Genomic DNA, 114,074 nt, shown 5'->3' on the forward strand with positions numbered 1-114,074 from the left:
CCCGCGGTTAGACGGAAAGACCCCGTGCACCTTTACTGCAGCTTCAGAGTGGCATTAGGAAAGAACTGTGTAGCATAGGTGGGAGGCTTTGAAGCACTGGCGCCAGCCGGTGTGGAGCCATAGGTGAAATACCACCCTGTTGTTTTCTGATGTCTAACCTCGATCCATGAAACTGGATCAGGGACCCTCTGTGGCGGGTAGTTTGACTGGGGCGGTCGCCTCCTAAAGAGTAACGGAGGCGCGCGATGGTAGGCTCAGGACGGTTGGAAACCGTCTGTTAGAGTGCAATGGCATAAGCCTGCCTGACTGCGAGACTGACGAGTCGAGCAGAGACGAAAGTCGGTCATAGTGATCCGGTGGTCCCGAGTGGAAGGGCCATCGCTCAACGGATAAAAGGTACGCCGGGGATAACAGGCTGATGATTCCCAAGAGCTCATATCGACGGAATCGTTTGGCACCTCGATGTCGGCTCATCACATCCTGGGGCTGGAGCAGGTCCCAAGGGTTTGGCTGTTCGCCAATTAAAGTGGTACGTGAGCTGGGTTCAGAACGTCGTGAGACAGTTTGGTCCCTATCTGCCGTGGGCGTCGAAATTTGAGAGGAGTTGACCCTAGTACGAGAGGACCGGGTTGAACATACCTCTGGTGTACCTGTCGTGGCGCCAGCCGCGCAGCAGGGTAGCTATGTATGGACGGGATAACCGCTGAAAGCATCTAAGCGGGAAGCCTCCCTCAAGATAAGATTTCACAGGACCGTGGAAGACCACCACGTTGATAGATCGGATGTAGAAGCGCGGTAACGCGTGGAGCTAACCGATACTAATTGTCCTATTCGCACTTAAGAGTCCCGCCATCAACGACAAGCCTGAGTGGTTTGTCCGCGAATGTCGGATGATTGATCAGACAGTATTGCACGGACATCGATTGAAAACCCTTTTGACCTACGCCGGCTTCATTGCTTGGTGACCATGGCGTCAGTGACCCACCCGATCCCATCTCGAACTCGGACGTGAAACCTGACAGCGCCGATGGTACTGTGGCTCAAGCCCCGGAAGAGTAGGACGTCGCCAGGCATTGTGGCCGGCGTAAGGTCGAAAGAACCCATTCACAAAGTTAGGGGCCGGCAGCGATGCCGGCCTTTTTGCTGTTTTGGCGATCCCGGTTGTGGATTGCCGCTGGTTGACGCGGGATGGAGCAGCCCGGTAGCTCGTCAGGCTCATAACCTGAAGGTCGTAGGTTCAAATCCTACTCCCGCAACCAACAAAAGCCCGCTAGGCCTTAAGCTTAGCGGGCTTTTTGTTGTCCGGCGCGGCGCCCGTTCGAACTGTTCAGAAGCCGGAGGTCCGACTTTGACCGCTGCCCGGGGCGTTGATCGCGGCGGGCACTAATCCCCTGCTGCCCAGGCGCGGCAGAAGGTGTCGACAGCCGCGTCGACATCCTCCTGCAGGCGGCTGATGTCGCGGCTTTCGGGAAGGCCCAGCACCGCAAACTGGTAGAGTCCTGATTGGCAGAGACCTGCGAACTGTTGCACTGCCCGCATCGGATCGCCCATGCGGATCTCGCCGCGCACCATTTTTCCGGCAACCCACGCGGCGGCCCGCGCCTTGCCGGGGCGCGGTCCCCGATCGTAAAAGGTTTCGGCCAGATGGGGGAAACGTTCGGCCTCGCCGACCACCAGCCGATAGATCGACAGCAGCGGCGTCGCCGTCAGCTTGGTCATCAAAACCGTGCCAAAGCGGCGAAGCACATCGGGAACTGGCTCATCGAGTGGCAACTCGATGGTGAGAGCGTGGCCATATTGTTCGATAATATCGTCGACCACCGCCGCAAACAAATCTTCCTTAGACGGAAAATAGGTCCACAGCGTTGTTTTTGAGCCGCCTACTTTGCTGGCTATCGATGACATCGTCGTTCCCGCATAGCCGTTCGCGAAGAACAGTTCGCGCGCGGCGTCGATGAACGCCTTGCGGCGCGCCGTCGCGGGGTCATCGATAGCGGGTGTACTGGCTGGTATCATTTCGATTGACAACGCATCCTCCAGAGTTCATTCGGGCATGATACCAGCTAGTATCGTTGGAAGCCATGCCGCGCCCGACTTTTATGACAATCGCTGTTTTCAGCCTTTTAACGGGCTGCGCCAGCGTTCCCGAACTCGGCCCGGCGCCGCTCCCGACGGCGCCCGAGTCGCTGGCGTCGAACGTCACGCTTGCCGGAACCGGCGCCGCCTGGCCGGTCGAAGGCTGGTGGCGCGGCCTCGGTGACACACAACTCGACGCGCTGATCGCAGAGGGGCTGGCCGGATCGCCCGATGTCGCCATCGCCGCGGCGCGCGTGCGCGCGGCCGAGGCGCTGGCGCAGCAGGCGGGCGCCGCGCTGCTGCCGCGCGTCGGCGGCGAAGCGAGCGCGGGCGGGGTTCAGCAAAGCCGCAACATGGGCATCCCGCCGCAATTCGTTCCCGACGGCGTGCAGGACACGGGGCATATCGCCGCAACCTTTGCTTTCGATCTCGACCTGTGGGGCAGAAACCGCGCCGCGCTCGCCGCCGCGACCTCCGAAGCCGAGGCCGCGCGCATCGATGCGGCGCAGGCGCGGCTGATGCTGACCACGGGAATCGCGTCGGCCTATGCCGATCTGGCGGGCTATTATCGCGCGCTCGATGTCGCGAGCGACGCGGTGCGCGTGCGCACCGCCAGCGCCGACCTGTCGGGCGAACGCGCGCGCGCGGGCCTTGAAAACCAGGCGAGCCAGTGGCAGGCCGAAAGCCGCGCCGCGTCCGCGCGCGCCGATGTCGCCGCGCTCGAGGAAGCGATCGCCACGACGCGCAACCGGATCGCCGCGCTCGTCGGCGCCGGTCCCGACCGTGGACAAAGCATCAAGCGGCCGCAGTTGATGCGACCCGCGCTCGACCTGCCAGCGGGCGCGGGGATCGACCTGATCGGACGGCGGCCCGACATTGTCGCGGCGCGGCTGCGCAGCGAGGCGGCAGCCAAACGCATCGACGTCGCGCGCGCCGATTTTTACCCGAACATCAGCTTGTCAGCGCTGGTCGGCCTGCAATCGCTCGGCCTCTCCAACCTGTTCGATGCGGGCTCCGAATACGGCAATGGCGGCGCCGCCATCAGCCTGCCGATCTTTGAAGGCGGGCGGCTTTCGGGGCGCTATCGCGGCGCCCGCGCCGATTATGACACCGCCGTCGCCACTTATGATCGCACGCTGATCGGCGCGCTGCGCGACGTCGCCGACATCGTCGCCAGCCGCGCCGCGACGGCGCGCCAGCTCGCCGCGCGCCGCGACGCGCTGGCGGCTGCGGCCAAAGCATCGAAACTCGCCGGACTGCGCTATCGCGCGGGCCTTGCCAATCAGATTGAGCAGCTGACCGCCGAGGACAGCATGGTCGCATTGAACCGCGCGGTCGCCGAGCTGGAGGCGCGCGAACTGGCATTCGATATTGCCCTGATCCGCGCGCTTGGCGGTGGATTCAGGGCCGACAATCCGACAGGAGACGAATGATGGCCGACGAAACGGCTGCGACCGAAACCGGCGTTCCCGAGGTCACGCCCGAGGCCAATGGCGCGCGGCGGAAAAAGCTGCTTCGTATCCTTGCGCTCGCCGTGCTGGCCGCCGCAATCCTGTGGGGCATCTGGTATTTTCTGACGCAGGCGGGGCGTGTCCACACCGACAACGCCTATGTCGGCGCCGATTCGGCGCAGGTCACCGCGCTCGTTTCGGGTCCGGTGAAGGAGGTGCGCGTCAGCGGCACGCAAGCGGTGGAGAAGGGCGACGTTCTCGTCATCCTCGACGATGCCGACCAGCGCATTGCCGTTGCCGACGCCGAGGCGGCGCTCCGCCTGGCGCGCCAGCGGTACGGGCAGGCCGATGCGAATGCCGACGCGGCGCGCGCGCGCGTTGCCGCGCGCGGCGCCGACGTTGCGCAGGCGCGCGCAAGGCTGCGCGATGCCGAAGCGAGTGTCGAGCGCGCGCGCGCCGAACTGGCGCGGCGCGAGAGCATCGCGGGCACCGGCGCGGTGTCGGCCGAAGAGCTGACCGCGGCGCGTGCGGCGGTCAAGCAGGCGCAGGCCGCCCGCGACCTTGCCGCCGCGGCGATCGCTTCTGCCGAGGCAACGCGCGGATCGGCAAGCGGCGACCTTGGCGCGGCCGAAGCGATCGTGCGCGGCACGACGGTGAACACCGCCCCTGACGTCGCGGCCGCCGAAGCGCGGCTGGAGAAAGCGAAGCTCGATCTGGCGCGCACCGTAATCCGCGCGCCGGTCGATGGCATCGTCACCAATCGGCAGGTGCAGGTCGGGCAGCGGATCGCCGCAGGCGCGCCGATCATGGTGATCGTTCCCATCGCCACCGCCTATGTCGATGCCAATTTCAAGGAAAGCCAGTTCGGCAACATCCGCATCGGCCAGCCGGTCGAGCTGACGTCGGACTATTATGGCGGCGACGTCGTTTATCGCGGCAAGGTCGTCGGCATCGCCGGCGGCACCGGCGCGGCCTTTTCCCTGATCCCCGCGCAGAATGCGACGGGCAACTGGGTCAAGGTGGTGCAGCGGCTGCCGGTGCGCATCGCGCTCGATCCGAAACAGCTGAAAGAGCATCCGCTGCGCGTCGGGCTGTCGATGGAAGCGACGATCGACACGCGCGGGAACTGAGATGCGCGTCCATCACCTCTTCTCCTCGTCATTGCGAGGAGCCGAAGGCGACGCGGCAATCCAGAGCGGTGCAAGGCCGCCCCTGGATTGCTTCGCTTCGCTCGCAATGACGCGCTGTTTTGATGCGGCGCGGGCCTGACATGGTCAGCGCTGCCGCCCCCGCCGCCGCCCCCCCTGCCGACCCGCAGCCGCTGACCGGCGTGCGGCTGCTCGTCGCGGCCTTCGCGCTCGCGCTCGCCAATTTTGTCGTCGTGCTCGACACGACGATCGCCAATGTGTCGGTGCCGCATATCGCGGGCGGGCTCGCCGTGTCGCCGACGCAGGGGACGTGGGTGATCACCAGCTATGCCGTCGCGGACGCGATCAGCGTGCCGCTCACCGGCTGGCTTGCCTATCGCTTCGGCACGGTGCGCTGGTTCCTCTATTCGATTTTCGGTTTCGGGCTGTTTTCGGTTTTGTGCGGCGTCGCGCAGACGCTCGACGCGCTCGTCCTTTTCCGCATCCTCCAGGGCCTGTCGGGCGGCCCGCTGATGCCGCTGTCGCAGATCCTGCTGCTGCGCATCTTCCCCAGGGAAAAGGCCGGTATCGCGCTCGCCATCTGGGCGATGACGACGACCACCGCGCCGATCCTTGGGCCCATCCTCGGCGGGCTGATCAGCGATAACTGGAGCTGGCACTGGATTTTCTTCATCAATCTGCCGGTGGTCGCGATCTGCGCCTTTGGCGTCGCGACGCTGCTTACGCCGTTCGAGACGCAGCGCGTCAAATTGCCGATCGACGTCGTCGGGCTGATCCTGCTCGTGGTGTCGGTCGGCGCGTTCCAGATCATGCTCGATACCGGGCGCGAGCATGACTGGTTCGGTTCGGCGTGGATCGTCACGCTGGCGATCATTGCCGCGATCAGCTTTGCGGCGTTCGTCATATGGGAGCTGACCGACGCCAACCCCATCGTCAATCTGCGCATCTTTCGTTTTCGCGGTTTCACCTTCGGCACAATCGCGCTGTCGCTGGGGTTCGGCGCCTTTTTCGCGCAGGTCGTGCTGACGCCGCTGTGGCTGCAACAGGTCGCGGGCTATACCGCGACCGAGACGGGGTATGTCGTCGCCTGGCTCGGTTGTTTCGCGGTGCTGTTTTCGCCGATTGCGGCGGGAACGCTGGGCAAGCTCGACATCCGGCTGACGGTCAGTGCGGGCATATTGTGGATGGCGGCGATGTCGATCCTGCGCGCGAGTTGGAATGCCGATGTCGATTATTGGACGCTGGCGCTGCCGCATGTGTTGCAGGGAATGGGGATGCCCTTTTTCTTCGTCGGACTGACCGCACTGGTGCTGAGTTCGGTGTCGGTGAAGGACCAGACCTCGGCGGCGGGGTTGATGAGTTTCCTGCGCACCCTGAGCGGTGCGATCGGAACCGCGGTCGCGACGACCGCGTGGGACGAATCGAGCCGGACGTCGCGGTCGGAGCTTGTTTCGTCGCTCAATGATCCGGGCGGGTTCATGGCGTCGCTCGAACGCGCGGGCCTGACGCTCGAACAGGCGCGCGCGCTGCTCGACCGGCTGGTTGAGGTGCAGGCGCTCACGCTGAGCGTGATCCACATCTTCCTCGCCGCCGCGGCGGTGTTCGTCATCGCCGCGGCCGCCGTCTGGATCGCACCCAGACCCAAACAGATTTCGATGGGCGCGTCGCACTAGAGTGGCGTGCGTTAAATCGGCAATGCCACAATTCCGTTCGTGTCGAGCGAAGTCGAGACACCCGTCGACCTTGCGCCGTGCCGATGGGTGTCTCGACTTCGCTCGACACGACCGGGGAGATAGCTCAGATCAACGTACGCTGCTGTAGGTTCTTGACGCAGCGCTGCGGGGCTTGGGTCCGGGCCATGACCATGCTAGGCGCGCCGCCATGTTGACGATTAACGGCCTCACCGTGCGCCTTGGCGGGCGCACCATCCTCGACCGCGCGAGCGCCAGCCTGCCGGGGCGGAGCCGCACGGGCCTGATCGGCCGCAACGGCGCGGGCAAATCGACCTTGATGAAAGTGATGATCGGCCAGCTCGAAGCCGACGAGGGCGGCATCGAAATGCCGCGCAAGACGCGCGTCGGCTATATCGCGCAGGAAGCGCCGGGCGGCAGCGCGACGCCGTTCGAGACGGTACTCGCCGCCGATACCGAACGTGCGGGGCTGCTCGCGGCGTCGGAGGTCGAGCGCGACCCGCACAAGCTCGGCGACATCCATGAACGGCTGATCGCGATCGACGCCTATACCGCGCCTGCGCGCGCGGCGCGCATCCTGATCGGCCTCGGGTTTGACGAGGCGATGCAGGGGCAGCCGCTCGACAGTTTTTCGGGCGGGTGGAAGATGCGCGTCGCGCTCGCGGCACTGTTGTTCTCGAACCCTGACCTGTTGCTGCTCGACGAGCCGTCGAACCACCTCGACCTCGAAGCGACGATGTGGCTCGAAAGCTTCCTCAAATCCTATCCGGGCCAGCTCGTCGTGATCAGCCACGAGCGCGACCTGCTCAACAATGTCGTCGACCATATCCTGCATCTGGAGGCCGGCAAGGTGACGCTTTACCCAGGCGGCTATAATGATTTCGAGCGCCAGCGCGCCGAACGCCTGGCGCAGCTTGCCGCCGCCAAGGCCGCGCAGGACGCTCAGCGCGCCAAATTGCAGGACTATGTCGCGCGCAACAGCGCGCGCGCCTCGACCGCGAAACAGGCGCAGTCGCGCGCCAAGCAGCTGGCGCGGATGCAGCCGATCGCCGCGGTCACCGAAGACCCCAGCCTGACCTTCGATTTTCCGAGCCCTGACGAATTGAAGCCGCCGCTGATTACGCTCGACCTCGCCAGTGTCGGCTATACGCCGGGCGAGCCGATCCTGACGCGATTGAACCTGCGGATCGACCCCGACGATCGCATCGCGCTGCTCGGGCGCAACGGCAATGGCAAGACGACGCTCGCGCGTCTGCTCGCAGCGCAGCTCGCGCCGATGGACGGCGCGATGGCGGCGTCGGGCAAGATGCGCGTCGGATATTTCACGCAGTATCAGGTCGAGGAACTCGACGGCAGCGACACGCCCTTGGGCCATATGACGCGCGTGATGGCGGGCAAGACGCCGGGTGCGGTGCGCGCGCAATTGGGGCGGTTCGGCTTTACCGGCAACAAGGCGACGACCGAGGTCGGCAAGCTGTCGGGCGGCGAGCGCGCGCGGCTCGCGCTCGCGCTGATCACGCGCGACGCGCCGCATCTGCTGATCCTCGATGAGCCGACCAACCACCTCGACGTCGACGCGCGCGAGGCCTTGGTGCAGGCGCTCAATGGCTTCGACGGCGCGGTGCTGATCGTCAGCCACGATCGCCACATGCTCGAACTCACCGCCGACCGGCTGGTGCTCGTCGATGGCGGCACCGCGCGCGAATTCGACGGCAGCATGGACGACTATGTTGCCTTCATTCTTGGCCAGGGGACGGGCAAAGGTTCGGCGGCGAATGACGATGCCAAGGGGGCGCCCGCCAAGCCGAAGGACGCAAAAGCCGCCCGGCAGGAAGCGGCAAGGGCGCGCGAGGCGCAGGCGGCGCTGCGCAAGAGCGCGAAGGAACTGGAGGCGAAGGCCGGAAAGCTCGCGCAGCAGATCAGCGTGATCGACCGCGCGATGTTCGACCCCGCGGGCGCCGAAGCTGCGCTCGCAAAGCTGACGATGGGCGACCTCGCGCAGCGTCGCGGCAAGTTCGTCGCCGAGCTGGAGGCGACCGAAGCGGCGTGGATGGATGCACTCGAAGCGATCGACACCGCGGCGGCTTAACAATGCCCGTCGCCCCCGCGAAGGCGGGGGCCGTCATCGGCCTTTTTCTGCGTCGCCGCGTAAACCGACAGCGGCCCCCGCCTTCGCGGGGGCGACGCTTGTCTTGGATGCGGCCAGCATTGACTCGCGTGCGCCAATTCATCATAATAGTTTCAATTGAAACCATATAAGGGAATGACCATGGCCGACCTGTTCGAAAACCCGCTGGGCCTCGACGGCTTCGAGTTTGTCGAATTTTCGGCGCCCGAAAAGGGCATGCTCGAACCCGTGTTCGAACGCATGGGCTTTACCCGCATTGCGCGGCACCGCTCGAAAGATGTGCAATTGTGGCGCCAGGGCGACATCAACCTGATCGCCAATTACGAACCCAAATCGCCCGCGGCCTATTTCGCCGCCGAGCATGGCCCGTCGGCGTGCGGCATGGGCTGGCGCTGCCGCGACGCGGCGAAAGCTTATGCCGAGGCGATCGAACGGGGCGCCGAGCCGGTTAAGGTCAAGACCGGCCCGATGGAACTCCGTCTCCCCGCGATCCGCGGCATCGGCGGCTCGATCATCTATCTGATCGACCGTTATGGCGATGACCTTTCGATCTACGACATTGATTTCGTGTACGAAGACGGCGTCGATCGCCATCCGGTCGGCGCGGGGCTCAAGCTGATCGATCACCTGACGCACAATGTCTATGGCGGGCGCATGGCGCATTGGGCGGCGTTTTACGAGCGGATCGCGGGCTTCCGCGAGATCCGCTATTTCGACATCAAGGGTGAATATACCGGGCTGACGTCGAAGGCGATGACCGCGCCCGACGGCAAGATCCGCATTCCGCTGAACGAAGAAGGCGCGGGCGGCGGCGGCCAGATCGAGGAATATCTGCGGGCCTATAATGGCGAGGGCATTCAGCATATCGCCTTTGCCTGCGACGATCTTTACGCGGCGTGGGACAAGCTCAAGACGCTCGGCAATCCGTTCGCGCCGTCGCCGCCCGCAACCTATTATGAAATGCTCGCCGAACGCCTGCCCGGGCATGGCGAGCCCGTCGACGAACTGAAATCGCGCGGCATCCTGCTCGACGGCTCGACGACCGAGGGCGATCCGCGCCTGCTGCTCCAGATTTTCGGCCAGACGGTGATTGGCCCGGTTTTCTTTGAATTCATCCAGCGCAAGAAGGACGAAGGCTTCGGCGAGGGCAATTTCACCGCGCTGTTCAAGTCGATGGAACTCGACCAGATCCGCCGCGGCGCGCTGCATGTCGAGGAGCCCGCCGAATGACTAGCCCGATCAAATTGGGCGGCGTCCACCACGCTGCCTATCGCTGCAAGGATGCGAAGCAGACGGTCGAGTGGTACGAGGCCATGCTCGGCATGACCTACACCACCGCCTTTGCCGAGGATCATGTGCCGTCGACCGGCGAATATGATCCCTATATGCACGTCTTTCTTGACGCAGGGAACGGCAACATCCTTGCCTTTTTCGAGCTCCCCAATCAGCCGGACATGGGCCGCGATGCGAACACGCCGCAATGGGTCCAGCATCTGGCGTTCAAGGTCGGCAGCTATGACGAGCTGCTCGCGGCGAAGACGCATCTGGAAGCGAACGGCGTCGACGTGCTCGGCCCGACGCACCACGGTATCTTCAAGTCGATCTATTTCTTCGACCCCAACGGCCACCGCGTCGAACTGGCGTGCGACATCGGCACCGACGAGCAATATGCCGAGCTGAAGCGCGTCGCCCCGCTGATGCTCGAGGAGTGGAGCCGGACCAAGAAAGCGCCGCGCTACGCCGACTGGCTGCACGCGGCGGCGAACGAGTAGGCGGAACGTCCCGTCCGTTCGTATCGAGCGAAGTCGAGATACGCTTGGCTTGGCGGATGCAGTCGGCGTATCTCGACTTCGCTCGATACGAACGGGCTAATTGCGCTAGCCGCGACTCATTCACGCCGCCCTCAAAATTTACGCGAAAAGCTGACCAGATCGGCATCGGGGTCGCCATCGCCGCAGATCAGCCCGCGCAGCATCTGCGCCGCCATCATCGAAAAAGTGATGCCGTTGCCGCCGAATCCCATCGCTGCATAACAATTGGGCATCCGTGGAATCCGCCCGATCGTCGGCGTGCCCGTCTTGCTGTCGCCAAAGCTGCCCGCCCACGCATGGACCGGGGTCGGATCGATCATCGGCAGCAGTGCACCGAGCTTGCGCGACAAGGTCGCGGTCTTGGCGGCGATCTTGGCGTCGCGCTCGTCCGCGTCGCTGATCTCTTCATCCTCGCCGCCGCAGATGACTTCGCCCGCCGGGGTGGTGCGGATATAGAGATAGGGGTCGGCGGCTTCCCAGATCATCGCCGCCGTGGGCCAGATCGCGCGCGGCTGCGCCTTGGTCGCGATCGACCAGCTGGAGATGATCTTATTCCCCTTGCGCGGAATGCCCTTCAATATCTCGTAGCCCGTTGCTGAGACCAACGTGCTCGCACGGATTTCGCGGCCATCGGCGCTCTGAAGCGTCACGCCGCTCTCGCCGGGCGCCACGTCGCAAATGTCGACCGGGCTATAGACCCGCGCCCCGCGGCCGATCGCGACGTTCAGATAGCCCGCCGCCAATTGGCGCGGGTCGGCCGAATAATTGCCGAAGCCGATGATCGCGTGCCGCCCCTTGATGCCATAGCGATCCTGAACCGCAGCGGGCTTCAGCAACTCGATCTCGAACCCCGCGCGGCGCCGTGCATCGGCTTCGCGCGCCAGCCCGTCGGGGTCGAGCACATTGCCGTGCAGATAGATCGACCCGCGCGTTGCGGCATCAACCTTCAGCCCCAGCCGCTCGGTCCGCTCGCGCAGCGCATCGACCGACTGGCGCGACCGGCGCCACAGCCGCTCGGCGCGATCGCGGCCGATCCGGTCGGACAGCTGCGACAGCGGCGTGTCGATTTCATATTGCAGCATCGCGGTCGATGCGGTCGTCGATCCGTCGAGCGGCCGACGGCGATCGACGACGACGACTTGCAAACCCGCTTCGGACAGCGTCTCGGCGATCAGCGCCCCCGAAATCCCCGCGCCGATGATCACCACGTCGCAACTGATGTTGCGGGTCAGCTTTTGGGTGGGAACGCTCGGCCGCCGCCGCGCCGACCAGATCGACTGGCCGGTGTGCAGATCGCGATGATGAGTGATCGAGCCTTGGCTCGATCGCGCGGGGTTTTTCGTCATGGGATGCTCCGTGCCGCGGTCGGGGCGACACGGATCTAATTCCCCGCGCGCCTTCCGGTTGCACGATGGCACGGTCGAACCCTCGTCGGGCCGACGAACGGTAGAATGTCCCGACGGCTATCACCGGGCAGGGCCGCCCGATCCTGAGCGTCAGCGCGCCGCGATCCCCCGCTCGGTCAACCATTGGGAAAGCCGGGCAAAATATTCGGGTGCCTCGGGACCGCCAGCGTCGGATTTCGACGGATCGAATTGATCCATGGTGGTTACCGACGTTTGCATCCGATGGTCCGCCCCGGCGATTACCGCGACGTCCATGGCGGTCATTTGCGGAGCGAGTTTTTTCAGCCGTTCCACCGACGTTGCGACCGGCACCCAGGGATCCACCGCTCCAAACAGGACCAGCGTCGGCACCTTTACCGTCGCCACCGTTGCCAGCGGATCGTGCTCGATCTCGCGTCGCCAGCTTGAATCGGCACGGTCGCGCACCGTTTCGCCCATATACAGATATTTGTACCAAGGTTTGACCTTGGCCGCATCGACCATCTTTTGGGCGGTCGCGCGATCCGCCGTGCCGCGCATATAATCGTCGACCGCTTTGCGGGTGGCGACCATCTGGTCGATGTCGGCTTGCGAATATCCATTCACGCGCAGGCTGTTTTCCGACGAAAAGATCATCTGAACATCGGGCGTCACCATCGGCGCCGATACCGAGATGGCAAAGGCGAGGTCGGGGCTGCGCGATGCCGCGAGCAAGGCGAGCCAGCCGCCTTGGCTGAGACCCCATATTCCGATCCGGCGCGGATCGATGCGGGGGTCTTTCATCAGCGCTCTTGCTCCGGCGATCGCATCGTCGGCCAAGAGGGCATAGTCGCCCGTACCGGCCTGTCCTGTCGATTCACCCGAGCCGCGCCGGTCATAAGTCAAGACCGCAATTCCCATCGCTGGCAGCATCTGGATCAGATGGTCGTAGAGCGGTGAACTGCGAAGCGGAGAAGACGCACCATGCGTTACTATCACCGCCGCGACCGGCTGATTTGCCGCGGGTAGATGGAGCGTCGCGGCAAGGCTGGCACCCGCGTTCTCGACGATAAACCCATCGGCCGTCACCTTGGTGGTCGGCGCCGCGCTCCACGGTGGTGGCGCCGTCTCGGCAACGGCGGACGTCGCCGAAAGCATCGCACCCGACAGCGCCAGCAGAATAGTACCGCAATATTTCATCCGTAACGCCTTTCGGATTGGCTCGTTTGGGACCGCTGCTGTTGAGGATAAGATGCGCCGCCGCCGGCTCAGTGCTTAAAATGCCGCATCCCGGTGAACACCATCGCCAGCCCCGCCGCGTTCGCGGCCGCGATCACTTCATCGTCGCGGATCGATCCGCCCGGCTGGATCACGCAGGTCGCGCCCGCCTCGACCGCGGCGAGCAGGCCGTCGGCGAAGGGGAAGAAGGCGTCGCTGGCCACCGCGCTGCCGACGGTGCGCGGGCTTGCCCAGCCGTGCGATTCCGCTGCCTCGCGCGCCTTGACCGCGGCGATGCGCGCGCTGTCGCGGCGGTTCATCTGTCCCGCGCCGATGCCCGCGGTCGACCCGCCCTTGGCATAGACGATCGCGTTCGATTTCACATGCTTGGCGACCGTCCAGGCGAACAGCGCGTCCGTCAGTTCCTCCTCGGTCGGCGCACGGTCGGTTACGACCTTCAGGTCCGTGCGGGTAATGCGGCCATTATCGCGGCTCTGCGCCAGCCACCCGCCGGCAATCGTCTTCAGCATCAGTCCGCCGCGCGCCGGATCGGGCAGTTCGCCGGTCAGCAACAGGCGGAGGTTTTTCTTCTTTGCAAACACCGCGCGCGCCTCGGCATCGGCGTCGGGGGCACACACGACCTCGGTAAAGATGGTGCTGATTGCCTCGGCGGTCGGGCCGTCGAGCGGCCGGTTGACCGCGATGATACCGCCGAACGCCGACACATCGTCGCATTTCAGCGCCGCGTCATAGGCCTCGGTCAGGCTCGCTGCCGTCGCGACTCCGCACGGATTAGCGTGCTTGACGATGACACAGGTCGGATCGGCATCGCGGAATTCGGCGACGAGTTCGAGCGCGGCGTCGGCGTCGTTGATATTATTGTAGCTGAGCTCCTTGCCCTGCACCTGCTCGGCCTGCGCGATGCCGCGCGCCGCCGGGCCGGCAGGCAAATACAGCGCGGCCTTCTGATGCGGATTCTCGCCGTAACGCAGTTCGTTCGCGAGCTTGGCGGTCAGCGGCAGCGTGTCGGGGAACAGCTTGCCTTGGTCGGCGAAGGCGAACCAGCTCGCGATCATCCCGTCATAGGTCGCGGTATGCGCAAAGGCGGTCGCGGCGAGCCGCTTGCGCAGGTTCAGCGTCGTCGCGCCGCCGTTTGCGTCCATTTCGGCGATCACCGCGGCATAATCCTCAGGCTCGGTGACGATGTTCACGAACGCGTGGTTCTTTGCCGCCGATCGCACCATCGCGGGGCCGCCGATGTCGATATTTTCGATGACCTCGTCGCGCGCGGCGCCCTTCGCGACGGTCGCTGCAAACGGATAAAGATTGACCACCACCAGGTCGATTGCACCGATGCCGTGCGCGTCCATCGCTGCAACATGCGCGGCATCGTCCCGCACGGCCAGAATGCCGCCGTGGACGGTCGGGTGCAGCGTCTTGACGCGCCCGTCCATCATCTCGGGAAAGCCGGTGAGGTCGGCGACGTCGAGAACATCGTGGCCCGCTTCGCGCAGCGCCTTCGCCGTCCCCCCGGTCGACACCAGTTCGACCCCATGGCGGACGAGGGCCGCGGCCAGATCGGCAAGCCCCGCCTTGTCGCTGACGGACAAAAGCGCGCGGCGGACGGGGACGAGATCGGTCATGGGGAGGGCTCGGCTGCTGGATGAAACGGGCGCGCTTGCCCTAGGAGCGCGCGCGGCGCAGGGCAAGTCTTATGCGGAACGCCTGCCTGGCGGCTTGACCGGAAAGATTGATCAGGATTATTGTCGTATTTCAAATAACTGTAAGGAAATGCAGTAATGATCTCCCCCGCTATGGCCTATTTCAGAAAAATGCTTCTAATTGTAACAGGATTGTTACTTTCGTTTCCTGCCGCCGCATTCGATGCCTCCGGGCAAAAGCCGCAATTGATGATCGTCGGCGTTCCGCATTTCGCCAATCCGGGGCGCGATGTCGCCAAGACGAACGTCGAAGATGTGTTTTCGCCGCAACGCCAGCGCGAGATCGAGGCGATCGTCGAATCGCTCGCTGCATTTCGGCCGACGCATGTCGCGGTCGAATGGGATGCCTCGAAACAGGAAGCGCTCGACCAGCGTTACGCGGCCTATCTTGCCGGAACCTATGAACTGACGCGCAACGAGGTCGATCAACTGGGGCTGCGACTGGCGAAGCGGCTGGGCCTGAAGCGCGTCGATGCGGTCGATTGGGGCGGCGATGCGCCGGGCAAGCCCGACGATTATAATTATATCGCCTGGCTGGAGGCGAACGGCCGCGCCGACGTCTGGGCGAATTTTCAAAAGACCGTACAAACCTACGCCGATGCCGAGCAGGCACGGCATCGCTGCCAGTCGATTGCCGACTGGATCCGCGGCTATGCCGAACCGGCGACGCTCTTTGGAATGGCGCAGCCCTATTATGAAATCGCCACCTTCGGAGCGCATGAAGACAACCCCGGCGCGGCGTGGGTGAGCAGCTGGTATTTACGAAACCTGCGCATTTTCAATTATTTGCGTGATATTGGCGGCGCACCGGGCAGCCGCACCGTGGCGATTTTCGGCGCGGGCCATGCGCCGCTGCTTCGCGACAATGCACGCGGTTCGGGGGCAATGGAACTGGTCGAGCCCGCCGATTATCTGCCGCCGTCGCGCGGATCGACCTGCGCCGCGGAGGCGCGCTGACGCCGGGGCGTTACAGCCCCAGCGCCGCAGCGATCTGGTCCCAGCGCACCAGTTTGAAATTCTGCGCCTGGGCGCCGTTGTCGCCGTCTTGGGCGATGAAGATGCCATCGGGATAGGCGGGGCCGAAATTGCCCGCGACCGCCTCGATCCCGTCGGTCTCGCTCGTCGCGCCGAAGGTGCCTGCGGCGACGGCGAAGCGGCCGACATAGTCGATGCCGGGTAGGCGGAATACGGCATAGGCATTGTCGCCCTGGCTCGATGCGATCAGGTAGCGCTGGCCCTTGTGGTCGATCGTCGCCAGCCCTTCGAGGTCGGCGACGAGCCGCTGGTTGTCGATCGGCGCGACCATGCGCGCGGTGGCACCCTTGCCCTGCTGCTTCAATTCCCACAGCCCGCCGACCTCTTCGCCGACATAGAGCGTGTCGCCGTCGAAGACGCAGCCTTCGGACTGGGTCGGGATCTTATGTTCCCACTCGACGGTAAAGGTCGGTGCACTGCCCGCGGGCAGCCCCAGCGTGCCGACGCGTACCGTGCCGTCCTTGACGATCAGCGCCGCGGTGATCGGTTCGCCCGGCGCGCTTTTCTTGACGCACAGGCCATAGGCCTCGCCCGGTCCCGCCGCCGCGCGGCCCAGCGCGGTGATCGCCGGTTTTGCGCCATCCAGGCGGAACAGTGCAAGATGCGCGTTGATGCCGTCGTTGCGGTCGCTGGCAACGATGATGTCGCCCGCCATGTCGACATTGTTGACCAGCCCGGCCTTGATGAACGCGACATCCTTGCCTGCAAGGTCATAGACGTGGAGCCCCGCCTTCTTGTCGGTGGCAACGATCAGCGCGCGATTCGGATTGGCGGGATCGACCCATACCGCCGGATCGTCGGCGGCGTCGGCGCGGTTGGTGCCGACCGGCTGCGTCTCGCCGCTCGCGGTCACCTGCACCGGCGGCAAGCCAGTGATGACGGGTCCGCGCGCAGTGCACCCGGCGAGCAGCGAGGCAAGGGCGAGCGAAGTCAGCAACTTCGCCTGGCGGGTGGCGGGCATGGCGATTCCCCTTGTTCATGCAGCGCATCCGCGCGTTTGAACGCGCCCTCTTCCATCTTGGGCGCGCCGCGTCAATTGCACAATATTTCCGTCACTTAACTGTCATCAAAGCGTCATTTGACTCGTCGCAAACTGTCACACGCTGCCCCTAGACGCCCGGCAACCATAACGGGGGTCTCATCAGATGATTCGAACTTTCAGCCTGCGTTCCACCGCCGCTCTCGCCATTGCCGCCGCGCTTGCCGCCGCCCCCGCCGCCGCGCAGCAGGCGCCGGCCGACACCGCGCCGATTCAGCGTCAGGACGGCGAAATCACGACCTCGCAGGACATCGTCGTCCTCGGCAGCGTCGGCTATCGCAACCGCAGCGACGAGGCCGAACCTGTCCTTTCGTACGACAGCGAATTTTTCCAGCGCTTCGAGCCGCTGACCGCGGGCGATGCGCTGAAGCGCGTGCCGTCGGTGACCTTTCTGTCGGACGTCATCGAAAGCGACGGCGCGCGGCTCCGCGGCCTGCCGCCGGGCTATACGCAGATCCTGATCAACGGCGAGCGCGTGCCCGGCAATGCGTCGGACCGCAGCTTCTTCCTCGACCGCATCCCCGCCGAGCTGATCGACCGCGTCGAGATCGTCCGCTCGTCGTCGGCGCGCCGCACCGGCGACGCGGTCGCGGGCACGATCAACATCGAATTGCGCGACGGTTTCGAACTCGACGGCGGCTATGTCCGCGCGGGGGCGCTCTATTATGATGACGAGGAACTCGAACCGAGCCTCGGCCTCGTCTATGGCGGTCAGGTCGGTCCGGGCCGCCTGCTGATCGGCCTCAACTTCCAGGGGCGCCACAACCCCAAGAAGAAATTTTCGCTCCGCTATGGCGATTCGCCCGAGAATGATCCTGATTTCAGGGCCAACGACTTCGACAATCGCGAGGATCAGACCGACACGCGCGACGGCAAGGATTATTCGGCCAACGCCAGCTACGAGATCGACGGCGAGACGACCGATTTCCGCATCAGCGGCTTCTTCGTCCGCACTGACCGCTTCGAAAGCGAGCGCAGCTTCGAATATGACGATCCGACTGCGGTCAACGGCCCGCTGCCGACCGGGAACCTGATCAGCGACAATGCCAACGACAATGGCATCGACCAGCAGAATTACAGCATCGACACCAAGCTGTCGCACGAATGGTCGCTCGGCAAGACGACGCTGCGCGTCGGTTTCGCGCGCTTCGACGACGAACAGACCGAAAGCGAGTATCAGATCGAATTCAACGACGAGGGCGACGACCCCGAGTTCGAACAGGGCATCTTCACCACCGACATCCTCGACAAGGAATTTTCGGTGAAGCTCGACCATGCGTTCGAACTGGGCGACGACACGCAGCTAATCGTCGGCGGGCTCTATCAGGACAAGGACCGCAGCACCGCGATTCTGGAAGCCGACGATGACGCCGCGTTCGCGGGACTGGAGGACAGCTACGACCAGTTTTCCGACAATCCGGCCGACCTCGCCGTTCCCTTCGGCGAGCTCGAACCTGCCGATGGCGGGGTTAACCGCATCGAGGAACGCCGCCTCGACGCCTTTGCGCTGGTCCAGGGCAAGTCGGGCGGACTGACGTGGGAAGCGGGTATCCGCTATGAAACGACGCGCTTCGACATCACCGACTTCACCGAAGCGGCGGCTGTGCCGACGCAGCGCAACGAATATGAAAAATGGCTGCCGTCGGCGTCGATCAAGTTCGACCTGACCCCGCGCGACCGCATCACCGCGTCGGTCGCACGCACCAATCGCCGCCCCGATTTCAACTTCATCTCGCCCGCGCTGCTTGAAGAGGAGGTGGGTGACAGCGATCTGCTCGGCAATCCGCTGCTCGGCCCCGAAACGGCGTGGGGTTTCGACCTCGGTTACGAACGCCGCATCGGCCGGACCGGCGTCGTCGGCATCAACGCCTTCTATCGCGACGTGACCGATCTGATCGAGCTGACCAACACCGGCGAAGAGGGGTCAGAAGGGCCAGGCACCTTCGTCTACCAGCCGCAGAATGTCGGTGACGGCAAGGTCTGGGGCGTCGAGTTCGACCTGTCGACCGACCTTGGCTTCCTCGGCCTGTCCGACACCGGCATCTTCGGCAACGTCTCATGGCTCGACAGCGAAATCACCGATTTTGCGGGCAAGCGGCGTTTCAACGGCCAGTCGGACTATGTCTATAACATCGGCTTCATCCAGGACGTTCCGGCTTGGGGTGTGGCGTTCGGCGCAACACACCGCAAGCAGGGCGCGGCCTATGACCGGGTGATTGCCGAAGAAGTCCGCACCACCTATGACGCCGATCTTGAAATCTTCGTGGAAAAGCGGATCGGCAGCAATTTCACCATCCGCGCGGTCGGATCGAACCTGCTGAACGGCGCCAAGCGCGAAGTGTTCAACAAGTTCGACAATCTGGAAGACCAGCTCGACCGCGATTTCGACGAATATGAGCTCGAAAGCGAAAAGGCGGGGCCGGTGTTCCAGCTGATGGCGCGCTACGCCTTTTAAGCGTTCGGCGGCCGGTGCTCAGTCCCTTGGGCACCGGCTGCGCTTCCTCCCGGTCGCGTAGCGATGGGGAGGTGGCAGCGCGAAGCGCTGACGGAGGGGCCTTGGCGCTGGTGTCGCAAGGCCCCTCCACCATCCGCTTCGCGGACGGTCCCCCTCCCCATGGCTTCGTCACAGGGAGGATCATCCTACCCGATATGCTTGAATATCCACCCCACGCTCACCCCGCCCGCGGGTGCGGTGCCGGTGATGACGAGCTGTTCGGTCGGATGCGGGCGGCCGTCGCCGTCGACCCACAGGCTTTGCTCGATTTCCAGCGTGCCTTCGGACGTGCGAAACTGCCACAGCGGGCCGCCGCCGATGCGCAGCAGCGCGCCCAGCCCGTCGGCGGTCAGGCTCGCCGAAATATTGCGGCCGAGGTGAAAGCGCATCGTGAAGCGCTTGTCGCCCTTGCGCCGCGTGCGCGGGGCGGGGAGCAGCATGTCCTCGCCGCGCAGCTCGCGCCCGTTGGGTGAGAGGATCAGCAGGCGGCGATGGATGAGGCCGTGGCGCCGCGCATAGCCGTCGTGGCTCATCTCCAGCCGGCTGCCCTGCGGCGTTTCGCGCCGGTCGAGCTCGACCTCGGTCACGCCCTTGCCGAGCGCGCCGCCCGGCAGGATCGCGGTCGAATTGCTGTCGCCCAGCGTCAGCGTCGAATGCGCCGCGGTGGTGCGCAGCCCGCGCGCAAGATCGGCGGGAATGGTCGCGCCGGTCAGCGCCGCGCCGCCGCAATTGACGACGATGCGCTCGTCGCCGTCGCTGAGTTCGAACGCCAGCGTCGAGGCACAGCCCGCCTCGGTCACCCGGGCAATGGGGGGAGGCGCGGCGTCGGCGAGCAGCACCGCCTTGTTCGCGACGAGCCGCTGATACCCCCAGTCGCGCGCCTGCTTGAGCGGCCGGGTACGCACGCCGCTTGCCGCGACGATCGCCTGCACATGCGCGGCCGAGGTCGCGCCGCTGCCCTGCCAGCAGCCCATGCCGCCGTCGGCGTGGAGCAGCCCAAGCAGCGCGGGCACCGCGCGCGCGAGCACCTCCTGCACAAAAGGCGGCACCTCCATCCGGCGCATCTCATAGGTTTTGGCGAGCATCGACAGCGCCATAATCGCATCGAGCTGCGCCTGCGGCGAGCGCGAGATATTGCCGCCGTCGGCATAGAAGCTGGTTTCGAGAACCTTGCGTAGCCCCGCCTCGCCGAACACCTGCCGCGGTTCGCCGCCGGGCATCAGCAGCGACGCGGCAACGATGCCGACCCACGCGACCATCTGGCCCGTGCCCGGCCGCGTCTTGTCGGCAACGCGGTCGAGGTGCCGCGCCGCGCGCGCGAGGTGGTTGAGCACCGCCGAGCGATAGACGAGGTCGCTCGACGACAGGATCAGCGGCGCATGCGCGGCCCAGAACAGGATGCGCCATCCGGTATTGTCGGCGCGCCACGCGGGTTCGCTCACCGCATCGCCATGCGTGCCGAGCCAGTGGCGCACCACGGCTTCGGCAATCGGCGCGCCATCGGCGCGGGTGCCGGTGGCGGCAAGGTCGCGCAGCCAGGCGAAGCTGTGGAGATAATCGGCAAAGGCGGGCGCGACGGTCAGCGACGCGAAATCGAGCTGGCCGAGCGGCAATTTCAGCCCGCGGTGCAGGAAATGTCCCGCACGAATTGCAGTGCCCGCGCGCATGTCGCCGGGTACCGGGTCGGCGGGCACGCCGAGCAGCTTCAGCGGAAAGCGCCCTTTCAGCCGCAGCGCGTGAAGCGGCGTGCGCCAGGTCAGGCGGGTGATCGCATTGGCCACGCGGTCGCCGAGCGACAGCCCCTTGTCGGCGGGCAGGCGGATCAGCCGCTTGCCGGGCTCGATCGTATCGTCGATCGGCGCGGCATCGTGACCGGAATCGAGCGGCGGGTCGGCGGGGGCAGTGGTCAGCGGTCTCCCCTCCATTGATCAGGTCCCGCGCAGCCGCCGGATATTGTCGGCGTAAACATCTGGCCCGCCCTTGAAGGTCGCGGTCCCCGCAACGAGCACGTCGGCGCCGGCTGATATGGCGAGCGGCGCGGTGGCCGCGTCGATCCCGCCGTCGACTTCCAGCCTGATGTCGCGGCCCGATTTGTCGATCATCTTTTTCACCGCCTCGATCTTGCGAAGCTGGCTGGAGATGAAACTCTGCCCGCCGAAACCGGGGTTGACGCTCATGATGAGGACCAGGTCGACGTCGTCGATCAGATAATCGAGCATCTTGGCGGGGGTCGCGGGGTTCAGCGACACGCCCGCCTGTTTGCCCAGCGACTTGATATGCTGGACGGTGCGGTGGATGTGCGGGCCCGCCTCGGGATGGACGGTGATGATGTCGGCGCCCGCCGCGGCAAAGGCGTCGAGGAAATGATCGACCGGCGAAATCATCAGATGGACGTCGAAGGGCAGCGCCGAATGCGGCCGCAGCGCCTTGACCACCATCGGCCCGATCGTCAGGTTGGGCACAAAATGGCCGTCCATCACGTCGATATGCACCCAGTCGGCCCCCGCGACCTCGATCGCGCGCACTTCCTCGCCCAGCCGCGCAAAATCGGCGCTGAGGATCGACGGAGCAATGCGGACGGCAGGCGACGTGACGGACATGGACCGGCCTTAACCATCTAAGGAGTCGGGGGCAAGCGGGGGCAGGGGGGCGGCTGTGGAAAAGCGGGTGGGGGCTGTGGTGTTAGGAGGGGAAGGTCTGATTGCGACCGATTGCAGCCAAAAGCTCCTCCCTGTGGCGAAGCCATGGGGAGGTGGCAGCGCGAAGCGCTGACGGAGGGGCTATGGCGCAACCGTCGCAGCCCCTCCACCACTCGCTTCGCGAGCGGTCCCCCTCCCCATCGCTTCGCGACAGGGAGGATTTAGCGGCAGCTTCCCACCCCAAAGCGGTCACCAACGCTTACATCAAACCCGCCGCCTCGATCGCCGAAATCGCATTGTCGATCCGGGCGTCTCCTTCGCCCTCGATCCACGCCCACGGGAGCTGCCGCCGGTCGAGCTCGCCGATCGCAACGTCCATGAACTGGTGCCGCGCGAGGTCGCTGCCGAACAGGCGGGTGCCGTCTTCCTGCCAGGGCAGGTCCATCGCGGGGACAAGATACAGGTCGGCGACCCCGGTCCACGCGTCGATTTCGGGCAGGCGGCGCCCCAGCAGCATGATCGCCCACGCCTGCGTCATCAGCGGGTCGGTGTCGGATACCAGCCAGTCGGGCCGCTCGGCCAGCGCCGCGGCGGTCGCGGCGCGGTGGCCGTCGAAAATGGCGAGCAGATCGACCGCGTCGAATTCGGTGCCGTGCGCTTCGGCATAGGTGCGCCCATATTCGGGAACGACCAGCCCGCCGAGCCGCAGCGCAAGCCGCGGGGCGAGCGTCGACTTGCCCGTGCTTTCGGCGCCGTGCAGGCAAATGTGCCGGGTCATAATGCGAGGGGTCCCGTCGCGGCGGCGCGGCGCCACTGGATCAACCCGTCGATCGACAGGCCGAGCAGCACGACATAGACCGCGCTGGTCGCATAAAGCCCGCGCGACGCGAAGAGCGGTATCGCGATCAGGTCGACGAGGATCCACAGATACCAGCTTTCGACGCGGCGCCGCGCGAGCAGCCATTGCGCGGTGACGCTCATCATCGCTATCGCGCCGTCGATCCATGGTGCCACGGCGTCGGTGTGGCGATCCATCGCATAGCTCCACCCCGCCCACGCGGCGAGCGTGCCGAGCCCCCAGCCCCAGCGCGCGCGGCGGCTCATCCAGCCGACAGGCACGCCACCGTCAGTCCGTGCGCGCGTCCACGCGGCCCAGCCATAAAGGTTGAGCGCGAAGAAAAAGCCCTGGAGCAGCATGTCGCTGTACAGCTTGGCCTCGAAGAAGACGAAGGCATAAAGCGTCACCGCGACGAGCGCGAAGGGGTAGTTCCAGACGCTGCGCAGAGCGACGAGCGCGACATTGGTGAGCACGGAGGCGGCGGCGATCCACTCGACGGCGTTCATGCGCCTCGGCGCTCCCCGTCCGCGCGTGCGCCTTCCTGCCGCGGCCGCGTCCACAGCCCGTCGCGGCTGATCCGCCGCTGCAGCGGGCGGCGCAGCACCGACCAGCCGGCGCGCGCGACCCAGCCGAGCTTGGCGGCGAGCGAACTGGCGGCGCGGTGATCCCAAGCATGGTCGCCGCGGCGCCGCACCTCGCGCGCGATGTCGCCATAGATGCCCGCGGCGGCGAGGACCGCCCAGCGGCTGCGTGGCGGCAGTTTGCGAGCGCCCCAGCGCGCCGATGCTTCATATTCCTCGGCCATTTCGGCCAGCCATTTTGCCATCACCGACAGGCGCGGGCGAAAGGCGGGATGCATATGCTGCCCGGGGGGAATGTCGAGCTCGACCATCCATTCGACGGGCAGGTAACAGCGGTCGGCCGCGGCATCCTCGGCCACGTCACGCGCGATATTGGCGAGCTGGAAGGCGATGCCAAGGTCCGATGCGCGGTCGAGCGTGCGCTCGTCGTCGGGATCGATGCCCATCACCAGCGCCATCGCGACGCCGACTGCGCCCGCGACATGGTAGCAATAGCGCAGCAGGTCGTCCTCGCTGCGCGGGCGCCAGTCCTGCGCATCGAGTTCAAACCCCGCGACGATGTCGTCGATCACCGCGCGCGGGATCGCCACCTCGGTGAGCAGGAAACCCAGCGCGTCGAACGCCGGTTCGCCCGTCGGCTCGCTCGCAAAGGCCTTGTCGGTCAGCGCCCGGATGCGCGCGACGGCGGCGGCGGGATCGTGCCCCGGTCGCATCGTGCCGCCATGATCCTGCCCGTCGGTCAGATCGTCGGCGGCGCGGCACCAGGCGTAGAGCAGCCAGACGCGCTCGCGCGTTTTTCGATCGAACAACTGGCTTGCGAGCGCAAAACTTCTCGATCCGCGCGCGATGCTGTCGTGCGCGAAACCGTGGAGGGCGTCGGCGTCATAGGCCCCCTCCGCAGTCATCAGAGATTTTCGGCCTTCATCGCGAAAATCGTCTGGTGCGGTTCGTAGGCCGCCATCTTGTCGAGCAGTTCGTCGAGTCCGGCATCGACGATCATGATCCCCGCGTGCGCCGGGCGGATGAAGCCGACGTCGATCATCCGGCGATTGAAGGCGATCAGGTCGTTAAAGAAACCCGCGGCGTTGAGCAGCCCGACGGGCTTGGTGTGATAGCCGAGCTGCGCCCAGCTGATCGCCTCCCACAGCTCGTCCATCGTCCCGACGCCGCCGGGGATCGTCAGGAACCCGTCCGACAGGTCGGTGAACATCTTCTTGCGCTCGTGCATCCCGCTCACGACGTGCAGTTCGGTGCAGCCGCGATGCGCGACCTCGGCGCCGACAAGCGCTTCGGGGATGATGCCTATCACTTCGCCGCCCGCCTCAAGCGCGCTGTCGGCGACCGCGCCCATCAGCCCCAGCCGCCCGCCGCCGTAGACAACACCGATCCCGCGGCTCGCGAGCGTGCGGCCCACATGGCGCGCGGTTTCGATATAGATGGGATCGTCGGGAGTGGCGGACCCGCAATAGACGGCGAGGCGTTTCATCGTTTGATGGCTTTCACAAATTTCCATTTGGGCTGAGCTCGTCGAAGCCCCGTCCTTCTCTTGCCGCCTTTGAAGGAAGAACGGCCCTTCGACAAGCTCAGGGTAAACGGAGTCGTGTCATTCAAGCATGAGCGCAGCAGTCGCCTTGGCGCTGCCGACGACACCGGGAATACCCGCGCCCGGATGCGTGCCTGCGCCGACGAAGTAAAGATTGGAAATCACATCGTCGCGGTTGTGCGCGCGGAAATAGGCCGATTGCCACAGCACGGGTTCCAGGCTGAAGGCGCTGCCGAGATGTGCGCTGAGGTCGCGGCCAAAATCGGCGGGGGTGTAGTGAAAGCGGGTGACGAGATTGGCGCGCAGATCGGGGGCGACGCGCCGCTCGACCTCGTCGATGATCGCGTCGGCGAAGCGCGCGCCGAAGTCACCGTCCCAGTCGGCCTTTGCCTTGCCAAGATGCGCGACGGGGGCGAGCGCATAAAAGGTCGAATGCCCGGGCGGTGCCATGCCGGGATCGGTGATGCTCGGATGATGGAGGTAGAGCGAGAAATCGTCGGGCACGACGCCATTCTTGTAGATGTCGGCGAGCAACCCCTGATACCGCGGACCGAACAAGATGCTGTGGTGCGCGACGTCGGGATATGCGCCCTTCGCGCCGAAATGGACGACGAACAGCGACGGCGACCAGCGTTTGCGCGCCAAGCTGCGCGCAGCTTTGGGTCCACGCGGATGATCGGCGAGCAGGTCGTGGTAGCTGTGCATCAGGTCGCCGTTGCACGCGATCATGTCGGCATCGCCGCGCCAGCCGCTCGCGGTGGTGACTCCGGTGGCGCGGTTGCCTGCGGTGTGGATTGCAGTCACCGCATCGCCGAGGCGCAGTGTGCCGCCCAGTCGTTCGAACAGCTGCACGAGCCCGGCGACGAGCCGGTTGGTCCCGCCGCGGGCGAACCAGACGCCGCCGTCCTTTTCGATTGTGTGGATCAGCGCATAGATGGCGCTCGTCGTCATCGGATTGCCGCCGACGAGCAGAGTATGGAACGACAGCGCCTGCCGCAGCCGTTCGTCGCGAACATAGGAGGACACGATCGAATAAACGCTGCGCCAGGCCTGATATTTCATCAGCGCGGGGGCGGCCTTGATCATCGTCGAAAAGTCGAGGAAGGCCGTCGCGCCGAGCTTCACATAGCCCTGTTCGTAAACGCCCTTCGAATAGTCGAGAAAGCGTTCATAACCCGCGACATCCTCGGGATTCAGCCGCGCGATCTCGGCGTGGAGCGCGGCCTCGTCGTTCGAATAGTCGAAATTGGTGCCATCGGGCCAGTTCAGTCGGTAAAAGGGGCTGACGGGCATCAGGTCGACGTCGGCGGCCATATCCCATCCGCTCAGCGCCCATAGTTCGGACAGGCACGGCGGATCGGTAATGACGGTTGGCCCGGCGTCGAAGGTGAAGCCGTCGCGCACCCAATGATAGGCGCGCCCGCCCGGCTTGTCGCGCGCCTCGACGATCGTTGTCGCAACGCCCGCCGACTGGAGCCGGACCGCAAGCGCGAGGCCACCAAAGCCGGCGCCGATGACGATGGCGCGGCGGCTCATCGCCAGTCGAGCCTGGCGAGCGCTGCGAGCGCGCGACCGACAGGGACGGGCGGCCTTCCCGCGAGCAGGCGCAATCTGTCCGCCGCCGTCGAGCGGCCGGCATAGAAGCGCGCGATGAGCCGCGGCGAGAGGCGATAGAAACGCTCGAAAATGCGGTAGCGCGCCTCGGGATCGGCGGCGCGGAACAGCATCGCGTCAAGCATCCGGTAAAAGCGCTGGCGGTGCCACGACGCTGCGGCGCGCGCGCGAAGCCGGTCGGGCAGGTCGGCGCGGCTGACCAGCGCGGGCAGCGCCGCGGCGGTGCGCACCGCGTGCGGCAGCGAGTAGCCCGTCGTTGCGTGGAACATCCCGGCGCGCGCACCGATTCGCGCAGTGCGGTCCGAGGCCGGCCACAGCCGGTCGAAATCGCCCGCGATCACCACTGGCAACACTCCACTCTCCTCGCGCGTCGTGGCGGTCACCTGCCAACCCTGTGCCGCGGCATAGGCCGCGATCCGTTCGCGCACCACCGCCTCGTCGAGTTCGGCGTCGTTGCTGTAATAAGTGTCCTCGACGAACAGGGTCTGGGCGTCGAAGGGAAGGAGATAGACAAAGCGATAGCCGTCCAGCTGCTCGACCGTCGCATCCATGACGACCGGATGCTGAATGCCGTGCCCGCCCGCAATCGTCAGCGCCTGTCCGACGAATTTCTGCCAGCCGCAATCGAGCGTCGGAAAGCGGCCCGCGCCGCGCGCGTCGATGACATGCTTCGCCGACAGCCGCCCGCCACGCGCCAGCAGCAGATGGTCCGGTGCGACATGCTTCGCGCGATCCGCGATGACATGCCCGTTGGGCAACGTCGCCGCGACCGCTTCGGCAAGCGCCTCGCCGGTGATGCTTTTGTACCCCATGTCCAGCGTCCGGCCGTGCTCGGGAAAACGCACGTCGTAGCGCGGCCAGTGATAACGGACGAGCGGTGCGACCAGCCAGCGGTCCTTTTTGGCGATGTCGCTGTCGAAAAAGGACCAGATATGATTGCCGCCGACCGGCCCCGGTTCGACCAGCCGTATGTCGAGATCGGGGCGCTTCGTCGCCAGTGCGAGCGCGGCCAGCCCGCCGGCCAGCCCGCCGCCGACGATCGCAATGTCGCATTTATCAAAATTCGGCCCCATGACTTCGCCCTAGCCGCGCTTCGCGCCGATGCAAAGCCATTGCAACGCGGCGCCGAACGGCTAGCCTTTGCCGATGACCGGTTGGGCGATCCTTTTTTCCGCGCTTGCGATGACCGTAATCGTCGGTGTTCGCTATCTTGTCACCAGCGGCGCTTTCGCGCTGGCAACACGCTTGCGTCACCCCGGTCTCTACCGCGGACTCGAACCGCAGATGCGCCGCGAGATCGGCTGGAGCCTTGCCAGCGCCGCCATTTATGGCGTTCCCGCTGGCGTCGTCGCCTGGGGGTGGCAGGCGCATGGCTGGACGCGCATCTATACCGATGTGGGCGCCTTTCCGCTCTGGTATCTGCCCGTCAGCCTGCTCCTCTACCTCTTGCTCCACGATACATGGTTTTACTGGACGCACCGCTGGATGCACCGCCCGCGCCTGTTTCGCCTCGCGCACGCCGTCCATCATGCCAGCCGCCCGCCGACCGCGTGGGCGGCGATGAGTTTCCACCCGATCGAGGCGGTCACCGGCGCGATCGTCATTCCTGCGCTGGTCTTTGTCATTCCCATTCATGTCGCGGTGCTGGGGCTCGTTCTGGCGATCATGACGATCATGGGGGTCGGCAATCATATGGGGTGGGAGATGTTTCCCCGCGCGCTTGTTCATGGACCAGCAGGGCGCTGGCTGATAACCGCGACGCATCACCAGGCGCATCATGCAGCCTACCGGGGAAATTATGGACTCTATTTCCGCTTTTGGGATCGCGCGTGCGGCACGGACATCGGGCTTGGCCGCTTTGATCCTGTGCACTCTCGCGGCGAACGCCCCGCTGCCGCCGACGGTTGAGGTCAGCGTTACCAGGCTGCGCAGCACCAAGGGGCAGCTGCTCGTCTGCCTGACGGCCAAGGCGAGCGCTTTTCCCGATTGCAGCAAGGACAAGGGCTCGGTGCGTATGGCGGTGAAAGCCGTCGATGCCGACCGATTCGACATCCATGCGCCCGCGAACGGCACCTATGCCATCGCGGTGGTCCATGACGAGAATGGCAACAACAAGATGGACAAGGCGATCTTCCTGCCAAAGGAAGGCTTCGGCTTTTCGCGCAATCCCGCGATCGCCATGGGTCCGCCGAGCTTCAAATCGGCAAGCTTTGCCGTTGCGGGCGATATGCACCAGTCGATCGAGATGAAATATATGCTGTAGGACTGGCGACCACCCCGGAGCGATCGACGGCTTCGGGCGGCGGGCTGTCTACGCCAGCGTTGGTAGGCGTGCGTTATCCAGTCGGCACGAGGGCCACGGAATCTTTCCAAAGGTCAGGAAAGGTCAGCCCGGCGCGTTCGCAATCCGAGCAGCGCAGGCCGAGGGATATTTCAAAAGTCAGTAAAGGTCAGCCTTGTGCGGCCGCCGATCCGCCGTTCCGGCCGGATATGTCGCACCGGGTCGCTGCGCACGCCCCCGGCGAGCCAGTCATCGCTTCTGTCCACATGTTGAAAGAGCAAGGGTGAAGGCTGGCACACGCGCGTCATGTAGGACAGCGTTTTTTTGGTGTGTGCTTTTGCGGTGGGGAGCGGACATTAATTCCTCCCTGTCGCGCAGCGATGGGGAGGTGGCAGCGCGAAGCGCTGACGGAGGGGCAATAAGGTGACGTCGCGGCCCCTCCACCACCGCTTCGCGTGGTCCCCCTCCCCACGGCTTCGCCGCAGGGAGGATTTTAGGTACGCAGCTGGTCTAAACGTGACACTCCCGGCGATGGGCCGTCCTCACCCGCTATGCGCATCGCGCAGTTCACGTTTAAGCACCTTGCCGATCGGGCTGCGCGGCAGTTCGGCCACGATGCGGATCGCGCTCAGCCGCTGCGTTTTGCCGACCTTGGCATTGCAGGTCTCGCGCACGCTTTCGGGATCGGCGCCGGGCTTCAGCACGACGAAAGCGACCGGGGTCTCGCCCCATTCCTCGCTCGGCATTCCGACCACTGCCGCCTCGACGACGCGGTCGTCGGCGAGCAGGATCGCCTCGAGGTCGCTGGGGAAGATGTTGAACCCGCCCGATATGATCATGTCCTTCGCACGGTCCATCAACGTCAGGAAACCGTCCTCGTCGATCCGGCCGATGTCGCCGTGGCGATAGAAGAGGTTTCCCTCGCTGTCGTACCAGTGCATCGCTTTCGTCGCATCGGGGCGGTTGTTGTATCCGGTCATCATCGCCGGACTGCGGCCGACAATCTCGCCGACCGATCCTTGCGGCAGTTCGTTGCCATCCTCGTCGATGACCTTGGCGATATGGCCGGGCGCGGGTTTGCCAACGGTGTGCAGCTTGTCAGGAAACTGATGCGCTTCGAGGATGAAGGCTGCGCCGCCCTCGGTCATGCCGTAAATCTCGACCAAGCCGCCGGGCCAGCGTTTCAGCACATCGGCTTTCAGCGCCGCGGGAAAGGGCGCCGAGGTGCAATATTTCATCACGAAGCTCGACAGGTCGAAGCGGTCGAAATCGTCGAGCGCCATGATGCGGCGATATTGCACCGGCACGAGCATGCAGTTGGTCGCGCGTTCGCGCTCCGCCAGCTCGAGGAAGCCGCGCGCATCGAATTTCTTCATCAGGACAACCTGCCCGCCCGATCCGACCGTCGGCATGAAGCTGGCCATCGTCGTGTTCGAATAGAGCGGGGTCGACAGGATCGTCACGGCGTTCGGGCCATAGGCGGGGGCACCGCGCTGGATATGTTGCCAGCGCATCGCATGGCTGTGGACTATGCCCTTGGGTGTTCCCGTCGTGCCCGACGAATAGATGATGTTGAATCCGTCCCCGGGCAGGATCTCGCCTGGTGCCGGTTTCGTCCCCGCGGGCGCGATCCAGTCCGCCAACGGCGTGCCTGCGTCGCTGCCGTCCATCGCGATCAGGTCGCTTGCGGCGATGTCGTGCCCTTCCAAGCTCGCTTTTGCTGTCGCGTCGAGGAACAGGTGGCGCGCGCTGGTGTCGGCGATCATCGCCGCCATTTGTTCGCCCGTCGCGCTGTTGGTGATCAGCCCGGCGACACCGCCGGCGCGCAGCGTGCCGAGGATGACCGCCATCTGTTCGACGCTGTTCAGCCCTGCAATTGCAGTGCGATCCCCTTTTTGCAAGCCGTCGTGCTGCAACCGCGCTGCGATTCGGTCGGTCAATTGATCCAGTTCGGACCAGCTCAGCCGCCGATCGGCATCGGCAGCCGCTACGGCGTCGGGACGTTCCGCGGCGTGGGCACGGACAAGGTCGGGCAGGGTGGCGAAGGCGCCGTCGAGCATTTCGATACTGGTCATGGCCATGGACTAGCACAGCCGAAAGGCGGTGCAATGCTGGCGGGGCGGCGGCGCGATACAATGTTGCGGCGGCGATCGGGGTTGCGGATGGCATCATCGGAGAGCGTCGCCGACGGCGGCAGGACGTTGCGCGTCGCCGTCTATCACCCGTGTGCCGAACGCGCCGAGACGCTTTGCGCCGCGATCGAGGGGGCGGGGCTGGCGGCGCAATTATTGCCATCGCACGTCAACGGGATACGTCCGTGGCGCGACCGCTGTTTCGACCTGCTCATCGTCAATCCGTTTCTCGACTGGCAGGAGCCCTTCGCCTTTGTCCGTCTCGCCGCTTCGGTTGCCGGGCAGCGTCCGCTGATCGCGATGTCGGACCGCGACTCGCTCGACGATCGGCTGCTGGCGCTCGCCGCCGGCGCCGACGATGCCGTGGGCTGGACCGACAATCTTCCCGAATTGCTCGCGCGCATCGCGGGGTTGCTCCGGCGCAGCCGCATTGCGACGGGGCAGCTCGGCGCGGGCGAGCTCAGGATCGACCTGATCGACCGGCGCGTCGAGCGCGCGGGGCAGCTGATCCGCATGCCGCTGCGCGAATTCGACCTGCTAGCCAACCTCGCGCGCGTTCCCGACCGCCCGCTGTCGCGCGACACGCTGTTGAGGGCCGTGTGGCGGATCGATTTCGATCCGGGGACGAACCGCGTCGAAGTGCATATGTCGCGGCTGCGCGCGAAGGTCGACCGCGGCTTTGCCTGGCCGATGCTGCGCACGGTGAAGGGCGTCGGCTATGCGCTGCGCTCGCGGCCGGAAACTTCGTGGCCTTGAAGGGGTGTCGGCGGATTTAGCGTGGGGAGCGGACGTTTAAATCCTCCCTGTGGCGAAGCCATGGGGAGGGGAACTGCTCGCGCAGCGAGTGGTGGAGGGGCCGCGACGGTAGCGCCACGGCCCCTCCGTCAGCGCTTCGCGCTGCCACCTCCCCATGGCTTCGCCACTGGGAGGATTAGTGGCAGCTTTCGGCCGAAACCGGTCATTCCCCACCCCCTCCACTGATCTTGTTCCGCAGTTTTCCTGATCCTGTCACGCATCCCAGCTCGCTTGACCAAAAGTTTCAGCTTGCTACTCATCTTCGCCATAAAGAAAGCAACGATTCCCGGAGATGATGCCCGATGCACCCCTCAGTTCACGCGCGTAGCAATCCCGACAAGGCCGCGATCATCGTCGCCGAAACGGGCGAAGAAATCAGCTATGGCGAACTCGACGCTGCATCGAACCGCGCGGCGCAGCTTTTTCGCGCCAATGGGCTCGGGCATGAGGATGTCGTTGCCTTCATGCTCGACAACACGCCGCATTATTATGGCCTGACGTGGGGCGCGCAGCGCGCGGGACTGCGTTACGTCTGCATCTCGTCGCGGCTGACGCGGGACGAGACCGACTATATCCTCGAAAATTCGGGCGCGAAGATTCTGGTCGTATCCGCAAGCCTGGCGGGCGCAGCGGAGCAGCTGACGACCGGCATCAAGCGTTTAGCGATGGGCGGCGCCATCGCAGGCTATGAAAGCTGGGAGGATGCCGTTGCTGCGATGCCCGCGACCCCGGTTGCCGATGAGCGCGCGGGGGTCGATATGCTCTATTCGTCGGGAACAACCGGGCGGCCGAAGGGTGTGCGCGTGCCGCTGCCCGAAGACCCCGCGATCGACGCGACGAACAGCCTGGTCATGCTTGCCTCGGCGGTGTTCCAGATCAATGCGGACAGCATCTATCTCTCGCCCGCGCCGCTCTATCATGCCGCGCCGCTGCGCTGGTCGATGACGATCCACCGGCTCGGCGGCACGGTCGTGCTGATGAAGAAATTCGATCCCGAGGCAGCGTTGGCGCATATCGAAAAATATCGCGTGAACAGCAGTCAGTGGGTGCCGACGCATTTTGTGCGGATGCTGAAATTGCCCGAGGAGGTCCGCGCCCGCTACGATATTTCGTCGCTCAAGGTCGCGATCCACGCTGCGGCGCCGTGCCCGGTGCCGGTCAAGCAGGCGATGATCGATTGGTGGGGGCCGGTGCTGTTCGAATATTATGCCGGGTCGGAGGGCAATGGCATGACCTTCATCTCCAGCGCCGACTGGCTGACGCACAAGGGCAGCGTCGGGCGACCGATCCTGGGTACGGTGCATATCATGGGCGAGGATCATGAGACCGAGCTCGGCGCGGGCGAGGAAGGCACGGTTTTCTTCGAGAGCGAGAATGTCTTCGAATATCATGGCGATGATGAGAAAACCGCGTCGAGTCGCAATTCGAAGGGCTGGTCGACGCTCGGCGATGTCGGCAAGCTCGACGACGAAGGCTTTCTCTATCTCACCGACCGCAAGAGCTTCATGATCATCTCGGGCGGGGTGAATATCTATCCGCAGGAAATCGAGAATCATCTCGTCACCCACCCCAAGGTCGCCGACGTCGCCGTGGTCGGCGGGCCGCATGAGGAGATGGGCGAAGAGGTGATCGCGGTGATCCAGCCCGCCGATATGGCCGAGGCGGACGACGCACTGCGGGGCGAGCTGATCGCCTATGCGCGTGAAAAACTGTCGGGGGTGAAAATCCCGCGCCGGATCGATTTCATGGAAGCGCTGCCGCGGCACGACACGGGCAAGCTCTACAAGCGGCTGCTGCGCGACCAATATTGGGAAAAGGCAAAGGCCGAGGCGTGAACATGACCGCCGCGCGTGTCGAATTTTTCTTCGACCTCTCCTCGCCCTGGACTTGTCTCGCGTTTCATAATCTGCCGGGCGTGCTCGAACGGACGGACGCGACGGCGGTGTATCGGCCGATCCTCGTCGGCGGGGTATTTAACGCGGTGAACCCCGCCGTCTATGCGGCGCGCGAGCAGGTCGACAACCGGCGGCTCCAGCATAGCTGGAAGGTGCTGAAGGACTGGGCGCGGCTCGCGGGCGTGCCGATGAACTTTCCGTCAGAGTGGCATCCGGCGAAGAGTATCGCCGCGATGCGGTTCTGCTGCGCGCTGGAGGAGGATCAGGCGGCGCTCGTGCGATTCGCGCGCGGCGCCTTTGCAAGCTATTTCGACCAGCAGGAAAATCTGGACGACCCGGCAGTGCTCGCGGCGGTCGCCGATGCCGAAGGACTCGATGGCGCCGCACTTGCGGCTGCGGCGGGCAGCGATGCGGTGAAGGCGCGGCTGCGCGCCAATACCGACGAACTCATCGCGCGCGGCGGCTATGGTTCGCCGACGATCTTTGTCGACGGCGATGACATGTATTTTGGCAACGACCAGCTTCCGCTCGTCGAAGCCGCCCTAAAACGTACAGCGTAGAGGACTCTCCCATGAAGGACCGGATTTCGATCACCATGCTCGAAGGCGGGATCGCCGACGTCCGGCTGATCCGCGCCGACAAGATGAATGCGCTCGACACCGCGATGTGGGAGGCGCTGGCGCAAGCGGTCGATCAGTTGAAGGCCGCCGCGGACCTGCGCGTCGTCGTCCTGTCGGGCGAAGGCCGCGCCTTTTGCGCCGGGCTCGATCTTTCCAGCCTCAGCAACGAGCGCGATCCGGGGGCGAGCAGCGCGGGCGGTAGTCTCGCCGATCGCACGCGGGGCATCGCCAACAACGCCCAATATGCCGCCTGGGGCTGGCGCGAACTGCCGGTGCCGGTGATCGCGGCGGTGCACGGCGTCGCCTTTGGCGCGGGCAGCCAGATCATGGCGGCAGCGGACATTCGTATCGTCCACCCGGACACGCGGATCGCGATCATGGAAATGCGCTGGGGGCTGGTTCCTGATGTCGCCGGCATGGCGCTGTGGCGCACGCAGGTCGCCGACGATGTGCTGCGCGAGATGATCTACACCAACCGCGAATTCACCGGGTCGGAGGCGAAGCTGCTCGGCTTTGCGACGCATGTCTCCGACGACCCGCTGGCCAAGGCGATGGATCTGGCACAGGTGATCGCCGACAAGAATCCGCACGCGATTCGCGGCGCCAAACGGCTCTGCAACATGCTCGGCCATGCGAGCGACGCCGAGATATTGCAGGCCGAGAGCGACGAGCAGGTCAAGGTGATGCGCACCCCGAACCAAATCGAGGCGGTGATGGCGGGGATGCAGAAGCGGCGGCCGAATTTCACGGATTGACCGTCGCCCCCGCGAAGGCGGGGGCCGTCTGCAACCTTGCGCTATTTCGACAGCGGCCCCCGCCTTCGCGGGGGCGACGCTTAGGCGAGCAACTTGAGAAATCGCGCCGCATTGTCCCAGTCGCGTTGTTTCGCGGCGCGTGCCTTCTGCGCTTCGCTGTCGGCGCCCCAGCGGCGTTCCTGGTAGAGTTCGTCGAGGCTGACCGCTTGCCACAAGGCATCGGCGTCGAAGCTGTTTTCGAGAAGCGCGAGGCCCGCGACGAGCGATCCGCCGATTGTGACCAGCGGGGTCAGCGCGGTGATCTGCCAATGGTCGAGCGCGCGCACCGCCGCCTGCAACGCGGCGATTGTGGCCTCCGGCTGGTCGACCGGCAACACGCCTTGCGTCAGTGTGAATTCGATGCCGTAATGCCCTTCGGCCCAGGCGAGCAACGGGTTCCACGCCGCGGCCTGTTCGGCCTGCAACGCCGCATCGCGGGCGTCGCGGTAACAAAGAAGATCGCTTTGCGCATAGGCGGCAACCGGCGCGGCAAAGGCCGCGACGTCCGGCGCGGTCAGGTCGATCGCGGCATTGGTGAGCCCGGTCATCGGCATCGCCGCAGGATCGATCGTTTCACCGACATCGCGCCATTCGGCGGCGATCGCTTCGGCGAGCGCAGGATTCGCGACCGCCAGCGGGGCACGCTGCGGCGTGCGGACCGGCCGCCCGTCGAGCGCGATGCCCCAGCCGCCGTTTTCCTCGACGACGGCCGCCTCTTTCCAGAAGCGCTTCACAGTTCTTTGGGCGTGCGCCAGCGACGTGCGAGCAGCAACGGCATCACCGCAAAATCGAACGCGCCGATCAGCACGATCGCCACACCGATCCAGCGATCGGTCGGCTGTCCCGCCAGCGAAAAGCCGCCGCTGATGAGGATGAAACCGATCGCGATGAAGGCAACGCCCATCAGGCGCATGATCGCCATCGCGAAAAAGCGTTTCTTGGCGAGCGCGTCGTTGGCGGGTGTCATGCGCCCTCCCTATCGCCGCCAAGGTGGCGCATCAACTGCGCGAGCGCGCCATGGCCCGTCGCTTCCATGCCCGCGATGACCCGCTCGCGTTCGTCGGCGGACTTGTTCTGCGACAGCTTGATCGTCGGGCGCCACGCCGTGATCCGCATTTCGAAGCCGACGATCGCGCCGGTCATCTTGCTAAACAATGCCGGGTTCATTTTTGCGCGTGTCCACGGCGGGTTCGCGCCGACTCGCGCTTCATGCGTCGCCGACAGCGTATCGAGCTGCTCTACCAGCGCTGCATCGTCGAGCTTCGTCGTTACCCCTTCCATCTCGATCGTGACATAATTCCACGTCGGCACCTGATCGGCGTCGGCGTACCAGCTCGCGCTGACATAAGCGTCGGGGCCCTGCACGACGGCGAGCGCGGTCGCGCCATCGAGGTGCCGCGTCAGTGCATTTCCGCGCGCGAGGTGGAATTGCAGCGTCGCCGCCTCGTCGCTCAGCACCACCGGCGCATGCGCGACGCGCGGCCCATCGGGGGTGTTCGCAAAGATCGCGGCAAAGCCGATCTCGCGAACCAGCAATTCGGCGAGATCGTCCTGCTTGGGACGAAAGGCGCTGTTCGGATGCATCAGCTTGGTTTGGATGGGCGCGCCGAGTGCTTCTTCGCGCTTGGCTTTTTGCCGGTTTTCGTTGGCTTGCCGGGCTTGCCCGGTTTCGCTTTTGCCCTGGGCTTCGGCTTGCCGACGAAATCGGTGGGTTTGCTGTCGGCGGTGCGCCCGCGCCGTTCGCCGCGCCGCGCTTTGCGGATCTGCTTGCTGTGCGCCTTGGCCTGCGCCTTCAGCGCCGATTTGGGCGGAGGGCCTTTCTCGGCCGGCTCGATCCCCACCTCGCCGAGCAGCAGGTCGAAGCCGAGCGCGTCGAGGCTCGCGGTGAAATGTTCGGGCAGATCGGCCTGCACATCGATCGCGCCGCCGTCGGGATGGTCGATGCGCAGCCGCCGGCTGTGCAGGTGCAGCTTGCGGCTGATCGTCCCCGTCAGGAATGCGCCCTTGCCGCCATATTTGCCGTCGCCGACGATCGGATGGCCGATCGCCGCCATATGGACGCGCAGCTGGTGCGTGCGCCCGGTCAGCGGCTGGAGCTCGACCCAAGCCGCGCTGTTCCCCGCGCGCTCGATCACGCGATAGCGCGTCTTCGAGGCCAAGCCGCTGTCATGGACGTGCATCTTTTCGCCGCCCGATCCCGGCTGTTTGGCGAGCGGCAGGTCGATCTCGCCCTGCTGAATGTCGGGGACGCCGACGATCAGCGCCCAATAGGTCTTTTTCGCGCTGCGATTCGAAAAGCTCTTGGCGAACCAGGCTGCGGCGCGCGGTGTGCGCGCCACCAGCAGCGCGCCCGACGTATCCTTGTCGAGCCGGTGAACCAGCTTCGGACGCACCGGCGCGTCATATTTCAGCGCGTCGAGCAGCCCGTCGACATGATGTTCGGTCTTGGTCCCGCCCTGCGTCGCGAGGCCGGGGAGCTTGTTGAGCACGATTGCGCTGGCGTCGCGGTGGATCAGCATCGATTCAGCGAGCGCGACATCGGCGTCGGTCAGTGGGCGGCCCTTGCGCGCGGGGCGCGCCTCGGCCTCGACCGGCGGGATCGGCATGGCGAGCGTCTGTCCCGCCGCGATCCGGTCCGACACATCGGCTTTTTTGCCGTCGAGCGTAAGCTGTCCCGACCGTGCCCAGCGCGCGAGCAGCGCGTGCGGCGTTCCGGGCCGGTGACGCTTGAACCAGCGGTCGAGGCGGATGCCGTCGTCCTCATCGCCGACGATCGCGCCGTCGAGGGTCGCTTTCGGCGCGCTCATGCCGGGAACTCCCGCACGGCGATCATGCCCGCGCCGCACGCGAGCAGCGCGCCAATGACCGACGCCAGGACGTAAAAAGCCGCCTGCGCCGTCTGCCCCCGCTCAAAAAGCGCCCAGAATTCGAGACTGAACGACGAGAAGGTTGTGAACCCGCCCAATATGCCGACTCCGACAAACAACCGCGTCGTCTCGCCGGCCCCGCCGCTACGCGCGAGCAGACCGATCAGCAGTCCCATCGCCAGACTGCCGACGATATTGACCGACAGCGTCCACCACGGAAAGCCGGGGCCAAGCCGCGCGAGCATCGCCTGCCCGACCAGATGGCGGGCGCCAGCGCCGATCGCACCGCCGATCATGACAGGAAACAGGCTGTTCATGGCGCTCGCCCTAGCCCGAAACCGCGGCAAGGCAAAGGCGGCATTGCTATGCGTCGGGCGATGCGGCGGCGGTCGCGGGCCGCTCGTGCGCCGCGCGCCAGTCGGCGGGCTTGATGAAACTGCCTTGCCAAATGCCGCGCCGCGCGGTTTTGGCGCCGGCTTCTTCGACAAGATAGTCGGTGTCGCTGGCGATCGCCCAGCCCAGGCGAACCATTTCGGCGCCAAGGTCGATGCCATCGGGCGATACGGCCGTGCGACAGGCGGCAAGCGTACGCCCATAGCGGTCCCTGCCCGACAGGATGCAGTGGAGCGACCCGTCCCCCACCAGCCGTTCGAGCGCCTGCCGCGCTTCGCGTCCGCACGGCCATTCCGACCCGGAGCGCACGCATGACTGCCGATATTCCACCGCGTCGATTCCGGTCAGCCGGATCGTCAGATTGGCGTCGGCGTGCCGCACCGTCAGGCTGTCGCCGTCGATCACCTGGATCACTGTCATCGGTGTTATGGGTTCAGGGCGCGCAAACCATGCCGTCAGCGCCAGCGCGGCCAGCAACAGAAGCGCAGCGACCGAACGAAACCGTCGCTGCCAGATCAGGCGAGTAAGCGATCGGGGGCGTCGGGACGTCATCGGCCACACCTGATCGAGTTGGATCTACTTGACAAGGCCGGCATAAGAGATTGATGTTGGGAGCAAATCATATCCAAAATGGATGTAATCGATTGGGCTGACTCTCTATCCAGAGATCTCGATCCGGGCTTTGGTCCGGATTGGCGGCGAACGGGAGCGAACAAACTGCGAATGCCACCAAAATGACGGCAGGATCACGTCAGGGCGGGGCGGTGACAACGGGGGTTATGTCATAATGAATCAGGGAATGCCGCCTTGGGCGGGTTCGTCGGACGACAGCGACGGAGTCGGCGAAGCATTTTTCGCCAGCGGGTCGATCGCGCGGGGCGTCGCATCGCCGTTGCTTTTGATCGGTTCGCAGCGCGAATGGCCCGCGCAGGCGGCGCTCCCCGACGTGCGTGTCGTCGCCACGCTCCCGCCGCCGCGCGCTTCAGCCTATATCGGCCAGGTCGCGGCGCTCGACATCGTGTGGCTGGCGGATGCGGAAGCTGTGGAAGCCGCGATATTCGCCGAAATCTGTGCCGCGATCGACCGGCGTGGATGTACTTTCATCTGCGAAACCACGCTGGCGGCACTCGATCGGGTGGCGGCGGCAATTCCGGCGTCGATCGACGCGCAATTGCTTGTCGATGCCGACCCCGCCGACAAGCTTGTGGCGCTCGCGGCAGCGCGGCGCATGCGCTTTGTCGAGTTCAACGATGTGGCGCGCGACGACGCGATGGAGCGCATCGACCGGTTGCAGGAAGAGGTCGCGCGTATCGCGCGGATGCTGGGCGACCTCGCCGCGCAGCAGGGCGGGCTGCCAGGGGCACCGGCCAGCTTCGCTTTGCGCGGCCGCGACAGCGATGATTTCGCCGGACAGCTTCGCTCGCCCCCGCGCGACTTTGCCGCCGCGCCGCGCAGCTTCATGCCCGAGGAGCGGACGCTCGACCGGCAGCGCGCCAAGCAGGTGCGGCGAATGCTGCGCCAGCGCCGGATGCGCGAGCATTATTTTCCCGCCGACCTGTTCGCCGATCCGGCGTGGGATATGCTGCTCGACCTGTATGCCGCGCGGCTCGAACGCCAGCCGGTTTCGGTATCGAGCCTCTGTATCGCCGCCGCCGTCCCTGCGACGACCGCACTGCGCTGGATCAAGACGATGACCGACGCCGGGCTTTTCCTGCGCGAACAGGATCCGCAGGACGGCCGCCGAATTTTTATCGCGTTGGCGGACGGCGCCTGTGACGCACTTTCCCGCTATTTCGAGGCACTCGACGAATAGCGGCGGCCAACGCTCGTCATCGGGGATTCCCTCGGCGCGCGCCAAGCCCTATGGCGGCGATCTGACCTAGGAGGATCGCCGCCGATGCCGATCATGGCCGCCCGTGTTTATCACGAGGGCAAGCTTGTACGCGATCTTGGGCCTGACGAAGCATTGCCCGAAGATTGTGCCCCTACCGATTTCTTCTGGCTCGGACTTTTTGAGCCGACTCCTGCCGAACTTTCGAGCATTGCCAAGCGCTTCGGCCTCCATCCGCTTGCGGTGGAGGATGCACTCAAGGCCAATCAGCTGCCGAAGGTTGAGGCTTACGGCGATCAGCTTTTTGTGGTCGCGCGTACCGCGAATCTCGATGGCGATACGATTCGGCCCGGAGAAACGGCGCTGTTCCTTGGCAGGAATTTCCTCGTCACCGTGCGTCACGGATCGGCGCGGGCGCATTCCGAAGTGCGGGCGCGATTGGAAAGCCTGCCCGACAAGCTCGCCCATGGTCCCGATTACGCGCTCTATTCGGTGCTCGATTTCATCATTGATGGCTATTTTCCAGTGATCGACGCGATCGAGGATCGGATGCTGGGGATCGAGGACCGGGTGATGGACACGCCGCTCGACGCTTCCGAAATCCGGCATGTCTATAAGCAGCGGCACGAGATTATCCGTTTCCAGCGACTTGTCGGCATGATGAAGGATGTCGCGGGGCGTCTTTCAAGCGACGATGATCTGCCGACGATAGACGGCGCGGTGCGCCCCTATTATCGCGATATATGGGACCATGTTCAGCGCGCGGAATATCGCCTGGCTGGGCTGCGGGATATTGCGGCTTCGATCATCGAAACCAACGGGATGCTGGAGCAGCAGCGACAGGGTGCGATCACCCGCCAATTGGCCGCATGGGCCGCGATTTTGGCGGTTCCGACGGCGATCGCGGGCATTTATGGAATGAACTTTGATCATATGCCCGAGCTGCGCTGGACCTTCGGCTATCCGCTGATTGTCGGGGGGATGGCGGTGATCTGCCTCAGCCTCTATTGGCGCTTCAAACGCATCGGCTGGCTTTGAGCCGCCGACGCACCGCTTGCCAGCCGCGCTGCCTTGTGGCAGGGGCGCGCTTCCCTTCGGGGGCGCTTAGCTCAGTTGGTAGAGCATCTCGTTTACACCGAGAGGGTCGGCGGTTCGAGCCCGTCAGCGCCCACCATCATCCGAACGGTATTGCCGGGATCAGGATCGTGCCGGGCGACTGGCGCGCCACACCGTCCACAGCGTGAACAGCCCCATCGCCGCCCAGACGATGTTGAGCGCCGCCGACGGGATCGCGCCATTATATCCCGAATTGATGATGAAGCCCCCCGCGCCGACGACGTTCATCCATTGATAGGCATAGCCGCGCGCCTCAAGCTTGCCGAGCGAAAGCAGGATATAGGCGGCGAGGATGGTCGCTGCGGCGGCCCAGCCGATGATTTCGATGATGATGATTTCGGCGGCCATGCGTTTATCTCCACATGAAAACGCCCGCCCCGGTAAGGGGGCGGGCGTTCCGGCTATTAGTTGCGGCGGCGTCAGGCCGCGAGCTTGCGCAGCACATAGTGCAGGATGCCGCCGTTCATATAATATTCGACCTCGTTCGCGGTATCGATGCGGCAGAGCGTGTCGAAGCTGAAGGTCGATCCGTCGGGGCGGGTGACGTTCACCGTCACCGTCTGGCGCGGCTTGAGGTCGGCGACGCCGGTGATCGTGAAGGTGTCGTCGCCGGTGAGGCCCAGAGTCTCGCGCGTCTGGCCGTCGGTGAACTGCAGCGGCAGCACGCCCATGCCGACGAGGTTCGAGCGGTGGATACGCTCGAAACTCTCGACGATCACCGCGCGGACGCCGAGCAGGTTGGTGCCCTTCGCCGCCCAGTCGCGCGACGAGCCGGTGCCATATTCCTTGCCCGCGATCACCACCAGCGGGGTGCCGTCGGCCTTGTGGCGCATCGCGGCGTCGTAGATCGGCATGACTTCGTCGCCATAGCGCGACATGCCGCCTTCGATGCCGGGGACCATTTCGTTTTTGATGCGGATGTTGGCGAAGGTGCCGCGCATCATCACGTCGTGGTGGCCGCGGCGGGCGCCGTAGCTGTTGAAGTCGGCCTTGCTAACCTGATGTTCCATAAGCCATTTTCCGGCCGGCGAGTCCGCCTTGATCGACCCCGCGGGGCTGATGTGGTCGGTCGTGATGCTGTCGCCGAGGATCGCCAGCGGCTTGGCGTTCACGATGTCCGACACCGGCGCGGGGGTCATCGTCATCCCCTCAAAATAGGGCGGGTTCGCGACATAGGTCGAGCCCGCGCGCCACTGATAGGTGTCCGACCCCTCGACCGAAATCTTCTGCCAATGCTCGTCGCCCCGATAGACATGGGCGTAGCGCGCCACGAACATGTCGCGGTCGACCGCGCCGGCGATCGCGTCGGCGACTTCCTGATTGGTCGGCCAGATGTCGGCGAGGAACACGTCCTTGCCGTCCTGGTCCTGCCCGATCGGCGTGGTGGTGAAATCCTCGGTCACCGTGCCCTTCAGCGCATAGGCGACGACGAGCGGCGGCGAGGCGAGATAGTTGGCGCGCACGTCGGGCGACACGCGGCCTTCGAAATTGCGGTTGCCCGACAGGACCGCGGCGGCGACGATATTGTTGCCGTTGATCGCCTCCGAAATCGGCCCCGCGAGCGGCCCCGAATTGCCGATGCAGGTGGTGCAGCCATAGCCGACAAGGTTGTAGCCGACCGCGTCGAGATGATCCTGCAAGCCAGCCTTGACCAGATAGTCGGTCACGACCTGCGACCCCGGCGCGAGCGAGGTCTTGACCCACGGCTTCGGCTTCAGCCCGCGCTCGTTCGCCTTTTTGGCGACCAGCCCCGCGGCGACCATCACGCCGGGGTTCGAGGTGTTGGTGCAGCTGGTGATCGCGGCGATCACGACGTCGCCGTCGCCGATGTCATGATCCTCGCCCGCGACGGGCACGCGCTGCGCCGCGTCCTTGTTGTAAACCTTCTTGAGGTCGGCGTTGAATTCGTCGTCGACCGCGGTCAGGATCACCTTGTCCTGCGGCCGCTTCGGCCCCGCAAGCGACGGAACGACGCTGCCCATGTCGAGTTCGAGCGTGTCGGTGAACACCGGATCGGGCATGTCGGCCGACAGCCACAGCCCCTGCGCCTTTGCATAGGCTTCGACCAGCGCGATATTCTCGTCGCTGCGGCCGGTGAGGCGCATATAATCGAGCGTCTTGTCGTCGATGCCGAAGAAACCGCACGTCGCGCCATATTCGGGCGCCATATTGGCGAGCGTCGCACGGTCGGCGAGCGTCAGCGACGCGAGGCCGGGGCCATAATATTCGACGAAGCGCCCGACGACGCCCTTGGCGCGCAGCATCTGCGTCGCGGTGAGCACCAGGTCGGTCGCGGTGACGCCTTCCTTGAGCTTACCCGTGAGCTTGAACCCGACGACTTCGGGGATGAGCATCGACACGGGCTGGCCCAGCATCGCGGCTTCCGCCTCGATCCCGCCGACGCCCCAGCCGAGCACGCCGAGCCCGTTGATCATCGTCGTGTGGCTGTCGGTGCCGACGCAGGTGTCGGGATAGGCGACCGTCGCGCCCGACGCATCCTCGCTCGACCACACCGCCTGCGCGATATGTTCGAGGTTCACCTGGTGACAGATGCCGGTGCCCGGCGGCACCGCCTTGAAATTGTCGAGGCTTTTCGACCCCCATTTCAGGAAGTCATAACGTTCGCCGTTGCGATAATATTCGATCTCGACATTCTGTTCGAACGCCTTGGGGTGCCCGAATTCGTCGACCATCACCGAGTGGTCGATGACGAGGTGGACGGGGACGAGCGGGTTGATCTTCGACGTGTCACCGCCGAGCTTCGCGATCGCATCGCGCATCGCGGCGAGGTCGACGACGCAGGGAACGCCGGTGAAATCCTGAAGCAGCACGCGCGCGGGGCGATACTGAATCTCGCGGTTCGAATGGGGATCCTTCTGCCAGTCGACGAGCGCCTGAACATCGTCGGTCGACACGGTGAAGCCGCCATCCTCGAACCGCAGCAGATTCTCCAGCAGCACCTTCATGCTGAACGGCAGGCGCGAGACGTCGCCCAGCTTGGCCGCGGCCTTGTCGAGCGAATAATACGCATATTCCTTGTTGCCGACGTTCAGCGTCGAACGGGTGCCCAGCGTGTCTTGGCCGGTGGTGGTCATAGGATTGCAGTCCCCATGTTGGCGCGGCGGGGGAATGACGGCCGATGCCCGTTCGGGAGAGCGGAGCTAAGCGGAGTCGCACGCGCAGGTTTATGTCCGCGCCGCCTTACGCCGGGGGTGGGGAAATGCAAGGGGGTGGGGGCATTAGCCGCTAATCTCAGCAACCTTCTGCACGAGTTTGGTCACGTCCCACGTCTCAAACGGCACACCTACAAGCGCATAAACCTCGGCGCTCAGGATCGGGTGCGCGATGCCCTCTCGACTCCAATCAACCTTCTTATCGTTGGTGACCAGAACAACCTGCTGGAACTCAATCTTGCGGCGCTTCGCGACCAAGATGGCATCCAACATATCGAGCCAAACAAAAAAATCGCCATCGCCGTCGTCTTTGAAACCAGGTGGAGTCTTCGTTCTTTTGCGGTGTAATGCGATCTGAGAAAATCGTTCCCGCGTGACGTAGCTCGTAAGCGCTTTGTCCTTGAGAAGCTCTAGAAGTGCTACTGTCCTTCTAACCGTAACGCCATCGTAGGCGTAGCCGTAGGACGACCGAAATTCATCAATAAGTGCAGAAAATCTTTCAGAAAAATCCTGGAAATTTCCATCTACTTTTTCAATTTCGGCTTTTAATGCGTCAAATTTCCTGCTGATTCCTGTCGCTATCGTGTCGGCCACGTTTAGATTGTTGTTCCAAAATTCTTGAATTGATTGTCCGGGAAGAATTAGCGGTGCTTCATGCCGTGTGTTGAGATAGTCGATTACGTCGGGCTGCGATCCGAGTCGTAGAAAGGCGCTTGAGTCTAAAACGATAGCCGACTTCGCGAGGGTCATATCTCGCGGTTCGGGCTTGTATGCGTAAATCAGCGCGCTGCGAGAGTCGAAGTGCGACTGGCGATTAACCAGCGAGAGAATCTCGGTTTCGCGCGCTTCTTTTTCTTCGGGACTGCTAATCGAACCAGATCGTCGCGGCAGCATCCGCCAAAGCTTCCCCAATTTCATCCACGGCTTCGGCATCCCACTGATCCACCTCTTCCAGAATATCGCTCCACTCGTCTTCTATTGCATATGGAAGCAGTCTAGCTTTGAAATCTTCCCATGAATCAATCGCGATGGGTCGACGTTCAAGTTCAGCCAGAAATGTATTCCCGATTGTGGCGCTCCAGTACACACCATCCTCTTCGCTCATTTCGCTCCAGTTATCGGCTTGTCGAGTCCAGATGAAGTGGAGGGTTCCATAGCGTTCAGGTGTCATGCTATCTTCGACAACTGATCGACGCATAAATGCTAGAACGCTTTTGTTGAACGATCTCGTCTTTAGCTGACGAGCGAAATCATCGCGCGACGGGTTGAGGTCACGAAGATCGTTAACGACAGATGTCCAGTCATTGGTATCGGCAATTTTTCTTGCGGCTTCACCAAACCTTCGTTCGACGTTACCAGTACCGAGATTTCCGACAACGATACGTCGTACGACAAGGCGCAAGACGTACTCCATTCCTTCTTGGGCGTTTGGGACATCGGCGATAGCGAGAAGAAGGGGGCGCACTGCGATAACCCCGAGGCTATTTAAGGCTGAGAAAACCTTGAGCGCATCTGGCTGCGCCGGGCCATCTAAGCTCGGATCAATCATCTGTAGATAGATCGGCAAGCGCCGGCTGAGCAGCGCCATAAGATCGGGGACGGTGGGCGGATTCTTCCCCGTGAAACTTAGGCGGCCAGCAAGAAATCCAAAGAGGTCTTTCGGTAGCACGTGACCCGCATCAACCGTAACGGCGTGCCGGATGAATTGTACGAAATTGTTCGTCCCTTCATCGACGAACCTGCGTTGCATAAGCTGCCATTCTTCATATCTATCAGCTCGATGATTAGGTGGTGTCTGGCTAAGAACATAGTTTTTGAGTAGGTCAGCAGTCGTAAGCTCTTTTCCGCGTGTGTTGATAACCTCGTAAACTTGATACGCGGATGAGGAATCAGGATGCACGAATACAGCAAAATACAGCCTGTCTGTAAGGAATTTGGTCCATTTTCCAAGGCGCTTGAACGGGTCTTGAGCTAGATCTTCCTTTAGGCGTTTCAGCAAATAATCATAGGACTCCGCCATCCGAGCAGAAACCGAATCTTTTTCCTTAATTTGTGGAGCAATTCCCGTATCCAAAATTGCCTGAAGGGTGCCGTCATCCCGCAGGTCCGAAAGCTTTACCCGTGGAGCCGTTTCGTCTGAATCGTAGTCAATTGCACGAATAAAGTCAGCTTGTATACGATCTGCCAGTGCTTCGCGGCCACGCTTGGACGCTTCGTGATATATCGCATTAGCCAATAGCGTAAGGGTAATTAGTCGCTGTTGTCCATCGACAACAGATTTTCTGTCAGGGCTATCCGTCAGGATTATGAGGCCAAGAAAATAGGAATCGGAGTCGATATTATTACTCAAGTCAGTCCAGAAATCCGTTACTTCATCGGTGCCCCATGAATACTCTCTTTGGAACGGGGGGATTTCGAAAGTGGCATTGGAGAGCAATGCACCGGCACTACTAGCGGATGCATTTAACGGAGTTTGCACGTGGGATCCCCTCAAGGCAGCTGCTGCGGCGTCCGACTTTCACTATGCATTAGCCGGAAGTGAGGTGCCGTTCAATCCGGTTGGCACTGGAATTACGGAATTACGGTGACAGTTCACTTTACCCCGATATTCGTTTCACGCGCCTCGATCACTCCACCAATCCCAGCTCCTGCCCCGCATGGAAAATGCGCAACACCTCGACCACCTCACCGACCCGATAGGCAATAACCGTCCGCCCGCGAAAGTTCAGCGTTCGCACACCCGGCGCGATGTCGTCGCGTGGGGTGCCGCGTTCGGGAAAGGTCGCGAGGTCGCCGGCGTGGGCCTCGATCGCGCCGGTGTAGGCGAACGCCGTGTCGGGATCGGCGCGGTCGGCGATCCAGTCGTAGAGGCGGTAGAGGTCGTCGGTCGCAGTCTGGCGCCAGACGACGCGGAGCGGCCTGGTCAAGCGGACTTGCTCGTCCGCTGAGCGTGGCGAGCGGCTAGGCCGGTGCGGACGTCTTCGGCGGACTGGGCCGGGCGCGTGTCGGCGAGCGCTTCGGCGACGCGGGCCTTGAGCAGTTCGTCGAGCAGCGCTTCCTCGCGGTCGAGCGCGCGCAGGCCCGCGCGGACGACTTCGCTGACCGAGGCGTAGCGGCCCGATTTGACGCGATCCTGCGCGGCGCGGGTGAGCGGGCCGAGGGTGACGGTAACGGGCTTTTCGGCGCGCGATGCCATGGGCGTTCTCCTATGACATTGTCATATCATGCGGGTGGGAGGTGGGTCAATTTTCTGCTTCGTTTCTCTCGGTGGGGGTGCGGCTCTGTGTCCGGTTATTCCTGCGCCGTCGCATGGATCCCGGATCAAGTCCGGGATGACGATTTGGGGGGGTGGGATTTTTCGCTTTCCTACATTATCCAAATAGGTTCAAAGCTTCTCCGATTCATTCCAAGGTGATTCGGGAGGTTGAGCTATGGCGCGTGTAGTGGAGCGGGGTTCGCGGGGGAAAGCGGTGGCGTTGCGCGGGGGTGACTGTGCCCTCCCCGCTGCGACTAGCCAGCAAGCTGGCAAGTCTCGCTGCCCCTCCCGCAAGCGGGAGGGGAGCAAGGAGGGGCGGGAGGGGCGCAGGGGGGCGCGGGAGGGGATGAAGGCGAATCCCTTCATGCCCGGGCTGCGCGTGCGGTCGGACGGGTGGACGGCGGCGCGGACGCGGGTGTTTCTGGCTACGCTGGGGCGGACGGGGTGCATCACCGATGCGGCGCGGATCGCGGGGGTCAGCACGACGTCGGTCAACCGATCGCGCGCGCTGTTTCCTCCGTTCGACAAGGCGTGTGCCGAGGCGATCGCGCGGGCGCTGCGCGGGCTGGAGGCGGTCGCTTATGAGCGCGCGGTCGAGGGGCGCGAGATGGTGATCCTGCGGAACGGCAAGGAGGTCGAGCGGCGGATCGTGCCGTCGGATTCGCTGCTGGGGCTGCTGCTGAAACGCGGCGACCTGAAGAATGGGCGCGACGTGCAGATGACGGCGGAGGAGGCCGCGGCCTATGAGCTGCCCGCCGCGGTGCGCGACCGCTTTCTGTCGCGCGAGGAATATTTCAGCGGCATGGTCTTTGCCGGATTCCACGACGATCCGACCGGGGGCAAGCGGCAGGGGCCGACGCAGGAGGAAACCGACGAGGTGCTGATGAGACGGATCACGATGGCGATCCGCCTTCGCGACAATCCGCAGCGCCAGCGCTGCGCGGGGTGCGGGCAGGGAATGCCGCTGACCGACGCCGAATGGGACGCGTTCGACAGGGCCGACAGGGACGGGACACTGGAGCGGCTGGTGGACGACCCCTGGGGTCCCGATCCTAGCGGTTGAGCGCGTCGTTGATCGTCGTGAAGATGGTCTCCAGATTAAGCCCGAGCGACTGAAAGGCGATGATGCACGCGAGCGCGATCAGTGCGGCAATCAGTCCATATTCGATCGCGGTCGCGCCGCGCTGGTCGCGGAGTAACTTGGTTTGCGGCATGGCGCCTGGTCCTTCTTCGCGTCATGGTCCCGCGGCGGACGATAGCCGGCGCGGGTGGGGCGCGGGTTGAGGAACAGGCTTAACGCGCTGACAAGGCGGATGTTATCGGGAGCGTGCGGCGTCTCAGGCGGTGCCGCGGACGGCGAGGCGGACGGGGATGCGCGTGCCGCTGCGCGTGCGTTCGTCATCCTCGAGCGCCATCGCGACGAGCGCCTCGCCCGCGGCGTCGAGGTCGGGTTCGAGCGTGGTGAGCGCGGGGTCGGCGAGCGTGCCGGCGCGGATGCCGTCGAAGCCGATCAGCGCGACATCGTGCGGGACGCGGCGGCCGGCGTCCTTGAGCCCCTGCAGCACGCCGAGCGCGAGCATGTCGCTGGCCGCGAAGATCGCGTCGACGTCGGGGTGCTGGGCGAGCAGCGCGTGCGCGGCGGCGACGCCCTGTGCATGGCGGTCGGCGGCGGCGGGCGGCTCGGCGACGATGGGGGTGAGGCCGTGGGCGGCGAGGGCGGCGGTGAAGCCGTCGCGGCGCTCGTCGAACTGGCGCTGCGGCGATTGCTGCGGCCCGACGAAGGCGATGCGGCGGCGGCCGAGCTTTACGAGGTGCTCGGCGGCCATCTGCCCGCCCTCGTCATTTTCGCTGCGCATCCAGTGGAACGGGCTGCCGGGGCTGCCCCAGCAGACGAAGTCGAGCCCCGACGCCTGCGCCGCGGCGAAATAGTCCCATGCCGCGCGGTTGCTGGTGGTGCCGATGACGATCATCGCGTCGGCGAGCCCCGATGCGACGAAATCGGCGCGGAAATTGTCGGGATTTTCCTGAAAGCTGATGAGCAGGTTGAAGCCGCGCGCCGAGGTCGCGGCGGCGATGCTGCCGAGCAGCGCGAAGTAGAACGGGTTGATCGCGCTGCGGTCCTCGCCGGGGCGGCAGATGGTGACGAGCGCGATCGTCTCGCTGCTTTTGAGGCGCAGCGACGAGGCGTGGCGGTCGACGACATAGCCGAGCTCGCGCGCGGCGGCGGCGACGCGCGCGCGCGTTTCGGCGTTGACGCCGGGCGAGTTGCGCAGCGCGCGCGAGACGGTCGATTGCGACACGCCCGCGCGCTCGGCGACGTCGAACGATGTCGGGCGCAGCATCTTTGCGGTCATGGCGGCGTCTCTCCCCTCCGGCCCGTCTCTTGCCGGGGGGGCGGGGCTTGTCAATCCACGGGCGGGGACTGGTCGGGCGCCGGCTGGTCGGGCCAGCGGATGACGATGGAGAGGCGATGGTCGTCGGCTGTGCGCGTCCATGTCCCTTTGAGCTGGCGTTCGATCATCGTGCGGATGAAGCGCGTGCCGAAGCTTTCCTGTTCGACATTCGGGGTGTCGGGCAGGCCGCTTTCGGTCCACTCGAGCGTCACCTGGCCATCCTCGCGGTGCCAGCCGACGCGAAGCTCGCCCCGGCCCGACAGCGCGCCATATTTGATGCTGTTGGTGACGAATTCGTGGAGCGCGAGCGACATCGCCTGCGCGCCCTCGTCATCGAGCCGCACCGCGGGGCCGGTGACCGCGGCGAGGCGGTCGGGCGAGACGCCGGCTAGGTCGAGCTCGCGGTGGACGATGCGTTCGAGCTCGACGGTGTCGACCGCGCCGGTGACGAGCATCTGCTTGGCGTCCGAGAGCGCGCGCATCCGGCCGTCGAACTTCGCCTCGAACTCGTCGAGGCTGGAGGATTCGCGCAAGGTAATGCGCGCGAGCGCGCCGATGCGGGCAAAGGCGTTCTTCATGCGGTGCGCCATCTCGCCGATCATCAGCTCGCGGTCCTCGGCATGGCGGGCCTTTTCGTCGGCGAGCGCTTGCGCCGCCTCGGTCCGCCGCCGCTGGACGCGGTGGAGCTGGGTGGCGAGCAGGGCAACCGCGATGCCGAAGAGCAGGATCGCAAACGGCCGGCCGAGCCGTTCGAGGAGCCGACCCGAGGAAATGCGCATCGTCCACTGGCGGTCGGCGACGCGCAGCATCTCTTCCTGCGGGTCCCAGCCGATATCGCCCTTGCGGAAGACGAGCGGCGCCGACGGCCCGTGTCCGGCATAGATTTCGATCCCGTCGAGCGTCTCGAGCTGGGGGCCAAGAACCGCGCGCATCATGTCGCCGATGCGGAACGGGGCGTAGACAAAGGCCTCGACCGGACGCGCGCCGTTCGCCGTGACGATGGTCGCGCCGTTGGCGCCGCCGGGCGCGCGGGCATAGACCGGGAGGTAGATCAGAAACCCCGGCTGTTTGACGGTGAGGCCCTTTTCCTGCGCCAGCTGGACAACGCCGCTCGCCGCCGGCTCGCCCGTCTGCCAGGCGCGGCGCATCGCGTCGCGGCGCGTGGGGTCACTGAACATATCGAATCCGAGCGCCGCGTCGCGGCGCGGCGTATAGGGTTCGACCAGGACGACCACAAAGCCGACCGGCTGGTCGGTCGCCGGCCACACCCTGATGTCGCGGCCATAGTTTTCGCGCAGCTTGGTCTCGACCGCCGCAGGCGTGCCGGCGCGCATCGCGGCGGCGATGCCGACGCCTTCCATGCCGGGCGCGTGGACTTGCGGTTGCAAGGCGGCGAGATAGGCGCGGATGCCCGGGCCGCTGGCGCTGCTGTCCGATTGATAGAGCGCGCGCACCCCCTCCAGCACCGCGACATGATCGCGCAGCCGCGCGTCGACCTGCATCGCGAGGCGCTCGACGCGGTCATGTTCCTGGGCGCGATTGTAAAAGAAGCTGCCCACCGCCGCGGCGAACGTGGCAGTGAGGATGGCGAGGCCGATAAATCGCGCCGACAGCGCGAGCAGCCGGTCTGCCCATGACGAAGGGCGCATATAATAATCCTGCCTGCTGGCTGCCGCGGCGGCCCACCCCTCTGTCCGGCGATCTTCCACGCTGCGCCGCCGATGGCAAGTCTATTTCGTGCCGATCCGGCGATGTGAGAAGGGTTGCGAATGGCAACCCTTGGCCTATGCTCGCGGCAGGTTCGGGAAAGGACATGCGATGATTGTTTATGGTTCGATAGTGTCGCCCTATGTGCGCAAGCTGCTGGCCTATATCGGTGAAAAGGGGATCGACTTCGAGCTGAAGGGCGTCGGGCTGGGCGATCCCGATCCGGGGTTCAAGGCGGCGTCACCGCTGGGCAAGATGCCCGCGATGGACGACGACGGCTTCATGCTCGCCGATTCGAGCGCGATCATCCATTATCTGGAAGCGAAGCACCCCGAACCTGCACTGATCCCCGCCGACCCCAAGGAGCGCGGGCAAGTGATCTGGTGGGAGGAGTTCGGCGACACGGTGTTCGCGGCGTGCAGCGGCAAGATGTTCTTCAACCGCATCGTCGCGCCGAAATTCCTCGGCCGTGAGGGCGACTTGACCGCCGCGGCGGCCGCCGAGGCGGAGGAATTGCCCAAGCTGCTCGATTATCTGGAGGGCGCGATCCCCGCCTCGGGTTTCCTCGTCGGCGACCGGCTGACGCTCGCCGACCTCGCGGTCGCGTCGCCGCTGATCAATTTCCGCCACTGCGGATCGTGCATCGACATGGGCAAGCATCCGAAGATCGCGGCGTGGAGCGAAGCCATCCTGTCGCGGCCTAGCATGGCGCCGTGGATTGCGAAGGAGGAGCGGATGATGGCGAAGGTTTTGGGTGGGTGAGGGCGGGGCGTTATTCTGGAGGATCAGATGCATGGCATTTCTAGCGTAACGTAACGGCGTTTCACTTGTCGCCCCAACTCGAGCTTCCGTAATTGTACTTTAACTGGTGAGGCGATAACCATTCGACATCGATATCAATATTCGGGGTCGAATGTGTCTGGATTGTTTGCGCTTGTATTTTTGGCGGCGGTCGTCGGAGTTTTCAAACCCTACATCGGCGATTTGAAGCGGTGGCACTTTGCCCTCGCCGCATTCGTGTCTTTGATTCTTGTTGGCTCGTTTGCTGATCCCAAGACGGGATCGGAACAAGCAGTGGTGACGACACCTGAAGAAAAGTCTGTCGAGAGCGTCGCCGCCGCAGATGTCGTGCCAAAGGCTGCCCAATCGAAATGGAGCTATGATGAGCAAACCGATGAGATGCGTGGAACGATCACCCGAACCGCGCGGCTCACCAGTTCTAATGAAGTGAATCTTGAATTCCCCTATGGAACGGCGAGCGGACACCTCGACGTCCGCAAGCGCCCGACTGATGGACTTAACATCATATTCAGCGTGGATAGCGGGCAGATCCTTTGTCGCAGTTACAATGACGGTCATATCTCTGTGAAGTTCGACGATCAGCCGATCAAAAATTATGGATGCGATGGCGCGAGTGACGGCAGTTCGGATGTTGCTTTCATCCGCAATGAGTCGGGGTTTCTCGCAAATCTGAAAAAGGCCAAGAAGGTGATTATCGAAGCCGAATTCTACCAGCAGGGTCGGCAGCAGTTCATGTTCGAGACGGCTGGGCTAGAGTGGCAGTAACGTTTGCGGCGGCGAACGGTCTCGCCACTTGCTCGCACTTTTAGCTTGCGCTTAAATTACGGTGACAGGTGCGCCGCCCCCGAACTTCAAAATCGCCGCCGCAGTTCGCAACAAGCCGCACTCCTGCCATGGTCCGCGGTGTTCCAAGATCACGGATGAACGCCACGCGTTCCTTGTCAGGGCATTGTGGCGTCATCCTAATTCGGGGGTGGGAGCGGTATGGGGCGATCAGGCGACAGCCTGCAATCCCTTGGGCTGGATGATGGCGAGCAGCCGAAGGGCGGCTCGTAGGGCGCATTGAAACAATGTCTGTTCTGCACACGCTGGACTCGGCTTTCGAGGAGGAACGGATTTTACTTGCCAGGTAGGCACCGCCTATTGGCATTATCGAAGCCTGAAATTATTCAGGCCCGATCGAGTTTACATTGCAGGAGGGGTAGATGCGCAATCTTGAAGAGTATGAGCAGGAAGAAATACTTGCCTTGGATGTCACTGCCGATCCGTTTTTCCAAGATTTGATCCATAGCGATGAGTATGAGTCCGTGGACATGGGCGATGGGACCGCCGCGCAGGCCGTGGCGATTGCAAAACTCCCCAATGTTGCGCGCAGGGCTTTGGACAAACTGGCCGCCGGTTTTGCTGGAGGAAAGGAAGGTTTGCATGCGTCCGTCTGTGTCGAATTCGAATTTTGCGAAAAATTGCGAAGGCTCGGCAGACTGGAAACGGCAAAACTTCTGGCTTCCTGGTTGGGCGGTGCCGTTGCAGCCGGCGTCATTGCAATGACGCTTGATCCGAGTTTGATCGGGCTATTGGCCCTCATGCTTGCATTTTATGCATTGAGCGATTTCTGCGGGTGCAAGATTCAGGTCGAGGGTTGAATTAATTCTCAACACTTCGCGCTTTCGTGAAAACGCCTTCCCACATCGTCGCGTCGTGTTTCGAGAGTTCTATGACGAATTCGCGCAGGTGAGCGCGTGGGCCGGCATTCCGTCTCGGTGCTTAGGCGATAGGGCGAGATCCCGGCCTTCGCCGGGATGACGGGGGCGTGGAGTTACAGGCTAAGCGTCATCCGGCTTTTGCCCCATGCCGTGCCCCTGCGGAGACAGGGCCCATCTTCGGGACTGGCACTCGGAGCGGCCGGTGGTGTCGAAGGCTATGGCGGGTGATGGGCCCCTGCCTTCGCAGGGCACGAAGCTTCGCGGAGGCACGCGGCGGGTTGGAATTGCGGGGCGCTGCGCGGCTTCGGTTCGCCGCCGCCCCTCAACCAGCGCGTCAGCTCCCCGCCTTGCCCCCATGGTCGGCCCAGAATTTCGCGATGCGGCCGGTGATGAGTTCGGTGGCGAGGACGCGGGCGGTGTCGCGGGGGAGGCCGAGGGCTTCGGCCATCGGGCCGCCGAGCTGGGCGTCGCCGAGCGCCATCAGGACGAGCGCGAGCGTGTCTTCGTGCATCAGCCGCTTTTCGTCGGCATCGGGCGCCATGCCGTCGATCAGGCGGTGGATCGCCTCGACGATCGGGTCGAGCGCGTCGTCGTTGCCCGTCGCCGCCATCCATGTCGCGAGCGCGCCCGCGCCGCCGCTGTTGAAGGCGTCGAAGGCGAGGTCGACGATCTCGCGCACATTGCGCTCGTCCGGCGGCGATTCGGCCATTTTTTTGCCGATCGTTTCGCACACGGTTTCGGCCTGATAGGCGGCGAGCGCCTTTTGCAGCCCCGCGGCGCTGCCAAAATGGTGGAGCAAATTGGCGTGGGTACGGTCGATCCGCGCCGCCACGGCCTTCAGCGTCACCGCCGCCGGCCCCATTTCGATGAGGATATGACGCGCCGCCTCGAGCGCCGCCGAACGGCTTTCCTCGGGACTGAGACGCTTCTTCACTATTGACATTTGTGTAAATTAAACCCTATTGCTAGCCCCGTCACCCCTTTTCGACGGTAAATGCCATATGTCCAGCCTTTCCCGGTCGCCGACCCCCGCCGATCTGTCGATCACCCCGCGCGATATGCGGTTCGGCCGCGACGACAAGCAGGGCCGTTGGTGGCTTAACGGCGATCCGATTGCCTCGGCCTTTCACACCGCGCTGTCGGTCACCTTTCCCAAGGGCGAGGCGATGTTCATCGAGGCGGTGAAGGCGCACCGGGGCGGCGTTCCCGACAAGCTGGCGCGCGAAATCCGCGCCTTTACCCAGCAGGAAGTGATCCACAGCCGCGAGCATGTCGTGTTCAACAAAAAGGCGGCCGAGGCGGGGTACGACCTGTCCGAACTCGAAGCCGATGTCGATGAGGTGATGGAGCTGATCAAGGCGCGCCCGCCGATCGTCAACCTGATGGCGACGATCGCGCTCGAACATTATACCGCGATGATGGCCGCGGTGATGCTGCGCGAGGACAGGATGTATGCGGGCGCCGAGCCCGAATGGGCGGCGCTGTGGAAATGGCACGCGATCGAGGAAATCGAGCATAAGGGCGTCGCGTACGACACCTGGCTGCACGCGACGAAGGACTGGAGCCGGTTTCGGCGCTGGCGCGCCAAGTCTATCATGATGCTGCTCGTCACCACGCGTTTCTGGCCCAAGCGGGTGAAGGGGATGAAGGCGCTGCTCAAGCAGGACGGGCTGACCGGCTGGCGCGTCACGGCGCGCATCTGGTGGTATCTGCTCGGATCGCCCGGCGTGCTGCGCAAAAGCTTTCTGCCGTGGCTGTCCTATTTCATGCCGGGTTTTCACCCGTGGAACCACGACGACCGCGCGCTGATCGGCAAATATGAAAGCGATTATGCCGACGCGGTAATGCCGGCGCATTCGTCGCGGCCCGAGCTGGCGGCGGCGGCGGGCTGACTTGACCCTTTCCTGCGAAGCGCGCCGCCCGGTCGCGCGGGTAAATTGCTTCATCCGCCGAACCATTTTCGGCTATCGCTGATCGACGACAGGTCCCTCAGCGGCCTTGAAACGCCGACCGGATGGAGAATCGATGCCGCGCCCCAAGACCATTTCCGATGCCGAGGTTATCGAGGCGGCGCTGGCGATGCTGGCGGAAAAGGGGCCGTCGTTCACGATCACCGACATCGCCGACCGCGTGAAGCTGTCGCGCGCGACGCTGATCCAGCGGTTCGGCGATCGCCAGGCGATATTGCTGCGCATGGCCGATTTTCAGGTCGAGCAAACCCGGCTGTGGCTTGACGGGATGCCGTCCGAGTCCGGCCCCGCGGCTTTTCGCGCGTTCGTCGAAACCATCGTCAACAGCATGGGCGAAGGGGCCGGGTTTTCGGCCCATGTCGCGATCGCGGCGCTCGAGGCGCGCGATCCGGCGCTGCGCGCGCGCGCCGCCGAACGCTATCGGCTGGTCCAGCAGGCGATTGCGGAGCGCGCCGCTTTCCACAGCGACCCCGTGGGTTTTGCCGGGCATATTCATGCCATCATCGCCGGGGCGACGATGCAGTGGGTGGCCGATCCCGCACAGTCGGGGCTGGCCGATTTCATCCTTGCGCGCCTGCGCTGGGCGATTGCCGAAATGGCGCCGGAAAAGCCTTGAACGCCACTCCCGACTCAATATAACCTACGCGTAGGTTATATTGAGTCGGGAGTGGGTCGCGGCAATGATACGCAGGAACAACGGGCAGGTCGTCCATCGGGACATGATATTGGCGACCGAGGAGTTCGGCGAAGCCGATGACCCGGCGATTGTCCTGATCATGGGCGCGACCGCCTCGATGATCGGGTGGCCCGATGGCCTGTGCATCGATCTGGCGCGTCATGGATTTCGCGTCGTCCGCTTCGACCATCGCGATACCGGCCGGTCGACCACGGTCCCGCCCGGCGAGGCTGATTATGCGGTCGAGGATATGGCGGCCGACGTCGTGGCGATATTGGATGGCCTGGGCCTGGGTCACGCGCACCTCGTCGGCATGTCGCTGGGCGGCTATATCGGCCAGATGATCGCGGTCGATCACCCGGCGCGCGTCGCAACGCTGACGCTGATCGCGTCCGAGCCGCTGGGGTGGGATGGCGACCCGCTGCCGCATATCGCGCCCGAATTCATGACGCATTTTGCCGCGCTGGAGACGCTCGACTGGACCGACGCAGCGGCGGTCGAGGATTTTCTGGTCGGCATCGACGCGCTCAGCTGCGGGCCGGGGCATCGTTTCGACGCCGCCGCATCGCACGCGCAGGCGCGCCGGGCCCTGTCGCGGACCGCCAGCCCCGCCAGCATGTTCAACCATGCGACGGTGGAGGCGCGACAGGAATGGGCGGGGGCATATCGCCGGATCGCACAGCCGACGCTTGTCATCCACGGACAGGATGACCCGGTGCTGCCCATCGAAAATGGCCGCGCGCTGGCGGCGGGCATAGCCGATGCGCACATCGCCGAGCTGGCAGGGGTCGGCCATGAACTTCCGGCGGCGCATATCCCGAAGATCGCCGCGCTGATCGCGCGCCATGCCAAGGGCGAGGGCTGAACAGGCCATCGGCGATGTAAATCAGGGATCGGCCGTATCCCGGCGGGCGGTGCCGGCACCCAGAGCGACCGTGCGGTCGATCCCGATCGCATCGAGAAACATGCCGTCGTGGCTAACGACGAGCAGCGCGCCGTCATAGGCGGCGAGCCCGCTTTCGATCGCGGCGAGCGAATCGATGTCGAGGTGGTTGCCCGGCTCGTCGAGGATCAGCAGTTGCGGTGGCTGCGGCGCGCCGAGGACGCAGGCGAGCCCGGCGCGGAGCAGCTGGCCGCCGCTGAGCGTGCCGGCGATGCGATCGGCGGCGTCGGCGCGAAAGCCGAAGCGCGCGAGTGCGGCGCGGCATTGATTGTTCGTCGTGCCCGGATTGCGCGCGAGTAAATTGGCGGCGATCGAGCGCGCGGGGTCGAGGAGGTTGACGCGCTGGTCGAGCAGCGCGAGCGGGACGCCGACGCGGACTTGTCCCGACCATGGTGCGAGCGTCCCGGCGACGAGCGCGAGCAGGGTGGATTTTCCTGAACCGTTGGGGCCGGTTATCGCGATCCGTTCGGGGCCGGTGACGGTGAGCGAGAGATTGTCGATCACCGGGGGCGCGGCGCCATAACCCGCGGTGACGCGATCGAGCACGAGCACGGTGCGCGACATGGGCAGACCCGTCGATGGCAGGCCGGCCGACAACGGATCGGCGGTCTCAACGCGTGCGCGGGCAGCGGCGAGTTCGGCTGCGGCGTCGGCGCGCTGGCGATCGGCGAGGCGACGGGCCGCGGCGCGCGTTTCTTCCGCGCGGCGTTTGAGAGCGCCCGTGAGGATTCGCGGCAGGTCGCCGCGCGCACCCTTGGCGCGCCCGCGTTTGTCGCGACGATCCTGTTTTTCATGCGCGGTCTGCGCTTGTTGCCGTGCGGAGTCGATACGCTTTTCGGCGTTCGCGAGATCGGCTTCGGCCGCCGCTTGCTCGACCGCCTTGCGCGCACGATATGCGCTCCAGCCGCCGCCATAGCGTGCCGCGCCGGTGGCGGAGAGTTTGACGATCGCGTCCATTTCCTCGAGCAGTTCGCGGTCGTGGCTGACGACGATCGCGCCGCCGCGCCAGCCGCGGAGGAGCCGGCGCACGATCGCGCGCCCTTCGCGGTCGAGGTTGTTGGTGGGCTCGTCGAGGAGGAGAAAGTCGGGCGCGGCGAACATCGTGCCCGCGAGCGCAGCGCGCGTGCGCTGGCCGCCCGAGAGGTGCGCGAGCGGGGCGTCGGCGGGTACGGCTAGGCCGATCGCGGCAAGGGCGGCGTCGAGCCGGGCTTCGAGCGTCCAGTCGGCGCGCGCGAGTTCGTCGGCGGTCGCGGTGCCCGCCTCGGCCTTGCGCAGCAGCGCGAGTCCGTCGGTGGCGCCGAAAAGGTCGGCGATGGTTGCGGCGGCGTCGACCTGTACCGTCTGGCGCAGCATCGCGACGCGGCCGTCGATGGCGATATGGCCGCCGGCGGGGGCAAGCTCGCCGGTCAGGAGGCGCAGCAGCGTCGATTTGCCGACACCGTTGCGCCCGACGATGCCGGTGCGTTCGGGCTGGAACTGAATGTCTAGGTTCGAGAGGACGGCGCGGCCGTCAGGCGTGGACCAGCTGAGGTCGGCAAGGGTGATCGAAGGCATGGACAAGGGCTTTCCTGGCGGCAAGGCGGGGCGGCGTTGCGGTCAGGTTGCGATCCATGGCGGGGACTCCGTTGCGGTTGAGGGGCGCTTTTTTAGGATGATTGGCGGCGCGATGCAAATGGGCTGCTAATGCCCCATGTCGGCGGCCGATGCCCTGGGCGCGCCGGCTTTGGGCGGGCGGAGCAGGAGGACGAGGGGGACCGAAAGCGCCGTCACCCACATCATCGCCCAGAAATCGTCGATATAGGCGACCATCGCCGCCTGCCGGTTGATCTCCGCATCGAGCATCGCCAGCGCACTGTCGCCGACGATACCGAAGCGGTCGGCGGTCGAGGGGTCGAGGAGCGCGACCGAGCTGTTGGTGACATGCGCGGCAATATCCTGATGGCTCGTCTGGATATTCGCGCCGAGCAGGGTCGTGACGACCGAGATGCCGACCGAGGCACCGAGGCTGCGCAGCAGGTTGAGCAGGCTCGACCCGTCGGTGCGGTGCTGCGGTGCGATCGTCGCGAAGGCCATGGTGTTCAGCGGAATGAAGATCAGCCCCATGCCGAGCCCCTGCACCAGCCCGCTGATAATCACCGGCTGCATCCCCATGGCGAGCGACCAGTGGCTCATCTGCCACAGCGAGAAGGCGGCGATGGCGAGGCCGGTGCCGACGAGCCAGCGCGCGTCGACCTTGCCCAGCAATTGCCCCGCGACCCACATGCTCGCGAGGATGCCGATGCCGCGCACCGCGAGCACCAGCCCGGTGTCGATCACCGGCCAGCCAAACAGATTTTGCAGCATCGGCGGCAACAGCGCCATCGACGCAAACATGACGATGCCGATGACGATCATGAAGCCCATCGCGGTGACGAGGTTGCGGTCGGCGAGCATTGCGCGGCTGAACAAGGGCGCGCGCGCGGTGAACAGATGGACGAAGAAGATCCACAGGCACGCGACCGCGACGCCGAGTTCGATCCAGATCTCGATGCTGTCGAACCAGTCGAGATGCGCGCCGCGGTCGAGCATCAGTTGCAGCGCGGCGAGCCCCAATGCGAGCATCGAAAAGCCGAAGAGGTCGAACTTGCGGCGTGTCCGGCGCATCGCGGGAAGCAGCGCCCACATCAGCGCGAGGGTGACGAGCCCGACGGGCAGGTTGACGTAGAAAACCCAGCGCCAGTTCGCCTGTTCGGTCAGCCAGCCGCCGAGCACGGGGCCGAGAATGGGGCCGATCATGATCCCCATGCCCCAGATCGACATTGCGCGCGCATGGCGCTCGGGCGGGTTGATGTCGAGCATCACCGACTGCGACAGCGGGCCGATGAATGCAGCGAAAACGCCCTGGAGGAAGCGGAAGGCGATCATCTGTTCGAGCGATTGCGCCGCGCCGCACGCCATCGACGCGACGATGAAGCCGGTGACAGCGGCGAGGAAGAGCTCGCGCCGCCCGATGCGGTCGGCGAGCCAGCCGGTGATCGGCATCGCGATCGCGCTGGCGAGGATATAGCTGGTGAGCACCCACGTCACCGTCTCGCTCGTCGCGCCGAGCGCCGACTGCATATGCGGGATCGCGACGTTGGCGATCGTCGTGTCGAGGATCTGCATGATCGACGCGCCCATGACGGCGACGGTGAGCAGCCCGCGGTAGCGGATGCGTTGGTGGAGCGGGATGCTGTCGTCGGCGGGGAGCGCGGCGGCGGCGGGACGGCGGGGGAGGGAGCGGGAGGCCATGGCTAGACAGGATCCTCCCTGCCGCGCAGCGGTGGGGAGGGGGACCGCCGCCGCAGGCGGTGGTGGAGGGGCGGCAACGTCCGCGCAAAAGCCCCTCCGTCAGCGCTTCGCGCTGCCACCTCCCCATCGCTTCGCGACAGGGAGGATCGATCGGTGTTGGACGAGACGCGCACCCCGCTACTTCGTAAACACCGTCACGTCCGCCGACAGCCCGGCGATCATGTCGCGCGCGGGTTTTTCGTCGAAGGCGATGCGCACGGGGACGCGCTGCGTCACCTTGACCCAGTTGCCGGTGGCGTTCTGTGCCGGAAGCACCGAAAATTCGCTGCCGGTGCCCGCGCCGATCGTCAGCACATGACCGCGGACCTTGAGCCGCGGATAGGCGTCGAAGCGGATTTCGGCGCGCTGGCCGACGCGCATGTCGGCAAGGTCGGTTTCCTTGAAATTCGCCTCGACCCACGGATGCCCGGTGTCGACAAGCGTCAGCGCGGGCAGTCCCGCAACCATCGTCTGCCCGACCTGCAGCCGGTCGGCTTGGGCGACGCGGCCCGCGCCGGGCGCGCGGACGGTGGTGCGCGCGAGATTGACCTCGGCCTGCGAGCGCTGGACGCGCGCGGCCTGCACCTCCGGATTGACCCCGCTCGACGGACCCGCGGCGAGTTTGGTGCGCGCTTCCACTGCAGCCGCTTCGGCCTGACGGACGCGCTCGCGCGCCTGCGCAAGCGCGTGGCGCGACGCATCATAAGCGGCGCGCGTCGTGAAGCCCTTTTCCATCAGCGCTGCCTGCCGGTCGAAATTGACCTGCGCGAACTTCACATCCTCGCGCGCCGCGGCGATGTCGACACTGGAGGTATTGGCGCTGGCCGACAGATTGCCGACCTCGACCTCGGCGGCGTCGATCGCGGCGGTCGCTTGCGCGACGCTGAGCGCATAGGGTTCGCTGTCGATACGGAACAGCAGCTGGCCCTTGGCGACTTGCTGCCCATCGCGCACGGCAACCTCGGTGATGCGCCCGCCGACTTCGGCGGCCACCGAGACCTTGTCCATCTGGACATAGGCATTGTCGGTCGAGACCGACCCGCCGCTCAGCAGCCACCAGCCCGCGCCGCCCGCGACGAGGAGCGCGGGCAGGCCGAACATGAGGAGGCGCGTGCGCCAGCCGGGCTTTGCCGCGGCTTCGGCAGCGGGGGGCGGCACGGGGTCGGCTTTGGGCACGGCTTTCGGTGGCGCGGCGGCTTCGGCGTCGGCGCGGGTGGGGGCGATCTGGTCCATCAGGCGGGTTCCGCTTCTTTCGCGCAGACGCGGCGCGACAGGTTGGCGCGCACGCGCTCGACCAGGCCGAGGAGCCGGTCGCGTTCATCCGCGCTCAGCCCTTCGAGCGCCTCGTCGTTCAGTGCCTCGACGGCGGGGCGGATGCCGCCGAGCAACTCGGCGGCGCGCGCGGTCAGGTAAAGCTGCCACGCGCGGCGGTCGGCGGGGTCGGCGCGGCGCTCGACCAGCTCCGCCTCGACCAGCCGGTCGACCATGCGCGACAGGGTGATCGGTTCGACCTCGATCAGATCGGCGAGCGGGCCCTGCCGGATGCCCTCGTGCCGTTTGAGGTAGGTGATGAGCCGCCATTGCAGCGCGGTGATGCCGCTGTCCCGCGCGCGTGCGTTGAAGGCGCGGCGATAGAGCCGCGCGGTATCGTTGAGGATAAAGCCGATCGTTTCCGTCATGGCATAAAATATAATAGCAATTGCTACTATATTCAACCACCGTGCGGGATTGGCAAACATCTCGAATATGGTGTAAATTTTCTTTACAATGCTTGCATGACGTCATTTTTTTGGCAGGATGCGCCGATGACTCTGACCGCCGACCTTTTCTGGTCTTTTCGCTCGCCGTACAGCTATCTTGCCATCGGCCGCTATCGCGCGCTCGCCGCGAGCCACGACGTGACGATCAAGCTGCGCCCCGTCTATCCGCTCGCGATCCGCCAGCCCGATTTTTTTCGAGCGCAACCATCCCAATTGGCTGAGCTATACGATGCGCGACATGATCCGCGTCGCGCAGTTCCACGGCATTCCGTTCGGCCCGCCGCGCCCCGACCCGATCGTCCAGAATGTGACGACGCGCGCAATCGCCGCCGAGCAGCCCTATATCTATCGCCTTACCCGGATGGGACAGGCGGCGGCGCGGCGCGGCAAGGGGCTGGGCTTTGCGCATGAGGTCGGCCAGCTGATCTGGGGCGGCGCGGTCGACTGGCATCTCGGCGACCATCTCGCCGGCGCGGCGCGGCGCGCGGGGCTGAGCCTTGCCGAACTCGACGTCGAGGCGGTCGACGATGCTGCCGCGCTCGACAATGAGATCGCGGGCAACCAGGTCGCGCTGGAGATCGCAGGCCATTGGGGGGTGCCGACCCTGGTGTTCGAGGGCGAACCCTTTTTCGGGCAGGACCGGATCGAGATGGCGAAGTGGCGGATGGAGCAGAAGGGGCTGCGGGTGCGGTAGGGCTGGGCGCGATCCTTATCCTTCTCGGCTTGGCGTTGATGAGGGATTTTTGGGCGGGCAGCGGCTGGTCCATGTTGGGTTTGCTTAGGCGCAAATAACGCTCTATTGTCGCTTAATAGCTTGAAAGTGCGTTCTTTATGATCATCGCAGCCGCACAGTTCCAGAGCCAGGCGGGCAAGGTAGCGCTCAATGTGCGCAGGCATGTCCAGTTCGCTGAAGAGGCGAAACGTCGGGGCGCGGGCCTTCTTGTCTTCCCGGAGTTATCGCTTTCAGGATATGAGCCGGACTTAGCCGAAGCCTTGCAGACCGATGCCGACGATGAGCATTTTGAGCCGCTGAGATTGTGCGCGCAAGAGCTGGCGTTGACTGTCTGCGCTGGAATGCCGTTGAAGACCGACGGCAAGCCCGAGATCGGCATGATCATTTGGCACGCAGATGGACGGGTCGAAACCTATTCAAAACAGATTCTACACGAGGATGAGCTGCCCTTTTTCTCGGGCGGAAAGCGCGACCTGATCATTTCGTATGGCGACATGCGCCTGGCTCCCGCGATTTGTTATGAGTCGGTGCAGGCCGGTCACGCAGAGGCTGCAAGCAAACGCGGCGCGAATATCTATCTTGCGTCGGTGGCAAAACCATCAGGCGGCATGAGGAAGGCGCTCACCCACTATCCCGCCATCGCCAAGCAATATGGAATGGCGGTCATCGTGGCGAACGCCGTCGGCCCGTCCGATAATTTTGTTGCGGTCGGACAATCGGGAGCCTGGACCTCGGCGGGAACATGCGTCGGCGTTTGCGACGAAACCGAAGAAGCGCTTTTCGTGACGAATATGGCCGATGGTTCGGTCCAGATCGTCAATGAGCCGGTCGCGGGTTGTTTAGCCTAGGCGGTCGGCGCAGCGCGGCGCGGGCTGACCCTTGCCGAGCTTGACGTCGAGGCGGTCGACGATGCCGCGGCGCTCGACAATGAGATTGGCGAATCGAGCAGAAGGGGCTGCAGCCGAGGTATGGCCGGGGGTGCTGACGTGGTTCGGTGGCGGCGATTTTGGGGTGGTGAGCGGGCGTTCGACGCAACTGGAGCCCCTCCCCTTTAGGGGAGGGGTTGGGGTGGGGGCTATCGGCCTTGCGCGAGGCCGATAGCCCCCACCCCACTACGACTAGGCAGCAAGCTGCCAAGTCTTCGTTGCCCCTCCCCTGAAGGGGAGGGGCTGGCTTTTCCTTATGTCCGCTCCCGGTCTTTTCCAGACATTCGTCATCCCGGACTTGATCCGGGGTTCATAGCAACGCGGCCGTCATAGACCCCGGATCAAGTCCGGGGTGACGATGATGAAATATCCTCCCTGTCGCGCAGCGATGGGGAGGTGGCAGCGCGAAGCGCTGACGGAGGGGCTTTGGCGCTACCGTCGCGGCCTCTCCACCACGCCCTTCGGGCGCGGTCCCCCTCCCCATGGCTGCGCCACAGGGAGGATATTATGTCCGCAATCGGCCGTTTTCGATCATCCCGCTGTCCGCTGGGATCGAGCGAAGTCGGGACGCTCTTTGTCGGCCGCCCGCCCTTGCCCGGTTGCGCGCGTTCCGGTGAAGCGGGTAAGGCGAAGCTATGACGACTGACCCCCAATTTTTCGAGGCGCGCGACGGCGTGCGGTTGGCGTGGCGCGAAACGGGAGAGGGCCGGCCGGTCGTGATGCTCCACGGCCTGTTTTCGAGCGGCGAGGTCAACTGGATCAAGTTCGGGACCGCGGCGCGCATCGCGGCCGAAGGCTACCGCGTCATCATGCCCGACCTGCGGGTCCATGGATCGAGCGACGCCCCGCACGAGGAAGAATTTTATCCGCCCGATGTGCTGGTGCGCGACCTGGAGGATCTGGTTGCGCACCTGGGCCTGACCGATTTCGACCTTGGCGGCTTTTCGCTCGGTGCGCGGACCAGCGTGCGCGCGGTCGTCGCGGGGTTGGCGCCGCGTCGGCTGATCCTGGGCGGCATGGGGCTCGCGGGGCTCGCCGGGTGGCAGCGGCGCGGCGCCTTTTTCAAGCGCGCGATCGCCGAATATGAGACCGCGAAGCGCGGCGACGACACCTGGCTGTCGATCCAGTTCATGAAGACGATGAAGGTCGACCGCATCGCCGCGGGGCATTTGCTGGAAAGCTTTACCGACACGCCGCCCGAGGCGCTGGCGGCGCTGACGATGCCGGTGCTCGTCGTGTGCGGCGAGCAGGATCAGGACAATGGATCGGCCGAGGAGCTGGTCGCGGCGCTGGCCGATGCGCGGCTCTCAACGATTCCGGGGACGCATATGTCGAGCGTGACCGAGCCCGAGTTGGGCGAGGCGATCGCGGCGTTCCTGACGGGTTGACCGCGCGCGCGGGGCGCGCCAAGCTGGACCCATCGCGCCAGAGAGCGCAACCGGAAGATCCAGAGGACGCACCCCATGAAAGCCATGATTTCGACGCTGTCGCTTGCCCTGTCGCTCGCGGTGGCGACCCCCGCCTTTGCGCAGACGGCGCCCGCCGCCGCCCCCACTGCTGCCCCCACTGCTGCCGACGCCGAAGCCTTTATCGCCGCGGCGGAGAAAGACCTGTTCGACTATACGGTCGAGGCAAGCCAGGTGAACTGGGTCAATTCGACCTATCTGACCGAAGACACCGATGCGATGGCGGCGCGGATCAACGCGGTCGGCACCGAAAAGGCGGTGAAATATGCGCTGGAAGCCGCGAAATATAGCGAGGTTTCGGGGCTGAGCGCCGAAACGAAGCGCAAGCTCACGATATTGCGCACCGGATTGGTGCTGCCCGCGCCGACGACGCCCGGCGCCGCGACCGAACTGAACAACATCGCCACCGACCTGCAGTCGCAATATGGCAAGGGCCGCGGCACGCTGAACGGCAAGGAAATTTCGGGTTCGGACATCGAGGCCGAGATGGGCAATCTGGAACGCACGCCCGCCGAGCTCGCCGAAATGTGGACGAGCTGGCACGACAATGTCGGCGCACCGATGAAGCAGGACTATGTCCGCATGGTCGGCATCGCGAACGAAGGTGCGAAGGAGCTGGGCTTTGCCGACACGGGCGCGATGTGGCGGTCGGGATACGACATGCCTCCCGAAGAGTTTGCCAAGCTGACCGAGAAAATCTGGCAGGACATGAAGCCGCTGTATGTCGCGCTCCACACCTATGTCCGCTGGAAGCTCAACGAGAAATATGGCGACGCGGTGCAGCCCAAGACCGGGCCGATCCGCGCCGACCTGCTCGGCAATATGTGGGCGCAGGAATGGGGCAATATCTATCCGCTCGTCGCGCCGCCGGGAACGGGCGACCTGGGGTATGACATCGGCGAGCTGCTCACCGCGCAGGGCAAGTCGCCGCTCGACATGGTCAAGATCGGCGAGAATTTCTATTCGTCGCTCGGCATGGCGCCGCTGCCCGACACCTTCTGGAAGCGCAGCATGTTCACCAAGCCCGCCGACCGCGAAGTCGTCTGTCACGCCTCCGCGTGGGACATCGACAACAAGGACGACATCCGCATCAAGATGTGCATCAAGGTGAATGCCGACGATTTCGTCACGATCCACCACGAGCTCGGCCATAATTATTACCAGCGCGCCTATAAGGACCAGCCGTTCCTTTACCTGAACGGGGCCAACGACGGCTTCCATGAAGCGATCGGCGATTTCGTCGCGCTGTCGATCACGCCGCAATATCTGGTCGACATCGGCCTGCTCGACAAGGCGCAGGTGCCGAGCGCCGACAAGGACATTGGCCTGCTGCTGCGGCAGGCGATGGACAAGGTCGCCTTCCTGCCGTTCGGCCTGCTCATCGACCGCTGGCGCTGGGGCGTGTTCGACGGGACGATCCAGCCCGCCGATTACAACAAGGCGTGGACCGACATGCGCACCCAGTATCAGGGCATCGTCCCGCCGGGCGCCCGCCCCGCCGATGCGTTCGACGCGGGGGCCAAGTTCCACATTCCGGGCAACACCCCCTACACCCGCTATTTCCTCGCGCGCGTGCTGCAGTTCCAGTTTTACGAGGCGGCGTGCAAGCAGGCGGGGTGGAAGGGGCCGCTCCACCGCTGTTCCTTCTACGGCAACAAGGCCGTCGGCGCGAAGCTGAACGCGATGCTCGAGATGGGGGCGTCGAAGCCGTGGCCCGACGCGCTCCAGGCCTTCACCGGCAAGCGCGAGATGTCGGGCAAGGCGATGGCCGATTATTTCGCGCCGCTGAAGGCGTGGCTCGACCAGCAGAACAAGGGCAAGCCGCAAGGGTGGTAAGACGCCGCGGGTAGACATGACGAGGCCGGGGAGGGGACTTCCCGGCCCTTTTTTGTTGGTGGGAATGGCGGGTTGGGGGTGGACAGCTGACCCTCCTTATTCGTCATCCCGGCGAAGGCCGGGATCTCGCCGGTGCGCCAAACCGCTAGGGTGAGATCCCGGCCTTCGCCGGGATGACGATGATAGATATTGCAATTTCGGCCGCATCCCGCGGTTCCCGGCTACGCTTTGCCCGCCTCCACCGCCTGCTTGAACCGCGCGAGCCGCGCCGATGCTGCCGCGGCGTGGGGGCCGATCCAGCGGTCGTGGATGTCCTGGATCGGCATCGCATTGAGGTGGTTCCAGCGTTCGCGGCCGCGGCGTTCGGCGATGACCAGCCCGGCATCCTCCAGCACTTTGAGATGCTGCATCACCGTGCAGCGGTCCATGTCGGCAAAATGGGCGCAGATCGCCCCGGTGGTCAGCGGCTGATCCTTGAGATCGTCCAAAATCTGCCGCCGCACGGGCGAAGCCAGCGCCTTGAAAACCGCATCATATTCGCCGTGAATTGACATGTTGTAAAAATATAACATAATGATCCGCGACTCAAGCGGAGAATGAGGCATGGAACTGAAATTCAGGGTCGCGGCGCGGATCGCGAAGCCGGTGGGCGAAGTGTTCGAGGCGGTCGCCGACCCCGCGAACCTGTCCGCCTATTTCACCACCGGGGGCGCCAAGGGGCGGCTGGAGACCGGCGCGACGGTGACATGGGACTTTGCCGATTTTCCCGGCGCCTTTCCGGTCTATGTGATCGAGGTGGTGAAGGACGAGCGCATCGTCCTCGAATGGCAGGCGAGCGAAGGTGAGGCGCCCAATGTCGAGGGCGGCGAGCTGACCGATGCCGATTATCGCACGCGCGTGACGATGAGTTTCAAGGCGCTGGACGACGGGCGCACGCTGGTCGAGATCGCCGAGGAAGGCTGGCGCGAAAATCAGGCGGCGCTCGGTGCGTCCTATGGCAATTGCCAGGGCTGGGCGCAGATGCTCTGCGCGCTCAAGGCTTGGCTGGAATATGGCATCAATCTGCGCGAGGGGATGTACGTATAGGGGCGCGCTATTCCCCGCCCGCGCGGTCAATCAGGTCCATGAAATCGCGCGCGGCGTCGCGTTCGCTTTCATTCTTGAAGGCCACGTCGAGGTCGGGGGCGTCGCCGAGCATGTACATCAGCGCCCACAGCGCAAAGCGGCGGCCGGGGTTGGTTTCCAGCCCGAAATCGACGCGCATCCGCTCGGTGCCCACGGCGCGCGCCTCGGGGTGGATCGCGCCAAGGTCGGCGGTGCCGAAATAGCGGCGGAGCTGGTCATCGAAATCCATGGGGGTCTTTTGGGCGGATCGCGTGGAAAGGCAAGGCGTGCGGCAAAAATCGGACCGGGTGCGGCGGCACGCGGTTGTCATCCGCCGGGGGCGCCGATAGGGCAGCGCGGGTGAAGACCAGCATCGAGATCGGAACCGACGCGGCGGGGCAGGGCGTGCGTATCGACGTGCAGGAACTGCTCGCGACGCGCCTGCTGGTGCAGGGCAATTCGGGGTCGGGCAAGTCGCACCTGCTGCGCCGCATCCTCGAGGAAAGCGCCGCGCTGGTGCAGCAGGTCGTCATCGATCCCGAGGGCGATTTCGTGACGCTGGCCGACGAATACAGCCATGTCGTCATCAACGGCGGCGATTATAATGAGCGCGAGATTGCGGCGATGGGCGCGCGGATTCGCGAACATCGCGCTTCGATCGTCCTCAGCCTCGAGTCGCTCGACATCGAGGCGCAGATGACCTGCGCCGCCGCGTTCCTCAATGCGCTGTTCGACGCGCCGCGCGAGCATTGGTTTCCGGCGCTGGTGGTGGTCGACGAGGCGCAGATGTTCGCGCCGTCGGCGTCGGGCGACGTGTCCGACACCGTGCGCCGCGCGAGCCTGTCGGCGATGACCAATTTGATGTGCCGCGGGCGGAAACGGGGTTTGGCGGGCGCGATCGCGACGCAGCGGCTGGCGAAGCTGGCCAAGAATGTCGCCGCCGAGGCGAGCAATTTCCTGATGGGGCGCACCTTCCTCGACATCGACATGGCGCGCGCGGCCGACCTGCTCGGCATGGAGCGGCGGCAGGCGGAGGCGATCCGCGATCTGGAGCGCGGGCATTTCCTGGGGTTGGGCCCCGCGATCTCGCGCCGCCCGCTGTCGATCCGCATCGGCGCGACGCGGACGGCGACGCGGATGGGGACGCACAGCCTGATGCCGCTGCCCGCCGCGGACGGTGACGATATGCGGTCGATGCTCTTTGCCGAGGAAGAGGTTCCCGCAGCGCCGCGGGCCGTCGCGGCCGAACCCGAGCCCGTCGCGGCAGGCGAGCTGCTCGAACGGATCGCGGCGAGCGAGCCGCTACACACCGACGCGGCTACGCCGCCGGTGCTCGACATCGTCGAAGCGGCGGCCGAGGCCGAGGAGACCGATGCGGTTGTGATCGCCACGCTGGAGGCGATGCTGGACGATCCCGATAGCGCCTTTCAGCCCGAAGCGATGCTGTTTCAGGATTTTTCGGTGCGCTGCCGGATGGCGAAGCTGCGGAAAGTGCCGCTCGACCTCGCCGCCTTTCGCCGCCGCTTTGCGCTGGCGAAGGGGGGCGTGTTCGACCCCGCCGAGCCGCGCTGGCAGGGCGCGCTTGCGGTTGCCGACCGCCTGCCGCCCGACATGGTCGCGCCCTTTCTGCAGATCGCGCGCGCGGCGATGGAGGGCACGCCGTGCCCCGACGACGAGGCGCTCGGCCGCGCCTATGGCAGCCGCTCGCCGGGGCGTATCCGCCGCCTGATCGACTATATGGAGAAACAGGGCGCGATTGTCGTACGCGCCGATTTCGGCGGGCGGCGGTCGATCGGGATTCCCGAGCTTGGGCTCAGCACCGAGGCGGAATAGCGACGGCGCGAGCAGCGCTCCCCTTGTCCGTCATTCCGGCGACGGCCGGAATCTCACCCTCGCGCGATGACGCAGGCGGCGAGATCCCGGCCTTCGCCGGGATGACGATTGTGGGGAGCAGGGAGGGCTGCGCTTCAGATCAAACCGCGGCGACCGAAGGTGACGGGGCGCTGGCTTTGGAAAATTCGCGCCGGATCGACCATCGCCGCGGTGCGGGCGCGGTCGAGCGCGGTGTAAAGCGGGCCGTGGGTGAGTTCATAGGGAAAGCGCACGCCCATGCGGTCGATTTCGGACCACATCACGACGGCATAGACGACCTGCCCGCCGTAATGGATTTCACAGCGCGAGCGCACAGGCATCGATGCGCCGTCGATCCGGGCGCCGCCCTCGGACAGGTCGGTGATCCGGCCCTCGACAAGGTTCAGCACGCCATTGACGGTGACGTCGATGGCGACGGAAGTGCGCTGATGGCTGCGCAGCGTGGGGGTTGGGGTGCTGGTCATGGCGCGATGCTACGCCGATCATGGTAAATTTTCCGGTAACGATGATCGCTGGCGGTGTGGCAATTTTGCCTTTCGATTCCCCCGCGCTTGCCGCTATGGGCGCGGCATGACCGACCTGCACCTTCATCCATCGCTGCGCGAGCCCGCGCAAACGTCCAAGGCCTGGCCGTTCGAGGAAGCGCGCAAGCTGGTCAAGCGCTATCCGGAGGGCAAGCCCGGCGGCGAAGCTGTGCTGTTCGAAACGGGCTATGGCCCGTCGGGGCTGCCGCACATCGGCACCTTCAACGAAGTGCTGCGCACGACGATGGTGCGCCGCGCCTATGAAACGCTGACCGGCGGTGCGGCGACGCGGCTGGTCGCGTTCAGCGACGATATGGACGGGCTGCGCAAGGTGCCCGACAATGTCCCGAACGGCGATATGCTGCGCGAGCATCTGGGGCGACCGCTGACCGCGATTCCCGATCCCTTCGGCAAATATGAGAGCTTTGCGCACCATAATAATGCGATGCTGCGCGAATTCCTCGACCGGTTCGGGTTCGATTATGAGTTCGTCAGCTCGACCGAGCGCTATCGGTCGGGGGCGTTCGACGCGGCGCTGAAGAATGTGCTGCGCCACAATCAGGACATCCTCGACATCATGCTGCCGACGCTGCGCGCCGAGCGCGCCGCGACCTATTCGCCGATCCTGCCGGTGAGCCCCAAGTCGGGCATCGTGTTGCAGGTGCCGGTGACGGTGGTCGATGCCGAGGCGGGGCTGGTGTCGTTCGAGGATGACGGCGAGACGATCACGCACAGCATCCTGGGCGGCGGGGCGAAGCTGCAGTGGAAGGTCGACTGGGCGATGCGCTGGGTCGCGCTGGGCGTCGATTACGAAATGTACGGCAAGGATCTGACCGACAGCGGCGTGCAGTCGGGCAAGATCGCCAAGGCGCTCGGCGGGCGCAAGCCCGAGGGGCTGATCTATGAGATGTTCCTCGACGACAAGGGCGAGAAGATTTCCAAGTCGAAGGGCAATGGCCTGTCGATGGAGGAATGGCTGACCTATGGCAGCGAGGAAAGCCTGGCCTTTTATGCCTATCGCGAGCCCAAGGCGGCGAAGCAGCTGCATATCGGCGTCGTGCCGAAGGCGGTTGACGAATATTTGCAGATGCGCGGCGCCTATCCGGCGCAGGAGCCCGACAAGAAGCTGGGCAATCCCGTGCATCACGTCCATGCCGCGCGCGGGCAGGATGTGCCCGAGACGGTGTTGCCGGTGACCTATGGCCTGCTGCTCAACCTCGTCGGGGTGATGGGCGCCGATGCGTCGAAGGAGCAGATCTGGCGGTACCTTGGCCAATATGTCGCGGGCGCCGATGCGGCGACTTATCCCGAGCTCGACCGGCTGATCGACAATGCGATGGCGTATAACCGCGATTTCGTCGCGCCGACGCTGAAGCGCCGCAAGCCCGTGGGCGGCGAGGTCGCGGCGCTGCGCGCGCTCGATGCGCGGCTGGCCGCGATGCCGATGGATGCCTCGGCCGACGACATCCAGAATATCGTCTATGAAATCGGCAAGGACGAGGCGCATGGCTTCGAAAGCCTGCGCGACTGGTTCAAGGCGCTGTACGAAACCTTGCTGGGATCGAGCGCGGGGCCGCGCATGGGCAGCTTTATCGCGCTGTTCGGGGTGGAGAATACGCGGCGGCTGATCGCGGAAGCGTTGGCGTGAAAGGCGGCGTTATTGGGAGCGGTTTACGCAGGCTCCGGATTGCTTCGCTGCGCTCGCAATGACGATGTGAAGAAACGGAAAGCCGAGCAATGATCGACATTTTCACCACCGGCGGGACGATCGACAAAGTCTATTTCGACGCGCTGAGCGAGTTTCAGATCGGCCCGGCGGCGATCCCCGACATGCTGCGCGAAAATAATGTCCATGTGCCGCACCGCGTGACGCAGCTGATGCGCAAGGACAGCCTCGAGCTGACCGACGCCGACCGCGAGGCGATCCGCGCTGCAGTGGCGGCGAGCGATGCGACGCGCATTCTCGTGACGCACGGCACCGACACAATGGTCGTCACCGGGCGCGTGCTCGCGGGCATCGAAGGCAAGACGATCGTGTTGACGGGGGCAATGCAGCCGGCGTCGGTGCGCGCGAGCGATGCCGAATTCAACGTCGGCTTTGCGCTGGCGGCGGTGCAGACATTGCCGCCCGGCGTCTATGTCGCGATGAACGGGATGATTTTCGATCCCGCGCGGACGGTGAAGGATCGGGCCGGGGCGCGGTTCGTGCAGGAAGGCTGATCAGCCCGCGGCCGTTACCTGTCGCAGCACCGCGGCGTAGCTGGGCGCGATCGTCATCGCGTCATGCTTGCCCGCGCGGCCGAGCGCGGCGTGAACCTGGGGCAGGCGATAGCAGGGCACGCCCATGAACAAATGATGTTCGGCGTGATAATTCACCCAATAGGGCGCAACCGTCGCGCGCGCGAGCCAGCCCGCGCGGGTGGTGCGCGCGTGGCTGAAAGGATCGTCGCTGCCGGTGGCGGTGCAGGCATGTTCGGCGATATTGCGGATGCGCAGATACAGCTGGAAGGTGGTGGCGAGCGCGACAAGCCAGAGCAGATAAGGCGTCCAACCATAGAGTGCGAGCGAAAGGGCGAGCAGCACCGCCTGAACGATCAGGAACCGCCCGACCGCGCGTGTGACCGCCATCGCGCCCGCGACGTCGATCGTCGGTGACGTCATGCCATCGTCGGACTGCTTGTTGAACGGCGTTCCCGCCCTGGTGCTCGCGCCTGCCTTTTGCGCCGCGTCGCCGCGGAGCATGGCCTTGAGGCCGACGAGCGCGAAGCCGAATTGCGCCATGCGCTGCTTGAAGAACGTCTGGCCGGTGAGGTCGCGCACGACCTTGCGCCACAGGCTGGCGCGCGTGGTGGGAAAGGGTTTTGACAGCGACAGGTCGGGATCTTCGGGTTGCTGCGTGAACTTGTGATGCTGCAGGTGATAGGTGCGATAGGCGATGAGGTCCGATCCGACCGCGGCGCCCGTCAGCCACTGGCCGAGGAAGTTGTTGATCTTGCGGTTGGGATGCAGCGCGCCGTGCGCCGCGTCGTGCATCAGGATGGCGAGGCCGAGCTGACGCCCGCCGACAAAGATGACTGCGGCCACCCAGGCGAGCGGGTTCTGCGACCAGGCGGCGAGGCCGACGAGCGCGATGCTGACGATCCAGGCATGCGCGACGATCCAGATGCCGCGCCACGCCGACGCGCGCGTAATTGCCGACCATTCGGTGCGGTCGAAAAAGCGGTCGGGCGGGAACAGGCGGACGGCGGGCATAAGATAAGCATAACAAGTTGCGAAGCGAAACCCAACCCCTTCCGTTTTGGCACAGAATGCGGTGAACGGTTGGCCTTCGGTAAGGTTTTGGAAACCCCTTCCTCCCACTGAACTGCGCAACCAAATAAGCGGAGAAGATCAAGGCATTGGGGGTTCGGCGCAGCATCGTTCGGCCAACGGAGAGCCCGCCGACAACGCGCGAATCGCCGTTCGATTCGCCCGAGTTCGTCGCGCAGCTGCTGCGCGTCGCGAAATTGTGGCATTATGTGCTGATCGGTCGGCTGCTGGCATTCGCGACCTTTGCCTTCTTGCCCGGAATCGCTGGGTTCCTCGACCAGCCGTCGCAGTGGCTGGCGATGGCGGCGGGGCTGCTATGCGATGCGGTGCTGGCGGTGACGGGGCAGGCGATGCGGCGGCCCGCACCCGGGCTGGCGGCGCGTGCCCGGCAGATCGCGCCGCTGTGCGCGGTGCTTGCGGCGCTCGGCACGCTGCTTAACGCCGCCGCGATGTTCGCGGCGCTCGCGGTGCCCGACGACGGCCCGTATCTCGGTGCCTTTACCGCAATCCAGATCGGGTCGCTCCTCGTCGCCGCATCGGCTGCGGCGATCGTCCGGCCGATGTTTTTCATCTTCGTGGGCGCGGTGGCGCTCGGCGGTGCGATCGGCGTCGCATCATGGTCCTTTGGCCTGGCGGGCGCGGTGTTCCTCGCGCTGCTGATCGTGATGATGCGCGAGGATGTCCGCCACCAGCGCCGCGTGACGGCGGCGGCGCGGCGCGCGGTGGGCGACCAGCAGCGCGCGCTGAACCTGATGCGCGATTTCGAGCGGGCGGGGCGCGGCTGGTTCTGGGAAACCGACCGCGACGGCCGGCTTGTCTATATTTCGCCGACCATCGCGGCGCGGCTGGGCCGCCCGCTCGACGAGCTGCTGGGCAGGCCCTTTACCGACATCATCCGCAAACGCATCGGCAATGACGAGAGCGAGGAACGGACGCTGGGGTTCAGCCTGTCGTCGCGCACGCCGTTCAAGGAGCTGACGGTGCAGGCGGCGGTGCCTGGCGAAGAGCGCTGGTGGTCGATTTCGGGCCACCCGATCGGCAACGCGCTCGGCCATTTCCAGGGGTTCCGCGGCAGCGGCACCGACCTCACCGATCAGAAACGATCGGAGCGCGAGATCAACCAGCTCGCGCGCTACGACACGCTCACCGGTCTTGCTAACCGGCGGCACATCACCGACCTGCTCGAACGCGCGCTTCGCACGCATGTCGGCCAGCCGCAGCCGTGCGCGTTGCTGCTGATGGATCTCGACCGGTTCAAGGCGGTGAACGACACACTGGGGCACCCCGTCGGCGATCAGCTGCTCCGCCAGGTCGCGGGGCGGCTGACGCAGATCGTCGGCGATAAGGGACAGGTCGGGCGCCTCGGCGGTGACGAATTTCAGATCGTGCTGCCGCAATTGAACCAGCCCGAAAAAATCGCCGGTATCGCGAATGCGATCATCCTCAGCCTCTCCCAACCCTTTGCGATCGAGGGCGAGCAGGTGCGGATCGGATCGTCGATCGGCATCGCGGTGTCGGACGGCGAAGGCGTCGGCGCCTCGGCGCTGGTGCGCAACGCCGATCTTGCGCTTTATGCCGCCAAGGACGCCGGGCGCGGCGTTTATCGTTTCTATGCCGATGCGATGCACAGCCAGGCGAGCGAGCGCAAGGCGATCGAGGATGCGCTGCGCGACGCGCTGGCGAAGGATGAATTGCAGCTTCTCTATCAGCCGATCGTCGATGTCGCGAGCGAGCGGATTTCGGGGTTCGAGGCGCTCATTCGCTGGCATCATACGACCGCGGGGACGATCAGCCCGTCGAAATTCATCCCCATTGCCGAGGAATCGAACCTGATCGTCCCGATCGGCGAATGGATCATCCGTACCGCCTGCGCGACAATCGCGGCGCTCGGGCCGGGCTACCGCGTCGCGGTCAATGTTTCGCCGCGCCAGTTCGCGAACGAAAAGCTGCCCGCGACGATCCTGAGCGCGGTGTCGGGTGCGGGCATCCGCCCCGAACAGCTGGAACTGGAAATCACCGAGGGGGTTTTCCTCGACGAAAGCGCGGAAAATCTGGCGATGTTCCAGAAGCTGAAACGCACCGGCGTGCGGCTGGCGCTCGACGATTTCGGCACGGGATATTCGGCGCTCGGCTATTTGAAGAAGGCGCCGTTCGACAAGATCAAGATCGACCAGAGTTTCGTGCTCGGCGCCGCCGACAAAAGCAGCATGAATGCCGCGATTATTTCGTCGATCGTCGGGCTGGCGAGTGCGCTCGATATGGAAACGACCGCCGAGGGGGTCGAGACGCACGATGACCTGGCGCTGATCCGCGACCTCGGATGCAGCCATGTCCAGGGCTTTATATATGGCGAGCCGATGGAGCTTGCCGAGGTGCTGGCGCTGCTGCGCGTCGGCGGCGGGCGCGTCGAAGCCAAGGGGTACAAGAGCGCGCGCGCGCCGCGGTTCGCGATTTTTCGTACCATCCATATCGAAAGCGGGGACGATCGGTACGAAGCGATCGTCCGTAACATTGCGCCGTCCGGGGCGATGATCGAAGGCTTGTGGAACGTGCCGCCGGGAACGCGGATGTCACTGACATTCGGACCCGACCTGCGGATCGACGCCGAAGCGCGCTGGTCGGCGGATAATCGCACCGGGGTCCAGTTCGCCGCCGCGATCGATATCGACACGCTGATCGGGACAAGGGCGCCGACGCCGCGCGGACGCGCGCGAAGGGCGGCCTAACCCTTGCGGAACAGCGCCTCGGCCGCGGCCTTCTGGCTCGTGGCGGCGGCCCGGTGCGCGCGGATGCGCTCGATTTCGGCTTCGAGCGCCGCGACACGCGCGTCGAGTTCATCGACTGATAGCGGGTCGAGCGGCTCACGGATAAGCGCGCTCAGCACATCGTCGCGGCGGCGCGGCAGCTCGTCATCGTCCATGGCCATGCTCCTGAAATGACGCGCGACTGTTGACCCGTGTCGCGGCACTGTCAATAAGGCGCGGCGGGGAGTAAAGCCGGACCCGGACCAGTGGGGGAATATCAGCGTGACCAGCGTGCCAGCAGAAATGACCGCCGTCGCCATCAGCGCGCCGGGGGGACCGGAGATGTTGCAGCCCGTGACGCGGCCGGTGCCGCAGCCCGGCGCCGACGAGGTGCTGATCCGCGTCGCCGCGGCGGGGGTAAACCGCCCCGACGTGCTCCAGCGCATGGGCTTTTACCCGCCGCCGCCCGGCGCGTCGGACCTGCCGGGGCTCGAGGTCGCGGGAACGGTCGTCGCGGTCGGACCGGGGGGCGATCGCGAGATGCTGGGGCAGGCGGTGTGCGCGCTCGTTGCGGGGGGCGGCTATGCCGAATATTGCACCGCGCCGACGGGGAGCTGTCTGCCGGTGCCGCGCGGCTTTTCGATGGCCGAGGCCGCGGCGCTGCCCGAAACCGTCTTTACCGTGTGGCACAATCTGTTCGAGCGCGCCTATGTGGCGGAGGGCGAGACCGTGCTGGTCCACGGCGGCACCAGCGGCATCGGTACGACCGCGATCGGCCTGTGCAAGCTGTTCGACATCAAGGTGATCGTGACGTGCGGCATTGCGGCGAAATGCGACGCGGCGCGCGCGCTGGGCGCCGATCTGGCCGTGGATTATTCGAGCGAGGATTATGTCGCGGCGGTGAAGGATTTTACCGGCGGCGCGGGCGTGAACGTCGTGCTCGACATGGTCGGCGGCGATTATCTGCCGCGCAACCTGGAATGCCTGGCCGATGATGGCCGGCACGTGACCATCGCCTTCCAGCGCGGCGCGAAGGTCGAGATCGACATTTCGCAGGTGATGCGCCGCCGCCTGACGCTGACCGGATCGACGCTCCGCGCGCGCAGTGCCGAATTCAAGGCGCTGCTCGCCGACGAGATTCACCGCACGCTGTGGCCGCGGCTGGCGGAGGGCGGGTGGAAGCCGGCGATGGATCAGACCTTTGCGCTGACCGACGCCGCCGCGGCCCACGCGCGGATGCAGGCGGGCGCGCATGTCGGCAAGATTGTGCTGACAATCTGACGGGCGCGCACAGCCGTCTTCCGGTGTTATCAAGCGGGCTTCGCTGGGCGATTGCGTACGCCTAAGAGGCTCGCTCCAATCGACAGAATGAAGATTTGCGTTTCGGCGGCCACCGTTAGCCCGATTGCAGTCGTTGTTAGCCCCGCCTCGCCGATGACAATGCCGATATTTTCCAGGCTGAGCTGGGTTCCGGCGAGGTCCCTTTCAAGGGCTTGCAGCGAACCGGCAAGCAATGTCCCTCCGGCGAAGACAATGAGGGCGGCCGCGCCCAGGCCTGCGAGCACGCAAACGGCGACGACCGTCCGACGCGCGCGCCCAGCCAACGCGGTCCATGCCACACAACCGGCAGCGGCGCCCAGCACCGCGCCTTCGAAGGGCCCGGTCACATTCGTTACGAAGACGCCCGAAAGCAGCCCCACGCTCTCGCGTCCCAGCAGGTTGCCCAGAGCGCCCACGGCAAGGCCGCCGATTGCTGTGCCGACGACAAGCCATCCGTCGGCACGTCCGCGCCACATCAGAGCGGCAGCCGTTCCCGCGCCGAGTCCCGCTCCCGCGAGCAGGCCGAGCGCGCCGATCATCGCTGCCAGGACCAGCACCTGCGCGCCGCCGCCCGTTGCTGCAATCATGCCGTAGATCAAGCCGGCCGCGGCACCCGATCCAAGGCCAGCCAATGTGCAAGCGCCGGCAATATGCGATTCGCGCGCGCGCGGCGAGACCGGCGGCTGCGCTGTTTTCGCGGCGATGAAGCGGTAGCCGTGTTTGGGCACCGTTTCGATGAAGCGGGGATTGGCCGCATCGTCGCCCAAGGTTCGGCGCAGCGTCCGGATGCACTGCGTCAGCGCTTCGTCGGTTACCGGAATTCCGTGCCAGACCTGGTTCATGAACAATTCCTTGGTGACAAGTTCGCCGCGGCGCGAGACGAGCAGGGCCAGCGCGTCGAAATAGCGACTGCCGAGCTCGATCGGCCGGCCGTGCCTGCGCAACTGCCGGTTGTCGCAATCGAGCTGAAAAGCGTCGAAGCGCAGGATGCGAGGCCGTGTCTCCATGGTCTGGCGGTCTGCTGCCATCGCGCGGCGGTGGCAAGCGCTGAGCGCCGTTTCAGTCATTGCTCATGAATTGCTCATGCCTTTTCGATGGGACCGAAGCACGGTCGGCAGCAGGAAAAGCATTGGAGACCGACGATGAACGACGTTTTTGCGCGCCGCGCCCCGCTTCTGAACGGATGGCGCATTGCTGGCTGGGGCAGCCTTCTCGCCCTGCTGGCGCTTCCGGCACTGGTCATGCAGATAACCGGCGCGGTGAAATGGACCGCGAGCGATTTTATTTTCGCCGCGATCATGCTCGGCCTTGTCGGGACCATGGCCGAATTCGCGGTGCGCTTCGCCCGGCCCGGCGCGCCGCGCATCGGTTATGTCGTTGCCGGCTTGACCGCGTTCTTCACCGTCTGGTCGAACGCCGCGGTCGGCATCATCGGCGACGAGGATTCCGTCAACGCCTTCTTCTACCTCATGGTGCTGGGAGCCATGGCTGCCGCGATAGTCGTCCGGTTTCGTCCCGCGGCGATGCGTTCGATCGCGATGTTGCTGGCCATCGGTCAATATGCCGTCGGCATTGCGGCCCTCAACATGATGCCGGGACACGCTGTCGAGTGGGGTTTTCTTACCATCTTTGCCCTATTGTGGCTCACCGCGGCATGGTGCTTTCACCATGCTCTCATAGCGCGGACCAGTTAGTCGGAGCAGGGCTCGGCGCTGCCGCCACCCGCGCGATTGCAGCGCCAACCGGCAACCGAAGGAACCGCGATAACCGGTCCGCGTTTGGATCACGCAATGCAGGAGCCAGTGCGATGATCGACGAGCCGAAGAATAATGATGCGCCCGAGACTGTAAATCGGGAGCAAGACGACGAGGACACGCAGGCGCAATCTGTCGCGGAGGCAGCGCGCCATGAGCGTCCGCTGGCAGAGAGCACCAAGGCGAATACGGGCGGCGAAAGCGACGACGTCCAGGATGTTGTCGATCACATGCACCAGATGGAGCGTTCGGGCAAAATCGACATGGACGCGTACCGCGGCGAGCGCAGCGATGACGATGAACCGGGCCAGCTCGGCGAGGGCGGCGACGAGGATGAGGGACCGCGCGGCGCCCCGTGACGTGTCGCCCTAGGAGGACGGGACAGTCAGCGCTAGGCCGGCGATCGGTGTCGCCGAAGACGGATCGCGCGATCGGCTGCTGGTCAGGCAGCGGCGATCAGCGTATCCGGGCGGTGCGTTGAAAGGCGGTCGGCGACCGGCCGAAATGCTGGCGGAAGGCAGCGGTAAAATGGCTGTGACTGGAAAAGCCGAGGTCGAGCGCCAGCGCGGTGATGTCGCGGCAGTCTTCGAGCGCGACCAGTGCCTGCGCGAGCCGCAGGCGAAGCTGGTAGCGGTATAGCGAAACCCCTTCGGTCGCCGCGAAGCTTTGCGTCAGATATACGGGCGACACACCCACTTCGGCCGCGATCGACGCGAGCGTCCATCGGCGTTCCGGCGCGGCGGCGAACAGCAATTTGGTACGGTCGACCAACTTGCCGCGCCCATAGGTCGCGGCGCGGACGTGCGAGGTGCGCTCGCCGAGCGATCGCCGGATCAAGGCCAATGCCAGCGTTTCGGCTTCGAGCGTTTCGAACGCCCCACGCGACAGGCCGTGCCGGAGCAAGGCGACGAGAAGCTGCGCTTGCGGGTCGATGCCGCGCGCCTGCCGGTGGAAGATCGCTTCGCCGCCGCCACCGAACTGATCGGGGGGCGTCAGTTCGTGCAGCAACTCAGGCGCGATCGCCATCGACAGGCAGGCATCGCCGCCATCGACCGGATGGCTGATCGCATAGTCCTGGCCCGCATTGAAAAATACGAGCTGGCCGGTGGTCGCCACCGTGTCACCCGTGCCGACATGGCGTTTGAAAATGCCGCGATAGGGAAAGACCAAATGGGTCGCGTCCGCACATTCGTTGGGCGAGCGATGCTTGCAGCCGCCGCTGCACCCGACGTCGCGAACGGTCATCGTCCCGGTTTCGAGCAGCGTCTTTACGGTCAGGTCGTTGACGGGTTCGTGTCGGGCCACGCGGGTCAACCCCGATGCGGGACGGCGAAGCTGAGACTGGAGAAATCGGTTTCGAAGTCGGTGGCGGCGCCCGGTTCGTTCGGGCGGGTCCACACGACATTCGCGCGCCATGTCCCCGTGCCCGGCATTGCGAAACGCACGCGCCCGTCGGCCGCGCTGCGCCGCTGCGCCACAGGTTTCGTATCGTTATTAAGGTCCGTCAGTTTGACGAGAGCGCCGGCGAGCGGCCGCCCGTGGTAAAAAATGCGCAAGCTCATCTCCGTCGGCCCGGGCGACAGGAACAGATCATCGTCGGGAACAATCTCCAGCGCAAGTCCCACCCGCTTCTCGATCCATCGGCTGTTCGCCCGCGTCGGCGTGCCGACAAGGACGATTGCCTTGGCATTGCGCCGGTAATTTTCCGATCCGTCGGTCGCGGATCGGCGCGTTCGCTTGCGCGCGTCCAGCGCGACCGTCAACCCTTCTTCCTTCAAATAGCTCTCGAACCGGGCGGGCGGGAGACGGCTTTGCGCACGCGCGTCGCTTTGGAGTACGATCATATGCGCGCCGTCGCCCTCCGGCTGGAGCCGTGTCTGCTGTCCATCGCTGTCCGCGATTGGCGCCTTCAGATCGGTCCGGCGGCCGTCGGGGGCGATCGTTTCGAACCGCACGATGCGCGATGCCGGGAGGCGGGATGGCTGCCGGTCGGCTCCGTGCCCGACCATAAGCGTCAGCGTCACCGTATCGAGCGGTGCCACCCGCCATTGCGACGGTTGAACCCAGAAGTCGTGAGCTATCGCCGTCCCGGCGCCCAGTGTTCCGACCGCGAACGCCAGTGTAAGGCGGATCATGACGGTGAGGCTGCGGGATCGGGACCCGCAAGAAACGGAAATTCGGTCAGCGAATGCGCCTTTTCGTCACCTTCCAGCCCGTCGCTGACCCCGAATGCGGTTCCGTTCACCAGCAGCGAGCGATAGGTTCGAAGCGAATTGTCGGTGATCGTCCGCCCGCCGCAATCGTCCCGCAAGGCCGGTTCATCGGCAAGCGCGGCGCGCTCGACCGCGAAAAGCCGGGTACATGTACCGGCGCGGCTGTTCAGCCAGAGCCGGTCGTCGGCGAGCAAGCGCGCGAGCTTCAGATAGCGCGCGCCCTGCGGCGCTCCGCCGCCGAACAGGAAGCCATTGCCGCACTGCCCGTCGAACGCGTCATATAGCGCGGCGTTTTTGGCGATTTCTTCGGCGAACCGCTCGCCATCGGCAGGCGTCGACCGGTTCCACTCGATCTTCATCGCCGCCGCTTCCTCCGCCGTTCCCAGCGTGGCGAGCAGCGCGTTGCCGGTCAGCGGACGCGCCGCCCGGTCAACCTGCTCGCCCCCGCTGGCCGTCGCGGCCCATATCGCGAGCATCGGGCCGCCGCGCGTCACGGCCCTGGTCTTGACCGATATGACGATGGCCATCGGCGACCATCCGCGCAGGAAGTTGGTGGCGGGGCCGCCGTCGGTGCGGCGCCATCGCCCCAGAATGTCCGCGGCCTCGGTCTTGGTGACAGCAGGGCATGGCCCGGCCCCCGCATCGGCGGACGCCGCAAAGGCGGCAGTTGCTGCGGCATAGGCATCGCGCGTTCCGCGGACATTGTTGAAGAAGGGATCGTCGCGGCGTCCAGCAAAAAGGCGAAAGCTGCCCTTTCTGCTCGTGATCCCCGATCCTTGACCGGGATTTCCGGTCGCCCGGTCGGCCTTGCCCAGGCGGCAATCTGCCTGCTCCGCCCCGTTGAAACGGCATGTGATCGCGGCGGTGGCATCGGTGGCGCCGAACCGCGGTCCGCTGTCGATATGAAATGTGTAGGCGGCGCGATCCGAAAAGCCTTGCCCGACGATGGTCATGACGAGATTGATCCGCTCGGCGTCGGGTGATGTCCAGGCATAGAGGTCGCCGATGTCGAGACGTGGATCGGCGCTGACGAGCGGGGAATCGAGATGATCCGATGCGGCGGCGGGGAGGGCCGTTGATAGCGCCGCAAGTACGGCGGCGGCGCGGATTCCGGATCGCAGGCTTTTCGGCGTCGCAGCGGCGCGTTGAGCGGCGCGCTCGACAATTCGAAAGAATCCTTTTCGGTGCATGGCTTCCCCCTTCGGCTCGTTGGCCGCGACGAGTGGGGATGCGCGCCGTTTGCGGCTATCGAAATCTTATGCATTGTGCCGCGATGGTGCGCCACTGGACATTACCTGCCACGTAAATTATATACCAGTCGTTATGGAAATTGAAACCGTCACCGACACTGGTTTGCAAGCCGCCGCGCACAAGGGGCGGCCGCGCGAATTTTGCGTCGATGAGGCGCTCGCCGCGGCGCTGCGCGTCTTCTGGTCGAAAGGCTATGAGGGTGCGTCGATGGCCGACCTCACCGAAGCGATGGGCATCACGAAGCCGAGTCTTTATGCCGCCTTTGGCAACAAGGAAGCGCTCTTCAACAAGGCGCTCGACCTCTATGAGCGCGAAAAGCTCGACTATATGCAGGCCGCGCTCGCCGCGCCGACCGCGCGCGGCGTCGCCGAACGGCTGATGCGCGGTGCGCTCGACATGTATTGCTGCCCCGAAAATCCGAACGGTTGTCTGGGCGTGATCGCCTCGGTCGCGTGCGGCACGGGCGCCGAGTGCATCCGTCAGGCGGTGCTCGAACGCGGCGCGGCGGCGAAACGCGCGATGCTCGACCGGCTGGCGCGCGCCAAGGACGAGGGCGATTTTCCCGCGGATACCGATCCCGAAGGGCTCGCCGCTTTCCTGATGGCGGTGAATCAGGGCATGTCGGTGCAGGCCGGCGCGGGTGCGACGCGCGCCGAACTGGAACGGCTGGTCGAAACCAGCCTCAAGTTGTGGCCGGGGCGCTGAGCGGCACTTGTTCGCCAAGCGGGCGTTTGTATGTCGGGTAAAGGCCCTGAAAGAATTATTTTTACTGCCCGGTACAGAATGCGCTTGACGCAGCGCAGGACGACTTATATACCACTCAGTATACAAAGATAGGACTCTCCCCCGGAGCGGCCGCTGTGTGACAGGATCATGCGGCGGCCGGATCCACCAGCAGCATGAAACAATCCCGGGAGCGGGCTCGACCCGGCCGGGCGCCGATGGCGTTCGGCCCAAGAAAAAAGGGCCCGGTGCGCGCTCCATGGATGCGCGGCGCCGGACGGGGCGGCTGTCCTCTGCCACGAGGGCCGTCCGCACATGAGGACCGCAATCGCAACGCGGCGGAAGCAGCGCTTCCGGCGACGGGTTTCTGCGCCCCCTTTCCCGTGGCCGGGGCGCGGCGACCGAACCGAACGAAGAGAAGAGGGCATAACAATGACCGTCCACACCCCGATCGAAAAGCTCGACCCCGCCGACGCGAAGGTCCGCCGCGAATTAAAGACTTTACTCCGTCCCGCACGCGGTCGCCGCGCGGCGTGGATCGGTGCTCTGATCGTGCTGGTCGCCGGCGCCTGGTGGCTGCTGCGCGACGGCACGCCGCAGGCCGCCGCCGCGCCCGCGCCGGTGCTGACCGTCGCCGCGCCGCTGACGCGCGACGTGACCTTGTGGGACGAATATATCGGCCGTTTCGAGGCGTCGAAAGCGGTCGAGGTGCGCCCGCGCGTGTCGGGCGCGATCACCGCAATTCACTTTACCGACGGCCAGATCGTCCGGCAGGGCCAGCCACTCTTCACCATCGACCCGCGCCCCTATCGCGCGGCGCTTGCCGAGGCGCGCGCCGCGGCGGCGAGTGCACGCAGCGACCTGGCGCTGGCGCGGCTCGAACTCGAACGCGCGAGCCGCCTTGTCGACATCGAGGCGGTGTCGCAGAGCGAAATCGACCGGCTGCGCGCGCGGGTCAATGCGGCAACGGCGGCGCTTGCGGGTGCCGATGCCCGCATCGCGGCGCGTGCGCTCGACGTCGAATTCACCACCGTTCGCGCGCCGCTGAGCGGCCGCATTTCGGATCGCCAGATCGACGCGGGCAACCTTGTGTCGGCGGGCGATGCCGGCGGCACCTTGCTGACGACGATCAACGCGCTCGATCCGATTTATTTCACCTTCCAGGGATCCGAAGCGCTGTTCCTCAAGACCAAGCGCGAGGGCGGTGACAGAGGCGCCGATGTCGAAGTGCGGTTGCAGGACGAAAGCGATTATCGCTGGAAGGGCCGGCTCGACTTCACCGACAACGGCCTCGATCCGCGGTCGGGCACGATCCGCGCGCGCGGCCGCTTCGCCAATCCCGAGATGTTCCTGACCCCCGGCATGTTCGGCAATATGCGCCTGTCGACCGGCCAGACGACGCGCGCGCTGCTGGTGCCCGCCGCCGCGGTGCAGACCGATCAGGCGCGCAAGATTGTCTATGTCGTCGGCAAGGACGGCATGGTCGCGGCAAAGCCGGTCGAAATCGGCCCCGACGTCGATGGCCTGCGCGTCATCCGGTCGGGACTGGCGCCGACCGACCGCGTCGTCATCAATGGATACCAGTTCGCGCGCCCCGGCACCAAGGCCGAGACGAAGGCGGGCAAGATTGTCGCGGCGACGCCGAAGCAGGCGGCGACCGGGACGAACGAGCCGGTGTCGGCGCAGGCGACCTTCGCGCGGTGATATTGATTTAGCCCCTCCACTTCAGGGGAGGGGTCGGGGTGGGGGCGCGCGGTGTCCCCCCAAGGCCGACGGCTCCCACCCCGCTGCGACTAGGCAGCAAGCTGCCAAGTCTCGCTGCCCTACCCCTGAAGGGGAGGGCTGAGCAGAACCATTTAAGACAGGGGCTCTCCCATGCGCCTTTCACGCTTCTTCATCGACCGACCGATCTTCGCCGCGGTCATTGCCGTCATCATCACCATCGTCGGTGCGGTCGCCTATATTGGCCTGCCCGTGTCGCAATATCCCGACATCGTCCCGCCGACGGTGACGGTGACCGCCACCTATCCGGGCGCGTCGGCCGAAACCGTTGCCGACACGGTGGCGGCGCCGATTGAGCAGGAAATCAACGGTGTCGATAACATGCTCTATATGAGCAGCCAGTCGACCGGCGACGGCGTCGTCACGATTACGGTGACGTTCAAGATCGGCACCGACCTCGATGCCGCGCAGGTATTGGTGCAAAACCGCGTTGCGATCGCGACCCCGCGCCTCCCTGAAACGGTGCAACGGCTGGGGGTGGTGACGCGCAAGACCTCGCCCGACTTCCTGTTGATCGTGAACCTGGTGTCGCCCGACAAGTCGCTCGATCGCGCCTATATTTCCAACTATGCGCTGACCCAGCTGCGCGATCGGCTGAGCCGTCTCGACGGCGTCGGCGACGTGCGCCTGTTCGGCAGCCGCGATTATGCGATGCGCGTATGGATCGACCCCGGCCGCGCGGCGGCGCTCGACCTGACCGCGGGCGAGATCGTCGCGGCGCTGCGGCGCGAGAATGTGCAGGTCGCCGCGGGATCGCTCGGCCAGCCGCCGCACGCCAATGGCAGCAGCTTCCAATTGAATGTGGAGACGCAAGGCCGCCTGACCGACCCCGCGGATTTCGCGAACATCGTCATCCGCAGCGATGCCGACGGGCGCCAGGTCCGCGTGTCGGACGTCGCGCGCGTCGAGCTGGGCGCGTCCGATTATAATAGCAACACCTATTTGTCGGGCGATCCGACGGTCATTCTCGCGACCTTCCAGCGCCCCGGATCGAACGCACTCGCCGCCGCCGAAGCGGTCGAGGCCGAAATGGCGGCGGCGTCGAAGGACTTCCCCAAGGGCCTTGAATATCGGGTTATCTACAACCCCACCGAGTTCATCGCCCAGTCGATCGACGCGGTGATGGAAACGCTGCTCGAAGCCGTCGTCCTCGTCGTGATCGTGATCCTCGTTTTCCTGCAGAAATGGCGCGCGGCGATCATCCCGGTGCTGGCGATCCCGGTGTCGCTGATCGGCACCTTCGCGGTGCTGGCCGCGGTCGGATACAGCCTCAACAATCTGTCGCTGTTCGGGATGGTGCTGGCGATCGGCATCGTCGTCGATGACGCGATCGTCGTCGTCGAGAATGTCGAGCGCAATCTGAAGAAGGGCATGAGCGCGCTGGAGGCGGCGCGCACGTCGATGGACGAAGTGTCGGGCGCCTTGGTTGCGATCGTGCTCGTGCTTTGCGCGGTGTTCGTGCCGACCTTGTTCCTCACGGGCCTTTCGGGTGCCTTCTATCAGCAGTTCGCGGTGACGATCTCGACCGCGACGATCATCTCGCTGATCCTCTCGCTCACCTTGTCGCCCGCGCTCGCAGCGATCCTGCTGCGCGGCCACTCGGCGCCGGTGAACGAAGGCCGGGGGATGCAGATGATGCGCGCCGCGGGCGATGCGTTCAATCGCGGCTTCGAGCGGATGAGCGATCGCTATGCGCGGCTGACCGCCCGGCTTGTGCGTGCGCCCAAGAAGATGATGGTCACCTATGCGGGCCTCATCGCCGCGACCGCTGGCCTGTTCTGGGCGACACCGACGGGGTTCATCCCGGCGCAGGATCAGGGCTATTTCCTTGTCGTTGCCAAGCTGCCCTCGGGCGCCTCGGTCGAGCGCACCGATGCGGTGCTCAAAAAGGTCGCCGCGCGTGTTCTGCCCGTCGAGGGCGTACTGGGGTCGGTGATGCTCGCGGGCTTCGACGGCCCGTCGCAGACGCTCGCGCCCAATTCAGCTGCCGCCTATTTCCCGCTCAAATCGTTCGAGGAGCGGAAGAAGCTCGGCGTGAAGTTCGAGGACATCATGGCCGAAGCGCAGAAGCGCACCGCGGACATTACCGAGGCGCAGATCGTCGTCATCCCGCCGCCGCTGATCCAGGGGATCGGCTCGGCAGGCGGTTACCGGATGATCGTGCAGGATCGCGGCGGCAACGGCTATGCGGCGCTGGCGAACGAGTCGAACAATCTGATAGGCAAGGCGAACACGACGCCGGGGCTGATGAACGTCTTTACCTTCTTCGATCCCACCAACCCGCGCGTCTTTGCCGACATCGACCGCGCGAAGGCGAATGCGCTGGGCGTGCCGCCCGAGCGGGTGTTCGAGGCGTTGCAGGTCTATCTGGGGTCGGCGTTCGTCAACGACTTCAACCTGCTCGGCCGCACCTATCGCGTCACCGCGCAGGCCGATGCGCCCTATCGCCAGAGCGTTGCCGACATCGCCAACCTGCGCACGCGGTCGGACAGCGGCGCGATGGTGCCGATCGGGTCGGTCGCGAACTTCGAGGACCGCACGGGACCGTACCGCGTCACGCGCTACAACCTGTTCCCCGCGGTCGAGATCGACGGCGATACCGCGCCGGGATCGTCGTCGGGCCTGTCGCTGACGACGATGGAAAAGATCGCGTCCGAAACGCTGCCCGCAGGTTACGGCACCGAATGGACGGGCATCGCCTTTCAGCAACAGGCGGCGGCGAACACCGCGGCTATCGTCTTTGCGCTCGCGGTGCTGTTCGTCTTCCTCGTCCTCGCGGCGCAATATGAAAGCCTGGTGCTGCCACTCGCGATCATCCTGATCGTGCCGATGTGCCTGCTCGCGGCGATGATCGGCGTGAATTTGCGCGGCATGGACAATAATGTGCTGACGCAGATCGGGCTGGTCGTGCTGATCGCGCTTGCCGCGAAGAATGCCATCCTGATCGTCGAATTCGCCAAGCAGGCCGAGGAACAGGACGGGCTGTCGCCGATCGACGCCGCGGTGCGCGCCGCGCGCGACCGCCTGCGCCCGATCCTGATGACGAGCTTTGCCTTCATCCTTGGCGCGGTGCCCTTGCTCATCGCGAGCGGGGCGGGAGCGGAACTGCGCCAGGCGCTTGGCACCGCGGTGTTCTTCGGAATGCTCGGGGTGACGGCGTTCGGGCTCATCTTCACGCCGACCTTCTATGTCGTCTGCCGCGCGCTTGGCGACTGGCTGGCTGCGCGGAAACGCGGGTCGGATGGGCACGGTGCGGCGCTGCCGGTGCCGGCGGAATAAGGAGAAAGACTATGGTGCTCCGCAATCTTGTCACCGCCGCATCGGCGCTTGCGCTCGCCGCCTGCGCCGTGGGCCCCGACTATAAGGCGCCGCAGTCGGCGTCGGCGCCCGTCGCTAACGGGCCGTTCCTCTCGGCGAAAAGCCCCGCGGTGTCGCTCGATCCGGTCGCCGCCGACTGGTGGCGCCTTTACGACGATCCCGTGCTCGATGCGCTCGTCGCCGATGCGCTCGCGAGCAACACCGACGTGCGCGTCGCGGTTGCCAATATCGCCCGCGCGCGCGCGTCGCTGCGCGGTGCGCGCGCCGACCGCTTGCCGCAGGGCGCGATCGGGGCAGGCGCTAATTATGGCCGCAGCCCCGAAGGCCAGCGCCTGCCGGGCGCGGATCGTGAGGATTGGGCGGTCGATGTCGGATTGAACGTGTCCTACGAGGTCGATCTGTTCGGCCGCGTCAGCCGCTCGGTCGAGGCGGCGCGGGGCGATGCCGAAGCCGCCGAGGCCAATGCCGACGCGGTGCGCGTGATCGTCGCGGCCGATACGACGCAGGCCTATGCCGATGCATCATCGGGCGCGGCGCGGCTCGCGGTTGCGCGGCGGATTGTCGAATTGCTCGATCAACAGGTGAAACTGACCGAGCGGCGCAAGGAGGTCGGCATGGCGACCGGGCTCGACCTTGCGCGCATCACGACGCTGCGCGACCAGCGCGCGGCGGACATCCCCTCCATCGAGGCCGAACGGCAGGCGGCACTCTTCCGCCTCGCGACTCTGACCGGTCGCGCGCCCGCGGCGCTCCCTCCCATCGCAGCGGACCGCGCCATCAGCCTCGAAATCACCGATCCCATCCCGGTCGGTGATGGGGCGGCGCTGCTCAAGCGCCGTCCTGACATTCGCGCCGCCGAACGCCGCCTGGCCGCCGACACCGCGCGCATCGGTGTTGCGACCGCGGACCTGTATCCGCGCATCACGCTGGGCGGGTCGGCCGGGTCCACCGGTGCGGGCTTTGGCGATATATTCGGCGGCGGGCCGCTGCGCTGGCTGCTGGGGCCTTTGCTCAACTGGGCCTTCCCCAATCAGGAGCCCGCGCGCGCGCGCATCGCCGCCGCCGAGGCCGATACGCAGGCGTCGCTGGCCGAATTCGACGGCGCGGTGCTGCGCGCTCTGGAGGAGACCGAGACGGCGCTATCCTCCTATGCCCGGTCGCTCGAACAAAGGCAGGCGCTGCGTGCCGCGCGCGATCAGGCCGAACGCGCGGCGCGGATCGTACGCGCCAAGCGGCAGGAGGGCGCGTCGGACTCGCTCGAATGGCTCGATGCCGAGCGGACCTTTGCGGAAACCGAGGCGGTGCTTGCAGCGCAGGATGCGCAGATCTCGCGGCGGCAGATTGCGCTGTTCCGCGCGCTGGCGGGCGGCTGGTCGAACCAAAGCTCCTGACCCCCGTCAATTCGTCGGTGCGGAGCAGGGGCCTGCTTGGCACTGGACGATCGGGCGGCTAGTGGGGCGCCGCCGAAGCCTGCTGTGCCTTTGGAGGAAAAGATGATTACGTGCGTCGTCGATTACCGCATCAATCCCGACCAGATCGCTGCGTTCGAAAAATTCGCCCGCGCGTGGATATATCTCGTCAACAAGCATGGCGGGCAGCATCACGGATATTTCCTGCCATCCGAAGGCGCCAGCGACCGGGCGTTCGCGCTGTTCAGTTTTGAGAGCCTGGCCGCCTATGAACGCTATCGCCAGCTGTTCGGCGTCGACGCCGAATTCATCAAGGCGGATCGCATCCGCGACGCAAGCGGCTGTGTCATCCGGTACGAGCGGATGTTCATGCGGCCGCTGCTGCCTGCCGACGTGACGGGCATTCCCGAGGGCCTCGAATAGAAAGTCCCGGCAGTCTGCGCTCTGGCGGGCGGCCGGTCGCGTAAGGCTGCTCACCTTTATGAACCGTCATCCCGGCCTTCGCCGGGATGACGATGTAGGGAGGGCCGGGTGACGGAACCCAACCACACCATCGTTTACGCGGCTTTTACCAGTCCCGGTGCACAAGATTTACCGATATTGTGGCTGGGGATAAATGATGGACACCATGCGCGGACTGCTTTCGGGCAGTCACGGCCAGGACGACGAGGCGATCGATGCGCCCGCGGCCGTCGGCGTCGACGAACGGCGGATGCAGGTGCGCGCGTATAATCATTGGGCGTCGCTGCTCGCCGACCGCGCTTATCCCTCGGTCGAGGATCTCGACCTTGAAGGCGCCGATTTCGGTCCCAACGCGGTTCTGCTCGATTTCACGCAGGGGCTCGATAACCCCGGCATCGCCTTCCTTGGCGAACGGCTACGTGACGAATCGCAGATCGCCGAGGATGTCCATTATATCAGCCAGATCCCGGGCCGCTCGCTGCTGTCGCGGCTGACCGACCATTATCTGCAAATCATCGCCAATCGCGCGCCGATCGGTTTCGAGGCCGAGTTCGAGAATGATCGCGGCGTGACGATCATGTATCGCGGCATATTGCTGCCCTTTTCGTCCGACGACGACACGATCGATTTCATCATGGGCGTAATAAACTGGAAGGAAGCGGTTCCCGCCGAACAGGAAGCGGAATTGCTGCTGTCGGTCGAGCAGGCGCTGCGCAGTGCCGCACCGCTGACCGCGCCGGTGCCGGTGTGGGCCGACGGGCCCGACTCGCTGCACCTCGACGACGAATATCGCGTCGATGCCGCGCCGGGATTTGCCGCACTGGGAGACGTTACCGACCGGATCGGCGACGCCGACGGTGAGGACGACGACGCAGAAATGTCTGCCGATCCGGGCGCCGATGCCGAACTGGCCGACTGGCTTGCGCTGGCGCGCGAAACCGCCGAGCGCGCGATCGCCGCCGACAGCCGCAGCCGCAGCGCGCTGTATCAGGCGGTCGGCAAGGCGTGGGACTTCGCGCTTGCCGCCGAGGAACAGCCCGACGCCTTTGCCGCGCTGCTCGACGACGCCGGGCTGAAGGCGCAGGACCGCGCGCCGATGACGCCGGTGGTCAAGCTGGTTTTCGGCGCGGCCTATGACAAGACGCGGCTCGCCGAATATGCCTGCGCGCTGAGCCATGCGAAGGAAGTGGGCATCGCGCGCGGCGCACTTGCGGCCTATCTCGACAATTATCCGGGAGGGCTGAAGGGGCTGGTCAAGGATGCCCGCAAACGGCGCAAGCCGACCGCGACCGAGGAATCGTCCGAAACCGGACTGACCGTTCTGCGCAAGGCGCAGCCGGCGCTGATCCTGGAACATGACGCGGGCGACGCTGAATTCGTGCTGTTAATCGCGCGCGCCATGCCGGGCGGCCATGTCGGCATTGTCGCCAAGGCGGCCGACGATCCCGCGTTGGTCGCAAAGATCGCCAAGAAGGCAATCGCGATTACGTCGTAGATTATGATCCTCCCTGTGCCGCAGGCATGGGGAGGGGGACCGCCGCCGCAGGCGGTGGTGGAGGGGCCGCGACGTCGGCGCAAAAGCCCCTCCGTCAGCGCTTCGCGCTGCCACCTCCCCATGGCTTCGCCACAGGGAGGAGCGATTGCGCTGCGTAACAGACAATCCCAAAATTGAAATATTTTTGCGCGACGCACGAACGAGCCCTTGAGCCGCGCGCGCCAGAGGCGCATAGGGGGCGGCAGCGAACGGACCCCCGCCGATCGTCGGCTGGGATCCCTTTTTGTTCGGGATGCTGCACCTTATGCCCAAGATTCTGTCCGACACGCCGGAAACGGACACGCCGACCACCCCCGTCAAAATCCCTGCAAAAATTGCCGCCGCCTATCTGGAAGCGCTGGAAGGCAGCGCGCTCCCCGGCGAGGGCGACGACATGGACCGGGCCGCGCTTGTCGAGGCAAGCCAGTTCGCCGCGCGCGCGGCGCTCGAGCGCGCCGCCGAAACGCCGTCGCTGCTGCTTGAACCGATCGCGGGCGAGGGGCCCGACCGCCGGATGCGGCTGGTCATCATCAACGACGACATGCCCTTTCTCGTCGATTCGACGTCGCAGGTGGTGGTGGCGCAGGGGCTGGTCGTTCACCGCATCCTCCATCCCGTCATCGCGGTGAAGCGCGACGCCAAGGGGCATTTGCAGGAAGCCGGGACCGGGGACACGCGCGAGTCGGTTATCTATATCGAACTCGAACGCGGCGATGCACGCGCGCGACGCCGGTTGCTCGACGCGATCGAGGCGGCGCTGCGCGACGTGCGCGCGGCGGTGCGCGACTGGCGCGCGATGCGCGCGGCGATGCTCGCCGACGCGGCGATGCGCGTCGAGGGCGAGGGCGCCGAACTGCTGCGCTGGTTCGAGGGCGGGTCGATGACCCAGCTCGGCCATGAATGGCGCACGCGCGACGGCAAGGTTCACGATCCGCTGGGGATCAGCGAAAGCGGCGAAAGCCAGCTGTTGTCGCCCGCGGCGCTCGATGCAGCCTTTGCCTGGTTCGATGCGGGCGGGCACGCGCCGTTGCTCATCAAGTCGAACCGTCTGTCGGCGGTGCATCGCCGTGTGCTGCTAGACCTGGTCGTCGTGCCCGAGCTGAGGGGCAAGAAGGTCGAGCGGCTTTCGATCCACGCGGGGCTGTGGACGAGCCAGGCGCTGTCGACGCCGCCCGCCAAGGTGCCCGTCCTGCGCGCGCAGCTCGACGCGCTGATGACCAAATTCGGGTTCGATCCCGCGGGCCATGCGGGCAAGGCGCTGGCGCACGCCCTGACCGCGCTGCCGCACGACCTGCTCATCGCGTTCGACGCTGCTTCGCTCGAGGAGCTGGTGCTCACGTCGATGTCGATCACCGACCGGCCGCGGCCGAAGCTGGTGATGGTGCGCAGTGCGCTCGGCCGCCACCTGTTCGCCTTTGTCTGGCTGCCGCGCGACGAGGTGTCGACCGGGCGCCGCATCGCGGTCGAGGCGATGCTGGTGCGCGAGGCGAAGGCGGGCGTGATCGGCTGGACGATGGTGCTTGAGGATGGCGGAGCGGCGCTGCTGCGCTATACGCTCGATCTGCGCAGCGGCGGCGTGGTGCCCGATACCGAGGCGCTCAACGCGCAGCTCGAACAGATGGTCCGCGGATGGCAGCCCGAGGTCGAGGCGGCGCTGGCGAAGCGCGGCGATCCGGGCCGCGCGGCGGCGCTCGCGGCGCGCTTTGCGCCGGCGTTTCCGCCCAATTACCGCAATCTTTACAATCCCGAAGAGGCGGCGCGCGACATATTGCGGCTGCGCGATCTGGACGCGGCGAACCCGCGCAGCGTCCGGCTGGCGAAGAAAAGCCTCGACGGCGACGACCGGCTGCGGCTCAAGGTCTATAGCGCGGTCGGGCCGCTTGCGCTGTCCGACGTCGTGCCCGCGCTCGAACATTTCGGATTCAAGGTGCTCGAAGAAATTCCGACCGCGCTCGGCCCGACGCGCGGCCCCGGCGGCGACAGCGATGACGATACTCCGATCGTCATCCACGACTTCACGCTGCGCCTGCCCGCCAATGTCGACGAACTGGCGCTTCTTCCCTATGCCGCGACGATCGAGGGCGCGATCGCGGCAGTGCTCGACGGCCGCGCCGAAAATGATGCGTTCAATCAGTTGGTGCTGACCAATCAGACCGATCCGGGGGCGATCGTCTGGCTGCGCGCCTGGTTCCGGTACCTTCGGCAGGGCGGCTCGGCTTATGGCATGGACACGGTGGTCAGCGCGCTGCGCCACGCCCCCGCGGTTACGGCCGCGCTGATCGAGCGGTTCCGCGCGCTCCACGATCCCAAGTCGCGCGACGCCGCGCGCGCCGAGGCGCTCGATGCCGAGATCCAGGCGGGTTTTGCGGGCATCAAGTCGATCGACGAGGATCGGATTCTGCGCCTGTTCCATGCGGTGATCGGCGCGACGCTGCGCACCAACGCCTTTGCGCCCGCCGCCGAGGAAGCGTTGGCGTTCAAGATCGATTCGAGCCTTGTTCCCGGCCTGCCCAAGCCGCTGCCGTGGCGCGAGGTCTGGGTCTATTCGCCGCGCGTCGAAGGCGTACACCTGCGCGCAGGTCCCGTTGCACGCGGCGGCCTCCGCTGGTCCGACCGCCGCGACGACTTCCGCACCGAGATCCTCGGGCTGATGAAGGCGCAGCGCGTGAAGAACGCGGTCATCGTGCCGACCGGCGCGAAGGGCGGCTTCTATCCCAAGGCGCTTCCCGACGTGTCGCTCGACCGCGACGCCTGGTTCGCCGAGGGCACCGAATGCTATCGCATCTTCATCCGCTCGCTGCTGTCGATCACCGACAATCTGGTCGCGGGCAAGGTGGTGCATCCCAAGGGGGTGGTAATCCGCGACGGCGACGATCCTTACTTTGTCGTCGCCGCCGACAAGGGCACCGCGACCTTCTCCGACGTGGCTAACGGCCTGGCGATGGAACGCGGCTTCTGGCTCGGCGATGCCTTCGCGAGCGGCGGGTCGAAGGGCTATGACCACAAGGCGATGGGCATCACTGCCAAGGGCGCGTGGATTTCGGTGCAGCGCCACTTTGCCGAAATGGGCGTCGATGTGCAGAGCGACACGATCCGCGTCGTCGGCTGCGGCGACATGTCGGGCGACGTGTTCGGCAACGGGATGCTGCTGTCGAAGGCGATCAAGCTTTGCGCCGCCTTCGACCACCGCCACATTTTCCTCGACCCCGATCCCGATCCGGCGAAAAGCTGGAAGGAACGCGCGCGAATGTTCGATCTGCCGCGGTCGAGCTGGGACGATTATGACAAGAAGCTGATCTCTAAGGGCGGCGGCGTTTTTCCGCGCAGCCAGAAGAGTATTCCCCTTTCGCCCGAAGTACAGGCGCTGCTCGGCCTGTCGGTGAGCGAAATCGACCCCGGCTCGCTGATTTCGGCGATCCTGAAGGCGCCTGTCGACTTGCTCTGGTTCGGCGGCATCGGGACCTATGTGAAGGCCGCGAGCCAGAATAATGCCGAGGTCGGCGACCCCGCGAACGACGCGCTGCGCGTCGATGCCGAGGATCTGCGCGTGCGGGCGGTCGGCGAAGGCGCGAACCTGGGCGTCACGCAGGCGGCGCGCATCGCCTTTGCGGCGAAGGGCGGAAGGATCAACACCGACTTCATCGACAATTCGGCCGGCGTCGATTGTTCGGACAATGAGGTCAATATCAAGATCGCCCTCAATCGCGAGATGACCGAAGGGCGGTTGTCGCAGGACGATCGCGACGCGCTGTTGCTGCGGATGACCGACGATGTGGCGGCGCTGGTGCTCGAGGACAACCGGCTTCAGGCGCTGGCGCTGTCGATCGCCGAGAAGGGCGGATCGGCGGCGGTTCCGTCGCTGGTGCGGATCATGGAGACGTTCGAGGCGTCGGGCCGGCTCGACCGCAAGGTCGAGGGGCTCGCCGCGAACGACGAACTGCTGCGCCGCGCCGCCGAAGGGCGCGGGCTGACGCGCCCCGAACTGGCAGTGCTGCTGTCGACCGCGAAACTGGCGTTGCAGGATGCGATCGAAAACAGCGATCTGCCGAACGACCCGGCATTGGCGAGTGACCTTGCCGCGGCCTTCCCGGCCGAGATGCAGCGGGATTTTGCCGCCGCGATCGCCGATCACCAGCTGCGCCGCGAAATCATCGCGACGAAGGTGGCGAACCGCATGATCAACCGGATGGGCATCGTCCATCCGTTCGAGCTGGTCGAAGAGGAAGGCTGCGCGCTCGGCGACGTCGCGGCGGCGTTCGTCGCGGTCGAGCGGCTGTTGGGAATGCCGACGATCTGGGCAGAGCTTGATGCGGCGAAGGTCGACGAAGCGATCCGCTTGTCGCTGTTCGCGCAGGCCGCGTCGGCGATGACGTCGCAAATGGCCGACCTGCTGCGCGTGACGCAATCGCTGTCGCAGCCGGGCCCGGTCGTGGCGCGGCTCGAACCCGGGGTCGACCGCCTCAATGAAAGCGTCGACGGCTTGCTCAGCCCGTCGGTGCGGCGCCAGTGGGAGATGCTGACGCAACAGCTGCTCGACGCCGGCGCGCCCGAGGCATTGACGTCGGCGGTCGTGCGGCTGTTCAAGACCGACGGCGCGATCGGCATTGTCGACCTGGCCGAACGTCGCGGCGACGACGAAGTCGCGGTGACGCACGCTTTCACCCATTTGGGCGAGGCGTTGGGACTCGACTGGGCGCAGACGCTGGCGGCGCATATGAGTCCCGCCGATCCGTGGGAGCGGCTGCTCGTCAACAGCCTGGCGCGTGATTTCCAGCAGATGCGGCTGGGGTTCCTCGCAGGGCTGCCCAAGGGCGATCTGGATGCGGCGGTGACCAAATGGCTTGCCGATCATGGTCCGCGCGTCGAACAGTTCCGTTCGACGGTCGACCGCGCGCGGATGATCCCGAACCCCAATGGCGCGATGCTGTCGCATATTGCGGGGCAGGCGCGCGGATTGCTGGCGCGTTAGGTTTTCGTCATTGCGAGCGACGCGAAGCAATCTCCAGCTGACGGCCTTTCACGACCGATAGCTGGAGATTGCCGCGTCGCCCCGGATCAAGTCCGGGGCTCCTCGCAATGACGTTTTTAGAAGGCGACCCTTGTCCATGCCCTATCAGCCCCGCGTCGCGATCCTTGTTCCGGCGCCCGACTATGAGGAGAATTGGCAGCCCGCCTTTGCGCGCAAGGCGGCGGCGCTGACCGCGGCGGGGCTGCTCGTCGAGCCGCGCGTCTGGACCGATCCGGGCGACCTTGCGGCGCATGAGCTGATCCTGCCGCTCTTTGCCTGGGGTTATCAGCGCGACGTTGCGCGCTGGTACGATCTGCTCGACCGGATCGAGGCCGAAGCGTTGCGCGTCGCCAATCCGCTGCGGGTGCTGCGCTGGAACAGCGACAAGGCCTATCTCACCGATATGGCAGAAAAGGGCGTTGCGGTGGTGCCGACGGTCGACGTGGCGGCGCTCGATGCCGCGGCGCTGGCCGATGCGCGCAAGGCGCTTGGCGTCGAGGAGGTCGTGATCAAGCCTGCGATTTCGGGCGGTGCTGATGGCACGCACCGCATCGCGGCGGATGGGTCGATTCCCGACGACGCGATGGGGCAGCGCCGCCTCGTCCAACCCTTGATGCCCGGGATCCTGACCGAGGGTGAATTTTCGCTGTTCTTCTTTGGCGGACGCTTCAGCCACGCGATCGTGAAGCGTCCCGCGGCGGGCGACTTTCGCGTGCAGGAACAGTTCGGCGGGCGCGAAACGGCGTGGGAGGCGAGCGATGCGGCGCGCACGCTGGCGGCAATGGCGCTTGCGGCGGCGCCGGTCCCCCCGGTGTATGCGCGCGTCGATATGGTCGGCGACGCGGCGGGGCGCCTGCATGTGATGGAGCTAGAACTGATCGAGCCGTCGCTGTTTCTGCATCACGCGCCCGACAAGGGGGCCGCGTTTGCGCAGGCGGTTTACGCTGCGGTCTGATCGCTGCGGCGATGCCACAGCCATTGCCGGATCGCCGAGGTGAGGTTCGGCGGATCGTCGGCGTCCATGCGCTCGACATCGATCTGCGCGACGAGGGCGTTGACGGGGAGCCTCATCTGCACGGCCTCGGTTTCGAGCGCAGCCCAGAACACGGGTTCGAGGCTGATCGAGGTCGGGTGGCCGGCGATGGTGACCGAGCGTTTGACCGGGGGGTGGAGAGGTTGGTCCGCCATGTCGCTACTTAGCCGTTCGTGTCGAGCGAAGTCGAGACACGCCGCTAGATCGCGCCAAGCCTCAGGGGCATCTCGACTTCGCTCGATGCGAACGGAGAAAGCGAGAGCCGTTACACCCGGCTCAATACATGTGTTGGCCGCCGTTGATGCTCATCGTCGACCCGGTCACAAACCCCGCATCCTCGCTGCACAGAAACGCGACGCCACGCGCGATTTCGTCGGCTTGCCCCAAGCGGCCAACGGGAATCTTCGCGACGATCTTTTCGAGCACCTGCGGCGGCACCGCGGCGACCATGTCGGTATCGATATAGCCCGGCGCGATCGCGTTGACGGTCACGCCCTTTTTCGCGCCTTCCTGCGCCAGCGCCTTGGTGAAGCCGTGGATACCCGATTTGGCGGCGGCATAATTGACCTGGCCGTACTGGCCCGCCTGCCCATTGATCGAACCAATGTTGACGATGCGGCCCCAGCCGCGCTCGACCATGCCGGGAAAGCAAGCCTTCGCCATGTTGAAACAGCCGCCGAGATTGATGCGCATCACATCGTCCCAATCGTCATAGCTCATCCGCGCGAGGGTGCCGTCGCGGGTGATGCCGGCGTTGTTGACGACGATGTCGATCGGGCCGACCTCGGCCGCGACCTGCGCGCAGCCGTCGAGGCACGCCTGATGGTCGCCCACGTCCCATTTATAGGTTTTGATCCCGGTGCGTTCGGTAAAGGCGCGCGCCTTTTCGTCATTGCCGGCATAGTTGGCGACGACGGTGACGCCCTGTTCCTGAAGCTTCAGCGAAATCGCTTCGCCGATCCCGCGGCTGCCGCCGGTGACGATTGCTACGCGTGCCATCGATTCATCTCTCCCACAGATCGGAATCGATGATTAGGCCGCGGCGCGGCGCGCTGCAAGTTGACCGGAACGTCAATCGCAAAGCTATTCAGCGAACTAGCTGTGCCCGCGCTTTTGCGAAGTCGCCGATCGCGAGGTCGGCCCTGGCCATCGTGACAAGCAGCGTCTGCCCGTCGCCGAAACGGCGACTCATCAACCCGCTCGACGGCAACGCGAGGAGGATGAGTTCGCCGTCGCGCTCGCCGCCCACACTTGCCATCTCACGCGCGGCGAGGCCCTGCCAGAACGGCTCGAAATATGCGCGGGCGGGTGCTGACAGATTGGCGGGATCGGCGCACCAGGCATGTTTCGCGCGGTCAAAGAGCATCGTCCGGTAGTCGCGCACCCAGAGGTCGGCGTCGGCGCGGTGCTCTGTCAGCGATAACGTCGAAAGCTCGAAGGTCTGTGCGCCATCGGGGTTCGTCCTGGGAATGAGCGCCGCCCAGCGGATCGCGTGAAGCGCCGCCATCACCGCGGTCGCATCTCCGGCCGAGAAGGCGCCCCGCACCGCGCTCTCGTGGATGATGCCGATGATTTCGTCGGCGCGTTCGCGCGCCTCCTGATTGATCGCCGCGCAGCGTTCGATCAGCGCTGCCGATGCCGGATCGTCATCGGCGGGGGGATCGGTGACGAGCTGACCCAGCCGCGATTCGAGGATTGCCGCCATCGCGGTCAGACTGCCCCAGTCGAAGGGATGGAAGGCCGGATCGGCTATGTCGTAGCCGAGCGCATCGAGATCGTCGGCATCTCCGGCATCGCGCAAGCCGGAGCTGGCGTCGGCGGCATTCGCGTCGACCAGATCGACGGGCCATTGCGGAAAGGCACGCACGGCAAAGGACGCAAGGTCGCCGTCGGCCAGATCGCCGTAAGGGCCGAACCACCCCTCGCCAAGGTTGAGCGCATAGGGCGGCGCGAGCGGTGCCCCGGGTTCGCCGACATGGAGCACGCGCACCTCGGGCCGGTGGCGATGGATGAAGAAGGCGAGCGCGCCGTGGCGCGGCCCCAATCCGCCCCACAGGTCGCGCGGCAGGTCGGCGCAGCCGATCTGGGCGAGGAAATCGGCGGGCAGGTCGTCGATCTGTGGCCATGCGGCGCCCGTCGCCAGGCGCGGGCGTCCGCCGAGCCAGCTGTGCGTCGAAATGGCGTCGCGCGGCGGGATCTGCGGAACGAGATGCAGCGTGAGCGCTGCGGCCTGCTCATCGATGTCCTTCGCGGCGGCTGTTTCGACCTCTGTCGCCATCGTTTCCAGGGCCGCTTCGATGGCGGCGGGTTCGGGCATGACGTCGACCGGAAGATCGGGTTCGAACGAATCGTCGGGCATCAGGTCGCGCGGCGGTTCGAGCGGCGCCTTTCCACTGACCCGCGCAAGCCGCGACGGAGCGATTTCGACATCGGCGATCGCTGGAGCCTTGCGCGGCAATTTGGGCATCCGGCTTTCGCGCGGCGTCCGCGCGGCGCGCGGCACGCTCGGCGACGATATGGCAGAGCGGCGCGCGCGCCAGATCGCAACGGCGACCACGACACCCAGCAGGAACATAGCTGCCAGCATCAAGGCGGCCAGTTCGACCTCGTTCATCACATCACTCCACAAGTCCGCGCCGCCGCGCCGGAACGGCACAACGATGGCGCAGTATAGCGTCGGGACCTAAATAGTTGGTAAGCGGCCGAACGTCAGATCCAGCCCGCAAGCTCACGGCGCACGAGCGCCTCCAGCATCGTCATGCCGGGCGCGTCGGCGTTGAGGCAGGGGAGGTAGGCGAATTGCTTGCCCCCCGCCGCTTCGAATTGTTCCCTGCCGCGGATCGCCAGCTCTTCGAGCGTTTCGAGGCAATCGGCGGAAAAGCCGGGGGCGAAGATGGCGACGCTTTTCCTCGCCTTCGCAAAGGCTTCGAGCTGGATATCGGTCGCGGGTTCGAGCCATTTGGCGCGGCCGAAGCGCGACTGGAAGGCGACCTCGACCGGCCGGCCGAGGGCTTCGGACAGCAGGCGCGCAGTCTTTCGGCACTGGCAATGATAGGGATCGCCGAGGTGCAGCGTGCGCTCGGGCATTCCGTGAAAGCTGGCGAGCAGCACGTCGGGGGCGAAATCGAGCGCGGCGAGCCCCGCCGCGACCGAGGTTTTGAGCGCGCCCAAATAGGCGGGGTCGTCATGATAGGGCGGCAGGAACCGCAGCGCTGGCTGCCAGCGCAGCGTCTTCAGATGGTCGGCGGCGGCATCGACGACGGTCGCGGTCGTCGCGGCGCAATATTGCGGATAGAGCGGGGCAAGGAGGATGCGGCGGCATCCCGCCGCGGTCAGCGCGTCGATCGCGCGGCCGATCGCGGGTTCGCCGTAACGCATTGCATAAGCGACGTCGATGCCGTCGCCGAGCGCGGCTTGCAGCGCCGCCGTCTGCGCGCGGGTGATCGCGGCGAGCGGCGAGCCCTCCTCGGTCCATACCTGGGCATAGGCATGCGCCGATTTTTTCGGCCGCGTCGTCAGGATGATGCCGCGCAGGATGGGCTGCCACAGGATTGGCGGAATTTCGACGACGCGCCGGTCGGACAGGAATTGCCCCAGATAGCGGCGCACCGACGGCGGATCGGGCGCGTCGGGGGTGCCGAGGTTGACGAGCAGGACGCCGACGCGCGGCGCGACGACGGGCGGATGATCGGGGGGCAGGGTCATAAAGGTTGCGCCGACAGCGGGATGCGGCGGATACGGCGGCCGGTCGCGGCGAACATCGCATTGGCGATCGCCGGCGCGACGACGGGCACGGCAATTTCGCCGATCCCGCCGGGTTCGCGGTCGCTGTCGACAAATTCGACGAGGATTTCGGGCGTCTGCGAGAGGCGCGGGAGGCCAAGCTGGCCGAGCTTGCGCGCGGTTGCGAGGCCGCCTTTATAATCGGTGGTCGCGCCGACCGCGGCGGCGAGGCCGAAGATCAACCCACCCTCGATCTGCTGCCGCGCGATCGCCGGATTGACGAGTCGCCCGGCATCGACGACCGCGACCAGCTGTTCGACTTGCAATCCGCGGTCGCTCTGCCGCGCGGTCGCCATCAGCGCGATGTGGCTGCCGCGCATCGAGTGGCACGCGAGGCCTTGCGCGCTGCCCGACAAGCCGCCTTCCCAGCCGCCGAGGCTGGTCGCGGTGAGCAGGCAGCGCGCGAGCAGCGGCGCATCGCCGAGCATCGCCATGCGATAGGACAGCGGGTCCGACCCTGCGCGCACCGCCAGTTCGTCGACGAAACATTCGGTGAAAAAGGCGGTGTAGCTGTCGGCGTTGCCGCGCCAGCGTCCCGTCGGCAGACCGATTTCGGCGGGGCAATGGTCGACCGCCCGGTGCGGGATGGCGTAGCGCGTCGCCGCGCCCTCGACCGCGGCGGCATCGGCGCGGCCCGCGGCGGCGCGCTGCGCGACGTCGGCGGGGAGGTTGTCGAACAGCCGTGCGCGTACTTCATGGTTGGTCGCGGGGACCGCGATTCGCGTCACCAGCGCGTCGACCCCGCCCGCGGCGTTGAGCGTCGCGGTCAGCCTGGCGCGCGCGGGTGCGCGCGGGGGCAGGCGCATGATCTCTTCGGCGCGCGACCAGGCGAGCTGGACCGGGCGTTTGATTTCGAGCGCGATGATAGCCGCCTGCACCGCGACGCTGTGATCGAGGCAGGCGTCGAACGAGCCGCCCGCCATCATCGGGAACAGGGTGACGTCCGCGGCGGACAGCCCGGTCGCGCGCGCGACGGCGTTGCGGCACTGCGTCGGCGCCTGCGTCGCGACCCAAATGCGCAGCCCGCGGCCATCGGGCGCCGCGGTCGCGCTGCGCGTCTCGATGGGGGCGTGGAGCGCGGGGGCGACGGCATATTCGGCGGCGACCTTTGCCCGGTCCTCCATCGCATCGGCGACGTCGCCTTCGCTGTGGATGCGATAGCCGTCGGCCTTGAGCGCCGCCTTCAGCGCCGTGTCGATGCGGTCGGTCGATATTGGCGTGCCCTCGGTTTCGAACACCGGCGCCAAACGGTCGAGCGCGCGGTTCGCCGCCCACCAGTTGCGCGCGACCGCTGCGACCCAGCGGTCGTGGGTGACGACATGGAGCAGGCCGGGCGAGGCCATCCCCGTCTTGCGGTCGATGCCCTTGAGCCGTGTCGCGCCGAGCGGGCCTTGACGAATGGCGGCGAATACCATGTCGGGCAGGCGGATGTCGGCGGCATAATTGGCCGACCCGTCGATCTTGGCGGGAAGGTCGAGCCGCGTCAGTTCCTTGCCATAAAGCGGATCGGCGGCCGAAGCGCGGTAGACGGGCTCGGCGGGCGGCTCGAACGTCGCGGCGGCGGCCGCAACCTCCGCAAAGCGCAGCCGCTTTTGGCCAAGAAGGACGAAGCCGTCCTGCGTGTCGCAATCCTGCCAGTCGGCGTCCCAGCGATCGGCGGCGGCCATCATCAGCAATGCGCGCGCCTGCGCCGCGGCGGCGCGGCACGGTCCCTCGAACATGCGCACCGACGAGGAATTGGCGGTCAGCATCACGGCGTTGCGCACCGCCCATTCGCGGCGCGCCCAGCTGCGCACATCGGACACGAAATCGGGGATGCCGGCGCGCGGGGTAAAGACGGCGCTATCCTCGTCGACCAGCAGCGTATTGGCATAGAGCGGGCTGATCGGCGCGCTTTCGACCGCCATCGTGCGCCAGTCGGCGCCGAGTTCGTCGGCCATGATCTGTGGCAGCAAGGTCGTGACGCCCTGACCCATTTCGCATTGCGGGACGATCGCGCTGATATGCCCGTCGTCGCCGATTTTCAGAAAGGCGTTGAAGATATGTTCGCCGGGCGCGGCGGTCAGGTTCGGCTGGTAATCGCGCGGCCACAGGCCCCATGCGATTGCGAGCCCACCCGCGGCGGTCGCGCCGACGAGCATCTGGCGGCGGCTGACATGCGGCAGCCGCGATTTGCGCTTTCCAACCGTGTCGCGAATGCCCGCCATCGCCGACGCTGATAAGCGGGGCGAGTGGCAAGGGCAAAGGCTTTTGCCCCAATCGTCGCGCCCGCGAAGGCGGGGGCCGTCATCAGTGTTGCGCCACGCCTCCAGCGGCCCCCGCCTTCGCGGGGGCGACGAGCCGCTACCAGCCCCAGGGTGCGGGCGGCGGGGTGACCGGCTGGCTGTAATCGAAGGTCACGCGAAAATCGCGGCCTTCGCGGCTCAGCCCATAGGTAAAAGCGTCGGCGGTGGTTTCGATCGACCAGATATTGCTGTTCGACACGCTGCGCCCGGTGCGGGTGAAGAGCGCGATCGATTCGGCATCGACGGGAAAGGTCTGGCGCGTCGCGGTGCCGCGATCGGCGGTGTCGCCGCCGTACATCGTCACTTCGTCCTTGCTGCCGTCGGCGTGGCGATGGTCGTGTTTGAGGCGGAGGCCGGTGGCCGTGCGGGTGACGATCCAGGTGCGCGAGCGGTCCCAACCGCCGTCGGGACCTAGCCCGTCGATATGGAACGGGATTTCGATGCGGTCGGGGGAGCAGCGGCGGACGTGCATCACCATCGCCTTGCCGCGCATGTCGGCATCGACCTCCTGATCGCTGGCGAGTCGACCAGCATAGGCCTTGCCGCAATGCGCGGTGAGCGCGGTGAAAAAGGCGTCCTGCGGATTGTCCGCGGCGGGAGTGGAGGCGCAGCCGGCAAGCAGCCCAATGGCGGCGACGCCCAGGATTGGCTTCATTTCAACAGGCCGAGCCGCGGAATCTCGATCTTGGGACAGCGGTCCATGACGACCGTCAGACCGGCGGCGTCGGCGCGCTTCGCCGCGGTTTCGTTGACGACGCCGAGCTGCATCCACACGGCCTTTGCGCCATGGACGATCGCTTCGTCGACCGCGGAGCCGGCGTCTTCGCTGTTGCGGAAGATGTCGACGATTTCGGCGGGCGGCTCGACATCGGCGAGCGTCGCGACGACCGGCGCACCGTGGATCGTCTTGCCCGCGTGGCCGGGGTTGACCGCGATCACATTGTGACCCTGCGCGATCAGGAAGGCGAGCACGCCGTTCGAGGGACGCGCGGGGTTGGGCGAGGCGCCGACCACCGCGATACGGCGCGGCTGGCCCAGAAGCTCACGGATCTCGCCTTCGTCGTTGATCGCCATCATTTGCCCTTTCGTGCATCCAGCCATTCGGCGACCTTCGCCGCTATCGCGTGAAATGGTTCGCCCGCGGGATCGGTTCCCGCCGCGGGCGGGACGCCGCCGTCGCTCGCCAGGCGGATGCCCATCGACAGCGGCACGCGGCCGAGAAAATCGAGGCCCATCGTCTTGGCCGCCGCCTCGGCGCCGCCGCTACCGAACGGGTCGCTGACCTCGCCGCAATGCGGGCAGGCGTATCCCGCCATATTTTCGACCAGCCCGATGATCGGCACGTCGGCCTGCTGAAACAGGCTGACCGCGCGCGTCGCGTCCATCAGCGCCAAGTCCTGCGGGGTCGAGACGATGACTGCGCCCGCCGGTTTATGCTTCTGGATCATCGTCAGCTGGACGTCGCCGGTGCCGGGCGGCAGATCGACGACGAGCGTGTCGATATCGCCCCAGCTGGCATCGACCAGCTGTTCGAGCGCGCGCCCCGCCATCGGGCCGCGCCATGCGATTGCCTGACCCGGCTGGGCGATCTGGCCGGTCGAGAGCATCGGTACGCCATAGGCATTGGGCACGGGGGCGAGTTTCGATCCACGCGCTTCGGGTTTCACATGTTCGCTGTCCATCAGGCGGGGCTGCGACGGACCATAGATGTCGGCGTCGACCAGGCCCACCTTCACACCCTGCCCCCGGAGCGCGACCGCGAGATTGGCGGCGAGCGTCGATTTTCCGACGCCGCCCTTACCACTGCCGACCGCGATGATCGTCATCGCCTTTTTCTCCGCGGTCATCGCGACGCGCACTTTGCGCACGCCGGGCTGTTCGAGCAGGCCCGCGCGCAGCTTGTCTTCCAGGGGTTTGCGATCTTCGGCAGCGAGCCCGGTCACGTCGAGGACGATCGCGAGCGTGCCCGTGTCGTCGAGGAAGCGAAGGCCCGAGGTGCGGCCGCCGCTGAGATCGGCGGCGATGCCGGCGAGGGGGGTGGTATCGGTCATGACCGCGCCGAAATAGGGGAGCGGGCGCGCTTTGCCAGCCATTTTCGCGCGGACCCCCTGTTAATCGCGGCCGCCGCCCCTATAAAAGCATTATGAACGACCAGATTGAAGGCAGCACGGGGCGCCGCACCCTTCGGGGATTGCGGCAATTTTTTGATTCGATCAGCCTGATGGCCAACAGCCCGTGGGGCGGCGGCCCCAAGGGCGGCGACGACGGCGGCAAAGGCGGCGGCGACGGCAAACGCCCCGGCCCGCGCAACCCATGGGTCACGCCCGATCCCATCGACATCAACCGTGGCCGCAAGCCGCGCGGCCCCTCGGCGCTCGACGAGCTGCTGCGCAAGGGGCGCGGGGGCTTCGGCGGCGGTGGCTCGGGCGGTGGCGGAGGCTTCGATCTCACCGATTCGGGGCGAATCTGGAAATGGGCGGTTCTAGCGGTCGTCGCGGTCTGGTTGTTCTTTTCGTCCTTCCACATCGTGCCGCCCGAAAAGGAAGGCGTGGTGACGCAGCTTGGCAGCTACGCGCGTACCGTCGGCCCCGGCGTGAAACTGACTTGGCCCGCGCCGATCGAGCGCATCCGCATGGAGGACGTCCGCGCAATCCGCACGATGGCAATCGGATCGCCCAATGCGACCGACGAGAATTTCGTGCTGACGCGCGACCAGAGCATCGTCGACCTGGCCTATGAGGTCCGCTGGTCGGTGCGCAGCCCGGAACTTTTCTTCTTCCAGCTTGCCAATCCCGAGGACACGATCCGCGAGGTCGCCGAAAGCGCGATGCGCGCCACCGTGGCGAATTTCGACCTCGTGCAGGCGATCGGCCCCGGCCGCGTCGAGATCGAGGCGCAGGTGCAGCGGCGGATGCAGGCGCTGCTCGACGAATATCGCGCCGGCGTGACAATTCAGGGCATCGCGATCCGCCAGGCGGACCCGCCGAGCCAGGTCGATGAGGCGTTCAAGGAAGTCACCGCGGCGCGGCAGGAGCGCGAAGCCGCGATCAACCTGGCCCGCGCCTATCAGCAGCAGGTGCTGGAACGCGCGCGCGGTGACACGTCGGCGTTCGAACAGATCTACGCCCAATATCAGCTGGCGCCCGAAGTGACGCGCCAGCGGCTTTATTATGAAACGATGGAGGCCGTGTTGTCGAACGTCGACAAGACGATTGTCGAAGCGCGCGGGGTGACTCCCTATCTGCCGCTCAACGAAGTGCAGAAACGGCTGCGCGCGCCCGAAGCCGCGACGAAGGGAGGCGAATGATGTTTGGTTCGCTTTTCAGCAATCCGGTGCGTCTGCTCGTCGGTGTCGTTGCGGTTCTTGTTCTGCTTTCGATGACGGTTTCGATCGTGCCCGAGGACCGCCAGGCGGTCGTGCTCCGCGTGGGCGAGGTCTATGGCACCAAAAACGCGTATAAGCAGGGCGAACAATTCGGCCGGTCGGGTGCGGGGCTGCTCTTCACCATGCCCTTCGCCGATTCGGTGCAGCTGATCGACAAGCGCATCCTGGGCGTGAACATGGAGCGGCAGCAGGTCCTGTCGACCGACCAGCAGCGTCTGCAGGTCGATGCTTTCGCGCGCTTCCGCATCACCAATCCGGTGCGCATGTACACGGCGATCCGCACCGAGGAGCGGTTGCAGCAGCAGCTCGCGACGATCCTCGGTTCGTCGCTGCGCAACGAACTGGGCAAGCGTACCTTCGCCACCCTTCTGTCGGCCGAACGCGGCGCGGTGATGGACAATATTCAGGTCGCGCTCAATCGCGAGGCGCAGAAATATGGCGCCGAGATCATCGACGTCAGGATCAAGCGCGCCGACCTGCCCGAAGGCGCAACGCTGGAGGCAGCGTACAACCGGATGCGCACCGCGCGGCAGCAGGAAGCGATTTCGATTCGTGCCGAGGGACAGAAGGAAGCGCAGATCATCCGTGGCAGCGCCGACGGTGAAGCGGCGCGCATCTATGCCGCCAGCTTCGGCAAGGATCCTGAATTCTATGATTTCTACCGCGCGATGCAGAGCTATCGGCAGACGTTCCTCGGCGAGAATAACGAGGGCGGGACGTCAATCATCCTGTCGCCCGACAATGAATATCTGAAACGCTTCAGCGGCGGTTGACCTCGAAAAAAGGGGGCGGGGAGATCGCCGTCGGCGTCCCCCCGCCCCCAGTGAGGCATCAGAAGCGCAATCCGATGCCTGCCGAAAGCTGGTGCCGGTCGGACCGCACCTTGAGCGCCGGATCCTGGTCATCGTCGCCGATGCGATAGGATCCGCTGCCATATTTGGTGTAAACATATTCAAGCTTGGCATAGACATTCTCGGTCAGGCCGAGCTGGACGCCGCCGCCCGCATGAAAGCCGCTGCGGTTCTTTGAAAATTCAAAGATGTCGCCCGGTTCCTCATCGTCATTGTCGGTGATGTCGGGGTCGTAAACCGTGCTGAGCTTGCCGTGCGAATAGCCGCCCTTGACGTAGATCAGCGCGGTTTCGCCGATCGGCAGGCCAGCGCGCGCGCCGAGCGTGAAGGTGCGCTTGAGCTTGGTGCAGCTCAAGTCGTCCTCGATCAGTTCGACGCACATGCGGCTGTCCGACAGTTCGGCGCCGACATAGCCGCCGATCACGAAGCCGCCGTCCATCTGCACATCATAGCCGAGTTCGACGCCATAGCCGATCGAACCATCCTTGTCGGACCCGTTCAGATATTCGGGACCGCTGTCTTCGTCGTCTTCGTCATAGTCGGGATTGGGGATGCTCGCCTTTCCGCCTAGCTGATCCCAGCCGCCGCGGGCCTCGATGCGAAAGCCCGACAGTTCCTGTGCGTGGGCCGGGGTCGCAAATGCCGCGAGGGCAACGGCGATCGATAGGGCATATCTCATTCTTCGTTCCTTTTCCGTCGGTGGATGGGGAGTCCGTCTGCGGACGGAATGCCGGGTCGCGGGACATCGCTTGCGATCGACTTTCCGTGCCATTGACGGAGTCCTTTCCGCTAAGCCTTGAAAAGCGGCATTTTTTCGGTGAGCGCGGCGTCGCGGATTGAATCTGGCGATCTGGGCACCACTTGAGCTGCGAAACGCTGCGGCTTGCGGTCCGGGACAAGGGGCGGTAACCGATGAACCGACCGTACAAGCATCGTTCATGTTCAAACGGCGTTAAGCCATGGGGCGCCAGACAGGCCGCGCCGGGGTTAATGCGTTTCCTGAAATTCGTATGAGAAGAGGATTTGCGATCGTGCGTTATGTATATGGCATCACTTCGGCGCTGTTGATGGGCGGAACGGCGCTGGCGCTGGTTACCCAGTCGCCCGTCGGCGCCCAGGTCGCGCAGAATGAACGCAGCGAGATGGCGCGCGTCACCCCGCGCGCGGGTGCGCCCGAAAGCTTTGCCGACCTGGTCGAACAATTGCAGCCCGCGGTTGTCAACATCTCGACCAAACAGGAAGTGACGCTCGGCGTCCGGCTCAATCCTTTCGCGGGGACGCGTGAGCCGATCACGCAGGAACAGCAGGGCGGCGGATCGGGATTCCTGATTTCGTCCGACGGCTACATCGTCACCAATAACCACGTCATTTCGGGCGGCCCGCGCGGCGAAGCCGTGAACGAAGTGACCGTCACGCTTACCAACCAGCGCGAATATAAGGCGAAGATCGTCGGCCGCGACGCGACGTCGGACTTGGCCCTGCTCAAGATCGACGCTTCGGGCCTGCCCTTCGTCAAATTCGCCGATGGCAGCCCGGCGCGCGTCGGCGACTGGGTGGTGGCGATCGGCAATCCGCTCGGCCTCGGCTCGACGGTGACCGCGGGGATTATCTCGGCGGTGCAGCGTAACATCGGTCAGGGCGGCGCCTATGACCGCTATATCCAGACCGATACCGCGATCAACCGCGGCAATTCGGGCGGCCCGCTGTTCGACCTGCAGGGCAATGTCGTCGGCATCAACAATATGCTGATCTCACCCGTCGGCGCGAACATCGGCGTCAATTTCGCGATCCCCGCCGAAGCAGCGATTCCGGTGATCGAGGCGCTGCGCGCGGGCGAAGCGCCGCAGCGCGGTTATCTGGGCATCGGCATCGCGCCGGTGACCGAAGATCTGGCTGCGGCGCTCGGGCTGGCCAAAGATCGCGGTGAGTTCGTCCAGCGCGTCGAGGCCGGTGAGGCGGGTGAAAAGGCCGGGCTTAAGCGCGGCGACGTCGTGCTGAAGGTCAATGGCAAGGACGTGACGCCGCAGCAGACCTTGTCCTACATCGTAGCAAACACCAAGCCGGGCACGCGCATCCCGCTTGAAATCGTGCGCGATGGCAAGACGATGACGCTGAATGCCGTCGTCGGTACGCGCCCGCCCGAAGAGCAGCTCGCCGGGGATAATTTCGACCCCGAAGAGGAACAGACGATGCCCGAGGATCCGTCGGGCGCGGCCGATGAGGCGATCCAGAACAGCCTGGGCATGGCGGTGCAGCCGTTGACCCCGGCGATTGCACGCGCCGTCGGCATCGACGCCGACAGCAGGGGGCTGGTGATCGGTGCTGTGTCGGGTACCAGTGACGCGGGCCGCAAGGGACTGCGCCGCGGCGACGCGATCCTCAGTGCCAACCGCACGCCGGTCACCTCGGCCGAGGCGCTGGCCAAGGTCGTTTCCGACGCGAAAAAGGCCGGCCGCGACGCGGTATTGCTGGAAATCCTGCGCCGCGGCGGACCGTCGGCCTTCGTCGCAATCCGCGTCAAATAATCGCGTCGCGCGCGAAACGGAACAAAGGGGCGTTGCCATCGCAACGCCCCTTTTTCTTTGCACGCACGGGAGTATGTTCTTAATATGTTCACTCAATCGAATCGGAGAATGTCAATGATCGGATATGTGATGCTGGGAACGAACGATCTGGAGCGCGCGGCGGTGTTCTACGACGCTATCGCTGCCGAGCTGGATACGCCGCGGATGATGGAGTTCGACACGTTCATCGCCTGGGGCAAGCCGGGCGGTGCAGCCGGGATCGGTCTGACCAAGCCATTCGACGGCAATCCCGCGAGCGTCGGCAATGGCGTGATGGTCGCATTGGAAGCGAAGGACAAGGAACAGGTCCACCGGCTTTACGACATCGCGCTCGCCAATGGCGGGACGTGCGAGGGCCCTCCGGGACCGCGCGGCGAAGGCTTTTATGCCGGTTATTTTCGCGATCCCGACGGCAACAAGCTCAACGCCTTTATCATGGGATGAGCGGCGAGGCGTGATGGTGAGGGGCTGCGACAGATATTCAGCGCCGTGCCCCTGCGAAGGCAGGGGCCCATCATTCAGACTTGAGGCAGAAGGCGAGGGCGCCTTTGATAGTCGACGGCAGGTGATGGGCCCCTGCCTTCGCCGGGATGACGTTCGGTCGAACAACGATTAGCCGCTAAAGCAGGTCGAGGCTGCCCAAATCGAGCGCTTGCCGCGCGGGGCGTTCGGCCATCAGCGCGAACATTTCGTCGCCGCGCGGCGTGCGCTCGACGCTCATCGAGGCGAAGACCGCCATGAAATAGCCGCTGAGCGCGCCGACGCGATAGTCGGCCCATAACGCATCAGGATCGGGCGCTATCCCGCGCGCCCGAAGCGCGGCGATCCACTGGTCGAACGCCGGCCGGTCGGCGGCGGCGCGCTCGGCCGGATCGGCGATGCTGGTGCCGACCAGATAGGCAAGGTCGGTCGCGCCGCTGCCGCGGCCAAGCGTCTGCCAGTCGACGAGCCAGCAAGGTGCGCCGCCGGGCGCAAACAGGATATTGTCGATACGCAGATCGCCGTGGACGATCATCCGCGCCGCCGGTTCGCGCGCGAGATAGCGGTCGAGCTGTGCAGCGATCCCGGCGCCGAGGTCCAGCACCTCGGGCGCGAGCCGCGCCGCATAGCGTTCGCGAAATCCCGCATAAAGCTGCGGGAACAGCGCACGCACGACATCGGCATTGTCGCGTGCGAGCCAAGGTAGCGTGTCCAGCCGCGGATCGTTCCACAGCAGCGCGTGAAGTGCCGCCGCGGTCTCGATGCACGGGGCGAGCCCGGCGGCGTCGATACCCGCGAGCTGGTCGCCTTGTCGCGCAGGGGCGAGGTCGCCGAGGATCAGGATGAAATCGACCTCGTCGTCGGCGATTTCGGCATGATAGCACCGCGGCGCCGCGACGCCGCTGCCCGCGGCCAGCTCGCGATACCAGCTCACCTCCTTGACATAGGTGCCGGTCAGCCGCGCGATATGGCGGCTGGCTTCGTCGTGGCTCGGGCATTTGGCGATCACGCTTGCCGGGCCATCGCCCCCCGCCGCCCAGTCGAGCGTCAGGCGGAAGCTGTCGCACATCTGTCCCGTGCCGACCTTGGCCGCGGCAAAGCTCCGGAGCTGGCCGGGATGCCCCAGCACCGCGCCGAGCCAGTCGGGCGTCATCGCGTCGGGTGCGGTGGGAAAGCTCAAGGCGCGGGGTCCATCAGTCCCGACAGGCCGGTCGGCGCGTGCGGCCCGACGAACAATTGTTCGAGGACGCCGGTGCCGCGGTGGACGGTGCCGCCTTCGGAAAGGTCGGCGGTGACGAGCGCCTGGACGTGCATTGCGAGCGGATTGCCCCAGCCACGATCCTCGACGGCGAGCGCATCGTGCGCCACCGCCAGCTCCGGCCCATGGTCGAGCCCGTGCCCCCAGACGGGGTGCGTATAGCCGAGTCCGCTCATCGCGAAAACGGGGCCGGTGGGGGTCAAGGTCAGCCGCCGGTCGCCGCCGAGGTCCGCGGACAGGCCGGCGATGCGTCGCGTTCCGGGCTGCCACTCGACCGCAAAGCGTGCGTCGTCGAAATGTGTCTCGGTCCCCTTGTCAGCGACGATGACGGCGCGGCGGTT

At 65.5% G+C, this 114,074-nt stretch carries 100 protein-coding genes, 2 tRNA genes, 2 rRNA genes and 1 pseudogene (2 of these 105 running past the window's edge); 51 read left to right on the plus strand and 54 right to left on the minus strand.

Going from position 1 to position 114,074, the window contains the following annotated elements:
• The 3 genes from VSX77_RS09160 to VSX77_RS09170 form a co-directional block, all read left to right on the plus strand.
• Positions 1–841: ribosomal RNA gene (locus VSX77_RS09160) — 23S ribosomal RNA — on the plus strand (it extends 1,950 nt beyond the left edge of the window).
• A 116-nt stretch (positions 842–957) separates the two neighbouring features.
• Positions 958–1,072 (plus strand): 5S ribosomal RNA (rrf, locus tag VSX77_RS09165).
• Between the two features lie 110 nt (positions 1,073–1,182).
• Positions 1,183–1,259 (plus strand) — tRNA-Met (locus VSX77_RS09170).
• Between the two features lie 124 nt (positions 1,260–1,383).
• Here VSX77_RS09170 and VSX77_RS09175 read toward each other — a convergent pair.
• Positions 1,384–2,028, minus strand: a complete 645-nt coding sequence (locus VSX77_RS09175) for a TetR/AcrR family transcriptional regulator (RefSeq protein ID WP_338424295.1) — start codon at positions 2,026–2,028, stop codon at positions 1,384–1,386.
• 71 nt (positions 2,029–2,099) lie between these two features.
• Between VSX77_RS09175 and VSX77_RS09180 the strand changes: the two genes are divergently transcribed.
• From VSX77_RS09180 to VSX77_RS09205, 6 genes are all read left to right on the plus strand, one after another.
• Positions 2,100–3,509, plus strand: a complete 1,410-nt coding sequence (locus tag VSX77_RS09180; RefSeq protein WP_338424296.1) for an efflux transporter outer membrane subunit — start codon at positions 2,100–2,102, stop codon at positions 3,507–3,509.
• Positions 3,509–4,657 carry an HlyD family efflux transporter periplasmic adaptor subunit gene (locus tag VSX77_RS09185; RefSeq protein WP_422397213.1) on the plus strand — a complete coding sequence of 383 codons (1,149 nt, stop codon included), beginning with the start codon at positions 3,509–3,511 and terminating at the stop codon, positions 4,655–4,657. Before VSX77_RS09180 ends, VSX77_RS09185 begins: the two co-directional genes overlap by 1 nt.
• A 140-nt stretch (positions 4,658–4,797) precedes the next feature.
• Positions 4,798–6,348 (plus strand): DHA2 family efflux MFS transporter permease subunit, encoded by a 1,551-nt coding sequence (locus VSX77_RS09190; protein WP_338424298.1) that lies wholly within the window; start codon positions 4,798–4,800, stop codon positions 6,346–6,348.
• Positions 6,349–6,556: 208 nt separating this feature from the next.
• Positions 6,557–8,455, plus strand: coding sequence for an ABC-F family ATP-binding cassette domain-containing protein (locus VSX77_RS09195; RefSeq protein WP_338424299.1), 1,899 nt, complete (start codon positions 6,557–6,559; stop codon positions 8,453–8,455).
• 180 nt (positions 8,456–8,635) lie between these two features.
• A complete protein-coding gene (gene hppD / locus VSX77_RS09200) occupies positions 8,636–9,724 on the plus strand; it encodes a 4-hydroxyphenylpyruvate dioxygenase (RefSeq protein ID WP_338424300.1) in 1,089 nt (362 codons plus the stop codon).
• The gene (locus VSX77_RS09205) at positions 9,721–10,266 is read left to right on the plus strand and encodes a VOC family protein (protein WP_338424301.1); all 546 of its coding nucleotides are present in this window, start codon (positions 9,721–9,723) and stop codon (positions 10,264–10,266) included. Before hppD ends, VSX77_RS09205 begins: the two co-directional genes overlap by 4 nt.
• A 131-nt stretch (positions 10,267–10,397) precedes the next feature.
• Here VSX77_RS09205 and VSX77_RS09210 read toward each other — a convergent pair whose 3' ends face one another.
• From VSX77_RS09210 to purH, 3 genes are all read right to left on the minus strand, one after another.
• Positions 10,398–11,651, minus strand: a complete 1,254-nt coding sequence (locus VSX77_RS09210; protein ID WP_338424302.1) for an NAD(P)/FAD-dependent oxidoreductase — start codon at positions 11,649–11,651, stop codon at positions 10,398–10,400.
• 150 nt (positions 11,652–11,801) lie between these two features.
• Positions 11,802–12,869 (minus strand): alpha/beta hydrolase family protein, encoded by a 1,068-nt coding sequence (locus tag VSX77_RS09215; protein WP_338424303.1) that lies wholly within the window; start codon positions 12,867–12,869, stop codon positions 11,802–11,804.
• 68 nt (positions 12,870–12,937) lie between these two features.
• Positions 12,938–14,530, minus strand: a complete 1,593-nt coding sequence (gene purH / locus VSX77_RS09220; protein ID WP_338424304.1) for a bifunctional phosphoribosylaminoimidazolecarboxamide formyltransferase/IMP cyclohydrolase — start codon at positions 14,528–14,530, stop codon at positions 12,938–12,940.
• Positions 14,531–14,797: 267 nt separating this feature from the next.
• On the opposite strand from purH, the gene VSX77_RS09225 reads away from it, so the two are divergent.
• Positions 14,798–15,565 (plus strand): DUF5694 domain-containing protein, encoded by a 768-nt coding sequence (locus VSX77_RS09225; RefSeq protein WP_338424305.1) that lies wholly within the window; start codon positions 14,798–14,800, stop codon positions 15,563–15,565.
• A gap of 10 nt (positions 15,566–15,575) precedes the next feature.
• On the opposite strand, the gene VSX77_RS09230 is transcribed toward VSX77_RS09225, so the two are convergent.
• Positions 15,576–16,604: a phytase gene (locus VSX77_RS09230; protein ID WP_338424306.1), complete on the minus strand. Its 1,029-nt coding sequence runs from the start codon at positions 16,602–16,604 to the stop codon at positions 15,576–15,578.
• Positions 16,605–16,788: 184 nt separating this feature from the next.
• Here VSX77_RS09230 and VSX77_RS09235 point away from each other — a divergent pair, with 184 nt between their 5' ends.
• On the plus strand, positions 16,789–19,137 hold the full coding sequence (locus tag VSX77_RS09235; protein WP_338424307.1) for a TonB-dependent receptor plug domain-containing protein: 2,349 nt from the start codon (positions 16,789–16,791) through the stop codon (positions 19,135–19,137).
• 185 nt (positions 19,138–19,322) lie between these two features.
• On the opposite strand, the gene VSX77_RS09240 is transcribed toward VSX77_RS09235, so the two are convergent.
• From VSX77_RS09240 to crtY, 8 genes are all read right to left on the minus strand, one after another.
• Positions 19,323–21,101, minus strand: coding sequence for a heparinase II/III family protein (locus tag VSX77_RS09240; RefSeq protein ID WP_338424308.1), 1,779 nt, complete (start codon positions 21,099–21,101; stop codon positions 19,323–19,325).
• 3 nt (positions 21,102–21,104) lie between these two features.
• Positions 21,105–21,776 (minus strand): ribulose-phosphate 3-epimerase, encoded by a 672-nt coding sequence (rpe, locus tag VSX77_RS09245; protein ID WP_338424309.1) that lies wholly within the window; start codon positions 21,774–21,776, stop codon positions 21,105–21,107.
• Positions 21,777–22,074: 298 nt separating this feature from the next.
• Positions 22,075–22,593 carry an AAA family ATPase gene (locus tag VSX77_RS09250; RefSeq protein ID WP_338424310.1) on the minus strand — a complete coding sequence of 173 codons (519 nt, stop codon included), beginning with the start codon at positions 22,591–22,593 and terminating at the stop codon, positions 22,075–22,077.
• Positions 22,590–23,159, minus strand: a complete 570-nt coding sequence (gene pnuC, locus VSX77_RS09255) for a nicotinamide riboside transporter PnuC (RefSeq protein WP_338424311.1) — start codon at positions 23,157–23,159, stop codon at positions 22,590–22,592. Before pnuC ends, VSX77_RS09250 begins: the two co-directional genes overlap by 4 nt.
• Positions 23,156–24,139 carry a phytoene/squalene synthase family protein gene (locus VSX77_RS09260; protein WP_338424312.1) on the minus strand — a complete coding sequence of 328 codons (984 nt, stop codon included), beginning with the start codon at positions 24,137–24,139 and terminating at the stop codon, positions 23,156–23,158. Before VSX77_RS09260 ends, pnuC begins: the two co-directional genes overlap by 4 nt.
• Positions 24,139–24,720 carry a TIGR00730 family Rossman fold protein gene (locus VSX77_RS09265; RefSeq protein WP_338424313.1) on the minus strand — a complete coding sequence of 194 codons (582 nt, stop codon included), beginning with the start codon at positions 24,718–24,720 and terminating at the stop codon, positions 24,139–24,141. Before VSX77_RS09265 ends, VSX77_RS09260 begins: the two co-directional genes overlap by 1 nt.
• Before the next feature lie 117 nt (positions 24,721–24,837).
• Positions 24,838–26,313, minus strand: a complete 1,476-nt coding sequence (locus VSX77_RS09270) for a phytoene desaturase (protein ID WP_338424314.1) — start codon at positions 26,311–26,313, stop codon at positions 24,838–24,840.
• Positions 26,310–27,464: a lycopene beta-cyclase CrtY gene (gene crtY, locus VSX77_RS09275; protein WP_338424315.1), complete on the minus strand. Its 1,155-nt coding sequence runs from the start codon at positions 27,462–27,464 to the stop codon at positions 26,310–26,312. Before crtY ends, VSX77_RS09270 begins: the two co-directional genes overlap by 4 nt.
• 73 nt (positions 27,465–27,537) lie before the next feature.
• On the opposite strand from crtY, the gene VSX77_RS09280 reads away from it, so the two are divergent.
• Complete coding sequence (locus VSX77_RS09280) at positions 27,538–28,299, plus strand: sterol desaturase family protein (RefSeq protein ID WP_338424316.1); 762 nt, start codon at positions 27,538–27,540, stop codon at positions 28,297–28,299.
• The gene (locus VSX77_RS09285) at positions 28,241–28,654 is read left to right on the plus strand and encodes a DUF2141 domain-containing protein (RefSeq protein ID WP_338424317.1); all 414 of its coding nucleotides are present in this window, start codon (positions 28,241–28,243) and stop codon (positions 28,652–28,654) included. The genes VSX77_RS09280 and VSX77_RS09285 overlap by 59 nt, the downstream gene beginning before the upstream one ends.
• A gap of 560 nt (positions 28,655–29,214) precedes the next feature.
• On the opposite strand, the gene VSX77_RS09290 is transcribed toward VSX77_RS09285, so the two are convergent.
• Positions 29,215–30,747 (minus strand): class I adenylate-forming enzyme family protein, encoded by a 1,533-nt coding sequence (locus VSX77_RS09290; protein WP_338424319.1) that lies wholly within the window; start codon positions 30,745–30,747, stop codon positions 29,215–29,217.
• An 87-nt stretch (positions 30,748–30,834) separates the two neighbouring features.
• Here VSX77_RS09290 and VSX77_RS09295 point away from each other — a divergent pair, with 87 nt between their 5' ends.
• From VSX77_RS09295 to VSX77_RS09310, 4 genes are all read left to right on the plus strand, one after another.
• Positions 30,835–31,560 (plus strand): response regulator transcription factor, encoded by a 726-nt coding sequence (locus tag VSX77_RS09295; RefSeq protein ID WP_338424321.1) that lies wholly within the window; start codon positions 30,835–30,837, stop codon positions 31,558–31,560.
• Positions 31,561–31,901: 341 nt separating this feature from the next.
• Positions 31,902–33,434: an acyl-CoA synthetase gene (locus VSX77_RS09300; RefSeq protein WP_338424322.1), complete on the plus strand. Its 1,533-nt coding sequence runs from the start codon at positions 31,902–31,904 to the stop codon at positions 33,432–33,434.
• Between the two features lie 2 nt (positions 33,435–33,436).
• Positions 33,437–34,054 (plus strand): 2-hydroxychromene-2-carboxylate isomerase, encoded by a 618-nt coding sequence (locus VSX77_RS09305; RefSeq protein WP_338424323.1) that lies wholly within the window; start codon positions 33,437–33,439, stop codon positions 34,052–34,054.
• Between the two features lie 11 nt (positions 34,055–34,065).
• Positions 34,066–34,869 carry a crotonase/enoyl-CoA hydratase family protein gene (locus VSX77_RS09310; RefSeq protein ID WP_338424324.1) on the plus strand — a complete coding sequence of 268 codons (804 nt, stop codon included), beginning with the start codon at positions 34,066–34,068 and terminating at the stop codon, positions 34,867–34,869.
• An 80-nt stretch (positions 34,870–34,949) separates the two neighbouring features.
• Here VSX77_RS09310 and VSX77_RS09315 read toward each other — a convergent pair whose 3' ends face one another.
• Genes VSX77_RS09315 through VSX77_RS09340 form a run of 6 tightly spaced genes read right to left on the minus strand, consistent with a single transcriptional unit; the run spans position 34,950 to position 38,588 of the window.
• A complete protein-coding gene (locus VSX77_RS09315) occupies positions 34,950–35,642 on the minus strand; it encodes an ATP12 family chaperone protein (RefSeq protein ID WP_338424325.1) in 693 nt (230 codons plus the stop codon).
• Entirely contained in the window at positions 35,639–35,875 is a 237-nt protein-coding gene (locus tag VSX77_RS09320) for a hypothetical protein (RefSeq protein ID WP_338424326.1), read from the minus strand. Before VSX77_RS09320 ends, VSX77_RS09315 begins: the two co-directional genes overlap by 4 nt.
• Entirely contained in the window at positions 35,872–36,492 is a 621-nt protein-coding gene (locus VSX77_RS09325) for an FMN-binding negative transcriptional regulator (protein WP_338424327.1), read from the minus strand. Before VSX77_RS09325 ends, VSX77_RS09320 begins: the two co-directional genes overlap by 4 nt.
• On the minus strand, positions 36,492–37,715 hold the full coding sequence (locus tag VSX77_RS09330; RefSeq protein ID WP_338424328.1) for an RluA family pseudouridine synthase: 1,224 nt from the start codon (positions 37,713–37,715) through the stop codon (positions 36,492–36,494). Before VSX77_RS09330 ends, VSX77_RS09325 begins: the two co-directional genes overlap by 1 nt.
• The gene (crcB, locus tag VSX77_RS09335) at positions 37,712–38,092 is read right to left on the minus strand and encodes a fluoride efflux transporter CrcB (protein WP_338424329.1); all 381 of its coding nucleotides are present in this window, start codon (positions 38,090–38,092) and stop codon (positions 37,712–37,714) included. The genes VSX77_RS09330 and crcB overlap by 4 nt, the downstream gene beginning before the upstream one ends.
• 46 nt (positions 38,093–38,138) lie before the next feature.
• On the minus strand, positions 38,139–38,588 hold the full coding sequence (locus VSX77_RS09340; protein WP_338424330.1) for a thermonuclease family protein: 450 nt from the start codon (positions 38,586–38,588) through the stop codon (positions 38,139–38,141).
• A gap of 379 nt (positions 38,589–38,967) precedes the next feature.
• Here VSX77_RS09340 and VSX77_RS09345 point away from each other — a divergent pair, with 379 nt between their 5' ends.
• The 3 genes from VSX77_RS09345 (at position 38,968) to VSX77_RS09355 (ending at position 41,173) form a co-directional block, all read left to right on the plus strand.
• The gene (locus VSX77_RS09345; RefSeq protein WP_338424332.1) at positions 38,968–39,981 is read left to right on the plus strand and encodes a MarR family transcriptional regulator; all 1,014 of its coding nucleotides are present in this window, start codon (positions 38,968–38,970) and stop codon (positions 39,979–39,981) included.
• A gap of 84 nt (positions 39,982–40,065) precedes the next feature.
• Positions 40,066–41,037 carry a magnesium/cobalt transporter CorA gene (gene corA, locus VSX77_RS09350; protein WP_338424334.1) on the plus strand — a complete coding sequence of 324 codons (972 nt, stop codon included), beginning with the start codon at positions 40,066–40,068 and terminating at the stop codon, positions 41,035–41,037.
• 60 nt (positions 41,038–41,097) lie between these two features.
• Positions 41,098–41,173 (plus strand) — tRNA-Val (locus tag VSX77_RS09355).
• A gap of 23 nt (positions 41,174–41,196) precedes the next feature.
• On the opposite strand, the gene VSX77_RS09360 is transcribed toward VSX77_RS09355, so the two are convergent.
• The 6 genes from VSX77_RS09360 to VSX77_RS09385 form a co-directional block, all read right to left on the minus strand.
• Positions 41,197–41,463 carry a CBU_0592 family membrane protein gene (locus tag VSX77_RS09360; protein ID WP_338424335.1) on the minus strand — a complete coding sequence of 89 codons (267 nt, stop codon included), beginning with the start codon at positions 41,461–41,463 and terminating at the stop codon, positions 41,197–41,199.
• A 71-nt stretch (positions 41,464–41,534) separates the two neighbouring features.
• Positions 41,535–44,210 carry an aconitate hydratase AcnA gene (acnA, locus tag VSX77_RS09365; protein WP_338424336.1) on the minus strand — a complete coding sequence of 892 codons (2,676 nt, stop codon included), beginning with the start codon at positions 44,208–44,210 and terminating at the stop codon, positions 41,535–41,537.
• Positions 44,211–44,354: 144 nt separating this feature from the next.
• Positions 44,355–45,221, minus strand: coding sequence for a PIN-like domain-containing protein (locus VSX77_RS09370; RefSeq protein ID WP_338424337.1), 867 nt, complete (start codon positions 45,219–45,221; stop codon positions 44,355–44,357).
• Positions 45,154–46,767: a DUF262 domain-containing protein gene (locus tag VSX77_RS09375; RefSeq protein WP_338424338.1), complete on the minus strand. Its 1,614-nt coding sequence runs from the start codon at positions 46,765–46,767 to the stop codon at positions 45,154–45,156. Before VSX77_RS09375 ends, VSX77_RS09370 begins: the two co-directional genes overlap by 68 nt.
• A 148-nt stretch (positions 46,768–46,915) precedes the next feature.
• Positions 46,916–47,215, minus strand: a complete 300-nt coding sequence (locus VSX77_RS09380; RefSeq protein ID WP_338424339.1) for a type II toxin-antitoxin system RelE/ParE family toxin — start codon at positions 47,213–47,215, stop codon at positions 46,916–46,918.
• Complete coding sequence (locus VSX77_RS09385) at positions 47,212–47,484, minus strand: type II toxin-antitoxin system ParD family antitoxin (RefSeq protein ID WP_338424340.1); 273 nt, start codon at positions 47,482–47,484, stop codon at positions 47,212–47,214. Before VSX77_RS09385 ends, VSX77_RS09380 begins: the two co-directional genes overlap by 4 nt.
• 424 nt (positions 47,485–47,908) lie before the next feature.
• Here VSX77_RS09385 and VSX77_RS09390 point away from each other — a divergent pair, with 424 nt between their 5' ends.
• Positions 47,909–48,607 (plus strand): hypothetical protein, encoded by a 699-nt coding sequence (locus VSX77_RS09390; RefSeq protein ID WP_338424341.1) that lies wholly within the window; start codon positions 47,909–47,911, stop codon positions 48,605–48,607.
• On the opposite strand, the gene VSX77_RS09395 is transcribed toward VSX77_RS09390, so the two are convergent.
• From VSX77_RS09395 to VSX77_RS09405, 3 genes are all read right to left on the minus strand, one after another.
• Complete coding sequence (locus VSX77_RS09395; RefSeq protein ID WP_338424342.1) at positions 48,597–48,758, minus strand: Flp family type IVb pilin; 162 nt, start codon at positions 48,756–48,758, stop codon at positions 48,597–48,599. The genes VSX77_RS09390 and VSX77_RS09395 overlap by 11 nt on opposite strands.
• A gap of 123 nt (positions 48,759–48,881) precedes the next feature.
• Positions 48,882–49,898, minus strand: a complete 1,017-nt coding sequence (locus tag VSX77_RS09400) for a LacI family DNA-binding transcriptional regulator (RefSeq protein WP_338424343.1) — start codon at positions 49,896–49,898, stop codon at positions 48,882–48,884.
• A 50-nt stretch (positions 49,899–49,948) separates the two neighbouring features.
• Positions 49,949–51,586: a CHASE domain-containing protein gene (locus VSX77_RS09405; protein ID WP_338424344.1), complete on the minus strand. Its 1,638-nt coding sequence runs from the start codon at positions 51,584–51,586 to the stop codon at positions 49,949–49,951.
• A gap of 169 nt (positions 51,587–51,755) precedes the next feature.
• On the opposite strand from VSX77_RS09405, the gene VSX77_RS09410 reads away from it, so the two are divergent.
• From VSX77_RS09410 to VSX77_RS09420, 3 genes are all read left to right on the plus strand, one after another.
• Positions 51,756–52,406, plus strand: coding sequence for a glutathione S-transferase family protein (locus tag VSX77_RS09410; protein ID WP_338424345.1), 651 nt, complete (start codon positions 51,756–51,758; stop codon positions 52,404–52,406).
• A 153-nt stretch (positions 52,407–52,559) separates the two neighbouring features.
• Entirely contained in the window at positions 52,560–53,210 is a 651-nt protein-coding gene (locus tag VSX77_RS09415) for a hypothetical protein (RefSeq protein WP_338424346.1), read from the plus strand.
• Positions 53,211–53,650: 440 nt separating this feature from the next.
• Positions 53,651–54,088, plus strand: a complete 438-nt coding sequence (locus tag VSX77_RS09420) for a hypothetical protein (protein WP_338424347.1) — start codon at positions 53,651–53,653, stop codon at positions 54,086–54,088.
• Positions 54,089–54,482: 394 nt separating this feature from the next.
• Here VSX77_RS09420 and VSX77_RS09425 read toward each other — a convergent pair whose 3' ends face one another.
• Complete coding sequence (locus VSX77_RS09425) at positions 54,483–55,091, minus strand: TetR/AcrR family transcriptional regulator (RefSeq protein ID WP_338424348.1); 609 nt, start codon at positions 55,089–55,091, stop codon at positions 54,483–54,485.
• 58 nt (positions 55,092–55,149) lie between these two features.
• Between VSX77_RS09425 and VSX77_RS09430 the strand changes: the two genes are divergently transcribed.
• From VSX77_RS09430 to VSX77_RS09440, 3 genes are all read left to right on the plus strand, one after another.
• Positions 55,150–56,040, plus strand: coding sequence for a metal-dependent hydrolase (locus tag VSX77_RS09430; protein ID WP_338424349.1), 891 nt, complete (start codon positions 55,150–55,152; stop codon positions 56,038–56,040).
• A 133-nt stretch (positions 56,041–56,173) separates the two neighbouring features.
• Positions 56,174–56,734 carry a TetR/AcrR family transcriptional regulator gene (locus VSX77_RS09435; RefSeq protein ID WP_338424350.1) on the plus strand — a complete coding sequence of 187 codons (561 nt, stop codon included), beginning with the start codon at positions 56,174–56,176 and terminating at the stop codon, positions 56,732–56,734.
• A gap of 64 nt (positions 56,735–56,798) precedes the next feature.
• The gene (locus VSX77_RS09440; RefSeq protein WP_338424351.1) at positions 56,799–57,659 is read left to right on the plus strand and encodes an alpha/beta fold hydrolase; all 861 of its coding nucleotides are present in this window, start codon (positions 56,799–56,801) and stop codon (positions 57,657–57,659) included.
• 21 nt (positions 57,660–57,680) lie between these two features.
• Here VSX77_RS09440 and VSX77_RS09445 read toward each other — a convergent pair whose 3' ends face one another.
• The 4 genes from VSX77_RS09445 to VSX77_RS09460 form a co-directional block, all read right to left on the minus strand.
• Positions 57,681–59,291 carry an ABC-F family ATP-binding cassette domain-containing protein gene (locus tag VSX77_RS09445; RefSeq protein ID WP_338424352.1) on the minus strand — a complete coding sequence of 537 codons (1,611 nt, stop codon included), beginning with the start codon at positions 59,289–59,291 and terminating at the stop codon, positions 57,681–57,683.
• Between the two features lie 126 nt (positions 59,292–59,417).
• Positions 59,418–61,007 (minus strand): MDR family MFS transporter, encoded by a 1,590-nt coding sequence (locus VSX77_RS09450; RefSeq protein ID WP_338424353.1) that lies wholly within the window; start codon positions 61,005–61,007, stop codon positions 59,418–59,420.
• 177 nt (positions 61,008–61,184) lie between these two features.
• Positions 61,185–62,279: an HlyD family secretion protein gene (locus VSX77_RS09455; RefSeq protein WP_338424354.1), complete on the minus strand. Its 1,095-nt coding sequence runs from the start codon at positions 62,277–62,279 to the stop codon at positions 61,185–61,187.
• Positions 62,279–62,725, minus strand: coding sequence for a MarR family winged helix-turn-helix transcriptional regulator (locus VSX77_RS09460; RefSeq protein WP_338424355.1), 447 nt, complete (start codon positions 62,723–62,725; stop codon positions 62,279–62,281). Before VSX77_RS09460 ends, VSX77_RS09455 begins: the two co-directional genes overlap by 1 nt.
• Before the next feature lie 126 nt (positions 62,726–62,851).
• Between VSX77_RS09460 and VSX77_RS09465 the strand changes: the two are divergent.
• The 4 genes and pseudogenes from VSX77_RS09465 (at position 62,852) to VSX77_RS09480 (ending at position 67,767) form a co-directional block, all read left to right on the plus strand.
• Positions 62,852–63,500: pseudogene (locus VSX77_RS09465) on the plus strand (2-hydroxychromene-2-carboxylate isomerase).
• A gap of 137 nt (positions 63,501–63,637) precedes the next feature.
• Complete coding sequence (locus tag VSX77_RS09470; protein WP_338424357.1) at positions 63,638–64,387, plus strand: carbon-nitrogen hydrolase family protein; 750 nt, start codon at positions 63,638–63,640, stop codon at positions 64,385–64,387.
• Between the two features lie 713 nt (positions 64,388–65,100).
• A complete protein-coding gene (locus tag VSX77_RS09475) occupies positions 65,101–65,853 on the plus strand; it encodes an alpha/beta fold hydrolase (protein WP_338424358.1) in 753 nt (250 codons plus the stop codon).
• A 75-nt stretch (positions 65,854–65,928) separates the two neighbouring features.
• Positions 65,929–67,767, plus strand: a complete 1,839-nt coding sequence (locus VSX77_RS09480; RefSeq protein WP_338424359.1) for a M2 family metallopeptidase — start codon at positions 65,929–65,931, stop codon at positions 67,765–67,767.
• Between the two features lie 221 nt (positions 67,768–67,988).
• Here VSX77_RS09480 and VSX77_RS09485 read toward each other — a convergent pair whose 3' ends face one another.
• Positions 67,989–68,321: an ArsR/SmtB family transcription factor gene (locus tag VSX77_RS09485; protein WP_338424360.1), complete on the minus strand. Its 333-nt coding sequence runs from the start codon at positions 68,319–68,321 to the stop codon at positions 67,989–67,991.
• Between the two features lie 49 nt (positions 68,322–68,370).
• On the opposite strand from VSX77_RS09485, the gene VSX77_RS09490 reads away from it, so the two are divergent.
• Positions 68,371–68,853, plus strand: a complete 483-nt coding sequence (locus VSX77_RS09490; protein ID WP_338424361.1) for an SRPBCC family protein — start codon at positions 68,371–68,373, stop codon at positions 68,851–68,853.
• 7 nt (positions 68,854–68,860) lie between these two features.
• Here VSX77_RS09490 and VSX77_RS09495 read toward each other — a convergent pair whose 3' ends face one another.
• Entirely contained in the window at positions 68,861–69,121 is a 261-nt protein-coding gene (locus VSX77_RS09495) for a hypothetical protein (protein ID WP_338424362.1), read from the minus strand.
• A gap of 110 nt (positions 69,122–69,231) precedes the next feature.
• On the opposite strand from VSX77_RS09495, the gene VSX77_RS09500 reads away from it, so the two are divergent.
• Complete coding sequence (locus tag VSX77_RS09500) at positions 69,232–70,704, plus strand: ATP-binding protein (RefSeq protein ID WP_338424363.1); 1,473 nt, start codon at positions 69,232–69,234, stop codon at positions 70,702–70,704.
• A gap of 134 nt (positions 70,705–70,838) precedes the next feature.
• On the opposite strand, the gene VSX77_RS09505 is transcribed toward VSX77_RS09500, so the two are convergent.
• The gene (locus VSX77_RS09505) at positions 70,839–71,207 is read right to left on the minus strand and encodes a PilZ domain-containing protein (RefSeq protein WP_338424364.1); all 369 of its coding nucleotides are present in this window, start codon (positions 71,205–71,207) and stop codon (positions 70,839–70,841) included.
• A 106-nt stretch (positions 71,208–71,313) separates the two neighbouring features.
• On the opposite strand from VSX77_RS09505, the gene VSX77_RS09510 reads away from it, so the two are divergent.
• Together VSX77_RS09510 and VSX77_RS09515 are read left to right on the plus strand one after the other, a co-directional pair.
• The gene (locus VSX77_RS09510; RefSeq protein WP_338424365.1) at positions 71,314–72,915 is read left to right on the plus strand and encodes a lysine--tRNA ligase; all 1,602 of its coding nucleotides are present in this window, start codon (positions 71,314–71,316) and stop codon (positions 72,913–72,915) included.
• Between the two features lie 89 nt (positions 72,916–73,004).
• Positions 73,005–73,487 carry an asparaginase domain-containing protein gene (locus VSX77_RS09515; RefSeq protein WP_338424366.1) on the plus strand — a complete coding sequence of 161 codons (483 nt, stop codon included), beginning with the start codon at positions 73,005–73,007 and terminating at the stop codon, positions 73,485–73,487.
• Here the strand turns inward: VSX77_RS09515 and VSX77_RS09520 are convergent, their stop codons facing one another.
• Positions 73,488–74,519, minus strand: a complete 1,032-nt coding sequence (locus VSX77_RS09520; protein WP_338424367.1) for a fatty acid desaturase family protein — start codon at positions 74,517–74,519, stop codon at positions 73,488–73,490.
• 146 nt (positions 74,520–74,665) lie between these two features.
• Here VSX77_RS09520 and VSX77_RS09525 point away from each other — a divergent pair, with 146 nt between their 5' ends.
• Positions 74,666–77,302 carry an EAL domain-containing protein gene (locus tag VSX77_RS09525; protein ID WP_338424368.1) on the plus strand — a complete coding sequence of 879 codons (2,637 nt, stop codon included), beginning with the start codon at positions 74,666–74,668 and terminating at the stop codon, positions 77,300–77,302.
• Here the strand turns inward: VSX77_RS09525 and VSX77_RS09530 are convergent.
• Positions 77,299–77,496 (minus strand): DUF1192 domain-containing protein, encoded by a 198-nt coding sequence (locus tag VSX77_RS09530; protein WP_338424369.1) that lies wholly within the window; start codon positions 77,494–77,496, stop codon positions 77,299–77,301. The two genes, VSX77_RS09525 and VSX77_RS09530, sit on opposite strands and share 4 nt — an antisense overlap.
• Before the next feature lie 106 nt (positions 77,497–77,602).
• Between VSX77_RS09530 and VSX77_RS09535 the strand changes: the two genes are divergently transcribed.
• Complete coding sequence (locus tag VSX77_RS09535; protein WP_338424370.1) at positions 77,603–78,601, plus strand: NAD(P)H-quinone oxidoreductase; 999 nt, start codon at positions 77,603–77,605, stop codon at positions 78,599–78,601.
• A 29-nt stretch (positions 78,602–78,630) separates the two neighbouring features.
• Here the strand turns inward: VSX77_RS09535 and VSX77_RS09540 are convergent, their stop codons facing one another.
• Positions 78,631–79,707, minus strand: a complete 1,077-nt coding sequence (locus VSX77_RS09540) for a winged helix-turn-helix domain-containing protein (RefSeq protein WP_338424371.1) — start codon at positions 79,705–79,707, stop codon at positions 78,631–78,633.
• A 75-nt stretch (positions 79,708–79,782) separates the two neighbouring features.
• On the opposite strand from VSX77_RS09540, the gene VSX77_RS09545 reads away from it, so the two are divergent.
• Entirely contained in the window at positions 79,783–80,334 is a 552-nt protein-coding gene (locus tag VSX77_RS09545; RefSeq protein WP_338424372.1) for a hypothetical protein, read from the plus strand.
• A 113-nt stretch (positions 80,335–80,447) separates the two neighbouring features.
• Positions 80,448–80,753, plus strand: a complete 306-nt coding sequence (locus VSX77_RS09550; RefSeq protein WP_338424373.1) for a hypothetical protein — start codon at positions 80,448–80,450, stop codon at positions 80,751–80,753.
• Between the two features lie 97 nt (positions 80,754–80,850).
• On the opposite strand, the gene VSX77_RS09555 is transcribed toward VSX77_RS09550, so the two are convergent.
• Genes VSX77_RS09555 through VSX77_RS09565 form a run of 3 tightly spaced genes read right to left on the minus strand, consistent with a single transcriptional unit; the run spans position 80,851 to position 83,797 of the window.
• Positions 80,851–81,699, minus strand: coding sequence for a helix-turn-helix transcriptional regulator (locus VSX77_RS09555; RefSeq protein WP_338424374.1), 849 nt, complete (start codon positions 81,697–81,699; stop codon positions 80,851–80,853).
• Positions 81,700–81,704: 5 nt separating this feature from the next.
• Positions 81,705–82,529 (minus strand): DUF4198 domain-containing protein, encoded by an 825-nt coding sequence (locus VSX77_RS09560; protein WP_338424375.1) that lies wholly within the window; start codon positions 82,527–82,529, stop codon positions 81,705–81,707.
• Positions 82,526–83,797: a DUF4331 family protein gene (locus VSX77_RS09565; protein ID WP_338424376.1), complete on the minus strand. Its 1,272-nt coding sequence runs from the start codon at positions 83,795–83,797 to the stop codon at positions 82,526–82,528. The genes VSX77_RS09560 and VSX77_RS09565 overlap by 4 nt, the downstream gene beginning before the upstream one ends.
• A 133-nt stretch (positions 83,798–83,930) precedes the next feature.
• On the opposite strand from VSX77_RS09565, the gene VSX77_RS09570 reads away from it, so the two are divergent.
• The 8 genes from VSX77_RS09570 to VSX77_RS09605 all read left to right on the plus strand — a co-directional run bounded on the left by VSX77_RS09570 (position 83,931) and on the right by VSX77_RS09605 (position 99,049).
• Entirely contained in the window at positions 83,931–84,563 is a 633-nt protein-coding gene (locus tag VSX77_RS09570) for a TetR/AcrR family transcriptional regulator (protein WP_338424377.1), read from the plus strand.
• Positions 84,564–85,013: 450 nt separating this feature from the next.
• Positions 85,014–86,285, plus strand: coding sequence for an efflux RND transporter periplasmic adaptor subunit (locus VSX77_RS09575; protein WP_338424378.1), 1,272 nt, complete (start codon positions 85,014–85,016; stop codon positions 86,283–86,285).
• A 171-nt stretch (positions 86,286–86,456) separates the two neighbouring features.
• Positions 86,457–89,642, plus strand: a complete 3,186-nt coding sequence (locus VSX77_RS09580; protein WP_338424379.1) for an efflux RND transporter permease subunit — start codon at positions 86,457–86,459, stop codon at positions 89,640–89,642.
• A gap of 11 nt (positions 89,643–89,653) precedes the next feature.
• On the plus strand, positions 89,654–91,072 hold the full coding sequence (locus VSX77_RS09585) for an efflux transporter outer membrane subunit (protein ID WP_338424380.1): 1,419 nt from the start codon (positions 89,654–89,656) through the stop codon (positions 91,070–91,072).
• A gap of 102 nt (positions 91,073–91,174) precedes the next feature.
• Complete coding sequence (locus VSX77_RS09590; protein WP_338424381.1) at positions 91,175–91,513, plus strand: NIPSNAP family protein; 339 nt, start codon at positions 91,175–91,177, stop codon at positions 91,511–91,513.
• 196 nt (positions 91,514–91,709) lie between these two features.
• The gene (locus tag VSX77_RS09595; protein ID WP_422397214.1) at positions 91,710–93,047 is read left to right on the plus strand and encodes a hypothetical protein; all 1,338 of its coding nucleotides are present in this window, start codon (positions 91,710–91,712) and stop codon (positions 93,045–93,047) included.
• Positions 93,048–93,351: 304 nt separating this feature from the next.
• Entirely contained in the window at positions 93,352–98,055 is a 4,704-nt protein-coding gene (locus tag VSX77_RS09600; RefSeq protein WP_338424383.1) for an NAD-glutamate dehydrogenase, read from the plus strand.
• A gap of 136 nt (positions 98,056–98,191) precedes the next feature.
• Positions 98,192–99,049, plus strand: a complete 858-nt coding sequence (locus VSX77_RS09605) for an ATP-grasp domain-containing protein (protein WP_338424384.1) — start codon at positions 98,192–98,194, stop codon at positions 99,047–99,049.
• On the opposite strand, the gene VSX77_RS09610 is transcribed toward VSX77_RS09605, so the two are convergent.
• From VSX77_RS09610 to VSX77_RS09645, 8 genes are all read right to left on the minus strand, one after another.
• Positions 99,034–99,282 (minus strand): ribbon-helix-helix domain-containing protein, encoded by a 249-nt coding sequence (locus VSX77_RS09610; RefSeq protein WP_338424385.1) that lies wholly within the window; start codon positions 99,280–99,282, stop codon positions 99,034–99,036. The two genes, VSX77_RS09605 and VSX77_RS09610, sit on opposite strands and share 16 nt — an antisense overlap.
• 121 nt (positions 99,283–99,403) lie before the next feature.
• Positions 99,404–100,126, minus strand: a complete 723-nt coding sequence (gene phbB, locus VSX77_RS09615) for an acetoacetyl-CoA reductase (RefSeq protein ID WP_338424386.1) — start codon at positions 100,124–100,126, stop codon at positions 99,404–99,406.
• A gap of 88 nt (positions 100,127–100,214) precedes the next feature.
• Complete coding sequence (locus tag VSX77_RS09620) at positions 100,215–101,741, minus strand: DUF1963 domain-containing protein (protein WP_338424387.1); 1,527 nt, start codon at positions 101,739–101,741, stop codon at positions 100,215–100,217.
• A gap of 95 nt (positions 101,742–101,836) precedes the next feature.
• Positions 101,837–102,832, minus strand: coding sequence for a ferrochelatase (gene hemH / locus VSX77_RS09625; RefSeq protein ID WP_338424388.1), 996 nt, complete (start codon positions 102,830–102,832; stop codon positions 101,837–101,839).
• Positions 102,829–105,117 carry a xanthine dehydrogenase family protein molybdopterin-binding subunit gene (locus VSX77_RS09630; RefSeq protein WP_338424389.1) on the minus strand — a complete coding sequence of 763 codons (2,289 nt, stop codon included), beginning with the start codon at positions 105,115–105,117 and terminating at the stop codon, positions 102,829–102,831. The genes hemH and VSX77_RS09630 overlap by 4 nt, the downstream gene beginning before the upstream one ends.
• Before the next feature lie 136 nt (positions 105,118–105,253).
• Complete coding sequence (locus VSX77_RS09635) at positions 105,254–105,850, minus strand: hypothetical protein (RefSeq protein WP_338424390.1); 597 nt, start codon at positions 105,848–105,850, stop codon at positions 105,254–105,256.
• Positions 105,847–106,269 carry a CoA-binding protein gene (locus VSX77_RS09640; protein WP_338424391.1) on the minus strand — a complete coding sequence of 141 codons (423 nt, stop codon included), beginning with the start codon at positions 106,267–106,269 and terminating at the stop codon, positions 105,847–105,849. The genes VSX77_RS09635 and VSX77_RS09640 overlap by 4 nt, the downstream gene beginning before the upstream one ends.
• The gene (locus tag VSX77_RS09645; protein WP_422397315.1) at positions 106,269–107,246 is read right to left on the minus strand and encodes an Mrp/NBP35 family ATP-binding protein; all 978 of its coding nucleotides are present in this window, start codon (positions 107,244–107,246) and stop codon (positions 106,269–106,271) included. Before VSX77_RS09645 ends, VSX77_RS09640 begins: the two co-directional genes overlap by 1 nt.
• Before the next feature lie 92 nt (positions 107,247–107,338).
• Between VSX77_RS09645 and hflK the strand changes: the two genes are divergently transcribed.
• Positions 107,339–108,502 carry a protease modulator HflK gene (gene hflK, locus VSX77_RS09650; protein WP_338424393.1) on the plus strand — a complete coding sequence of 388 codons (1,164 nt, stop codon included), beginning with the start codon at positions 107,339–107,341 and terminating at the stop codon, positions 108,500–108,502.
• Positions 108,502–109,353, plus strand: a complete 852-nt coding sequence (gene hflC, locus VSX77_RS09655) for a protease modulator HflC (protein WP_338424394.1) — start codon at positions 108,502–108,504, stop codon at positions 109,351–109,353. The genes hflK and hflC overlap by 1 nt, the downstream gene beginning before the upstream one ends.
• A 58-nt stretch (positions 109,354–109,411) precedes the next feature.
• On the opposite strand, the gene VSX77_RS09660 is transcribed toward hflC, so the two are convergent.
• A complete protein-coding gene (locus VSX77_RS09660) occupies positions 109,412–110,110 on the minus strand; it encodes an outer membrane protein (RefSeq protein ID WP_338424395.1) in 699 nt (232 codons plus the stop codon).
• 352 nt (positions 110,111–110,462) lie between these two features.
• Here VSX77_RS09660 and VSX77_RS09665 point away from each other — a divergent pair, with 352 nt between their 5' ends.
• Together VSX77_RS09665 and VSX77_RS09670 are read left to right on the plus strand one after the other, a co-directional pair.
• Positions 110,463–111,956: a trypsin-like peptidase domain-containing protein gene (locus tag VSX77_RS09665; protein ID WP_338424396.1), complete on the plus strand. Its 1,494-nt coding sequence runs from the start codon at positions 110,463–110,465 to the stop codon at positions 111,954–111,956.
• A gap of 114 nt (positions 111,957–112,070) precedes the next feature.
• Positions 112,071–112,439: a VOC family protein gene (locus VSX77_RS09670; RefSeq protein WP_338427250.1), complete on the plus strand. Its 369-nt coding sequence runs from the start codon at positions 112,071–112,073 to the stop codon at positions 112,437–112,439.
• 175 nt (positions 112,440–112,614) lie between these two features.
• Here VSX77_RS09670 and VSX77_RS09675 read toward each other — a convergent pair whose 3' ends face one another.
• Positions 112,615–113,655 carry a phosphotransferase gene (locus VSX77_RS09675; RefSeq protein ID WP_338424397.1) on the minus strand — a complete coding sequence of 347 codons (1,041 nt, stop codon included), beginning with the start codon at positions 113,653–113,655 and terminating at the stop codon, positions 112,615–112,617.
• Positions 113,652–114,074 carry the 3' portion of a hypothetical protein gene (locus tag VSX77_RS09680; RefSeq protein ID WP_338424398.1) on the minus strand. Its footprint extends 669 nt past the window's final position, so the window shows 423 of its 1,092 coding nt (coding positions 670–1,092); its start codon lies off the right edge, out of view; its stop codon occupies positions 113,652–113,654. Before VSX77_RS09680 ends, VSX77_RS09675 begins: the two co-directional genes overlap by 4 nt.

The organism is Sphingopyxis sp. TUF1, from assembly GCF_036687315.1.
Classification (GTDB): Bacteria; Pseudomonadota; Alphaproteobacteria; order Sphingomonadales; family Sphingomonadaceae; genus Sphingopyxis; species Sphingopyxis kveilinensis.

Coding starts and splice junctions, on each gene's coding strand:
- VSX77_RS09670 (WP_338427250.1), top strand. CDS start 112,071: ATGATCGGATATGTGATGCTGGGAACGAACGATCTGGAGCGCGCGGCG.
- VSX77_RS09430 (WP_338424349.1), top strand. CDS start 55,150: ATGTCCAGCCTTTCCCGGTCGCCGACCCCCGCCGATCTGTCGATCACC.
- VSX77_RS09630 (WP_338424389.1), bottom strand. CDS start 105,117: ATGGCGGGCATTCGCGACACGGTTGGAAAGCGCAAATCGCGGCTGCCG.
- VSX77_RS09385 (WP_338424340.1), bottom strand. CDS start 47,484: ATGGCATCGCGCGCCGAAAAGCCCGTTACCGTCACCCTCGGCCCGCTC.
- VSX77_RS09590 (WP_338424381.1), top strand. CDS start 91,175: ATGATTACGTGCGTCGTCGATTACCGCATCAATCCCGACCAGATCGCT.
- VSX77_RS09570 (WP_338424377.1), top strand. CDS start 83,931: ATGGAAATTGAAACCGTCACCGACACTGGTTTGCAAGCCGCCGCGCAC.
- phbB (WP_338424386.1), bottom strand. CDS start 100,126: ATGGCACGCGTAGCAATCGTCACCGGCGGCAGCCGCGGGATCGGCGAA.
- VSX77_RS09360 (WP_338424335.1), bottom strand. CDS start 41,463: ATGGCCGCCGAAATCATCATCATCGAAATCATCGGCTGGGCCGCCGCA.
- VSX77_RS09265 (WP_338424313.1), bottom strand. CDS start 24,720: ATGAAACGCCTCGCCGTCTATTGCGGGTCCGCCACTCCCGACGATCCC.
- VSX77_RS09280 (WP_338424316.1), top strand. CDS start 27,538: ATGACCGGTTGGGCGATCCTTTTTTCCGCGCTTGCGATGACCGTAATC.
- VSX77_RS09405 (WP_338424344.1), bottom strand. CDS start 51,586: ATGCGCCCTTCGTCATGGGCAGACCGGCTGCTCGCGCTGTCGGCGCGA.
- VSX77_RS09420 (WP_338424347.1), top strand. CDS start 53,651: ATGCGCAATCTTGAAGAGTATGAGCAGGAAGAAATACTTGCCTTGGAT.
- VSX77_RS09290 (WP_338424319.1), bottom strand. CDS start 30,747: ATGACCAGTATCGAAATGCTCGACGGCGCCTTCGCCACCCTGCCCGAC.
- VSX77_RS09260 (WP_338424312.1), bottom strand. CDS start 24,139: ATGACTGCGGAGGGGGCCTATGACGCCGACGCCCTCCACGGTTTCGCG.
- VSX77_RS09545 (WP_338424372.1), top strand. CDS start 79,783: ATGAACGACGTTTTTGCGCGCCGCGCCCCGCTTCTGAACGGATGGCGC.
- VSX77_RS09180 (WP_338424296.1), top strand. CDS start 2,100: ATGACAATCGCTGTTTTCAGCCTTTTAACGGGCTGCGCCAGCGTTCCC.
- VSX77_RS09300 (WP_338424322.1), top strand. CDS start 31,902: ATGCACCCCTCAGTTCACGCGCGTAGCAATCCCGACAAGGCCGCGATC.
- VSX77_RS09395 (WP_338424342.1), bottom strand. CDS start 48,758: ATGCCGCAAACCAAGTTACTCCGCGACCAGCGCGGCGCGACCGCGATC.
- VSX77_RS09210 (WP_338424302.1), bottom strand. CDS start 11,651: ATGACGAAAAACCCCGCGCGATCGAGCCAAGGCTCGATCACTCATCAT.
- VSX77_RS09435 (WP_338424350.1), top strand. CDS start 56,174: ATGCCGCGCCCCAAGACCATTTCCGATGCCGAGGTTATCGAGGCGGCG.
- acnA (WP_338424336.1), bottom strand. CDS start 44,210: ATGACCACCACCGGCCAAGACACGCTGGGCACCCGTTCGACGCTGAAC.
- VSX77_RS09490 (WP_338424361.1), top strand. CDS start 68,371: ATGGAACTGAAATTCAGGGTCGCGGCGCGGATCGCGAAGCCGGTGGGC.
- VSX77_RS09455 (WP_338424354.1), bottom strand. CDS start 62,279: ATGGACCAGATCGCCCCCACCCGCGCCGACGCCGAAGCCGCCGCGCCA.
- VSX77_RS09660 (WP_338424395.1), bottom strand. CDS start 110,110: ATGAGATATGCCCTATCGATCGCCGTTGCCCTCGCGGCATTTGCGACC.
- VSX77_RS09480 (WP_338424359.1), top strand. CDS start 65,929: ATGAAAGCCATGATTTCGACGCTGTCGCTTGCCCTGTCGCTCGCGGTG.
- VSX77_RS09310 (WP_338424324.1), top strand. CDS start 34,066: ATGAAGGACCGGATTTCGATCACCATGCTCGAAGGCGGGATCGCCGAC.
- corA (WP_338424334.1), top strand. CDS start 40,066: ATGCCGATCATGGCCGCCCGTGTTTATCACGAGGGCAAGCTTGTACGC.
- VSX77_RS09190 (WP_338424298.1), top strand. CDS start 4,798: ATGGTCAGCGCTGCCGCCCCCGCCGCCGCCCCCCCTGCCGACCCGCAG.
- VSX77_RS09225 (WP_338424305.1), top strand. CDS start 14,798: ATGATCGTCGGCGTTCCGCATTTCGCCAATCCGGGGCGCGATGTCGCC.
- VSX77_RS09450 (WP_338424353.1), bottom strand. CDS start 61,007: ATGGCCTCCCGCTCCCTCCCCCGCCGTCCCGCCGCCGCCGCGCTCCCC.
- pnuC (WP_338424311.1), bottom strand. CDS start 23,159: ATGAACGCCGTCGAGTGGATCGCCGCCGCCTCCGTGCTCACCAATGTC.
- VSX77_RS09325 (WP_338424327.1), bottom strand. CDS start 36,492: ATGCATCCGAACAGCGCCTTTCGTCCCAAGCAGGACGATCTCGCCGAA.
- VSX77_RS09295 (WP_338424321.1), top strand. CDS start 30,835: ATGGCATCATCGGAGAGCGTCGCCGACGGCGGCAGGACGTTGCGCGTC.
- VSX77_RS09600 (WP_338424383.1), top strand. CDS start 93,352: ATGCCCAAGATTCTGTCCGACACGCCGGAAACGGACACGCCGACCACC.
- VSX77_RS09635 (WP_338424390.1), bottom strand. CDS start 105,850: ATGAAGCCAATCCTGGGCGTCGCCGCCATTGGGCTGCTTGCCGGCTGC.
- VSX77_RS09580 (WP_338424379.1), top strand. CDS start 86,457: ATGCGCCTTTCACGCTTCTTCATCGACCGACCGATCTTCGCCGCGGTC.
- VSX77_RS09215 (WP_338424303.1), bottom strand. CDS start 12,869: ATGAAATATTGCGGTACTATTCTGCTGGCGCTGTCGGGTGCGATGCTT.
- VSX77_RS09505 (WP_338424364.1), bottom strand. CDS start 71,207: ATGACCAGCACCCCAACCCCCACGCTGCGCAGCCATCAGCGCACTTCC.
- VSX77_RS09400 (WP_338424343.1), bottom strand. CDS start 49,898: ATGACCGCAAAGATGCTGCGCCCGACATCGTTCGACGTCGCCGAGCGC.
- VSX77_RS09550 (WP_338424373.1), top strand. CDS start 80,448: ATGATCGACGAGCCGAAGAATAATGATGCGCCCGAGACTGTAAATCGG.
- hppD (WP_338424300.1), top strand. CDS start 8,636: ATGGCCGACCTGTTCGAAAACCCGCTGGGCCTCGACGGCTTCGAGTTT.
- VSX77_RS09620 (WP_338424387.1), bottom strand. CDS start 101,741: ATGAACGAGGTCGAACTGGCCGCCTTGATGCTGGCAGCTATGTTCCTG.
- purH (WP_338424304.1), bottom strand. CDS start 14,530: ATGACCGATCTCGTCCCCGTCCGCCGCGCGCTTTTGTCCGTCAGCGAC.
- VSX77_RS09560 (WP_338424375.1), bottom strand. CDS start 82,529: ATGATCCGCCTTACACTGGCGTTCGCGGTCGGAACACTGGGCGCCGGG.
- VSX77_RS09230 (WP_338424306.1), bottom strand. CDS start 16,604: ATGCCCGCCACCCGCCAGGCGAAGTTGCTGACTTCGCTCGCCCTTGCC.
- crcB (WP_338424329.1), bottom strand. CDS start 38,092: ATGAACAGCCTGTTTCCTGTCATGATCGGCGGTGCGATCGGCGCTGGC.
- VSX77_RS09330 (WP_338424328.1), bottom strand. CDS start 37,715: ATGAGCGCGCCGAAAGCGACCCTCGACGGCGCGATCGTCGGCGATGAG.
- VSX77_RS09270 (WP_338424314.1), bottom strand. CDS start 26,313: ATGAGCCGCCGCGCCATCGTCATCGGCGCCGGCTTTGGTGGCCTCGCG.
- VSX77_RS09370 (WP_338424337.1), bottom strand. CDS start 45,221: ATGCCGAAGCCGTGGATGAAATTGGGGAAGCTTTGGCGGATGCTGCCG.
- VSX77_RS09250 (WP_338424310.1), bottom strand. CDS start 22,593: ATGACCCGGCACATTTGCCTGCACGGCGCCGAAAGCACGGGCAAGTCG.
- VSX77_RS09345 (WP_338424332.1), top strand. CDS start 38,968: ATGCCGCCTTGGGCGGGTTCGTCGGACGACAGCGACGGAGTCGGCGAA.
- VSX77_RS09305 (WP_338424323.1), top strand. CDS start 33,437: ATGACCGCCGCGCGTGTCGAATTTTTCTTCGACCTCTCCTCGCCCTGG.
- VSX77_RS09240 (WP_338424308.1), bottom strand. CDS start 21,101: ATGGAGGGGAGACCGCTGACCACTGCCCCCGCCGACCCGCCGCTCGAT.
- VSX77_RS09425 (WP_338424348.1), bottom strand. CDS start 55,091: ATGTCAATAGTGAAGAAGCGTCTCAGTCCCGAGGAAAGCCGTTCGGCG.
- hflC (WP_338424394.1), top strand. CDS start 108,502: ATGTTTGGTTCGCTTTTCAGCAATCCGGTGCGTCTGCTCGTCGGTGTC.
- VSX77_RS09205 (WP_338424301.1), top strand. CDS start 9,721: ATGACTAGCCCGATCAAATTGGGCGGCGTCCACCACGCTGCCTATCGC.
- VSX77_RS09585 (WP_338424380.1), top strand. CDS start 89,654: ATGGTGCTCCGCAATCTTGTCACCGCCGCATCGGCGCTTGCGCTCGCC.
- VSX77_RS09540 (WP_338424371.1), bottom strand. CDS start 79,707: ATGACTGAAACGGCGCTCAGCGCTTGCCACCGCCGCGCGATGGCAGCA.
- VSX77_RS09390 (WP_338424341.1), top strand. CDS start 47,909: ATGCCCGGGCTGCGCGTGCGGTCGGACGGGTGGACGGCGGCGCGGACG.
- VSX77_RS09565 (WP_338424376.1), bottom strand. CDS start 83,797: ATGCACCGAAAAGGATTCTTTCGAATTGTCGAGCGCGCCGCTCAACGC.
- VSX77_RS09640 (WP_338424391.1), bottom strand. CDS start 106,269: ATGGCGATCAACGACGAAGGCGAGATCCGTGAGCTTCTGGGCCAGCCG.
- VSX77_RS09195 (WP_338424299.1), top strand. CDS start 6,557: ATGTTGACGATTAACGGCCTCACCGTGCGCCTTGGCGGGCGCACCATC.
- VSX77_RS09520 (WP_338424367.1), bottom strand. CDS start 74,519: ATGCCCGCCGTCCGCCTGTTCCCGCCCGACCGCTTTTTCGACCGCACC.
- rpe (WP_338424309.1), bottom strand. CDS start 21,776: ATGTCCGTCACGTCGCCTGCCGTCCGCATTGCTCCGTCGATCCTCAGC.
- VSX77_RS09510 (WP_338424365.1), top strand. CDS start 71,314: ATGACCGACCTGCACCTTCATCCATCGCTGCGCGAGCCCGCGCAAACG.
- VSX77_RS09475 (WP_338424358.1), top strand. CDS start 65,101: ATGACGACTGACCCCCAATTTTTCGAGGCGCGCGACGGCGTGCGGTTG.
- VSX77_RS09440 (WP_338424351.1), top strand. CDS start 56,799: ATGATACGCAGGAACAACGGGCAGGTCGTCCATCGGGACATGATATTG.
- VSX77_RS09575 (WP_338424378.1), top strand. CDS start 85,014: ATGACCGTCCACACCCCGATCGAAAAGCTCGACCCCGCCGACGCGAAG.
- VSX77_RS09515 (WP_338424366.1), top strand. CDS start 73,005: ATGATCGACATTTTCACCACCGGCGGGACGATCGACAAAGTCTATTTC.
- VSX77_RS09460 (WP_338424355.1), bottom strand. CDS start 62,725: ATGACGGAAACGATCGGCTTTATCCTCAACGATACCGCGCGGCTCTAT.
- VSX77_RS09610 (WP_338424385.1), bottom strand. CDS start 99,282: ATGGCGGACCAACCTCTCCACCCCCCGGTCAAACGCTCGGTCACCATC.
- VSX77_RS09320 (WP_338424326.1), bottom strand. CDS start 35,875: ATGACACCCGCCAACGACGCGCTCGCCAAGAAACGCTTTTTCGCGATG.
- VSX77_RS09185 (WP_422397213.1), top strand. CDS start 3,509: ATGGCCGACGAAACGGCTGCGACCGAAACCGGCGTTCCCGAGGTCACG.
- VSX77_RS09235 (WP_338424307.1), top strand. CDS start 16,789: ATGATTCGAACTTTCAGCCTGCGTTCCACCGCCGCTCTCGCCATTGCC.
- hemH (WP_338424388.1), bottom strand. CDS start 102,832: ATGACCCTGCCCCCCGATCATCCGCCCGTCGTCGCGCCGCGCGTCGGC.
- VSX77_RS09595 (WP_422397214.1), top strand. CDS start 91,710: ATGGACACCATGCGCGGACTGCTTTCGGGCAGTCACGGCCAGGACGAC.
- VSX77_RS09340 (WP_338424330.1), bottom strand. CDS start 38,588: ATGACAGTGATCCAGGTGATCGACGGCGACAGCCTGACGGTGCGGCAC.
- VSX77_RS09495 (WP_338424362.1), bottom strand. CDS start 69,121: ATGGATTTCGATGACCAGCTCCGCCGCTATTTCGGCACCGCCGACCTT.
- VSX77_RS09445 (WP_338424352.1), bottom strand. CDS start 59,291: ATGCCTTCGATCACCCTTGCCGACCTCAGCTGGTCCACGCCTGACGGC.
- crtY (WP_338424315.1), bottom strand. CDS start 27,464: ATGGGGCCGAATTTTGATAAATGCGACATTGCGATCGTCGGCGGCGGG.
- VSX77_RS09470 (WP_338424357.1), top strand. CDS start 63,638: ATGATCATCGCAGCCGCACAGTTCCAGAGCCAGGCGGGCAAGGTAGCG.
- VSX77_RS09605 (WP_338424384.1), top strand. CDS start 98,192: ATGCCCTATCAGCCCCGCGTCGCGATCCTTGTTCCGGCGCCCGACTAT.
- VSX77_RS09645 (WP_422397315.1), bottom strand. CDS start 107,246: ATGACCGATACCACCCCCCTCGCCGGCATCGCCGCCGATCTCAGCGGC.
- VSX77_RS09410 (WP_338424345.1), top strand. CDS start 51,756: ATGATTGTTTATGGTTCGATAGTGTCGCCCTATGTGCGCAAGCTGCTG.
- VSX77_RS09485 (WP_338424360.1), bottom strand. CDS start 68,321: ATGTCAATTCACGGCGAATATGATGCGGTTTTCAAGGCGCTGGCTTCG.
- hflK (WP_338424393.1), top strand. CDS start 107,339: ATGAACGACCAGATTGAAGGCAGCACGGGGCGCCGCACCCTTCGGGGA.
- VSX77_RS09530 (WP_338424369.1), bottom strand. CDS start 77,496: ATGGACGATGACGAGCTGCCGCGCCGCCGCGACGATGTGCTGAGCGCG.